Origin of the sequence: Nocardia sp. NRRL WC-3656, from assembly GCF_000720265.1 — a bacterium.
Classification (GTDB): Bacteria; Actinomycetota; Actinomycetes; order Mycobacteriales; family Mycobacteriaceae; genus Nocardia; species Nocardia nova.
The window spans coordinates 1-115,146 of the sequence record NZ_JOJF01000020.1; the positions used below are offsets into that span (position 1 = coordinate 1).

At 68.6% G+C, this 115,146-nt stretch carries 99 protein-coding genes, 4 tRNA genes and 7 pseudogenes; 61 read left to right on the forward strand and 49 right to left on the reverse strand.

Annotated elements, in window-relative coordinates; genetic code table 11:
* Nucleotides 1-113 precede the first annotated feature (113 nt).
* The 4 genes and pseudogenes from IG65_RS0123840 (at nt 114) to IG65_RS0123850 (ending at nt 3,807) form a co-directional block, all read left to right on the forward strand.
* On the forward strand, nt 114-1,163 hold the full coding sequence (locus tag IG65_RS0123840; RefSeq protein ID WP_197039905.1) for a DDE-type integrase/transposase/recombinase: 1,050 nt from the start codon (nt 114-116) through the stop codon (nt 1,161-1,163).
* The gene (istB, locus tag IG65_RS0123845) at nt 1,163-1,951 is read left to right on the forward strand and encodes an IS21-like element helper ATPase IstB (RefSeq protein ID WP_030517181.1); all 789 of its coding nucleotides are present in this window, start codon (nt 1,163-1,165) and stop codon (nt 1,949-1,951) included. Before IG65_RS0123840 ends, istB begins: the two co-directional genes overlap by 1 nt.
* Nucleotides 1,952-2,288: 337 nt before the next feature.
* Nucleotides 2,289-2,773 (forward strand): annotated as a pseudogene (locus IG65_RS39255) (transposase); the annotation flags it as partial.
* A 662-nt stretch (nt 2,774-3,435) separates the two neighbouring features.
* The gene (locus tag IG65_RS0123850) at nt 3,436-3,807 is read left to right on the forward strand and encodes a DoxX family protein (protein WP_030517182.1); all 372 of its coding nucleotides are present in this window, start codon (nt 3,436-3,438) and stop codon (nt 3,805-3,807) included.
* 226 nt (nt 3,808-4,033) lie between these two features.
* Here IG65_RS0123850 and IG65_RS39260 read toward each other — a convergent pair whose 3' ends face one another.
* Together IG65_RS39260 and IG65_RS39825 are read right to left on the reverse strand one after the other, a co-directional pair.
* Entirely contained in the window at nt 4,034-4,309 is a 276-nt protein-coding gene (locus tag IG65_RS39260; RefSeq protein ID WP_051756754.1) for a group II intron maturase-specific domain-containing protein, read from the reverse strand.
* Between the two features lie 46 nt (nt 4,310-4,355).
* A pseudogene (locus IG65_RS39825) lies at nt 4,356-4,619 on the reverse strand (RNA-directed DNA polymerase); the annotation flags it as partial.
* A 360-nt stretch (nt 4,620-4,979) separates the two neighbouring features.
* Between IG65_RS39825 and IG65_RS0123860 the strand changes: the two are divergent.
* The 5 genes and pseudogenes from IG65_RS0123860 (at nt 4,980) to IG65_RS39270 (ending at nt 7,172) form a co-directional block, all read left to right on the forward strand.
* Nucleotides 4,980-5,309, forward strand: a complete 330-nt coding sequence (locus tag IG65_RS0123860) for a hypothetical protein (RefSeq protein WP_156055747.1) — start codon at nt 4,980-4,982, stop codon at nt 5,307-5,309.
* Nucleotides 5,296-5,439: a hypothetical protein gene (locus IG65_RS37935; protein WP_156055748.1), complete on the forward strand. Its 144-nt coding sequence runs from the start codon at nt 5,296-5,298 to the stop codon at nt 5,437-5,439. Before IG65_RS0123860 ends, IG65_RS37935 begins: the two co-directional genes overlap by 14 nt.
* Nucleotides 5,432-5,794 (forward strand): annotated as a pseudogene (locus IG65_RS39830) (recombinase family protein); the annotation flags it as partial. The gene IG65_RS37935 and the pseudogene IG65_RS39830, both read left to right, overlap by 8 nt.
* 106 nt (nt 5,795-5,900) lie before the next feature.
* Nucleotides 5,901-6,089: pseudogene (locus tag IG65_RS39835) on the forward strand (zinc ribbon domain-containing protein); the annotation flags it as partial.
* Between the two features lie 36 nt (nt 6,090-6,125).
* On the forward strand, nt 6,126-7,172 hold the full coding sequence (locus IG65_RS39270; protein ID WP_231509386.1) for a hypothetical protein: 1,047 nt from the start codon (nt 6,126-6,128) through the stop codon (nt 7,170-7,172).
* A 72-nt stretch (nt 7,173-7,244) separates the two neighbouring features.
* On the opposite strand, the pseudogene IG65_RS39840 reads toward IG65_RS39270, so the two are convergent.
* Nucleotides 7,245-8,009: pseudogene (locus tag IG65_RS39840) on the reverse strand (hypothetical protein); the annotation flags it as partial.
* Between the two features lie 724 nt (nt 8,010-8,733).
* Between IG65_RS39840 and IG65_RS35065 the strand changes: the two are divergent.
* Nucleotides 8,734-9,983: pseudogene (locus tag IG65_RS35065) on the forward strand (IS110 family transposase).
* Between the two features lie 368 nt (nt 9,984-10,351).
* Nucleotides 10,352-11,545 (forward strand): IS30 family transposase, encoded by a 1,194-nt coding sequence (locus IG65_RS37065; protein WP_231509397.1) that lies wholly within the window; start codon nt 10,352-10,354, stop codon nt 11,543-11,545.
* Here the strand turns inward: IG65_RS37065 and IG65_RS0123890 are convergent.
* Nucleotides 11,502-11,711, reverse strand: a pseudogene (locus tag IG65_RS0123890) (ATP-binding protein); the annotation flags it as partial. The gene IG65_RS37065 and the pseudogene IG65_RS0123890 sit on opposite strands and share 44 nt — an antisense overlap.
* Nucleotides 11,712-11,743: 32 nt before the next feature.
* Between IG65_RS0123890 and IG65_RS39845 the strand changes: the two are divergent.
* Complete coding sequence (locus IG65_RS39845) at nt 11,744-11,947, forward strand: excisionase family DNA-binding protein (RefSeq protein WP_369801583.1); 204 nt, start codon at nt 11,744-11,746, stop codon at nt 11,945-11,947.
* A 31-nt stretch (nt 11,948-11,978) separates the two neighbouring features.
* On the opposite strand, the gene IG65_RS0123895 is transcribed toward IG65_RS39845, so the two are convergent.
* Nucleotides 11,979-12,050, reverse strand: a tRNA-Val gene (locus IG65_RS0123895).
* A gap of 511 nt (nt 12,051-12,561) precedes the next feature.
* Here IG65_RS0123895 and IG65_RS0123900 point away from each other — a divergent pair.
* The 4 genes from IG65_RS0123900 to IG65_RS0123915 all read left to right on the forward strand — a co-directional run bounded on the left by IG65_RS0123900 (nt 12,562) and on the right by IG65_RS0123915 (nt 13,425).
* Nucleotides 12,562-12,634: transfer RNA gene (locus IG65_RS0123900), tRNA-Gly, on the forward strand.
* A gap of 23 nt (nt 12,635-12,657) precedes the next feature.
* Nucleotides 12,658-12,728: transfer RNA gene (locus tag IG65_RS0123905), tRNA-Cys, on the forward strand.
* A 17-nt stretch (nt 12,729-12,745) separates the two neighbouring features.
* Nucleotides 12,746-12,820 (forward strand) — tRNA-Val (locus tag IG65_RS0123910).
* A 146-nt stretch (nt 12,821-12,966) separates the two neighbouring features.
* Nucleotides 12,967-13,425, forward strand: coding sequence for an SRPBCC family protein (locus IG65_RS0123915; RefSeq protein ID WP_030517188.1), 459 nt, complete (start codon nt 12,967-12,969; stop codon nt 13,423-13,425).
* Nucleotides 13,426-13,445: 20 nt separating this feature from the next.
* On the opposite strand, the gene IG65_RS0123920 is transcribed toward IG65_RS0123915, so the two are convergent.
* A complete protein-coding gene (locus IG65_RS0123920; protein ID WP_030517189.1) occupies nt 13,446-14,213 on the reverse strand; it encodes a helix-turn-helix transcriptional regulator in 768 nt (255 codons plus the stop codon).
* A gap of 161 nt (nt 14,214-14,374) precedes the next feature.
* Between IG65_RS0123920 and IG65_RS0123925 the strand changes: the two genes are divergently transcribed.
* The 3 genes from IG65_RS0123925 to IG65_RS0123935 all read left to right on the forward strand — a co-directional run bounded on the left by IG65_RS0123925 (nt 14,375) and on the right by IG65_RS0123935 (nt 17,467).
* Entirely contained in the window at nt 14,375-14,617 is a 243-nt protein-coding gene (locus IG65_RS0123925; protein ID WP_030517190.1) for a hypothetical protein, read from the forward strand.
* A 121-nt stretch (nt 14,618-14,738) separates the two neighbouring features.
* A complete protein-coding gene (locus IG65_RS0123930) occupies nt 14,739-16,157 on the forward strand; it encodes an MFS transporter (RefSeq protein ID WP_051756760.1) in 1,419 nt (472 codons plus the stop codon).
* Nucleotides 16,158-16,258: 101 nt separating this feature from the next.
* Nucleotides 16,259-17,467 (forward strand): hypothetical protein, encoded by a 1,209-nt coding sequence (locus IG65_RS0123935; protein WP_231509388.1) that lies wholly within the window; start codon nt 16,259-16,261, stop codon nt 17,465-17,467.
* 2 nt (nt 17,468-17,469) lie between these two features.
* On the opposite strand, the gene IG65_RS0123940 is transcribed toward IG65_RS0123935, so the two are convergent.
* Nucleotides 17,470-18,411 (reverse strand): hypothetical protein, encoded by a 942-nt coding sequence (locus IG65_RS0123940; RefSeq protein WP_231509390.1) that lies wholly within the window; start codon nt 18,409-18,411, stop codon nt 17,470-17,472.
* 268 nt (nt 18,412-18,679) lie between these two features.
* Here IG65_RS0123940 and IG65_RS0123945 point away from each other — a divergent pair, with 268 nt between their 5' ends.
* Nucleotides 18,680-19,918 carry an MFS transporter gene (locus IG65_RS0123945; protein WP_030517194.1) on the forward strand — a complete coding sequence of 413 codons (1,239 nt, stop codon included), beginning with the start codon at nt 18,680-18,682 and terminating at the stop codon, nt 19,916-19,918.
* Nucleotides 19,915-20,451 carry a GNAT family N-acetyltransferase gene (locus IG65_RS0123950; protein ID WP_030517195.1) on the forward strand — a complete coding sequence of 179 codons (537 nt, stop codon included), beginning with the start codon at nt 19,915-19,917 and terminating at the stop codon, nt 20,449-20,451. The genes IG65_RS0123945 and IG65_RS0123950 overlap by 4 nt, the downstream gene beginning before the upstream one ends.
* 48 nt (nt 20,452-20,499) lie before the next feature.
* On the opposite strand, the gene IG65_RS0123955 is transcribed toward IG65_RS0123950, so the two are convergent.
* Nucleotides 20,500-21,306 (reverse strand): tyrosine-protein phosphatase, encoded by an 807-nt coding sequence (locus tag IG65_RS0123955; RefSeq protein ID WP_030517196.1) that lies wholly within the window; start codon nt 21,304-21,306, stop codon nt 20,500-20,502.
* An 81-nt stretch (nt 21,307-21,387) separates the two neighbouring features.
* Nucleotides 21,388-22,407, reverse strand: a complete 1,020-nt coding sequence (gene zapE / locus IG65_RS0123960; RefSeq protein ID WP_030517197.1) for a cell division protein ZapE — start codon at nt 22,405-22,407, stop codon at nt 21,388-21,390.
* 35 nt (nt 22,408-22,442) lie between these two features.
* Between zapE and IG65_RS0123965 the strand changes: the two genes are divergently transcribed.
* From IG65_RS0123965 to msrB, 4 genes are all read left to right on the forward strand, one after another.
* Nucleotides 22,443-23,234, forward strand: a complete 792-nt coding sequence (locus IG65_RS0123965; RefSeq protein ID WP_030517198.1) for a pyrimidine reductase family protein — start codon at nt 22,443-22,445, stop codon at nt 23,232-23,234.
* Between the two features lie 32 nt (nt 23,235-23,266).
* On the forward strand, nt 23,267-24,832 hold the full coding sequence (locus IG65_RS0123970; protein ID WP_030517199.1) for an alpha/beta hydrolase: 1,566 nt from the start codon (nt 23,267-23,269) through the stop codon (nt 24,830-24,832).
* A 118-nt stretch (nt 24,833-24,950) separates the two neighbouring features.
* Nucleotides 24,951-26,288, forward strand: coding sequence for a glycosyltransferase family 87 protein (locus IG65_RS0123975; RefSeq protein WP_231509392.1), 1,338 nt, complete (start codon nt 24,951-24,953; stop codon nt 26,286-26,288).
* 57 nt (nt 26,289-26,345) lie between these two features.
* A complete protein-coding gene (msrB, locus tag IG65_RS0123980; RefSeq protein ID WP_030517201.1) occupies nt 26,346-26,801 on the forward strand; it encodes a peptide-methionine (R)-S-oxide reductase MsrB in 456 nt (151 codons plus the stop codon).
* A 208-nt stretch (nt 26,802-27,009) separates the two neighbouring features.
* On the opposite strand, the gene hemQ is transcribed toward msrB, so the two are convergent.
* From hemQ to hemE, 3 genes are all read right to left on the reverse strand, one after another.
* On the reverse strand, nt 27,010-27,705 hold the full coding sequence (gene hemQ, locus IG65_RS0123985) for a hydrogen peroxide-dependent heme synthase (RefSeq protein WP_030517202.1): 696 nt from the start codon (nt 27,703-27,705) through the stop codon (nt 27,010-27,012).
* Between the two features lie 484 nt (nt 27,706-28,189).
* Nucleotides 28,190-29,530, reverse strand: coding sequence for a protoporphyrinogen oxidase (locus tag IG65_RS0123990; protein ID WP_030517203.1), 1,341 nt, complete (start codon nt 29,528-29,530; stop codon nt 28,190-28,192).
* Nucleotides 29,531-29,680: 150 nt separating this feature from the next.
* A complete protein-coding gene (gene hemE, locus IG65_RS0123995) occupies nt 29,681-30,748 on the reverse strand; it encodes a uroporphyrinogen decarboxylase (protein ID WP_051756766.1) in 1,068 nt (355 codons plus the stop codon).
* 119 nt (nt 30,749-30,867) lie between these two features.
* On the opposite strand from hemE, the gene IG65_RS0124000 reads away from it, so the two are divergent.
* Together IG65_RS0124000 and IG65_RS0124005 are read left to right on the forward strand one after the other, a co-directional pair.
* Entirely contained in the window at nt 30,868-31,506 is a 639-nt protein-coding gene (locus IG65_RS0124000; protein WP_081879712.1) for a DUF3000 domain-containing protein, read from the forward strand.
* 21 nt (nt 31,507-31,527) lie between these two features.
* The gene (locus IG65_RS0124005) at nt 31,528-32,844 is read left to right on the forward strand and encodes a ribonuclease D (RefSeq protein ID WP_081879713.1); all 1,317 of its coding nucleotides are present in this window, start codon (nt 31,528-31,530) and stop codon (nt 32,842-32,844) included.
* On the opposite strand, the gene IG65_RS0124010 is transcribed toward IG65_RS0124005, so the two are convergent.
* Nucleotides 32,832-33,635 carry an enoyl-CoA hydratase gene (locus IG65_RS0124010; RefSeq protein ID WP_030517206.1) on the reverse strand — a complete coding sequence of 268 codons (804 nt, stop codon included), beginning with the start codon at nt 33,633-33,635 and terminating at the stop codon, nt 32,832-32,834. The two genes, IG65_RS0124005 and IG65_RS0124010, sit on opposite strands and share 13 nt — an antisense overlap.
* A gap of 43 nt (nt 33,636-33,678) precedes the next feature.
* The gene (gene dxs / locus IG65_RS0124015; protein WP_030517207.1) at nt 33,679-35,574 is read right to left on the reverse strand and encodes a 1-deoxy-D-xylulose-5-phosphate synthase; all 1,896 of its coding nucleotides are present in this window, start codon (nt 35,572-35,574) and stop codon (nt 33,679-33,681) included.
* Nucleotides 35,575-35,747: 173 nt separating this feature from the next.
* Here dxs and IG65_RS0124020 point away from each other — a divergent pair, with 173 nt between their 5' ends.
* A complete protein-coding gene (locus IG65_RS0124020) occupies nt 35,748-36,491 on the forward strand; it encodes an SIMPL domain-containing protein (RefSeq protein ID WP_081879714.1) in 744 nt (247 codons plus the stop codon).
* A 118-nt stretch (nt 36,492-36,609) separates the two neighbouring features.
* On the opposite strand, the gene IG65_RS0124025 is transcribed toward IG65_RS0124020, so the two are convergent.
* Complete coding sequence (locus IG65_RS0124025) at nt 36,610-38,004, reverse strand: class I SAM-dependent RNA methyltransferase (protein WP_030517209.1); 1,395 nt, start codon at nt 38,002-38,004, stop codon at nt 36,610-36,612.
* Nucleotides 38,001-39,989 (reverse strand): APC family permease, encoded by a 1,989-nt coding sequence (locus IG65_RS0124030; protein ID WP_030517210.1) that lies wholly within the window; start codon nt 39,987-39,989, stop codon nt 38,001-38,003. The genes IG65_RS0124025 and IG65_RS0124030 overlap by 4 nt, the downstream gene beginning before the upstream one ends.
* Nucleotides 39,990-40,157: 168 nt before the next feature.
* Here IG65_RS0124030 and IG65_RS0124035 point away from each other — a divergent pair, with 168 nt between their 5' ends.
* Both IG65_RS0124035 and IG65_RS0124040 read left to right on the forward strand, forming a co-directional pair.
* Nucleotides 40,158-40,829, forward strand: a complete 672-nt coding sequence (locus IG65_RS0124035; protein WP_030517211.1) for a TrkA family potassium uptake protein — start codon at nt 40,158-40,160, stop codon at nt 40,827-40,829.
* The gene (locus tag IG65_RS0124040) at nt 40,826-41,527 is read left to right on the forward strand and encodes a TrkA family potassium uptake protein (protein ID WP_036525552.1); all 702 of its coding nucleotides are present in this window, start codon (nt 40,826-40,828) and stop codon (nt 41,525-41,527) included. Before IG65_RS0124035 ends, IG65_RS0124040 begins: the two co-directional genes overlap by 4 nt.
* Before the next feature lie 6 nt (nt 41,528-41,533).
* Here the strand turns inward: IG65_RS0124040 and IG65_RS0124045 are convergent, their stop codons facing one another.
* The 3 genes from IG65_RS0124045 to IG65_RS0124055 form a co-directional block, all read right to left on the reverse strand.
* The gene (locus IG65_RS0124045) at nt 41,534-42,193 is read right to left on the reverse strand and encodes a sigma-70 family RNA polymerase sigma factor (RefSeq protein WP_308189495.1); all 660 of its coding nucleotides are present in this window, start codon (nt 42,191-42,193) and stop codon (nt 41,534-41,536) included.
* A gap of 170 nt (nt 42,194-42,363) precedes the next feature.
* Complete coding sequence (locus IG65_RS0124050) at nt 42,364-42,969, reverse strand: DUF3159 domain-containing protein (RefSeq protein ID WP_036525563.1); 606 nt, start codon at nt 42,967-42,969, stop codon at nt 42,364-42,366.
* A gap of 180 nt (nt 42,970-43,149) precedes the next feature.
* Nucleotides 43,150-43,572: an OB-fold nucleic acid binding domain-containing protein gene (locus IG65_RS0124055; RefSeq protein WP_051756768.1), complete on the reverse strand. Its 423-nt coding sequence runs from the start codon at nt 43,570-43,572 to the stop codon at nt 43,150-43,152.
* A 307-nt stretch (nt 43,573-43,879) separates the two neighbouring features.
* Between IG65_RS0124055 and IG65_RS0124060 the strand changes: the two genes are divergently transcribed.
* The gene (locus tag IG65_RS0124060; RefSeq protein WP_030517216.1) at nt 43,880-44,608 is read left to right on the forward strand and encodes an alpha/beta fold hydrolase; all 729 of its coding nucleotides are present in this window, start codon (nt 43,880-43,882) and stop codon (nt 44,606-44,608) included.
* A 43-nt stretch (nt 44,609-44,651) separates the two neighbouring features.
* On the opposite strand, the gene IG65_RS39280 is transcribed toward IG65_RS0124060, so the two are convergent.
* Nucleotides 44,652-45,545, reverse strand: a complete 894-nt coding sequence (locus IG65_RS39280; RefSeq protein ID WP_051756793.1) for a DUF3710 domain-containing protein — start codon at nt 45,543-45,545, stop codon at nt 44,652-44,654.
* 1,424 nt (nt 45,546-46,969) lie between these two features.
* Nucleotides 46,970-47,467 (reverse strand): dUTP diphosphatase, encoded by a 498-nt coding sequence (dut, locus tag IG65_RS0124070; protein ID WP_030517218.1) that lies wholly within the window; start codon nt 47,465-47,467, stop codon nt 46,970-46,972.
* A gap of 141 nt (nt 47,468-47,608) precedes the next feature.
* Here dut and IG65_RS0124075 point away from each other — a divergent pair, with 141 nt between their 5' ends.
* Entirely contained in the window at nt 47,609-48,139 is a 531-nt protein-coding gene (locus IG65_RS0124075) for a DUF3093 domain-containing protein (RefSeq protein WP_030517219.1), read from the forward strand.
* A 77-nt stretch (nt 48,140-48,216) separates the two neighbouring features.
* Here IG65_RS0124075 and IG65_RS0124080 read toward each other — a convergent pair whose 3' ends face one another.
* A complete protein-coding gene (locus IG65_RS0124080; RefSeq protein WP_025351469.1) occupies nt 48,217-48,519 on the reverse strand; it encodes a DUF4193 domain-containing protein in 303 nt (100 codons plus the stop codon).
* Between the two features lie 511 nt (nt 48,520-49,030).
* Here IG65_RS0124080 and cei point away from each other — a divergent pair.
* Nucleotides 49,031-49,708, forward strand: coding sequence for an envelope integrity protein Cei (cei, locus tag IG65_RS0124085; protein WP_030517220.1), 678 nt, complete (start codon nt 49,031-49,033; stop codon nt 49,706-49,708).
* Nucleotides 49,709-49,721: 13 nt separating this feature from the next.
* Here cei and IG65_RS0124090 read toward each other — a convergent pair whose 3' ends face one another.
* On the reverse strand, nt 49,722-50,633 hold the full coding sequence (locus tag IG65_RS0124090) for an inositol monophosphatase family protein (RefSeq protein WP_030517221.1): 912 nt from the start codon (nt 50,631-50,633) through the stop codon (nt 49,722-49,724).
* A 118-nt stretch (nt 50,634-50,751) separates the two neighbouring features.
* Here IG65_RS0124090 and ppgK point away from each other — a divergent pair, with 118 nt between their 5' ends.
* The 5 genes from ppgK to IG65_RS36090 all read left to right on the forward strand — a co-directional run bounded on the left by ppgK (nt 50,752) and on the right by IG65_RS36090 (nt 56,801).
* Nucleotides 50,752-51,510 carry a polyphosphate--glucose phosphotransferase gene (gene ppgK, locus IG65_RS0124095; RefSeq protein ID WP_030517222.1) on the forward strand — a complete coding sequence of 253 codons (759 nt, stop codon included), beginning with the start codon at nt 50,752-50,754 and terminating at the stop codon, nt 51,508-51,510.
* Between the two features lie 152 nt (nt 51,511-51,662).
* On the forward strand, nt 51,663-53,051 hold the full coding sequence (locus tag IG65_RS0124100) for an RNA polymerase sigma factor (RefSeq protein ID WP_030517223.1): 1,389 nt from the start codon (nt 51,663-51,665) through the stop codon (nt 53,049-53,051).
* 95 nt (nt 53,052-53,146) lie between these two features.
* Nucleotides 53,147-54,736 carry a Na+/H+ antiporter gene (locus IG65_RS0124105; RefSeq protein ID WP_030517224.1) on the forward strand — a complete coding sequence of 530 codons (1,590 nt, stop codon included), beginning with the start codon at nt 53,147-53,149 and terminating at the stop codon, nt 54,734-54,736.
* 218 nt (nt 54,737-54,954) lie between these two features.
* Nucleotides 54,955-55,806, forward strand: a complete 852-nt coding sequence (locus IG65_RS0124110) for an MHYT domain-containing protein (protein WP_063833740.1) — start codon at nt 54,955-54,957, stop codon at nt 55,804-55,806.
* Between the two features lie 134 nt (nt 55,807-55,940).
* The gene (locus IG65_RS36090; protein ID WP_197039907.1) at nt 55,941-56,801 is read left to right on the forward strand and encodes a rhomboid-like protein; all 861 of its coding nucleotides are present in this window, start codon (nt 55,941-55,943) and stop codon (nt 56,799-56,801) included.
* Here the strand turns inward: IG65_RS36090 and IG65_RS0124120 are convergent.
* The 3 genes from IG65_RS0124120 to IG65_RS0124130 are packed head-to-tail and all read right to left on the reverse strand — an operon-like array spanning nt 56,766 to nt 58,821.
* Complete coding sequence (locus tag IG65_RS0124120; RefSeq protein ID WP_030517227.1) at nt 56,766-57,944, reverse strand: cation:proton antiporter; 1,179 nt, start codon at nt 57,942-57,944, stop codon at nt 56,766-56,768. The genes IG65_RS36090 and IG65_RS0124120 overlap by 36 nt on opposite strands.
* A 4-nt stretch (nt 57,945-57,948) precedes the next feature.
* Nucleotides 57,949-58,431, reverse strand: a complete 483-nt coding sequence (locus IG65_RS0124125; protein ID WP_030517228.1) for a cation:proton antiporter regulatory subunit — start codon at nt 58,429-58,431, stop codon at nt 57,949-57,951.
* Between the two features lie 15 nt (nt 58,432-58,446).
* Nucleotides 58,447-58,821, reverse strand: coding sequence for a DUF952 domain-containing protein (locus tag IG65_RS0124130; protein ID WP_030517229.1), 375 nt, complete (start codon nt 58,819-58,821; stop codon nt 58,447-58,449).
* A 433-nt stretch (nt 58,822-59,254) separates the two neighbouring features.
* On the opposite strand from IG65_RS0124130, the gene IG65_RS0124135 reads away from it, so the two are divergent.
* A complete protein-coding gene (locus IG65_RS0124135; RefSeq protein ID WP_030517230.1) occupies nt 59,255-59,449 on the forward strand; it encodes a hypothetical protein in 195 nt (64 codons plus the stop codon).
* Nucleotides 59,450-59,530: 81 nt separating this feature from the next.
* Here IG65_RS0124135 and IG65_RS0124140 read toward each other — a convergent pair whose 3' ends face one another.
* The gene (locus IG65_RS0124140; RefSeq protein ID WP_030517231.1) at nt 59,531-60,301 is read right to left on the reverse strand and encodes a TetR/AcrR family transcriptional regulator; all 771 of its coding nucleotides are present in this window, start codon (nt 60,299-60,301) and stop codon (nt 59,531-59,533) included.
* Nucleotides 60,302-60,498: 197 nt separating this feature from the next.
* Between IG65_RS0124140 and IG65_RS0124145 the strand changes: the two genes are divergently transcribed.
* Together IG65_RS0124145 and IG65_RS0124150 are read left to right on the forward strand one after the other, a co-directional pair.
* Nucleotides 60,499-62,139 (forward strand): DEAD/DEAH box helicase, encoded by a 1,641-nt coding sequence (locus IG65_RS0124145; protein ID WP_156055752.1) that lies wholly within the window; start codon nt 60,499-60,501, stop codon nt 62,137-62,139.
* 1 nt (nt 62,140) lies between these two features.
* The gene (locus tag IG65_RS0124150) at nt 62,141-62,731 is read left to right on the forward strand and encodes a hypothetical protein (RefSeq protein WP_030517233.1); all 591 of its coding nucleotides are present in this window, start codon (nt 62,141-62,143) and stop codon (nt 62,729-62,731) included.
* A 75-nt stretch (nt 62,732-62,806) separates the two neighbouring features.
* On the opposite strand, the gene IG65_RS0124155 is transcribed toward IG65_RS0124150, so the two are convergent.
* Nucleotides 62,807-63,544 (reverse strand): SDR family NAD(P)-dependent oxidoreductase, encoded by a 738-nt coding sequence (locus IG65_RS0124155; protein ID WP_030517234.1) that lies wholly within the window; start codon nt 63,542-63,544, stop codon nt 62,807-62,809.
* 101 nt (nt 63,545-63,645) lie between these two features.
* Here IG65_RS0124155 and IG65_RS0124160 point away from each other — a divergent pair, with 101 nt between their 5' ends.
* Complete coding sequence (locus IG65_RS0124160) at nt 63,646-64,260, forward strand: TetR/AcrR family transcriptional regulator (RefSeq protein WP_030517235.1); 615 nt, start codon at nt 63,646-63,648, stop codon at nt 64,258-64,260.
* 67 nt (nt 64,261-64,327) lie between these two features.
* Here the strand turns inward: IG65_RS0124160 and IG65_RS0124165 are convergent, their stop codons facing one another.
* A complete protein-coding gene (locus IG65_RS0124165) occupies nt 64,328-66,049 on the reverse strand; it encodes a DEAD/DEAH box helicase (RefSeq protein ID WP_030517236.1) in 1,722 nt (573 codons plus the stop codon).
* A gap of 251 nt (nt 66,050-66,300) precedes the next feature.
* Here IG65_RS0124165 and IG65_RS0124170 point away from each other — a divergent pair, with 251 nt between their 5' ends.
* Nucleotides 66,301-67,437, forward strand: coding sequence for a YihY/virulence factor BrkB family protein (locus IG65_RS0124170; protein ID WP_081879726.1), 1,137 nt, complete (start codon nt 66,301-66,303; stop codon nt 67,435-67,437).
* A 75-nt stretch (nt 67,438-67,512) separates the two neighbouring features.
* On the opposite strand, the gene IG65_RS0124175 is transcribed toward IG65_RS0124170, so the two are convergent.
* Together IG65_RS0124175 and IG65_RS0124180 are read right to left on the reverse strand one after the other, a co-directional pair.
* On the reverse strand, nt 67,513-68,547 hold the full coding sequence (locus tag IG65_RS0124175; protein WP_030517238.1) for a PHB depolymerase family esterase: 1,035 nt from the start codon (nt 68,545-68,547) through the stop codon (nt 67,513-67,515).
* 122 nt (nt 68,548-68,669) lie between these two features.
* Nucleotides 68,670-68,903 (reverse strand): DUF3039 domain-containing protein, encoded by a 234-nt coding sequence (locus tag IG65_RS0124180; RefSeq protein ID WP_030517239.1) that lies wholly within the window; start codon nt 68,901-68,903, stop codon nt 68,670-68,672.
* 337 nt (nt 68,904-69,240) lie between these two features.
* Here IG65_RS0124180 and IG65_RS39285 point away from each other — a divergent pair, with 337 nt between their 5' ends.
* The 3 genes from IG65_RS39285 to IG65_RS0124195 all read left to right on the forward strand — a co-directional run bounded on the left by IG65_RS39285 (nt 69,241) and on the right by IG65_RS0124195 (nt 72,342).
* Complete coding sequence (locus tag IG65_RS39285) at nt 69,241-69,597, forward strand: DUF3099 domain-containing protein (RefSeq protein ID WP_051756799.1); 357 nt, start codon at nt 69,241-69,243, stop codon at nt 69,595-69,597.
* A gap of 66 nt (nt 69,598-69,663) precedes the next feature.
* The gene (locus IG65_RS0124190) at nt 69,664-71,250 is read left to right on the forward strand and encodes a methyltransferase (protein ID WP_081879717.1); all 1,587 of its coding nucleotides are present in this window, start codon (nt 69,664-69,666) and stop codon (nt 71,248-71,250) included.
* A gap of 123 nt (nt 71,251-71,373) precedes the next feature.
* Nucleotides 71,374-72,342, forward strand: a complete 969-nt coding sequence (locus IG65_RS0124195) for a sigma-70 family RNA polymerase sigma factor (RefSeq protein ID WP_030517242.1) — start codon at nt 71,374-71,376, stop codon at nt 72,340-72,342.
* A gap of 195 nt (nt 72,343-72,537) precedes the next feature.
* Here the strand turns inward: IG65_RS0124195 and ppc are convergent, their stop codons facing one another.
* The 3 genes from ppc to IG65_RS0124210 form a co-directional block, all read right to left on the reverse strand.
* Nucleotides 72,538-75,324 (reverse strand): phosphoenolpyruvate carboxylase, encoded by a 2,787-nt coding sequence (gene ppc / locus IG65_RS0124200; RefSeq protein ID WP_081879718.1) that lies wholly within the window; start codon nt 75,322-75,324, stop codon nt 72,538-72,540.
* A gap of 80 nt (nt 75,325-75,404) precedes the next feature.
* The gene (locus IG65_RS0124205) at nt 75,405-78,104 is read right to left on the reverse strand and encodes a bifunctional GNAT family N-acetyltransferase/acetate--CoA ligase family protein (RefSeq protein ID WP_030517244.1); all 2,700 of its coding nucleotides are present in this window, start codon (nt 78,102-78,104) and stop codon (nt 75,405-75,407) included.
* On the reverse strand, nt 78,097-79,329 hold the full coding sequence (locus IG65_RS0124210; RefSeq protein WP_030517245.1) for an acetoin utilization protein AcuC: 1,233 nt from the start codon (nt 79,327-79,329) through the stop codon (nt 78,097-78,099). The genes IG65_RS0124205 and IG65_RS0124210 overlap by 8 nt, the downstream gene beginning before the upstream one ends.
* Nucleotides 79,330-79,580: 251 nt before the next feature.
* Here IG65_RS0124210 and IG65_RS0124215 point away from each other — a divergent pair, with 251 nt between their 5' ends.
* Nucleotides 79,581-80,267, forward strand: a complete 687-nt coding sequence (locus IG65_RS0124215; RefSeq protein ID WP_030517246.1) for a metal-dependent transcriptional regulator — start codon at nt 79,581-79,583, stop codon at nt 80,265-80,267.
* A 3-nt stretch (nt 80,268-80,270) separates the two neighbouring features.
* The gene (gene galE, locus IG65_RS0124220; protein ID WP_030517247.1) at nt 80,271-81,251 is read left to right on the forward strand and encodes a UDP-glucose 4-epimerase GalE; all 981 of its coding nucleotides are present in this window, start codon (nt 80,271-80,273) and stop codon (nt 81,249-81,251) included.
* Between the two features lie 35 nt (nt 81,252-81,286).
* Here galE and IG65_RS37085 read toward each other — a convergent pair whose 3' ends face one another.
* The gene (locus IG65_RS37085) at nt 81,287-82,858 is read right to left on the reverse strand and encodes a DUF4192 domain-containing protein (RefSeq protein WP_051756770.1); all 1,572 of its coding nucleotides are present in this window, start codon (nt 82,856-82,858) and stop codon (nt 81,287-81,289) included.
* Nucleotides 82,859-83,541: 683 nt separating this feature from the next.
* Nucleotides 83,542-84,255: a DUF5642 family protein gene (locus tag IG65_RS35075; protein ID WP_051756772.1), complete on the reverse strand. Its 714-nt coding sequence runs from the start codon at nt 84,253-84,255 to the stop codon at nt 83,542-83,544.
* A 322-nt stretch (nt 84,256-84,577) separates the two neighbouring features.
* Here IG65_RS35075 and IG65_RS0124235 point away from each other — a divergent pair, with 322 nt between their 5' ends.
* The 4 genes from IG65_RS0124235 to speD all read left to right on the forward strand — a co-directional run bounded on the left by IG65_RS0124235 (nt 84,578) and on the right by speD (nt 90,684).
* Nucleotides 84,578-85,510 (forward strand): proteasome assembly chaperone family protein, encoded by a 933-nt coding sequence (locus IG65_RS0124235; protein ID WP_036525555.1) that lies wholly within the window; start codon nt 84,578-84,580, stop codon nt 85,508-85,510.
* A 90-nt stretch (nt 85,511-85,600) separates the two neighbouring features.
* Nucleotides 85,601-88,108: an RNA helicase gene (locus tag IG65_RS0124240; RefSeq protein ID WP_030517251.1), complete on the forward strand. Its 2,508-nt coding sequence runs from the start codon at nt 85,601-85,603 to the stop codon at nt 88,106-88,108.
* A 288-nt stretch (nt 88,109-88,396) separates the two neighbouring features.
* Nucleotides 88,397-89,458 carry a type III PLP-dependent enzyme gene (locus IG65_RS0124250; RefSeq protein WP_051756774.1) on the forward strand — a complete coding sequence of 354 codons (1,062 nt, stop codon included), beginning with the start codon at nt 88,397-88,399 and terminating at the stop codon, nt 89,456-89,458.
* An 8-nt stretch (nt 89,459-89,466) separates the two neighbouring features.
* Complete coding sequence (gene speD, locus IG65_RS0124255; protein WP_036525556.1) at nt 89,467-90,684, forward strand: adenosylmethionine decarboxylase; 1,218 nt, start codon at nt 89,467-89,469, stop codon at nt 90,682-90,684.
* Between the two features lie 149 nt (nt 90,685-90,833).
* On the opposite strand, the gene IG65_RS0124260 is transcribed toward speD, so the two are convergent.
* From IG65_RS0124260 to IG65_RS0124270, 3 genes are all read right to left on the reverse strand, one after another.
* On the reverse strand, nt 90,834-91,286 hold the full coding sequence (locus IG65_RS0124260; RefSeq protein WP_051756777.1) for a gamma-glutamylcyclotransferase family protein: 453 nt from the start codon (nt 91,284-91,286) through the stop codon (nt 90,834-90,836).
* 244 nt (nt 91,287-91,530) lie between these two features.
* On the reverse strand, nt 91,531-92,325 hold the full coding sequence (locus tag IG65_RS0124265; protein ID WP_030517255.1) for an MBL fold metallo-hydrolase: 795 nt from the start codon (nt 92,323-92,325) through the stop codon (nt 91,531-91,533).
* A gap of 60 nt (nt 92,326-92,385) precedes the next feature.
* The gene (locus IG65_RS0124270) at nt 92,386-93,294 is read right to left on the reverse strand and encodes a hydrogen peroxide-inducible genes activator (RefSeq protein WP_030517256.1); all 909 of its coding nucleotides are present in this window, start codon (nt 93,292-93,294) and stop codon (nt 92,386-92,388) included.
* Nucleotides 93,295-93,427: 133 nt separating this feature from the next.
* Here IG65_RS0124270 and IG65_RS0124275 point away from each other — a divergent pair, with 133 nt between their 5' ends.
* The 3 genes from IG65_RS0124275 (at nt 93,428) to IG65_RS0124285 (ending at nt 95,364) form a co-directional block, all read left to right on the forward strand.
* Nucleotides 93,428-94,015: a peroxiredoxin gene (locus IG65_RS0124275; protein ID WP_030517257.1), complete on the forward strand. Its 588-nt coding sequence runs from the start codon at nt 93,428-93,430 to the stop codon at nt 94,013-94,015.
* 24 nt (nt 94,016-94,039) lie between these two features.
* The gene (locus IG65_RS0124280; RefSeq protein ID WP_030517258.1) at nt 94,040-94,579 is read left to right on the forward strand and encodes a carboxymuconolactone decarboxylase family protein; all 540 of its coding nucleotides are present in this window, start codon (nt 94,040-94,042) and stop codon (nt 94,577-94,579) included.
* Between the two features lie 89 nt (nt 94,580-94,668).
* Nucleotides 94,669-95,364, forward strand: a complete 696-nt coding sequence (locus IG65_RS0124285; protein ID WP_030517259.1) for a PhzF family phenazine biosynthesis protein — start codon at nt 94,669-94,671, stop codon at nt 95,362-95,364.
* Here IG65_RS0124285 and IG65_RS0124290 read toward each other — a convergent pair whose 3' ends face one another.
* The 4 genes from IG65_RS0124290 to IG65_RS37945 all read right to left on the reverse strand — a co-directional run bounded on the left by IG65_RS0124290 (nt 95,365) and on the right by IG65_RS37945 (nt 98,431).
* Nucleotides 95,365-96,015 (reverse strand): DUF5134 domain-containing protein, encoded by a 651-nt coding sequence (locus IG65_RS0124290; protein WP_197039908.1) that lies wholly within the window; start codon nt 96,013-96,015, stop codon nt 95,365-95,367.
* A 124-nt stretch (nt 96,016-96,139) separates the two neighbouring features.
* On the reverse strand, nt 96,140-97,363 hold the full coding sequence (locus IG65_RS0124295) for an aspartate aminotransferase family protein (RefSeq protein ID WP_030517261.1): 1,224 nt from the start codon (nt 97,361-97,363) through the stop codon (nt 96,140-96,142).
* Between the two features lie 127 nt (nt 97,364-97,490).
* Complete coding sequence (locus tag IG65_RS0124300; RefSeq protein ID WP_051756779.1) at nt 97,491-98,123, reverse strand: Pr6Pr family membrane protein; 633 nt, start codon at nt 98,121-98,123, stop codon at nt 97,491-97,493.
* A gap of 119 nt (nt 98,124-98,242) precedes the next feature.
* Complete coding sequence (locus IG65_RS37945; protein ID WP_146098756.1) at nt 98,243-98,431, reverse strand: hypothetical protein; 189 nt, start codon at nt 98,429-98,431, stop codon at nt 98,243-98,245.
* 138 nt (nt 98,432-98,569) lie between these two features.
* Here IG65_RS37945 and hrpA point away from each other — a divergent pair, with 138 nt between their 5' ends.
* Nucleotides 98,570-102,679, forward strand: a complete 4,110-nt coding sequence (hrpA, locus tag IG65_RS0124310; protein ID WP_030517263.1) for an ATP-dependent RNA helicase HrpA — start codon at nt 98,570-98,572, stop codon at nt 102,677-102,679.
* Between the two features lie 34 nt (nt 102,680-102,713).
* Here hrpA and nrdR read toward each other — a convergent pair whose 3' ends face one another.
* From nrdR to IG65_RS36095, 3 genes are all read right to left on the reverse strand, one after another.
* Nucleotides 102,714-103,190: a transcriptional regulator NrdR gene (nrdR, locus tag IG65_RS0124315; RefSeq protein ID WP_030517264.1), complete on the reverse strand. Its 477-nt coding sequence runs from the start codon at nt 103,188-103,190 to the stop codon at nt 102,714-102,716.
* 160 nt (nt 103,191-103,350) lie between these two features.
* On the reverse strand, nt 103,351-104,604 hold the full coding sequence (locus IG65_RS0124320; RefSeq protein ID WP_051756781.1) for a hypothetical protein: 1,254 nt from the start codon (nt 104,602-104,604) through the stop codon (nt 103,351-103,353).
* A 137-nt stretch (nt 104,605-104,741) separates the two neighbouring features.
* Entirely contained in the window at nt 104,742-105,233 is a 492-nt protein-coding gene (locus tag IG65_RS36095) for a LysM peptidoglycan-binding domain-containing protein (RefSeq protein ID WP_051756783.1), read from the reverse strand.
* A 287-nt stretch (nt 105,234-105,520) separates the two neighbouring features.
* Between IG65_RS36095 and lexA the strand changes: the two genes are divergently transcribed.
* A complete protein-coding gene (gene lexA / locus IG65_RS0124330; RefSeq protein ID WP_030517267.1) occupies nt 105,521-106,291 on the forward strand; it encodes a transcriptional repressor LexA in 771 nt (256 codons plus the stop codon).
* A gap of 71 nt (nt 106,292-106,362) precedes the next feature.
* Here the strand turns inward: lexA and IG65_RS0124335 are convergent, their stop codons facing one another.
* Complete coding sequence (locus IG65_RS0124335; RefSeq protein ID WP_030517268.1) at nt 106,363-107,352, reverse strand: cytochrome c oxidase assembly protein; 990 nt, start codon at nt 107,350-107,352, stop codon at nt 106,363-106,365.
* 68 nt (nt 107,353-107,420) lie between these two features.
* The gene (locus tag IG65_RS0124340; RefSeq protein WP_030517269.1) at nt 107,421-108,434 is read right to left on the reverse strand and encodes a cation diffusion facilitator family transporter; all 1,014 of its coding nucleotides are present in this window, start codon (nt 108,432-108,434) and stop codon (nt 107,421-107,423) included.
* Nucleotides 108,435-108,780: 346 nt separating this feature from the next.
* Here IG65_RS0124340 and IG65_RS0124345 point away from each other — a divergent pair, with 346 nt between their 5' ends.
* The 3 genes from IG65_RS0124345 (at nt 108,781) to IG65_RS0124355 (ending at nt 111,408) form a co-directional block, all read left to right on the forward strand.
* Nucleotides 108,781-109,116: an Lsr2 family protein gene (locus tag IG65_RS0124345; RefSeq protein ID WP_030517270.1), complete on the forward strand. Its 336-nt coding sequence runs from the start codon at nt 108,781-108,783 to the stop codon at nt 109,114-109,116.
* Between the two features lie 175 nt (nt 109,117-109,291).
* Nucleotides 109,292-110,590 (forward strand): diguanylate cyclase domain-containing protein, encoded by a 1,299-nt coding sequence (locus tag IG65_RS0124350; RefSeq protein ID WP_051756786.1) that lies wholly within the window; start codon nt 109,292-109,294, stop codon nt 110,588-110,590.
* Nucleotides 110,591-110,595: 5 nt separating this feature from the next.
* A complete protein-coding gene (locus IG65_RS0124355) occupies nt 110,596-111,408 on the forward strand; it encodes an SAM-dependent methyltransferase (protein WP_195076789.1) in 813 nt (270 codons plus the stop codon).
* A gap of 9 nt (nt 111,409-111,417) precedes the next feature.
* On the opposite strand, the gene IG65_RS0124360 is transcribed toward IG65_RS0124355, so the two are convergent.
* Nucleotides 111,418-112,428, reverse strand: coding sequence for an alpha/beta hydrolase family protein (locus IG65_RS0124360; RefSeq protein ID WP_063833745.1), 1,011 nt, complete (start codon nt 112,426-112,428; stop codon nt 111,418-111,420).
* Between the two features lie 263 nt (nt 112,429-112,691).
* Between IG65_RS0124360 and IG65_RS0124365 the strand changes: the two genes are divergently transcribed.
* Nucleotides 112,692-114,779 (forward strand): AMP-binding protein, encoded by a 2,088-nt coding sequence (locus tag IG65_RS0124365; protein ID WP_030517274.1) that lies wholly within the window; start codon nt 112,692-112,694, stop codon nt 114,777-114,779.
* Nucleotides 114,780-115,146: the final 367 nt, after the last annotated feature.

Consider the following 115,146-nt stretch of genomic DNA (forward strand, 5'->3'; position numbering starts at 1 on the left):
CGACCCCAGCGAACAGGAGGACACCCCAGCACTGACCGCCTGACCGACCAGGATCACGCGGCAATCACCCCGATACACCACGCAATTGGACTTGACCTCCGTTCGAGCCGTATGTGCGGGAGTTGTTGGCGCAGTTCCCGAGTATGCCGGCGTCGGTGATCGCCGAACGGGTGGGCTGGTCGGGGTCGCAGTCGTGGTGGCGCAAGAAGATCGCCGGGCTGCGGCCGGAGTATGCGCCGAAGGATCCGGCCGACCGGCTGTCGTATCGGCCCGGTGATCAGGCTCAGTGCGATCTGTGGTTCCCGCCGGTGGACGTTCCGCTGGGGGCCGGTCAGGTTGATTCGCCACCGGTGTTGGTGGTGGTTGCGTCGTTCTCCCGGTTCGTGACCGCGCGGATGATCCCGACCCGGACCACGCCGGATCTGGTCGCGGGCATGTGGTCACTGCTGGACGGTCAGCTGGGTGCGGTGCCGCGACGATTGCTGTGGGACAACGAATCCGGAATCGGGCGCAGTGGCCGGCTGGTCGCGGCGGTGGTGTCGTTCACCGGGATACTGGCCACCAAGGTTGTGCAGTTGCCGCCTTATGATCCGGAGTCCAAGGGCATCGTCGAGCGGATGAACGGCTATTTCGAGACCTCGTTCCTGCCTGGACGCAGCTTCGTCTCGCCGGCCGATTTCAACTCCCAGTTGCAGGAGTGGCTGGTCAAGGCCAACTCCCGGCGGGTCCGCAGCCTCGACGCGATCCCGAACGAGTTGATCGAGGCCGATCGCGCGGCGATGCACCAGCTGCCGCCGATCCCGCCGCCGGTCGGGTTCACCGCCAAGACACGGTTGCCGCGTGACTACTACCTGAGGGTGTTGAGCAACGACTACTCGATCGACCCGACCGTGATCGGACGAATGGTCGATGTCCATGCCGATCTCGACACGGTCACCGCCCGCTGCGACGGCGCCCTGGTCGCGACGCATCCGCGGGCCTGGACCCGGCACCGGACAATCACCGATCCCGGCCATGTCGAGACCGCGGCACGACTGCGGTCGACGTTCCAACACTCCACGCCGGCAACCGATTCCAGTGACGACGAGGCCGGTTTGGTGCGCAATCTCGCAGACTACGATGCACGTTTCGGTGTCGATTTCGACGGTGAAGGGGTCGCGTGATGGCCGCACCGAAAGACACGATCAAACAGATCGAGTACTACGCGAACGCGTTGAAAGCGCCCAGGATCCGCGACAGCGCCGCCCGGCTGGCCGAGCAAGCCCGTGATTCGGGATGGAGCCATGAGGAATACCTGGCCGCGGTGCTGTCACGGGAAGTGTCCTCACGAGAGTCCTCCGGGGCCGAGATGCGGATCCGCGGCGCGGGTTTCCCCGCACGAAAAGGCATCGAGGAGTTCAACTTCGACCACCAACCCGCCCTCAAACGCGACACCATCGCGCACCTGTCGACCGGCGCGTTCATCGACAAAGCACAGAACGTGGTGCTACTCGGCCCGCCCGGCACCGGCAAAACGCACCTGTCGATCGGCCTCGGCATCGCCGCCGCGCACCACGGCCATCGCGTGTTGTTCGCTACCGCGGTCGAGTGGGTCGCCCGCCTGCAGGCCGCTCACCAGCACGGCCGCTTGGCCGCCGAGCTGGCCAAGCTGCGCCGCTACAGCGTTTTGATCGTCGATGAGGTCGGCTACATCCCATTCGAGCAGGACGCGGCCAACCTGTTCTTCCAGTTGGTGTCCAGCCGCTACGAACACTCATCGCTGATATTGACCTCCAACCTGCCGTTTTCCCGCTGGGGAGACGTGTTCAGCGACCACGTTGTGGCCGCCGCGATGATCGACCGCATCGTCCACCACGCCGACGTCCTCACCCTGAAAGGCAACAGCTACCGACTCAGAAACACTGAAATCGACACACTGCCAAGCCATCGCAGCGACGGCACGGCAGACTAACCATCAACCATCAAGTGGCCGATCTTCCAAGAGCGCACCCGGCCCGATATTCAAAGAGCGCTGACACCACCCCGGAATGCTGGTTGGTTGTGCCGACAGGTATGAAATTTGGTGGGTGAGGATGTGTTGATGGCCAAAAGTTTTCGTCAGATATATCATAATCAGCAGTTCTTGTTGGCTTCGGATATCAGGAAATGATTGAGGGGCGGCGATCCGGTGTGGCTGGTGATATCGGTCGTAGAACGGTTGGGCACATCGGTTTGCGGGCGCGGGCGACTGCGCCTGTTTGATTGGCTCCTGACCTGTGAGGATCCGCCTCGCTGGAAGAATGCTCACCATGCCGAAGCCGTATCCCCAGAGGTCCGCCACGAAGTGGCCGCAGTCGCCGTGAGGGCAAGATCTCATTGACCCAGATCGCCAAGGATTTCGGGATCTCGCAAAGCTGTGTGAAGAACTGGCTCAAACAAGCAGATATCGAAGACGGACATCAGCCCGGCGCCACCCGCGAAGTTGCGCGAAGCACGTAAACGGATCCGGCAGCTGGAACAAGAAGCCGAGGTCATGCGGTGCGCGGTCGCCTGCGGCGCACGTGACGTCAACCCACAATGAGCTACCCGCTGGTCGGAGACCCGGCCGCTGACGGAATCCCTTCGCGGCGACCTACCGGGTACTCGAATTCTCCACCCAGCATTCTACAATTGGAAAGAAATGCTCTGTCTCGCAACGGGATTGGGACGACATCCATTGATCAACGCCGCACTCGACCTCCACGCCGACGACCCGGCTGTCAGCTACCGATTCATCGCCGCCGAACTACCGGCCCCGAAGCTTGCCCTAGTGTTCTCTTTGCCTCGGAAAACGGACTGTCATTCGGGGCAAGCCAGGAAGGTGGGCTGACAGCGGCGACCGTGACCCGGCTCCAGTCCGCCGCGCCACGCACCTTGCGCGGCTGCCGGGTTGCCGAAACCCCGCGCCGCAATGGAACGAACAGTTTGAGCTGCTCAATATCAGCGCGAAGATTGCACCTCACAGTGTCTGCCTGCCGCGCTCGGCCCACGCCCCGAACGACCTGGGCGTGGGCCGAGCACGCTGGCCAGCGCCGACAACACCACTCGCCCGTTGTCCTTAGCTGGAGCATTCAACGCTCCGCGCCGTAACCGTCCAGAGCGAGCTGTGGCTCAGCCGCGTTTCCATGCACCCGCTGCTTCGCCGGTCGTCCATCCCGCATCGACCCGCCTGACATTTCGGGGAGCTGTTTCGTCGGTTGTAGTGACCAAGTCGAACCCGAGTTCGGGCTCGCTTGCCGAGAGACGACACCGGCCGGTCACCGTGTTGGCTTTCGGACTCGCCGACATCGTCCCCGAGAAGAAAGGAAACAGAACCCAGTCCGAACAGCGTTTGCGGCCGTCCACCGGTCGGCAGCTCTCGGTTTGCGCCCGTTCAGATGTCCTGGCGTATCGGAAATAATAGACAGAAAGCGTTACATGAACACGTTCTTGTGGGTCCTTCAGGGTTGTCTCGCCTCACTGATGGTCATGTCCGGCATCAGCAAGCTTGTACAACCGAGAGATAAGCTGGTCAACACGTATCCCTGGATGCAAAACGTTTCCAAAGGGAGCATCCGGTCCATCGCAGCGGTAGAGGTCATCGGCGCAGCGGGTCTAATAGGGCCGGCCGCCACCAGAATTGCCTCTGTCTTGACGCCCATTGCGGCAGTGGGGCTGATGGTCTTCGCGGTGCTGGCCGCAATTCTCCACCTTCGCCGCCGCGAGGCTTCGGGGGTCGCGATCGTGTCAGTCATGTTCCTGGTGGCTGCGGTGATCGCATGGGGGAGATTCGGACCATATGGCTGGTAACGGAGGCCTTGAACATTGAAGTAGGCACTACCGTGCGACGCTCTCCGGCGCATCCGGACCGTCGAAGCAGTCGGGAATCGAGAGCAGTTGCAGGTACACTGTTTTCGGTTCCCAACGCCAGCCCGTAGGGGTCGGATTGTGGCGGTGTCACGATTGCACCTGGTCCGTTTCCCTGGTCCGCCCTCCGCGACTCTCAGCGCATCCGGCGTTCCACGGACTGCCACTGCTATGCGGGAACCGTGGTTCCCGCGGTGCCCGACCATGGTGTGGGGATGTTGTTCGCCCACCACCGATAGCGGGTGACCGCGACGGTGGTGGTGTCGAGCATGACGATCCCGTCTGCTGCCGGACGGTTGCCTGGCCTGCCGGTCAGAAACCACCGGTAGAGCTCCGACCACGTGATTCGCTTGTGCCGCTTGAGCAACCATTGAGTGACCCGATGCCAGGTGAAGGCATCGAGATACCCGAACGTCGCTTTCGACACCCCGTGGCGGAAATACACACCATCCTCGAAGCACCGGGTTGAGGCGTCCGAGAAGGTCAGCGAGGCCGTGATGACGTGCCTTCTTCGTCAGTGCCCGCACCTTCGCCATGATCGAGGCCAGAGCCTTCTTCGACGGATAGGTGTAGACACTCATCTTGGCGGTTCCCTTCTTCCGGCGCCGCTGGATGCGGAACCCCAGGAAGTCGAACCCCTCGTCCAGGTGACATACCCGGGACTTCTCGACCGACGGGCGCAGCCCCAACGGGTCGATCACCTGCGCGACCTCGTCCCATAGCGCTTCCGCGTGCGCTTCGGTCCCGGCCACCATGATCACGAAATCGTCTGCGTAGCGGACGATTCGATAGGTGGCACCGCCGCGTTTGCGGTGCGCCTCGCGCTGATAGGGAGTCGTGTGTGCCTCCCATTTCGCGACGAAATGCGCGTCCAACACCGTTAGAGCGATATTGGCCAGCAAGCGGTGAGAGTATGCCGCCCTGGGGCGTGCCCGTGTCGGAGTTGCTGACCGTCCCGTCGCCGGACATGATGCCCGCCTTCAGGAACGCCTTGATCAGCGCCAGGACACGTTTATCGACGATGCGTGTGCGGACCCGCTCCATGATCGCGGAGTGGGCCAGCTCGTCGAACGAGCGCTCGACACACTACCTACGGCGATAACCAACAAGAGTGCGTGACCGTCACACGGAGCCGTGATCCGTTGGAGGGGCAGCAGGTTCGGGTCCTGCGGCGGTGGCGCCGCCGGCAGGGGCGGATTGATCTGCTAGTGGTGCTGGCGGATGGGCGTAAGCGGTTGATCCCGCAGGTGTGGACCGACGCCGATGCCGGTGAGGACCCCATTTATGCCGGCACGGTGACGACCTTGGGTGGGGTCGAGGACTTTTCGGCGTTGACGGTGCTGATTTCGGCACTGGTTGGCCAGGCCGGGGAGCAGGGTGCCTCGCAATCGACGTGCGAGGAGGACCAGAATGCAGCCTGTTCAGCTCAGTTTGCTGGCGACTGAGATACCGACGCCGCCGCAGCAGGTGACCGCCGAGCTTCCCGAGGACAGTGTGGCCGAGGCGGTTCGGCTGCTGGCACGGCTGATCGTGAAAGCGGCGACCGCGACGCAGGCGGTGACCTGCGATGAGTGAACACACGAAAATCACTGCGTCACATCGTGTCCGATCTGCGGTCGTGTATGTGCGTCAGTCGACACTGGCCCAGTTGGAACGTAACGGCGAGTCCACCGCCCGCCAGTATGACCTGCGTGAACGGGCCGTCGCGCTGGGCTGGCCGCGCGAGCAGGTCCGGGTAGTCGACGCCGACCTGGGCGTGTCCGGGTCGGTGCTCGGGCAGCGTGACGGGTTCGAGTCGTTGGTGGCCGATATCGCCCTGGGGCAGGTCGGGATTGTGCTGGCGTTGGAGGTATCGCGGCTGGCGCGTGACAATGCCGCCTGGTATCGGCTGCTGGATTTGGCCGGAACCTGCGACACCCTGGTCGCCGACGCCGACGGCGTCTACCACCCAGGGCTGTTCAACGATCGTATGTTGCTGGGCATGAAGGGCCGACACCAACATCCGACCCGAGGCCAGAAAGCCCGGCACCGGCGCGGTGAGGGAGGGCTCCGCGCTGCTGCAGGGCCTGGCCACCTGCGGCGACTGCGGCCGCAAACTCGCCGTGTTCTACCGCGGCCCGGCGAAATCGGTGCCGAACTACTACTGCCACGGCTCAGCCGAGCTGGTCGAGGGCCGTGGGTCGCGGCATATGAACGTCGGCGGGCAAGCCATCGACTCCGCCGTCGCCGAGGCGTTCCTGACCGCGGTGACACCGGCAGCGGTGCAGGCCGCTCTCACCGCCGCTGACCAGCTCGAGACCGGCTACGACACCGCCCTGGACCAGTACCGACGCCAGGTCGAACAGGCCTGCTACATCGCGTTGAAAGCCGAACGCCGTTACCGTGCTGTCGATCCGGACAACCGCCTGGTGGCCCGCGGGCTGGAAACCGAATGGAACATCGCTCTGCAAGCGGTCGCCGATGCTGAAACCGAACTCACCCGCCGCGAAATGAAGCGACCGAAAACCCTTGCACCGCACGAGGAACAAGCGATCCTCGCGCTCGCCGACGATCCCGGCAGTGTCTGGTCGGCGCCGACGACCACCGACCGCGACCGCAAACAACTGCTGCGCACACTGCTCGAAGAAGTCCAGATCAGTGTTTACCGCACCGCCGAGGAGCCGCACGCTGATCTGCTGCTGCGATACAAGGGCGGCACCCTCACCGAACTGACGGTGCCGCTGCGGCGCCCCCAGCCGAATATCCGCACCGATGAGGACACCATCGCCTTGCTACGCCGCCTGGCCGCCCTCTATCCCGACGCGAAGATCGCCGGGATCCTCAACCGGCAAGGCCGCCGCACCGCTCGGGGATTGTCGTTCACCGCCAGTAGAGTGCAGTCACTGCGCCAACACCACAAGATCCCCTGCTACCGAACATCTGTCGAAACACCAAGCGGGACAGGAGAATTATTCACCGTGTCCGCCGCCGCCAAACAACTCGGCATCGCCGCCTCAACCCTGCTGCGCTGGCTCAACGACGGGTTCGTCGCCGGCGAGCAGATCACCCCCGGCGCACCGTGGCGGATTCGGCTCACCGACGAACTGCGCGGCATGCTCGTCAACGACTCCCCCGACGGCTGGCTCGCCCTGCACCACGCCAGCCGCGCCCTCGGCGTCTTCCGCCAAACCGTCTTGCAGAAGGTCAAGCGCGGCGAACTCAAAGCCGTCCTCACCCGCACCGGACGCCGAAAAGGCCTGCGCATCAACGTTTCCACCCCACAAGACACCCTGTTTGAAACACCAACAATCAGTGAAGGAGCAGTATGACCATGCATCCAAACACGCCTCGATATCCGCATCCAGCACCCACCTGTAGCCGCGGGTGCCGTAATAGTGGATCTCGGCGATCGCGTCCTGAGCCCGCCGGTTGGGCCGGAACCCGTAGGAGACCGGCTCGAAATCGGCCTCGAAAATCGGTTCCAGCACCAGCTTCAAAGCGGCCTGAACAACCCGGTCGGTCACCGTCGGAATCCCGAGACGCCGAACCTTCCCCGACCCTCCCGGTTTGGGAATCTTGCGTTCCCGCACCGGCAACGGCCGAAAAGCCCCGTCTCTCAACGAGGTCCGAAGATCGTTCAGGAACCCCGGAACACCGATGCGCTCATCAACGTCGGTGACGGTCACGCCATCGACGCCGGGAGTGCGGGCTCCGTGGTTGCCCGCGACCCGGTCGAACGCCAAGAGCAGCGTGGCCGGGTCGTGCACGAAATTGAACAGGTCATCGAACCGGCGACCTGGATCGGCCGCCGCCCAACGGTGAAGCTTGGCCTGCATCTCCGATACCCGCCGGCGAGGCCCCGCAGGGTCCACCAACGCGGCGTCACCGTTCGGTGGCGCGTCTTTCGGCATTGCAGCATCCTTCCTTTCTCGAAACCGCTGCCGCCCTTCGCCATGTGACCGGCTTTCCCGGCCTCGGACTACTACGGCGACTCCGCCCCACCCGGCCTGTTCGACTGTCGGTGCGTCTATCCCCAAGCAGCGCAACCGGATTGCCGCGTCGCTGGGGAATCTGACCGGGTGGTTCCCGTGTTCACTGTGTTTCGCTCGACGAAGTAGGAGCCCAGCTGTGTCCCTGCGGCATCGCCACGAGTACGCCGTAGACATTCCCCGTGGCCTCCGGACCGGCTTTCGTAAACCGATCCAGGAGTTCCCCGGCCACTACGAAAGCGGTAGGTGCGCACCGCTTCCTGCCCATATCCGCCAGGTTCGAGCAGGCGGCACATAAAGGGACGTAACAGCGCTGGTTCCTACTTAGTTGGTAACGGTTGCTTTGTCAGTTCGGATGTCTTCTGGTTCCTTGGCCTGCGAGGTCTGACGCGAGACTCGGCGCCGATCCCGACTTGGTGATCGTTGCTCGGTTCGGCCGAGGCGACTCCTAGCTGCTCCTGGGACCCTCGAGTCCTCCTGCAAGGCAGCGAGCGCCACGGCCGAAACGATCGACTCGCCGACCATCGACCGCTTGTGTTCACCTCGGACGTGAAGTTCTCTGAGGCATGCGGCGGTGGCCGGCGAGGCCGCCGGATCGGCCCCTGCACACCTCGAGGGCTTCGGAGTCCTTGTGGTATTGGCCGGGCAGGGCAGCGGCACGGTGTGTCGGCCCTGCCCGGCCGTCGTATTCGACTGGGATAGCTCGTGGTTCGAGCCCTCCCGCACGACCAGACGCCCCGTCAATCGTGAGCTTCGAGCTCTGGCAAAGACCGGCGCCGTGCGGGTGAGCTGGGATCGCGAACAGCTCATCGGAGGCCAGCCCATCGAGGCTCGTAAGTAGGGCGCTGCGCGTTTCCGCCAGGGACAAGAACCACCACGAAACACCTGATGGAGGACCAGATTGAGCAACTACTGCGGCGTGGACTGGGCCGAGGGGCATCACGACGTCGCCGTCGTCGACCCTGATGGCAAACTCGTTGCGAAGAAGCGCGGATCGGCGACGATCCGGCGGGTTTCGCTGAGCTGACCCAACTGCTGGCCGGAGCCGGTGACACCGAGCACGACCCGATCCCGGTCGCGATCGAAACCCCACGCGGGCTGATGGTCGCCGCGCTGCGCGCCTGCGGGCGGCCGGTCTACGCGATCAACCCGATGGCCGTGGCCCGTTACCGCGAACGCCACTCGGTGGCACGGGCCAAGTCCGACCACGCCGACGCGATGACCTTGGCCAACATCCTGCGCGTCGACACGCACCTGCACCGCTGGATGTCTGCCGACAGCGAACGCGCCCAAGCTATTTCGGTCCTCGCGCGTGCACAGCAGGACGCGGTCTGGCGACGCACCAAGGCCAGCAACGAGCTGAGGTCGCTGCTGCGCGAATACTTCCCGGCGTTCCTGGCGGTGTTCGCGGGCAAGTCCGCCACCAACCTTGCCAAACCCGAGGCCCGTGCCGTGCTGGCCATCGTTCCCACCCCGGCGCACGTCGCCAAGCTCACCAGAACCCGCATCGCGGCCGCGTTGCGCCGCGCCGGTCGCCAACGCGGCATCGACGCCCTGGCCGCGGAAATCCTCGACGGGCTGCGGAACCCGCAGTTGCGTCAGTCCGAGCTGGTGGAAAAAGCACTCGGCCGCCAGGCCCTGGTGCTTCTGGCTGCCCTGGACACCGCTTGCATCGGTGCTGATGACCTGGAACAGGCAGCGGCCGAGGAGTTCCGCAAGCATCCCGACTACGCGATCATCACCAGTTTTCCCGGTCTGGCCGACCTCACCGGCGCCCGGGTCCTGGCCGAGATCGGGGACGACAGAACCAAATTCGCCACTGACCGGGCATTGAAGGCCTACGCCGGATCCGCACCGGTCACTCGCGCATCCGGCAAATCGATCTCCATCACCTACCGCCGCATCAAGAACGACCGCCTCGCAGCCGCCGGCTGGGTCTGGGCTTTCGCAGCTGCGGCCCGATACGCCCCCGCACGCGGGCACTACCAACGCCGCCGAGCCCACGGAGACCGGCACGCAGCAGCACTGCGTCACTTGTTCAACAAGATGCTCGGCCAGCTCCATCACTGCCTCCAATCCCGTGAGTTGTTCGATCCGGTCAAAGCTTTCGGCCGCCCAGTCACCCACGCTCCAGAGGGAGCCGCCGTTTGACTTCTAAGACCATCGGAGGTCTCGCGTGCACCTTCCCGTCTTGCTTGCCGGACCCACACCATCTGGCGATACTGGCCCGTCCCGGCTTTGTCAGGGCTGCTCCCACCCTCCCCGGCACCACCCGGATCAGGCTGCCCTCAACTCCACCGACCTGCTACGACAGGCCAGCGGTGGAGGTCTTATCACCTCCACTCGAAACACAGCGCCTCACGGCGCAAACGAAGTCTGTGCCAGAGCCCCAATCCGGACCATCTGACGGACGTGGGTTCGAGGATTCGTCGCAACACCCCTGCTAGAAGAATTGGGTGGAGATGGGACGACCGGGCCGCAAGCGTCGACTGGCTCTGGAGGATGAGTACTGGAAGTTGATGACGGCCGGTGTCGGCACAGTCGAGGCGTGTCGACGGCTCGGGATCGGCCGAACCACGAGGTACTACTGGCGATCTCAGCGTGGAGGTCTGCCTCCGACTGTCCTTCGTGAGGATTTGCGCTCGTCCCGCTTCCTGTCACTGTTCGAACGCGAACGCATCGCGGTGCTGCGCGAGCAAGGATGCGGTGTCCGCGAGATTGGGCGACGGTTGGGTAGGGCCCCTTCGACGATCTCGCGCGAGCTGCGGCGGAACGTGCGCGACGGAGACGGCGGTGTCTACGACGCTGGGTCGGCGCATGCCCGCGCCCGGGAGCACGCTCGGCGTGTGCGCCGCACCGTTTTCGCCCGCGATGAACAACTGCGGACAATGGTGCAGGCCAAGCTGCTGTTGCAGTGGAGCCCAGAGCAGATCGCGGGATGGCTGCGCACCGAATACCCTGACCAACTGCACTGGCATGTCTGCCACGAGACCATCTATCAGGGCCTCTATTTCGGCGGAAGTCGTGGCCTGACAAGGGATCTGGCGCGCAATCTGCGCACTGGCCGAGGTCTGCGCATGAGACGACGCAACGCCCGCAGCCGGAGGCCGCGGTTCAGCGCGTATTCGCGCATGATCGATGAGCGTCCGGTGGCGGCGTCGGCTCGTCAGCGGATCGGCGACTTCGAGGGGGACCTGATCCTCGGCCGGCAAGGCCAGTCCGCCATAGGCACTCTTGTCGATCGCACCACCCGGTACGTTCGGCTCGTTCGCGTGCCCGAGCGACGCAGCGGCGAAGACTTCGCTGCCGCGCTCACCGCCGCAGTGGCCGACCTGCCGCCGGTCGCGCGGCGCACCCTGACCTGGGACCAAGGTGTTGAGATGGCACGCCACGACCTGCTCGCCGGGGTATTCGAGGAGGGCGTGTATTTTGCCTATCCGGGCAGTCCGTGGCAGCGCGGAACCAATGAGAATACGAATGGTCTTCTGCGCCAATATTTTCCGAAGCGTGCGGATCTGCGCACCTACACGGCAGACGACCTGCGCCGCGTGGAGCACCTCCTCAACAACCGGCCCCGCAAGACTCTCGGCTGGACCACACCGGCCCAGGCATTCAGCGAACTACTGACACGATGGTCCAGCACTGTTGCGACGATCGATCGAATCCGCCGCCGACCTTGTCGATTACGAGCAGTGGATAGCGGCCGAGTTTGATCAGCTCGGCCTGCAGCCGGCCCGCGTGATGAGCTTCAGCGAGGCGTGAGACCCATTCCGACGCGGTGGCGAACGCGACCCGATGCCCGGCCTGACACGCCCGGAACGCCAAGCCGATGGCCAGGTGGGTTTTGCCTGTTCCGGGTGGGCCCAGGAACACGGCGTTCCTCGTCGACTCCCCCGAGCCGCTAGATCTCCATCGCCGAAGCGGCTCAACGCGCCAGCGTCAGTCGAGACACCATCCGTCGGATGATCGCCGACGGCCAGCTACCCGCATACACATTTCGCGGTCAGGTCCGCATCGCCGCGGAAGACATCGACAAAGCCATGTGGCCCCATCAGGTGAGAGCGGCACGAAGAACAGCCTATTGCACGCAAGTTGCACGAACGGACTCCGGATAACCGAAAACCACGACTGCCTGCACAAATAAAGTGGTCCCAGCTGGTTTCGAACCAGCGACCTCTCGCGTGTGAGGCGAGCGCTCTCCCGCTGAGCTATGGGACCGCGGATTTCGGGAGCGGCTGGGGTGCCGTTCCGAACGAGAAGGAACCTTAACACGCATCCCCGGTGTCACACCAAATCGGGGCTTGACCTGGGTGTTTCAGCCGAGCGGCGATGGACGGAACATGAACGGGCGCAGAAGGTCTCGTGAGGTTGGGTCGGCGCGTAGTCGCCCCCCCTTCACCGAGTGAAGCATCGCGGGAGATCGGGCGGGGCCGTGTCCGAACGGACCGCGGTTACAGTGTTCCGCGCCACGGAACGAAGGCCCGACCACCCCCCAGCCGGCGCCGCGACGGATGTGGCCTCAGGGATCGCCTGGCGCGCCGGCCGGGCGGGGCGCCGCGCCGGCGCCACCGAGCCGGTGCCATCCGACGGAGCGCAACCACCCCGGAAAACACACCGGTGTTATTCACTTTTACCCCCATCTACCAGGCGATTTGTTGACCGTGCGGGTTGTGGGCTAATGTTCTCTCTCGCAGCCGGAAGGGGCCGAAAAGCCCCGGAGACGCAGCATGCGGATGTAGCGCAGTTGGTAGCGCATCACCTTGCCAAGGTGAGGGTCGCGGGTTCGAATCCCGTCATCCGCTCGAAGGCCAACCCGGCCTTGGTTGGCGGTGTGGCCGAGTGGTGAGGCAACGGCCTGCAAAGCCGTGCACACGGGTTCGATTCCCGTCGCCGCCTCTGAGTAGGCGAACCACGCGCGATTAGCTCAGCGGGAGAGCGCTTCCCTGACACGGAAGAGGTCACTGGTTCAATCCCAGTATCGCGCACCAACGAAGAACAGGTCAGCCCCGGTTTCGACCGGGGCTTTCTTGTATCCGCATCACGGACGTAACGAGTTCGCGGACGACTGTGTCCGCCGTCTCATCGCCTGGGATACGGTCGAGGCCCAACCAGCCGAGCGGCAAGGAGAGATGTCGTGCGCGATTCGGTAACCGTCCACATGGCCGCGTCGCCGGCGCAGGTGTGGGCGCTGGTCAGCGATATCACGCGGATCGGCGAATTCAGTCCCGAGACGTTCGAGGCCGAATGGCTCGGTGGCGCAACGGGTCCCGCGGTGGGGGCGAAGTTCCGGGGGCACGTGCGGCGCAATCAGGTGGGGCCGGTCTACTGGACCACGTGCCGGGTCGACGTGTGCGAGCCCGAACGAGAATTCGCCTTCACCGTCCTCGGGCCCAAGGGGATGAGCATCAACCGGTGGGGCTACCGGCTGGAACAGCGCGACGGCGGCACCGACGTCACCGAATCGTTCGAGCTCTCGACGATCCTGCCGCTGCGGCTGTACTGGACGGCGCTCGGGTGGGCGCGCGGACGGCGCAACCACAACGATATGGCCACCACCCTCAACCGGATGAAGATCGCCGTCGAGCACGGCTGATCCGGCGGGTTCGACGCGCGCTATTCGGCGAATTCGACGCCCAGCACCCGATCCAGCACCCGCGCTCCGCTGTCGGTCAGCCGCAGCGTGCGGCGGGTTCCCGGCCGTTCCACCCAGCCCGCCGATTCCATGCGGGTCAGTACCGCGGCACCGAGCGCACCGCTCAGATGATGGCGTTGTTCGCTCCAGTCGACGCAGAAACGCAGCAGGGGGCGGCGCCGGTCACGGGCGGCGTCGAGATCCACCCCCAGCTCGGCGAACAGGGGCTCGGCATTCGGGCCCAGGCGATACGGGTGGTCGGTCATCGGCGCCGAGATCGGATCTCCCTGTGCGCGTGCGGTTCCCGCGCCGCCGTCGGTGCGGGTCAGCGCCTGCCGCTCGAGCAGTGCCTCGGTGACCGCGACGCCCAGTCGCCCGGCCAGGTGGTCGTAGCAACTGCGCGCCCGGCGCAGCGCCGCCGCGCGGGTGGATTCCCGCAGTGAACGCACGGGTCGCGTCGGCGCCAGCACTGCCAACGCTTCGATCGCGGCGCCGACCTGGGCATTCGCTATGCGGTAGTACCGGTGGCGGCCGGATCGTTCGACCGTGAGCAGTCCGCCCTCCACCAGCCGGGCCAGGTGTTCGCTGGCCGTGGACGCCGCGACGCCGGCCTCCGCGGCCAGCACCGATGCCGGCAGCGCGCGCCCGTCCGCCAGGCCGATCATCATGCGCGCCCGGGTCGCGTCGGCCAGCAGGGCGCCGACAGCGGCGATATCGGAATACCCGTAGAGAGGTCGGCGATCGGTCATGACTCGAGTCTGCCGCGACAACACTTCGGTACGCACCGAATCGTGGCCGTCCGCGCACGTCCGCGACGACCGCGGGCGGACGGTCCGCCGGCAATCGGCGGGCGACCTCGCTCCACGACCTTGACTACCGTTCCGGTTCGGCCGACATTGGGGTGGTGCGTATGCGTGCGGAGGAACTCGATGTGCCTCCGGCCGAGGGATTCGATCGGATCGGAACGGTCGAGATGACGCTGAGCGCGTTCGGTGCCGGTGATATCCACGGCTCGATCGACGAGATCGCCTATGCCGCCGCCGACCTCGGTGGCGAGTATTTCCACGTGACCGATTCCTTGGGCGCACGGGTCACCGCTGTGGTGTACCGCCGCAGTCGCCGGCGTCGGCGATGGTTCCGCCGCCGGACCTGACGCTGCGCCACCAGGAGGCGGTGAGCGAAAGAAGCTGTGGCAGGACGCTGTTCGTCTCACCCCCTGCTTCATCGCCGATACTTCGGTCCACACCGAAAGGTTGCGCACCGACACTGCGGATATGACTTCGACTCCACAGGTTCGCAACGCGGCCGCCATCCTCACGGTGATGTGCGCCGGGATGTTTCTGGTGTTGCTGGATGTGACCATCGTGAATGTCGCGCTGCCCGCGATCGGTCGCGGCCTGCATACCGACATCGCATCGCTGCAGTGGGTGGTGGACGGGTACGTGGTCGCGATCGCGGGACTGCTGCTGGCGGCGGGAACCGTCGGCGATCGGATCGGGCATCGCCGGATGCTGCTCGCCGGATTCGCGGTCTTCGGACTGGCCTCGCTGGCGTGTGCACTGGCCCCGTCGGTCGGGGTGCTGATCGCCGCGCGGGTGGTCCAGGGCGTGGGCGGGGCGCTGCTGTTGCCCAGCACCATGGCCGTCATCGCGGACGTCTTCCCGGATCGGGCGGAACAGGCGAAGGCGCTGGGCACCTGGGCGGCGGTGTCGTCGCTGGCGTTGCCGGCCGGACCGCTGCTCGGCGGAATTCTCGTCGACCGTCTCGGGTGGCGGCCGGTCTTCTGGATCGCGGTGCCGCTGACGATCGCGGCGACCGTCGCGGCCCGGATCGTGGTACCGGCCGCACCACCGCGGCTCGGCGAGCGCGTCGACGTGCTCGGACTGGCCGGATTCGTCCTCGGCCTGAGCGCGCTGGTGTTCGCCGTCATCTCCGCGGGGCACCACGCGGGGACGGCGGTCGTCGGCACCGCGGCGGTGGTCGCGGTGTGTGCGCTGACGGGCGCCTACGTCTCGTCCCGGCGCAGCGCTCATCCGTTCCTGCCGGTGGACCTGTTGCGGCACAAGGATTTTCTCGCTCCCAATGTCGTCGCCCTGATGATGAACCTGATCTTCAACGGCATCCTGTTCATCGGCATGCTGTATCTGCAGGACACGCTGGGGCACTCCCCCGTCGCGGCCGGCGTCAGCGTGCTGCCGCTGGCCCTGCCGCTGGTGCTGCTGGCGCCGGTGTCGGGACGATTGACCGCCCGGTACGGCCCGCGCCCGGCGATCGCGATCGGCTGCGCCCTCGCGGCATGCGGTTCGGCGATGCTGCTCACGCTCGACGGCCGCGGTGGCGGCGGCGGACTCCTGCTGAGCTTCACCGTGCTCGGCTGCGGCTCCGGCCTCATCACGACATCGGTGGTCGCGGCGACGGTGCGCGCCACACCGGCGGACCGGTCCGGCCTGGCGACGGGAATGTCCAATACCGCCCGGCAGGTCGGAACCGCCTGCGGTGTGGCGATATTCGGCGCGGTGGCCGGATCGCCGACCGGGCCGGGCTTCGTCGGCGCCATCCACCGGCTGGCGGCCGGCTCGACTCTCGCGTGGGTGGTCGCGCTACTGATCACCGTCTTCGCCGTGGAGGCCGGCGGGCCGCGAGCGGCCGACAGGGGCCGAGACAGCCGCCTCACCGAACCCGCGCGCCGCTGAACCGTCGAAGCGGCTCGCCGTTGAATCGATCAGCCACATCGCGGACACGCCCGCGCTCGAGCGCCCGGAACCCGTACGAAGGCATAGGCTTTCGAAAGGACGTGCGAGACAGCGAAAGGCATGTGGTGACGACCAACCGGATCGAGGAGATACAGGCCGGGTTGCTCGACGACCTGCGCGACGGCATCTCCTTCACCTCCGAGCAGATGGCCGACACGCTGGCGGACATGGTCGCGGCCCAGGCCGAGGAACGTCCCCGCGACGGCGAGCTGCTCACCCGCCGGCTCGGGCTCGACGGTGTGCGCCCGGAGACCTTGACGCTGCTGGGCGCCCGCTTCGAACTCTCGCGCGACCGGGTTCGCCAGCTCTACACCCGAGCGGCGGGGCAGCTGCTGCGGCGTGTGCAGGCCACCGGCCATCCCGATCCGGCCGTGTTCGCCAACCAGTATCCGGTCGGGTGGGGCGATCAGCGGCTGACCCGGACGCTGCTCACCGAAACCTATGTCGGAGATTGCGATATCGCCGCCCAGGATCTGGCGTATCTGAAGTTGCGGCTGGCCGGGCATTCGCTGATCGACGCCAAGCGGGTGGCCGGCTTCGTCTTCCAGCGCATCGCGGGCTGGCAGCAGCGTGGCCGGTGGCATCTCGATCGCCCCCGCACGGCCGAACCCGCTGCCGGGCAACTGCTTCCGCTGCTGCGACGGGTGGACTGGCCGAGCGGCGATCCCGGCGACCTGCCCGAACTGCCGATCACGACCGTCGACGCCGACGACGATGCCCGCGGCCACATGTTCGCCGAGAAGCTCGGCCGCGAAACCACATTCGACACAGCTCTGCAAGCCCGGCTGCTGCGCATGCTCGACGACGGCGAACAGGTCGACAGCTACACCGAGCGGCCCGTGGCCGTCGACTTCACCGTCGACGGCGTGGCGGACTCCTACTGTCCCACCGTCGCCGCCCGACTGACCGACGGACGCGTGCTACTGGCCGACGTGGTCGCCTTGGGGCAGTTGGGATTACACGCCAATCGGGTGCGGCTCGAGGCGGCCCGCGCGCACGCGCATGCCCGCGGCTGGGGATGGCTGGTCTTCACCGGCAGCCGGCTCGGCGAGCCGGATCTGTTGCGGCACACGGTGTCCGCCCGTTCGGAGAACATCCTCCGCAACCGGCTCGCCACCGGCGCCGTGCAGTGGGCCGAATTCCGGAGCCTGGTCGACGAGACCGGCCTGGAACCGGTGGACCTGATCGCGCTCGCCCTGCGCCACGGCTGGCGCTGGGATCGTGCCCCGTTCCGGCTGGGCGCGACCTGACCTCACTTCAACATGAAACCCGCCACGATGAACGTCACGATCACCAGCATCGCGAAACAGGTCATCAGCTGCCAATGCAGCACCGCTTCGCGCTGACGCGCGATCCGTACCCGCAGACCGGCCTCGAGCCGGTCGCGATCGGACAGCCGGCGTTTGACCGCGTCCAGCTCACCGGCGACGAGTTCGGAGCGTTCGAGCCGATGCATCATCTTGTGCATCTGTTTGGCTTTGTCGCGAGTCGCCCTGCGCGCCAAGGCCAATTCGGTGCGCTGGTCGAGCAGTTCCTGCCGCTGCTGCGCGATCATCATCGCCTGTGCGTGGGTGTGGGCCTCCCAATCGCTCACCGTCGCCCACCCTCTCGTGTCCTCGTCCAGATAGCCGCAGGCCAACTCGCCCGCGACCCAGCCATCGATGAATTCCCTTATTTCCCAGGGGGTTTCCCTGGGGCTGAGGATACCGTCGGAATCGATGACCAGCCCACCCGACAATGCCCGGTACTCACATCCGGCAGCGGCGAAATCGTCCACGCCCAGCGCCGGTATCTGCCCGATCCAATATCCGGTCGGGCACAGCCACAACACCTCGTCACAGCCCACCGCCTTCAACCGGGCCGTGCGTTTGCGCGCGTGCTCGATCGAGACCGGCGCGCTGCGCACCTCGATAGCACACAACCGGTTCCCACGCCGCCACAGCAGACCGGGCGTCTGCGCACCCAGCGGCTTGTCCACCTCGGCATCGTCGGCGCCCGCCGCCAGCAGCCTGCCGCGCAACCAGTATTTGAGCCGCTGCACATCCCAGTGACAGTTGCCACAGCCGGGTTCGCGACACCGGTCACCCGCCTGATGTCCGCGCGGATTCGGCTCCACCACAGGCAGTTTCACCGGCTCCAGGGGAGCCAGCGTCGTAGTCTGCTGCCTCGTCTCGGCCCGTTCTGTCGTACTCACGCGACCACTCCCCTACCCGTGCACCAGCGGCCCGTGCGGCCCGCTGTATCCAGAGTGCCGCACGTGCCAGGGGGCTACACGTCCCCGTGACCGGTTTCGTTATCCAACCGGGAGCCCCACGTGATCATCGAGTCCGGTGAACTGCGGAATCGCCCGCGATCGGACAGCGGCGTAATCGCGACGTTGCGAAGCCGGAACTTCTCCTGCCGGGTGCGAGGCTCTGGCGCTCCGCTACCGCCGCCGGGCTCTCACCCATTAGGCTGCGCAGATGTTCGACCGCGGATACATTCCTGTATCGACCACGCTGCGGGCCGCCCGCACCGCCAATTCGGTGGCCTTCGCGCTGCAGGGCTTCTTCCTCGCGGTCGTCCTCACCGAACTGCCGCAGCAGCGGGATCGACTCGGGCTCACCGACACCGTCATCCTGGTCGCGGTCGTGATGATCTCCGGCCTGGCCGCCGGCGGCAGTCTGCTGGCCGAGCGGGTGGCGGTGCACTGGTCGAGCCGGGTGGCGCTGCGGGCCGGGCTCGCGCTGATAGCGGTGACCGGACTGGCGATCGCGATCGCGCCGAACATCGTGGTGGCGCTGATCGCGCTCGGTTGTTACGGCGTCGCGGTCGGCATGGTCGACGCGGGCACGAATATGCAGGCGGTGTTCATTCAGCACGGATACGGGCGGTTCGTGCTGTCGTCGTTCTACGCCGCGTGGAGTGCCGGGTCGATTCTGGGCGCACTGTTCGTCTCGGGCTGCGAGAAGGTCGGGATCACCCTGCCGTACGCCGTCACCGTCGCCGCCGCGGTGGTCGCGGTGGCGAGTCTGGTGTTCGGGCCGCGGCTGCTCGGCGCCGGCCAGGCCGAGGCCCAGCCCGCCGAATCGGGCCGGGCGCCCGAAACCGTTGCGGCCGTTGCCCTGCGGGCGTATCTCGCGCTGGGAATCGCGATGGCGCTGGTGTTCGCCATCGATCTGGCGGTGGGCAACTGGTCTGCGCTGTATCTCACCGACGATCTGCTGTCCTCGTCGGCGACGGCGGCCCTGGCGCTGGCCGCCTACCAGGGCGCCTCGCTGCTCACCCGGCTCAGCGGCGACTGGTGGGTGCGCCGATACGGCGCGCGGGCGGTGGTCCGGGTGGCCGCCGGGATCGGCGTGCTCGGCCTGGCACTGGTGATGGCCGCGCCCGGACCGGCCACGGCACTGGCCGGATTCCTCATCGCGGGCCTCGGCCTGCCGGTGATCGCACCGCTGTGCTTCAGCGAGGCCGGGCGACTGACCGAAGGGCGCGGACTGGACGCGGTGATCGCCCGGCTCAATCTGTTCAACTACGCGGGCACGCTGATCGGTGGCGGAGTGGTCGGGGCCGTCGCCGATGCGTCGAGCCTGCGGGCCGGGTTCGTGATCCCGCTGCTGTTCGCCCTCGTCCTCATCGCCACCGCGCGTTTCTTCCGGCCGCGCCCGGCGCCCGGCGAGCTGTCGGCGACCCGTTCCGGACATGTTGTACTGGACCCATGACCGAGCAAGTCGTCGTCGACCGCGCCGGAATTTGGGACGCGGAGGAATTGAGCGACGTCGCGACCGCGACGTTTCCCCTGGCGTGCCCGCCGGAGTTGACCGAGGAGAACATCGACACCTTCATCACCGAGGTGCTGTCCGGCGAACGGTTCGGCGAGTATCTGAGCGATCCGCAGCGGATCGTGCTCAAGGCCGTCGTCGGCGGCGAGATCGTCGGCTACACCATGCTGATCTCCGGTGAACCGGTCGATCCCGCGGTCGCCGCCATGATCGCGGCCCGCCCTGCGCTCGAGATCAGCAAGATGTACGTGATGCCCGGCCACCACGGCAGTGGCGTCTCGACCGCCCTGATGGACGCGGTGGTGGATTACGCTCGCCGCGGCGGATATTCGGTGGTCTGGCTCGGAGTCAACCAGCGCAACGAGCGGGCCCAGCGCTTCTACGGCAAGCACGGTTTCCGCCGAGTCGGCACCAAGACCTTCACCGTCGGCAATCAGGTATGCCACGACTTCGTGATGCAACGGCAGGTGTGAATCCGGCTGTTCCGCAACCGGATTCGACCCGCCCGTCGAAACCGCCGGTCAGGCGAGCAGTTTCGCCTTCAACGCCGCGATATCGCCGTCGGTCAGCTTCAGTCCGTCGTGCACGTAGTTGTCGAAACTGCCGTAGCTCTGATTCACCTGATCGAAGGCGGAGTCCAGGGCCGACTGCAGCACTCCGTCGACCGCGTCGCCCTCGGCGGCGGCGCGGTAGTAGTTCGACAGCAGGAAGTCGTAGTTCACGGTCTCCCGGTCCACGCCGAGGATCGTCAGCAGGACAGCCGCGGTCCAGCCGGTGCGATCCTTCCCGGCCGAGCAGTGGAACAGCACCGAACCGTCGCTGCCGGCGATGTCGTGCAGGACACCGGCGAACGCCTCGCTCGCACCGGGAGCCGTGATGAACGCGCGATACAGGTCGCTGCCCGCGCTCAGCGTCGAGGCCATGACCTGGGGCGGAGCCTGCCCGATCACATCGCGAATATTCAGCGTCGCACCGACCGGTACCCGATCCGGCCCCAGCGCGCGTTCGTAGCTCGTGCGCAGATCGTCGACGACCCGCAGCCCGCGTGCGGACAGCGCGGCGGAATCCGCGTCGGACAATCTGCTCAGGTCCGCGGTGCGGAACACCAGGCCGGTCTCGACGACGTGACCGTCGGTGGTGCGGTATCCGCCGATATCGCGCGCGTTCTGCACACTGGCCAGACGCAGCGACCGGTCTTCGGTGTGCACCGAGACCGACGAGGGGGCCGGGGGCGGGTCGGCGGCAACCGCGACACCCAGCGCCGGACCGGCCGCGATGAGAGCGCCGGCGGCGACGGTGGCGGCGAGGCGAATCGAACGATGGGCCATGTCAGCTCCGTTCAGAGGGAAACTGGACAGTCGTCCATGGTAGGGAATTCGCCTCCCGACAGTACGCTGTACGAACCGGGATCAGCCCGCCGGGACCTCGAACCGCGACAGCGCCAGCAGGCGCGAGATCGCGCGCAGATACTTCTTGCGGTAGCCGCCGCCGAGCATCTCCTCGGAGAAGATCTTGTCCAGCGGCGCGCCCGACACGGTGACCGGTGTCCCGGCGTCGTAGAGCCGGTCGGCCAGCACCACCATCCGCAGCGCCACCGCCTGATCGGTGATGGTGTGCACCGCCGAGATGTAGACCGCCGACACCCCGGCGATCAGCGAACCGTACTTCGACGGATGCAGCGTGCTCAGGTGCGTGAGCAGTGCGTCGAAGTCGTCCAGCGTGGAATTCGTTGTGGCCGCGGCCTTTTCCGACAGCAGCGCCGGATCGGTGGGTTCCGGCGCGGGCGGCAGATCGCGGTGGCGGTAGTCGGGGCCGTCGACGCGGACGGTGTCGAACAGCGAACCCAGCTTGCGGATCTCGCGCAGGAAGTCCTGGGCGGCGAACCGGCCCTCACCGAGCTGATCGGGCAGCGTGTTCGAGGTCGCCGCCACCGACACGCCGCGCGCGGTCAGTTCGGTGAGCAGCCGCGACACCAGCATGGTGTCGCCCGGATCGTCGAGTTCGAATTCGTCGATGCACAGCACGCTGTTGCCGCCCAGACGTTCCACCGCGTTCGTGAAGCCCAGGGCGCCCACGAGATTCGTCACCTCACCGAAGGTGCCGAACGACTTCGGCCCCGGGGAGGCATGGAAGATCGAGGCCAGCAGGTGCGTCTTGCCGACACCGAATCCGCCGTCGAGATACAGCCCGGCGCCGTCGACCCGCTTCTTCTTCCCGAACAGCGACTTCTTACCGGCGGCGGCATGAATCTTGCCCACCCGCGCGGCGAAATCCTCGGCCGCGCGCACGGCCGCGGCCTGGCTCGGCTCCTTGGGATCGGGAATGTAGGAGGCAAAACTCACCTCGTCGAACGTGGGCGGCGGCACCATCTGGGCGATGAGTTGATCGGCCGGAACCTCCGGATGACGATCGACGAGGCGTTGTTGCACGCTCGTAGCGTACTGACGTGGTGTGATCGGACCTTATGCAGCGTGTCCCCGATGCGATCCAGTTCACAGCACTGACCACCGGCGGTGCCGGCGAGATCACCGACCTGGTTCAGCTCTACACCTATCCGGCGGCCCTGGAACGGCCGTGGATCCGGGTCAACTTCATCGCCAGCCTCGACGGCGCGGTCACCGTCGACGACCGCTCCGGCGCCCTGGGCCGGCCCGCCGACGCCACCGTCTTCGCCATCCTGCGCGATCTGGCCGACGTGATCGTCGTCGGCGCCGGGACCGCGCGCGTGGAGAACTACGGCGGTGCGCGCACCGATTCCCGGCGGCGCATGCGCCTGCACCACCACGGGCTGGGCGGGGCGCGCGACGGTGCACCGCCGCCGGTCGCGGTGGTGACGGCGAGCGCGGCGCTGGATCCGGCGTGCCGGCTGTTCACCGACACCCAGCGCCCGCCGATGATCCTCACCACCGCCGCGGCCGACAGCGAACGCAAACGCCTGCTCGCCGAGACCGGCGCGGAGGTGATCGAGGCCGGGCAGAGCACCGTCACCGCCGCCGACATCCGCCGGGTGCTGGGCGAGCGCGGACTGCTGCGGGTGCTGTGCGAGGGCGGCCCGTCGCTGTTCGGCGAACTGATCGGCGCGGGCGCGGTCGACGAGTTGTGCCTGACCGTCTCACCGCTGCTGGTCGGCGGCACGTCGGGCCGAATCGCGGTGTCGCCCAATGCCTTGCCGACCCCCATGAGTCTGCGCCACGCATTGATCGACGACGACGGCACGGTGCTGACGCGGTGGGAGCGCAGCCGCACCCAAGGCTGAAACGGCGCGCCGGACCTGGCAGGCTGTAGCGCATGCGTTGGACTCGCGCCGCTCTGCTGGCATCGTCGCTGACGGTTCTGCTGACCACCGCCTGTGGTGCCGGGCCGTCGCAGCGACCGGGCGTGGCGGTGGAACAACCGCACGGCGGCTCCGGCCCGGCCACCAGCACCAGCGCCGCGCCGGCGGCGCCACCGCAGGCGCAGGTCCCCAAAACCGATCTGGCCTGGCACGATTGCGCGGCACCGACCTTCAGCTCGCTGGGCACCGGTGCGCCGCCGGCCGGGGTGAGTTTCGACTGCGCGGAGTTCTCGGCGCCGATCGATTCCGGCGGCACGGTCCTGGGCACCTTCCGCATCGCCGCGGTCCGCGCGCGCACGCCGCAGACGCCCGCCGACGCGGCACCGCTGGTAGTGACCTCCGGCGGCGATCGATCCTCCACCACGACCGTCGCCGGTCTGGTCTCCGGGCCGGGCGCGGCGATTCTGGCGAGCCGGCCGGTGGTCGGGGTGGATCGACGCGGTATCGGCAGCTCCCAGCCGATCGACTGCCTGCCCGACGACACCCGGCAGGGGCTGGCCGACAACGGCCAGTTCGCCCCCGGTGGCGGCGACCGGGTGGATGCGGTGGCGACACTGAGCCAGAACGCCACCGTCGCCTGCCAGGACTTCCTGCAGCCCTATCAGGGCACCTTCGACGCCCCGCACGCCGCCGACGACATCGAACAGCTGCGCAAGCAGTGGCAGGTCGACCACATCGATCTGCTGGGCACCGGAAACGGCGCGCGCGTGGCGCTGAGCTACGCCGCCAAATTCGGCGACCGGCTGGCCCGGCTGGTGCTCGATTCGCCGGAACCGGCGAACACCGATGCGGTGACGCGCACCGAACAGCAGGTGAAGGGCGCCGAGGCGGCGCTGACCGGATTCGCCCGCCGCTGCGCCGATCTCGGATGCTCACTGGGCGCGGATCCGCGGGCCGCGATCACCGATCTGATCAACCGGGCGGGGGCGGGACAACTCGGCACCCTGTCGGCATCGGCGCTGACCACCACGATCACCGCGTTCCTCGGCGACCCGCGCGCGGATCAGGCCGCGCGCACCACCGAACTGGCCGATGCGCTCTCGGCGGCCGGACGTGGCGATCAGGGGCCTTTGCAGGCTCTGGTCACCCGGGAAGCGGCAGCGGTGGGAGCCGACGGGCAATTCGTCTCCCGCTGCAGCGACAACCAGCAGCCCGCCACCCCCGACCGCGCCAAGCAGCTCGAGATCGAGTGGGCTGCCAAATATCCCGCCTTCGGTAAGGCGGCGGCGACCGGACTGATGGAATGTTCGGCGTGGCCGGTGACGCAGGCGCCGCGACTGCCGGACAAGTTCACCCTGCCGGTGCTGGTACTGGGTACGGCCGCCGATCCCGTCGTCGGCGGCGACGGGCGATCCTCGGTCACCGGCGCGCTGGGTGCGGCGGGCGCGCGCACCTCCACCGTGCAGTGGCAGGGCTGGGGGCATCCGGTGTTCACCCACTCGGGCTGCGCGCAGCAGAACATCGCCGGCTATCTGAAGGACGGCACCCTGCCCGCCGACGGCACCGCCTGCCCGGCCTGAGGTTATCGTGCGGCCACGCACGAAGTGGCCGGGCGCACACCCGGCAAAAGCGGTCACCGGCACGCCCGACGGCGGGTCCGCGCAACCATCGCGCAGGTTTCCGGTGTACCGTGCCCCAGTGTTCCTTCGTCAGCTCGAGCCGCGCACCGCTCGCACCACCGCCGAAGTGTTCAACTTCGCACTGTGGCCGTTTGCGATCCTCACAGTGCTGCATCAGGTCATCGTCAAAGGGACCAACTTCTCCATCACCGACGATTTCGCGCCGGTTTACAAGGCGTCGCTGGCCTTCCTCAACGGACGCGCCATCTACGGCGAGAACTTCGACCTGGTCGACCCGCACTATCTGTACCCGCCCAGCGGCACCCTGCTGATCGCGCCGCTCGCGCTGATCGACCCGGAGAAATCGCGCTGGTGTTTCATCGCGCTCAACGCGGTGGCGATCGTCCTGGCCTGGTATCTGCTGCTGCGGCTGTTCAAATTCTCGACGAAATCGGTGGCCGCGCCGCTGCTGCTGTTGCTGATGTTCGCCTCCGAAACCGTCATCAACACACTGGGTTTCGGCAATGTCAACGGGTGCCTGCTGCTGGCCGAGGTGCTGTTCATCCACCTGCTGCTGCAGCGACGCGATCTGCTGGCCGGGCTGGTCATGGGACTCACGATCGCGGTCAAACCGACGCTGGCGCCGATGCTGCTGATACCGCTGGCGCGCCGCCAGTGGCAGGTGTTCATCACCGCGATCGGCGTGCCGGTGGTGCTGATGGCGGTCGCGTGGCCGCTGACCAAGGATCCGATGGACTTCGTCCACCGCACGCTGCCCTATCTGCTCAAATCGCGCGACTACTTCAACAGCGCGATCGCGGGCAATGCCGAGTACTACGGACTGCCGGTATGGCTGACCTGGAGTATGCGCATCGTGCTCGGCGTGCTGGTGCTGATCTCGCTGTGGCTGCTGTACCGGTACTGCCGCGAGGACGAACTGTTCTTCGTCTGCACCACCGCGGGCATCATCCTGATCGCGTCCTGGCTGCTGTCGGGTCTGGGACAGCAGTACTACTCGATGATGCTGTTCCCGTTCCTCATGACGGTGGTGCTGCGCAATTCGGTGCTGCGCAACTGGCCGGCCTGGCTGGCGATCTTCGGGTTCATGACCTACGACAAATGGCTGCTCGACCACTGGCAGAGCACCGGACGGGCGCTCGAGTACCTGCGCGTCACCTTCGGCTGGGCGCTGCTGCTGATCGTGACGTTCTGCGTCCTCGGCGACCGGTATCTCGCGGCGCGGCGCGAGGGCCGGCTGGATTCGGGGATCGAACCGGCGTTCCTGTTGCCCGAGGCGACCACCAAGGCTCCGGCCGCGACTGCCGATCCGGCGCCGCGCATCGATCGCCACGAACCGCTGCCCGCCGACGACACCATGGAACCGACGGCGCAGCCGGAGGCCGGTGCGCTGCGCTGACCTGCGGTGATCGGTCGCGGCCCGAGAATGGTCGCGCGACGCCACTAGACTCGCGTCATGAGCTCACAGGATGGTTCGCCCGCGACTTCATCGCTTCCGGCACCCAAGATCGAGCTGAGCCCGCAGCAGTGGCGGGCGCGGCTGACCCCGCAGGAGTACGCGGTGCTGCGCGAAGCGGGCACCGAACGCGCGTTCACCGGTGAATACACCGATACCGAAACCACCGGCGTCTACACCTGCCGGGCTTGCGGCGCCGAATTGTTCCGCAACACCGAGAAGTTCCATTCGCACTGCGGGTGGCCGTCGTTCTTCGATCCGGCCGATTCCGATGCGGTGATTCTGCGGGCCGACGACTCGCTGGGGATGCGCCGGGTCGAGGTGCTGTGCGCCAACTGCCACAGCCACCTCGGGCACGTCTTCGAGGGCGAGGGTTATGCGACCCCGACCGACAAGCGGTATTGCATCAACTCGATCGCGCTGCGCCTGCACCCCTCGGACGACGCGGCGGGCTGATCGCGGCGCCGGTTGAAGCTCACCGCCCGAGAGTGCCGGATGCGATCCGCCGACCGCTGCGGATCGCGCGCCGAGCAGGCGCGCGACCGAGCTGACGGGAAGACCCTACGGGCCCGGCCGCATCCGGGCACGCCCCGAATTCCGGGGGCACCGGCGGATCGCGCGGCTCAGGGCGGTGTTTTCGAGGCTCAGGGCAGCGCGTCGAGGCTCAGGGCAGTGCGTTGACCAGCTGCTCGACATCCACGCGCGGGCCGCTGAAGAACGGAATCTCCTCGCGCACGTGGTTGCGGGCGTCGGTGGCGCGCAGATCGCGCATCAGGTCGACGATGCGGTGCAGTTCCGGGGCCTCGAAGGCGAGAATCCACTCGTAGTCGCCGAGGGCGAACGAGGCCACGGTGTTGGCCCGCACGTCCGGATAGGCGCGGGCCTGCTTGCCGTGGTCGGCGAGCATGCGGCGACGCTCCTCGTCGGGCAGCAGGTACCAGTCGTAGGAGCGCACGAACGGGTAGACGCAGATGTAGTTGCCCGGTTCCTCACCGGCCAGGAAGGCCGGGATGTGGCTCTTGTTGAACTCCGCGGGGCGATGCAGGGCGGCGTTGCTCCACACCGGCGTGCTCGCGCGCCCCAGATCGGTGGTGCGGCGGAAGTCGGCGTAGGCGGCCTGCAGATCCTCGATCCGCTCGGCATGCCACCAGATCATGAAATCGGCGTCGGCGCGCAGACCCGCCACGTCGTAGAGGCCGCGGACCACGACGCCACGCTCCTCGAGCGAGTCGAAGAATTCCCGCGCCTGCTTGACCACGGTGTCGCGCTGATCACCCAGTACTCCGGGTTTGACCTGGAACACCGAGAACATCAGATACCGGATGGTCGAATTGAGAGCTTGGTAATCGAGTCGCGCCATAGCCTCCATCGTGCCACTGGGCGGTTTCCAGCAGAACGCCCGCACCCGTGTTGTTCGGCACGGTCCTTCGCATACAGGCGCCCGCACGCGGTCGGCCGATATCGGTTGTCCGCCACCCGTTCGATGCGCGTCGACGGCCCGCAATCGGCGAGGCAAGGGCGTGGGATCGCAGGCCTGTCTTCCGGGCCGATGCGGGCCGATCGAGTTCTCCACGGGACAGTCGGCTGGTCACTCGGCACCGGCATTGCTGTGCGCCGCCGCTGCAGCCGACCGGGCCGCTCGGAAGCCGGGCTTTCTACCGACGTGGGCAGCCCGCGGGGAGGCCGAACAGGAGCACGGGTCGTTTCGGCCGGTCCGCTCCCGGAAACGAGCCGACGCGCGGCGCGGGCGCCCTGCAGCCCGCTCGTCCACTACGGCTCGTCGCGCAACGGCATTCCCGGCGTCGCCTCACCGGTCGAGCCGGGCCGGCGGCACGCCGAATCGATCATCGGGCCAGAATGCGTTGCGCAGCAGCGGTTCCCGAGGCCGCACAGGCCGGGACGCCGACGCCGTGCAGGTACGCTCCGGCGATCGCGAGGCCGGGCAGTGCGGCAACCGCCGATTCCAGTTCGGCGATCCGAGTGGTGTGGCCGGGCGCGTACTGCGGGAGGCCACCGCGCCAGCGTTGCACCAGGGCCGTTTCGGGGTGGATCGCGAGACCGGTCACGGTGGAGAGGTCGGCCACGGCGGCCGCGACGAGATCGTCGTCCGGCCAGCTCAGTGGGGTGTCGTCACCGAAGCGGCCGAACGAGGCACGTACCAGCGCCACGTCGCGCTCGGCCAGATGCGGCCATTTGCGGCTGGAGAGGGTAAAGGCTTTGGCGCGCAACGGTTCTCCGGTGGCGACCAGAATGCCGGAATTGTCGGGCAGTGGGGTATCGGCCGGCAGGCCCAGGGCGACCACGGCGGATGAGGACAGTTCGATACCGGCCGCGGCCGCGGCTGCTTCCGGAGCCACCGACCGCAGCAACTCGGCGGTGACGGGCGCCGGGGTGGCGAGAATCACCGCGTCGGCCTCGCCGACCGGATCGATCCGCCAGCCGGTGGCCGTGCGCACCAGACCCGTTGCGGCCGTATCGGTTTCGACCTTCGGTGCGGCGGCCTCACGCAGGGCGTCGAGCAGGACCCGATATCCGTCGCGCAGGCCGCCGAAAACCGGGGCGGTGGACGGCGGCGGCAGGGCGTCGGCGACCGCCCGGGTGAGATTCGGCGCGCCGGCGTCGAGGGCGGCGGCCAGGGTCGGCAGCGCCGCCCGCACGCCGATCGACTCCGCGCGCCCGGCATACACTCCGCCCAGCAGCGGATCGACACTGCGTTGCACCACCTGCGCACCGAAACGCTCGCCGACCAGCTCGGCGACCGACACGTCACCGCCGCGTTCCCAGCGCAGCGGCCGGCCGGGCTCGGTGGCGATCCGGTCGAGCGTCTCGGCGTCCACCAGGCCGGCCACGGCATCGGGCCCGGCGGGAATGCCCATCAGCGTGCCTTCGGGCAGGGGGTGGGCGGTGCCGCCGGACCAGATCAGCGGTCGCCGCCCGGCCGGATGCACCAGCTGCTCGGTCAGCCCCAATTCTGCGAGCAGCGCCGGGATTTCGGGCCGTCGGCCCACGAACGCCTCCGCGCCCAGATCCACCGGCTCCCCTGCCAGCTCACCGGTGTGCAGAATGCCACCGACCCGGTCACGCCGCTCCACCAGCACCAGTTCGAGCTCCGAGCCGAGGGCCACTCGCAGCCGATACGCCGCGACCAGACCACTGATCCCGCCCCCGACAACCACGACCCGCATAGCTGCTCCTCACTCGTCCCCGCGCCGGTGCGCGACGCTACCGCACCCCTGCAACGTACTCGCCTCGCAAGGGACGCCCAGGTACCGCCTCGATTCACGCTCACGGTTCCACGTGCGCGAGTCCGCCGCACCACTGGCGACGATGGCGGCTTACAGCGGCGCGGGCAGGCTGTGGATCAGTTCGACCGCCGCGGTGATGGCGCCGGGGTCGGTGTCGGGCAATACGCCGTGGCCCAGGTTGAAGATATGACCGGAGGCGCCGAGGGTGATCGCCTCGTCGGCCTCGTGGGCGATGCGGCGGATCTCACGCTCGACGACCGAGCTGCCCGCGAACAGGACGGCCGGATCGAGATTGCCCTGCAAGGCTTTTCCGGGCCCGACGCGGCGCGCGGCGGCAGTCAGCGGCACCCGCCAATCGACGCCGACGACATCGGCTCCGGCCTCCCCCATCGCACCCAGCAGTTCACCCGTGCCGACCCCGAAGTGGATACGCGGCACACCGGCTTCCCCGATCTCGGCGAAAACCCGTTCCGAATGCGGCAGAACGAATTCCCGATACTGCGCCAGCGACAACGCGCCCGCCCACGAGTCGAACAATTGCACCGCGTCCACCCCGGCCGCGATCTGGGCGCGCAGGAATTCCACGGTGATATCGGTGAGCACACCGAGCAGCGCGTGCCACGTCTGCGGGTCGCCGAGCATCAACGCCTTGGTCCGCTCGTGGTTGCGGCTGGGGCCGCCCTCCACCAGATAGGACGCGAGAGTGAAAGGGGCACCGGCGAATCCGATGAGCGGCGTCTCGCCGAGTTCGTCGAGCAACAGCCGCACACCGTCGGTGATCGCGCCGACCTCCTCGCGGCGCAGCCGCGGCAGCGCGCGCACATCGTCGACCGAGCGCACCGGATTCGCGATCACCGGTCCCACGCCGGGCACGATATCGAGCTCGATGCCGGCCGCCTTGAGCGGAACGACGATGTCGGAGAACAGGATTGCCGCGTCCACACCGTGGCGGCGGATCGGCTGCAGCGTGATCTCGCACACCAGCTCCGGATCGAAACACGACTCCAGCATCCCGATGCCCGCGCGTAGTTCGCGGTACTCGGGCAGGGACCGTCCGGCCTGCCGCATGAACCAGACGGGACGGCGGCCGGGTCCGGCGCCGGTGGCGGCGGCGAGGAAGGGCGCATCGGGCAAGCGGCGGCGGGTTGGTGTGCTCATCCCCGCTATCGTATGCCGCCGCCGGGCGCCTACCCGCGCGGCCGTCCACGCCCGGTCACAGCGCCCGTAGCGGCGCGCCTCCGCGTGCCGGACACCGGAGAGGTCTACCGTTCACAGTCGTGACACCGCTCGACTTCCGCGACGGCGCCGCACCGACCCCGGGCCCTGACAGCGAACCAGCCCAGTTTCGCGCCGCGGTCGATGCGATGGGCACCGCATCCGTCCATCCTCGGATCGAGCTCGCACCGATCCGGCCCCCACAACGCCTGGCACCCTATTCGTACGCCATCGGAGCCGAGGTCAAGCATCCCGACACCAATGTCATCCCGGTCGATTCCGACGACGACGCCTTCGGTCGCCTGATCCTGCTGCACGACCCGAACGGGCACGAGGCCTGGCACGGCGTTTTCCGATTGGTGGCCTACATCCAGGCCGATATCGACGCGGCCCTGGCCGGCGATCCGCTGCTGCCGGAGGTCGCCTGGAGCTGGCTGGTCGACGCCCTGGAATCGCGCGGCGAGGAGTTCACGGCGCTCGGGGGCACGGTGACCTCCACGAGTTCGGTCCGCTACGGCGATATCGCCGGGCCGCCGCGCGCCTATCAGCTGGAGTTGCGTGCCTCGTGGACGGTCGGCTCACCCCAGCTGGCCCCGCATGTCGAGGCGTTCTGCGAGGTGCTGGCCTACGCGGCGGGACTGCCCCCGGCCGGCATCACCCATTTGCGGCCGCATCCGCAGATTGCCGACGACCAGTTCTGAGCGACACGTAGAGTTCGGGCTATGCCCGAAGCCGACGAGTCCGACACCATCTCGAGGACATCACCCGCATCGCAGCACCAGCCCGCGCAGCAGGACGCGGACAGCGTGGTTCCTCTGCTCGCCCCGGCCGACGGCATTCCTCCGGTTCTGGATTCCGCCCGTGAGATCGCGGAAGCGGCCGCCGCGCTGGCCGCCGGTACCGGCCCGCTGGCCGTCGACGCCGAACGCGCCTCCGGATTCCGCTACTCCAACCGGGCCTATCTGATCCAACTGCGCCGGCGCGGCAGCGGGACCTTCCTCATCGACCCGATTCCGGATCCGGCCGCGGTGGACGCCTTGGCGGCGGTGATCAACGACCTGGAATGGGTGCTGCACTCCGCCGACCAGGACCTGCCGTGCCTGGCCGAACTGGGGCTGCGACCGGCCCGGCTGTTCGACACCGAACTGGGTGGCCGGTTGGCCGGATTCGAACGGGTCGGATTGGCCGCCATGGTGGCGCGGCTGCTGGGCCGGGAACTGCGCAAGGGACACGGCGCGGCCGACTGGTCGACCCGGCCGCTGCCGCAGGACTGGCTCAACTACGCGGCCCTGGACGTGGAACTGCTGGTCGAATTGCGCGACGAGGTCGCGGCAGCGCTGAGCGATCAGGGTAAATCCGATTGGGCCGCACAGGAATTCGACCATGTGCGCACCGCCCGGCCCGCGCCGCCGAAGCCGGATCGCTGGCGGCGCACCTCGGGCATCCACACGCTGCGGCGGGCGCGGCAGCTCGCGACCGTCCGCGAATTGTGGACGGCGCGTGACGGTATCGCGCGTCATCGCGATGTGGCCCCGGCGCGGATTCTGCCGGATTCGGCGATCATCGCCGCGGCACAGGCGGATCCGAAGACGGTGCCGCAGTTGCGCGCCCTGCCGGTGTTCGGTGGTCCGCGGCAGCGCAGATATTCGCGGGAATGGCTCACCGCGGTGGAACGTGCTCGCGCGCTGCCGGATTCGGAGTTGCCGCCGATGTCGCAGCCGTTCGACGGTCCGCCGCCGGTCAATCGCTGGGAGCGCCGCGATCCGGTCGCGGCGGCTCGCCTGGCCGCAGCCCGGGCGGCGATGAACGGACTGTCGGAACGACACGCGGTGCCGGTGGAGAATCTGCTGACTCCCGATCTGTTGCGCCGGCTGTGCTGGGACGGGCTGCCCGAATTCCGCACCGGCGCAACGCCGTCGGACCCCGCGGCCGTGATCGACAAATATCTCGAGGCCGGGGGCGCCCGGACCTGGCAGCGCGAACTGGCGGTTCCCGAGCTGGCCGCGGCGCTGTTCCCGGAGCCGGCTCAGTCCTCGTAGACCGGTGTGCGCCGGTCGCGGCGCGCGCGGATGGCCTCGTCGAAATTCTCGGTGGTCAGCCGCACGTACAGTTGCGCCGTACCTTCGTGCTGCATATGTGATTCCAGGCTGCCGGCCTCCATCCCGCTCCACAGCATGCGCTTGGTGAGCTCGGTGCCGACCCGGCTGTAGCCGATGATGCGTTCGGCCAGTTCGTAACACGTGTCGAGAAGTTTGTCGGCGGCGACCGTGCGGGAGACCAGGCCGATTCGCTCGGCCTCGGCGGCGTCGATGTCACGGCCGGACAGCATGATCTCGAAGGCGCGGGAGGCGCCGATCGCGCGCGGCAACAGGTAACTGATGCCGAGTTCGGCGGAGGTCAGTCCGTTGTTGATGCCGGCGGCACGGAAATAGGCCTGCTCCGATGCGATGCGGATATCGGTGGCCATACTCAGGCAGAACCCACCGCCGATCGCGGCCCCGTTGATCGCCGCGATCACCGGCTGATGCATGCGCCGCAGTGTGGTCATCACATTGTCGAGCAGATCCATCGAACGTCGCGCCACGGTGGTGCGGGTGAGGCCCTCGATATTCGGGACCCGGCCGGCGCCCTGCAGATCGGCGCCGGAGCAGAACCCGTGGCCCGCGCCGGTGAGCACGACGACGCGGACCTCGTTGTCGGCGGCCACGGACTCGAGCGTCTCCCGCAGCGGGATCATGACGTCGAACGCCATGGCGTTCATGCGTTCGGGCCGGTTCAGGGTGACCAGCGCGATCTGCGGGCGAGGCTTCTCGACGAGCACGAACGACATGCAGACTCCTACCGGCGACGAAAACTGTAACCGGTTTCAGAATCTACACCGCACCACCGGTCAGCCACCGGGTAACGCGCTCGGCGATGTTCTCGGCCGTCAGGCCCAGCTCCTGATGAATCTGGGCGCGCGAGCTGTGCTCGAGGAACTGCTGCGGTACGCCGAGTTCGCGGGTCGGCACGTCGAGTCCGGAATCGCGCAGCCGCGCGGAGACGGTGCATCCGATACCGCCGTGCAGGCCGCCGTCCTCGACGGTGACCACCATGCGATAGTTCTCGGCCAGTTTGACGATGGTGTCGGAGACCGGCAGCACCCAGCGCGGGTCCACCACCGTCACCGAAACCCCGCGATCCGCCAGCAGATCCGCCGCGGCGACCGCGGTGGCGCCGAGCGCGCCGACCGCCACGAGCAGGACGTCACCGCGCACCGCTTGCGCCGAGGACCCTTCCGGCATCCGCAGCACGTCGACACCGTCGAGCCGTTCCAACGCCGAAACCTCCTCGACGACAGGACCTTTCGGGAAACGCAGAGCGGTCGGCCCGTCGGCGACGGCCAGCGCCTCGGCCAGTTCCTCGCGCAGGGTCACCGCATCGCGCGGGGCGGCGACGCGGATGCCGGGCACGATGCCCAGCACCGACAGATCCCACATGCCGTTGTGGCTGGCCCCGTCGTCGCCGGTGATGCCGGCGCGGTCCAGCACCAGGGTCACCGGCAGCTTCAGCAGCGCCACATCCATCAGCAGCTGATCGAAGGCGCGGTTGAGGAAGGTCGAGTAGATCGCCACCACCGGATGCAGACCCCCCAGCGCCAGTCCGGCGGCTGAGGTCATCGCATGCTGTTCGGCGATACCCACATCGAACAGCCGGTCGGGGAACCGCTCACCGAACGGCGCGAGCCCGGTCGGCCCCGACATGGCGGCGGTGAGGGCGACGATATCGTCGCGCTGTTCACCGTGGCGGATCAGTTCCTCGGAGAACACCGACGTCCATCCGACGGTCTTGCCGCCGGTCGGCTGTCCGGTCTCGGGGTCGATGGCGCCGATGGAATGCATCTGGTCGGCGACGTGGTCGACCGCGGGCTGATATCCGCGGCCCTTGAGCGTCACCGCGTGCACCACGACCGGGCCGCCGAAATCCTTGGCGCGGCGCAGCGCGGCCTCGAGCGCCACCGGATCGTGCCCGTCCACCGGGCCGACGTACTTGAGCCCGAGATCGCTGAACAGCTCCTGCGGGGCGACCGCGTCCTTGATGCCGGCCTTGAGCGCGTGCAGCATCGAATAGGCCGAGCTGCCGACGCGCGGAATGCCCTGGACGAACCGCTTGGTGGCGTCGAGCGCCTGTTCGTAGGCCGGTTGCATGCGCAGCGCGGTCAGCCGGTCGGCCAATCCGCCGATGGTCGGCGAATACGAGCGGCCGTTGTCGTTGACCACGATGATCAGCGACCGATCCGGGCCCGCGGCGATATTGTTCAACGCCTCCCAGCACATGCCGCCGGTGAGCGCACCGTCACCGACGACGGCGACCACGTGGCGATCCTGCCCGGTCAGCGCGAAGGCCTTGGCCAGACCGTCGGCATAGGACAGCGAGGCCGAGGCGTGCGAGGACTCGACCCAGTCGTGCTCGCTCTCGGCTCGGCTCGGGTAGCCGGACAGGCCGCCCTGTTTGCGCAGCCGATCGAATTTGTCCTTGCGGCCGGTGAGGATCTTATGCACGTAGGCCTGGTGGCCGGTGTCGAAGATGATCGGGTCGGCCGGGGAGTCGAAGACCCGGTGCAGGGCGATGGTCAATTCCACCACCCCCAGATTCGGGCCCAGATGACCGCCGGTGACCGCTACTTTGCGGACCAGGAACTCCCGAATCTCCTCGGCCAGCTCGCGCAGCTGCGGCACCGTCAGCCGGCGCAGGTCCTCGGGCGTATCGACCCGGGAAAGAACTCCCACCGTTCTCGCTCCCTCTCCGTGGCTCATCTGTTTCGAACAGTCTACGGAGCCGCGTCGGGCCCCGACGACGGGAACGACCGGCGAGCTGCGACATCCGATATCGGTGTGAGGCTCGACATAGATCAACCGCATTACAGTGGGTGACTGCCCGTCCCGCCCGCAGGAAGGACGATATGACCGCCGAGCAGCAGCGAGCCGATACTTCAGAGCAGCAGCGAGCCGATATTTCCCGTCCCGCCACCGTCACGACGTTCGGTCACGGGGTGGCAACGGCGACGCCCGATCGGATGCAGGTATCGATCTCGATCGAAACGCGCGCCGAGGCGGTGGCGGCGGCCTACGGCCGGGCCGGTGAACGCACCGCCGCGGTCACCGGCGCCCTGCGCGCCGACGGCGTCGCCGCGAGCGATATCGCCACCACCGGACTGTCCGTGCGGACCGAGACGACGTGGACCGAGAACGAGGGCACACGCATCACCGGGTACGTGGCGACCACCTCGCTGACGGTGAACCTGCGCATCCCGGCCGATCCCGCCGCCGCTGACGCGGCCACGGCTTCCGATCACGCGGCCGCCGATCCCGCGGCCGTGATCGCCCGGGCCGTGGCGGCCGGGGGCGACGATGTCCGCTTGGGCGGGCTGAACCTCACCGTCGCCGACCGCGCCGACCTGCTGATCCGCGCCCGCGAAGCGGCGTGGGACGACGCCCTCGACCGCGCCCGCCGCTACGCGGCCCGCGCCGAACGCGCGCTCGGACCGGTGCTGGAGATCACCGAAAACGCCTCGGCGACACCGGAACCCCGCGGCGACATCCGTTTCGTCGCCGCTCGATCAGCGGCCCCGGGCGCCCCGGTTCCGGTCGAATACGGTGAGCACGAGGTCACCGCGGATCTGCGGGCGACCTGGCAGTTGAGTTGAACCGCAACAGATCTCGCCGGCAGTAGGTCGCCGTCTCCGAAAGCTCCCCCGTCACCTACGCCCGCGACGCCTGTCCGGCGGGATCACCGGCCGACCTCGTCGACGGCGCCGCCGCTGTCTACGCCCGTTCGAACAGCGCCAGGCACTCCACGTGATGCGTCGCGGGGAAGGCATCGAAGGCACGCAGCTCGCGTACTCGGTAACCCGCCTCCCGGTAGAGGCCCACGTCTCGCGCGAAAGCCGCTGGATCGCAACCGATGTGGACGATGCGCGCGGGCGCGGCGGCGGTGAGCGGGGTGATGACCTGTTTCCCGGCGCCCGCACGCGGCGGATCGAGGACGACGACCTCGGGGGCTCGATCCTGGGCGGCGATCCAGCGTTCGACCTGATCGGAGCGCAGGTCGACGGCGGGCAGGTCGCGCAGGGCGGCGGTGCCGTCGGCCACCGCCGAGCGCGCGGATTCGACGCCGAGCACGGATCCACCGGGACCGGTCTGCTCGGCCAGGCGCGCGGCGAAGACACCGGCGCCGCAGTACAGATCCCATGCGGTGGCGCCCGCAGCGAGGTCGGCCCACTCGGCCACCACATCCGAATAGCGTTGCGCCGCATCGCGATGCGGCTGCCAGAAGCCGGTCGCCGAGACCTCCCAGCGGCGGCCGGCCACATACTGCACCGCCCGTCCGCTGCCGGACACCACGCGTTCCGCGCGCCGCGCGTGGGCGGCGGCACGACGCGCGGCGGTCGCCCGGCGATCGCCGCCACGCCGCGGAGGTGCGGCCGGCGGCGCGAGTTCCACGATATGGCGCAGGCCGTCCGCGTCGACGGCGATCACCAATTCGGCGCCGGGAGTCCACGCGCGGTCGGCGATGCCGTCCATCGCGCCCGAAACCGGTTGGGGGCAGCGTAAATCCGTGATCACGTCACTGCTGCGATACCGATGTACGCCGGCACGGCCCTCGGCATCGACAACCAATCGCACCCGAGTGCGCCACCCCACCTCGGGCGCCTCGGGGCCGGGGACGACCACGGTCGCATCCGCACGGAGCCGGTGGTCGGCATCCGGCTCCGACCCGGCCGCGGGCCCGCGGGAGCGTCCCGCACCACCCGCCTCGGATCCGAGACCGGTCTCGCGCACCGGGAGCGTTTCCACGACGATGTCGGTCTCCCAGTGCGCGAGCCGCCGCAACTGCTCGCGGACGACCGAGGCCTTCAGGGCGCGCTGCGCCTGTGGGGTGGCGAAGGCGAAATCGCAGCAGCCGGCGCCGCCGGGACCCGAGACCGGGCAATTCGGCGCCACGCGGTCCGGCGACGCCTCCAGAATCTCTATCGCCTCGGCGCGGCAGAACGAGCCGCCGCGGTCCTCGGTCACCCGGGCACGCACCAGTTCACCGGGCAGACCGTGCCGGACGAAGAGCACCCGGCCCTCGTGCCGGGCGACACAGAAACCACCATGGCCGGGTGGTCCCAGCCGCACCTGCAAGGTGCGTCCGGACCAGTCCGGCCCGGCACTCACGAACGATCCTCGTAACCGCGGCGAACCGAACCCGGGGCGTTGACCACTTCGGGGCGGCGTGCTTTGGCCGACGAACTCAGCTGCCACGGCACGCTCGTCACCATCACGCCCGGCTCGAACAGCAACCGGCCCTTGAGCCGCAGCGCACTCTGGTTGTGCAGCAACTGCTCCCACCAGTGGCCGACCACGTATTCGGGGATGAAGACCGTCACCACATCGCGCGGCGAATCCTTGCGCACCCGCTTCACGTAATCCACCACCGGCTTGGTGATTTCGCGGTAGGGCGATTCGATCACCTTGAGCGGCACCGGAATATCGCTGTCGGCCCACTCTCGCACCAGCGCCCGGGTGTCGGGTTCGTCGACGTTGACGGTGACCGCCTCCAGTGTGTCCGGCCGGGTGGCCCGGGCGTAGGCGAGCGCGCGCCGCGTCGGCAGATGCAGTTTCGACACCAGCACGATCGAATGGGTGCGGCTGGGCAGCACCCCGGTGAACTCCTGCTCCTCGAGTTCGCGCCCGACGGTGTCGTAGTGGCGGCGGATCAGCCGCATCAGGCCGAAGATCGCGGCCATGGTGACGATCGCGATCCAGGCGCCGGCGAGGAATTTCGTGATGAGCACGATGATCAGCACGGCGCCGGTCATGGTCAGGCCGATGGCGTTGATGACGCGTGAGCGCAGCATCCGCCGGCGCACCGCCGGATCGGTTTCGGTACGCAACAGCCGCGTCCAGTGCCGCAGCATGCCGGTCTGGCTCAGCACGAACGAGACGAACACACCGACGATGTAGAGCTGGATCAGCCGCGTCACCTCGGCGCCGAACAGGACCACGAACGCGATCGCGGCGCCGGACAGGAACAGGATGCCGTTGCTGAACGCCAGCCGGTCGCCACGGGTGTGCAGCTGCCGGGGCAGGAACCGGTCCTGCGCCAGGATCGAGCCGAGCACCGGGAAGCCGTTGAAGGCGGTGTTCGCTGCCAGCACCAGGATCAGCGCGGTGACGATGGTGATGTAGAAGAAGCCGACAGGAAAGCCGGAGAAGATCGAGTCGGCCAGCTGAGCGATCAGCGTCTTCTGCTCGTAACCGGCCGGCGCTCCCACCAGATCCGCCTTGTCCGCGGCAAAGACGACGCCGAGCTTGCGGGCCATGAGGATGATCCCCATCAACAGGGTGACCGCGATGGCGCCGAGCATCAGCAGTGTGGTGGCGGCATTGCGGGATTTCGGCTTGCGGAAGGCCGGTACGCCATTGCTGATCGCCTCCACACCGGTCAGCGCCGCACATCCCGAGGAGAACGCGCGCGCTATCAGGAAGGCAAAGGCGATGCCCTGCAGATGCGATTCGTTGCCGTTGAGGCTGAATCCGGAAGATTCGGCATGCAGATCGTCGCCGAAGACGAAGATTCGCACCACACCCCAGGCCAGCATCAGGAAGACACCGATCATGAAGCCGTAGGTGGGAATGGAGAACGCCGTACCCGATTCCCGTACCCCCCGCAGATTCACCGCAGTCAGCAGAACGATCGCGGCCACCGCGAACAGCACCTTGTGCGTGGCCACGAACGGCACCGCCGAACCGATGTTCGATGCCGCGGAGGAGATGGAGACCGCGACCGTGAGCACATAGTCGACCAGCAGCGCACTGCCCACGGTCAGCCCGGCCATCGGGCCGAGATTGACGGTGGCGACCTCGTAGTCGCCGCCGCCTGACGGATAGGCGTGCACGTTCTGGCGGTAACTGGCCACCACGACCGCCATCACGGCCGCGACCGCCAGCCCGATCCACGGCGTGTAGACGTAGGCGGACAAACCCGCCGTGGAGAGCACGAGGAAGATCTCCTCGGGCGCGTACGCCACCGACGACAGCGCGTCGGAGGCGAAGACGGGCAGCGCGATCCGCTTGGGCAGCAGGGTATGTCCCAGGGAATCGCTACGGAAAGGGCGGCCGACCACCATACGCTTGACGGCCGTCGTCAACTTGGACACTCGGCACAGCATAAGGGCAGGACCGGATGTGACATAGCGGGCGGTTCACTCGCGTTTCGGTCCCGGCCGATGGGGGAACATGCTGCGGGGAACCGTCAACGGGTACGGTTCCCCCGAGAGGGAACCAGACCGCACACCACGGTTTTCGGCGGAATTGGGGTTGACACGGTGTACGTAGTGATCATGGGGTGCGGCCGAGTCGGCTCCGCATTGGCACGCGCCCTGGTCCGGATCGGCCACGAGGTAGCCGTGATCGACCGGGATCCGGGCGCATTCCTGCGCCTGGGCAAGGACTTTCCCGGGGAACGGGTCACCGGCGTCGGCTTCGATCGGGGCGTGCTGATCCGCGCGGGCATCGAGCGCGCGGGCGCGTTCGCCGCGGTGTCCAACGGCGACAACTCCAACATCATCTCCGCACGCGTCGCCCGCGAGACCTTCGGGGTCGAACGGGTGGTGGCCCGCATCTACGACGCCAAGCGCGCGGCGGTCTACGAGCGGCTCGGCATTCCCACGATCGCCACCGTGCCGTGGACCACCGACCGGTTCCTGCGCACGCTCACCGGCGACGAAACCACCGCCACCTGGCGCGATCCCACGGGCACCGGCTCGGTCACCGAACTCGTCCTGCACGAGGACTGGTACGGGCGTACCGTGCGGGATCTGGAAGATGCGGTACCGGTGCGGGTGGCCTTCCTGGTCCGCTTCGGGCAGGCACTGCTGCCCACCAGCAAAACGGTGCTGCAGGCCGACGACACGGTCTACATCGCCGCCGTCTCCGACAAGGTCGGCGAGGCCGTGGCCGTCGCCGCCACCGCCCCTTCGAGCGAGGACAAGTCGTGAACGTAGCGATCGCGGGAGCAGGCGCCGTCGGCCGCTCCATCGCCCAGGAATTGCTGCGGGGCGGGCATCGGGTCACCCTGCTCGAGCGGCGGCTCGACCACATCGACCCGACGGTCGCCCCCTCGGCCGTCTGGATGCACGGCGACGCCTGCGAACTCGAATTGCTCGAGGAGGCGGGCCTGCAGGACTACGAGGTGGTGATCGCGGCCACCGGCGACGACAAGGCCAATCTCGTGTTCAGCCTGCTCGCCAAGACCGAATTCGGGGTGCGCCGCGTGGTCGCGCGGGTCAACGATCCGCGCAACGAGTGGCTGTTCGACGGTTCCTGGGGTGTGGACGTCGCGGTCTCGACACCGCGGCTGCTGGCCTCGCTGGCCGAGGAAGCGGTCTCGGTCGGCGACCTGGTCCGGCTGATGACGCTGCGTCAGGGTCAGGCGAACCTCGTCGAGATCACCCTGCCCACCGACACCGCGCTGGCCGGTCGCGCGGTGCGTACGCTCTCCCTGCCCCGCGACGTCGCCCTGGTGACGATCCTGCGCGGCGGGCGGGTGATCGTCCCCCAGCCCGACGATCCGCTGGAGGGCGAGGACGAGCTGCTGTTCGTGTCCACGGTGGAGGCCGAGGACGAACTGCGCCGCAGGCTGGCCACGGAACCGGCGGGTGCGACTCCCGCCGGCGCGGAGCCGCCCGCGATCTGAATCCGCTCAGGCGGTTTCGGGGAGCAGTTGCGCGCGCAGCTTGGTCAGCGCGCGATGCTGCATGACCCGGACCACGCCGGGACTCGTGCCGATGGCCTCGGCGGTCTGCGCGGCCGTCCAGCCGAGCACAATCCGCATCACCAGCACCTCCCGATGGGCCGGCGCGAGAATCTTCATCAGCTCACGGGTGGCTTGGCGGCGTTCCAGGTTGAGTGCCAGCTCCTCGGGTCCCGGTGCGGTGGAGGCGGTGTCGGGGAATTCGGCCACCGGATAGGACGGATGCTGCTGGGCGCGGCGGAACGCGTCGGCCACCTTGTTGGCGGAGATGCCGTAGACGAACGCCAGGAACGATTTTCCCTGATCGCGGTAGCGGGGAATCGCGGTGACAGTCGCGATACAGATCTCTTGCGCGATGTCGTCCGCGGTGACGTGCGGATTGTTGCTGCTTCCGACGCGCGCGGCGCAATAGCGGCGCACCAGCGGGTGCACGATCCGGATGATCTCGGTGACCGCGCGCTGGTCGCCCGCGGCGGCCGGGCCGATCAGGCGGTCCAGTTCGGCGGCGGCGCGGCGGCTGTCGGACCCCGCGGGCGCCGATCTCGGCGAACGGACTCCCGCACCCTTCGCCGGGCCGGGCGCCGTCACCGTGTCGTTCTCGGTATCCACCGGGGATCCTCTCGCCGATCGCTACTGACTGACACGATCGTGCGCCGACTCCGGTGCGTGGAATAGATACCCCAGGGGTGGGTTCTGCCCACCCCATCGTTGTCCGCCCCCAGAATCGGGGGCATTACCCGACTCGGAGTCGGTTCGGTCCGCCGGTACTGTTCGGCGCGCTATTCGGTGGCCGAGGAGACCGGCATATGGCCGGCGCGGCGCACCGCCCACACCGTCACCAGCAGCGCGACCGCGGTCAACGGCCAGCCCATCGCGATGCGGGCGGCGGCCAGCCAGCCGGTGCTGTCGGTGTCGTAGAAATGGTTCTGCACCAGGTACCGGGCGCCGAAGACGATCACCCACACCACCGTGGCCAGATCGTAGAGTCGCATCGCGCGCCGATCCGAGCGCCAGCTGTGGCCGTGGCCGTTGAGCACACCCCAGATCACGCCGGCCAGCGGCCAGCGCACCAGCAACGACACCAGGAAGACCCCGGCGTAGACGAGACTCGCCCAGATGCCGAAGAGGAAATAGCCCTTCGCGGCGCCGGTGCGGTGGGCGATGAAGGCGCAGACCGCGACACCGATGAACCCGGAGATCGCCGGCTGGATCGGCGAACGGCGGATCAGCCGCCAGATCAGGACACCGGCGGCGGTGGCCAGCGCCGTCCAGATGGCGGCCGTCAGGCCCCACAGCGTGTTGGCGGGGACGAACACCACCACCGGCAGCGTGGAGTAGATCAGTCCGCTGATACCACCGAGTTGCTCGAGCAGCGTCTGCTCGATCTCCTCCTCGCGGTCCTCGCCGGTGTAGGAATCGTCGTCCTCGCCGACGGCCGGATGACGCGGGGCATCACCGCCGGACTCGCGCAGGCGGTGACGGCCGCGCCCCGCAACGGGGTTCGCGCGGAGTCCGGCCACGGCGGCCGGGTCGGCGCCCTCGTTGTTGTGGGGTATCGGCATACGTCAGGAATTCTCGCGGAGTTCGTAGTAGGGGTTGAACATCACCTTGGCGCCATCGCGTTCACCGATGCGGCCACGGACCAGGATACGGCGTCCCGATTCGACACCGGGTATGCGGCGCCTGCCGATCCATACCAGGGTCACCGCGTCGGTGCCGTCGAAGAATTCGGCCTCCACCGAAGCGCTGGCCGACTTCGGACAGGCCTCCACACTGCGCAATCGCCCCAGCATGGTGACCTCTTCGCCACGTCGGCATTCCGCCGCCCTGCACGCGCCCGACGCTTCGGAGGTCTCCGCCAGCTCCTCCGCATCGAGTACGTCGAGATCGGCCGTCAGACGACGCCCCAGACGCCGGAAATAACCGCTGTCGGGGCCTACCTTGCCCGCGGCACCGGAACCCGCCTTGTTTCCGCCTGTGAAAGGCATCTTGCAACACTTCCTGCACTACAGACGGCGTGGGTCACACGTCGTCGGTTTCCCACACGACCGGCTGATGGGCCGTACACCGCCACTGTAGATGCACCCGGACGCCCTCGCTACGGGAGCCCGGCACCACCGTCACGGCGCTGACCGCACCGTTTGCTGGATTCCCCGCCGGTCCGCGCGCGAACCCTCGGATTCGAGTGGTCGACAACACGTTTTTCACGCATCGGAAGGGCGGGCCGGACCGCCGGGCTCCGCCGGTGATCGGAGGGGCGCGAGGCTCACCCGGCCCAGCGGCTAGGCTGCGGCCGTGGCAGAACTACCCCGTGCCGGCGGCTCGCGCCCGGCCGTCGTCGTCGCCCTGCCGGGCACCGGATCCGATGCCGACTTCGCCCGGCGAGCGTTCGAACCCGCTTGTGCCGCAATGGATCTGCCGTTCATCGCGGTGGAGCCGCAGCCGCGGGCCGTCGTCGCGAGCTGCCGGGCGGCGCTGGACGAGGCGGCCCTCCTCGGGCCGGTGCTCGCCGCGGGGATTTCGCTGGGCGCCGCGATCGCGGTGGAATGGGCCGGCGCCCACCCGGAATCGGCGTTCGGGGTGGTCGCGGCCCTGCCGGCCTGGACCGGTTCCGATATCACGGGGTGCCCGGCGGCGCTCAGCGCGGCGAGCACCGCGGCCCAGCTGCGCGCCGACGGCTTGGAACCGGTGATCGAACGGATGCGCGCGGGCAGCCCGGCCTGGCTGGGCCGGGCGCTGACCCAGTCGTGGCGCACGCACTGGCCCGATCTGCCGTCGGCGCTGGAAGAGGCCGCCACCTATGCCTGGCCGGACGCGGAATCGCTTGCGGCACTGCGCGTTCCGACCACCGTCGTGGCGGCGGTCGACGATCCGGTGCATCCGCTCGCCGTCGCCGAACAGTGGTACGAGCTGATCCCGCGGGCGCGCATCCACCGCATCACGCTCGACGAGCTCGGCGCCGATCCGGGGATTCTCGGCGCCCGGGGCGTCCCGGACCTGGTCACGCAGGAACTGCGGGCTTGACGGCTTCCGGGCGCCCGCGGTACGGCCGGGCGCCCGGAAGCCGTCAGTTGAGACCGAGTTGCTGCATCGCCGAGCCTTCGGCGCCGCGGCGCGGCCCCTGCTGTTCGGCGGTGACCACCGGGAAGGTGCCCGTCGCGGCCGCCTCGGCCGCGGCCGCCTGCGCGGCCAGCGCCTGCTGCTGCGCCTCGACCTGCTGCTGATGCGCCGCGATCAGCTGGTCGGCGAGTTCCTGCGGCAGCACCACCGGCAACGGTTCCCGCACCGGCATCGGCTCGTCGCCGCGGCGCACCACGGTCTCGGCGAGAATCGCGCGGGCCGCCTCGACCAGCGGGCCGCCCTCGTCGGCGGCGCCCGAGGGCCCCGCCGCCACCAGCCGGACCATCCAGCGGTAACCGTCGACGCCGATGAAGCGCAGGTCGGCGCCCTCGGTCACCGCGTGCAGTTCGCGACCCCACGGCCCGGTCTGCACCGAGACCTGCGCGCCGTCGGCCCGCAGCGATTCCGCCAGATCCGCGGCGACGGTCCGCCACTGGCCCGGCGATTTCGGTGCCGCGTAGGCCGCCACGGTGAGACGTCCGTGCGGGGTCGCGAGATGAACCGCCTGCGGCGTGCCGTCGGGCGTCATCTCCACCTGCAACTGACCGCCGTCGGGGACCGGGAGGAGCACCGAACCCAGATCGAGATGCTGGTCGGAGATCTCGGCGAGAATCTCGGCCACCTCGTCGTAATCGAAGGGCCCGGTCCGCGGTGCGGAACCCTCTCCCTCGCCGGCGTCGCGGTCCTCGTCCTCGTATTCGTCGGCGTCGTATTCGTCGGCGTCGTATTCGTCGGCGTAGTCGGCGTCGTCGTCGAAGCCCTCGCTGTCGTCGAGACTTTCGGCGTCGTACGCGTCGTCCTCGGCGTAGGCCTCCGCACCGGCATATGCGGAATCGTCCACGTAGCCGGAGGTTTCGACGGGATCCTCGGCGTAGGCAGCGGCGTAACCGGGAGTTTCGGCGTACGAGTCGCCGCCGTGCGCCCCGGAGGACTGCCGGTAGGGGTCGGCTACCGCGAAACCGCCTGTGGCCGGGCCGGATTCGGCGGTGTCGTACCCGCGCCCGGCGTAGGGGTCCGGCGCCGCGGGATGCGGCTGCGCGGGCTCGCGATAGCCGGGAGCTTCGGCCTCCACCGGGCGATGCCGGCCCGTCTGCGGGTGGCCGTACTCGATGTCACCGGCATCCGGGCGCTGCTGTCCGGGCACGACGGGGTGCCGGCCGGTAATCGTCGGCGCGGGCGTACCCGTCGGCTCCGCGGCGCGTCGCGGCGGAGGCGGAGCCCCGGTGGGTGAGCCGGCCGGAGCCGGTCGGCCGGGACCACCCGGACCGCCCGGCGCCGGACGTCCGGGTCCCGGAGGAAGCCGTGGCACCGAACCCGTCGGGGGCCCGGCCGGGTTCGCACCGGGCGGAATCCGCCGGACCGAACCCGTCACCGGACCGCCCGGTGCGGGCGCTGCGCCGGGAATTCTCGGCACGGCACCCGTGCCACCCGGCCCCGGAGGATTGCGTCGAGTCGGGCCCGTACCGGCCGGGGGACCGGGGTTGCGCTGCATCGCACCGGAGTCCAGCGGGCCGCCGGGAATCCGCGGTGTGGGTCCGGTGCCGGCCGGAGCGCCCGGGATCCGAGGTGTTGCACCGGTTCCCGCCGGACCGCCGGGAATACGCGGGGTCGCACCACTCCCGACAGGGCCACCGGGAACACGCGGGATCGCGCCGGTTCCGACCGGCCCACCGGGGACGCGCGGCATCGCCCCCGTACCCGCCGGGCCGCCGGGAACGCGCGGAATCGCGCCGGTTCCGCCCGCCGGCCGCGGCGGCAACTGGCCGGAAGGGATGCGCGGAATGGGGCCGGTGTCGTCCATATCCCCCGGCACCGGCGGCAGGTCCGGACGCGGTCCGCCCGGCGCGCGCCGCGGCGGACGGACCGGCGCGTCACCGCGTGCCGGAGTACCCGGGCGCGCCGGCATTCGTGCGTGCGCGCCCGTCTCGTACGGGCCGGGCCGCGCACCGGGATACGGCGCAGCCGGACGTCCCGGCGTCCCGTACCCGGGCGGAGTCATACCATGGTCCGGCTCCGCGCGGCCGTGCCGCCCGGTGCGCCCGCCCGCAGCTTCCGCGCCCGGCCCGGCCGGGTAGTCCGGCTCGGAATAGCCGGGGCCGTAGGCGGATTCGCCGTAGACTCCGTCGTCCCCCAGGTCCGGTGCCCGGTGCGTACCGGTCCGGTAGCCGCCTTCGGCGTATCCCTCGTCGTAATAGGAATCGCCATAGCCGGTGTCGTCCCGCTCGGAGTCATGATCGGATCGATGATCTCCACGGCCGAACATGTTCATACCTCCCCTCCGGCGCGGCCCGCCCCGCCGGATTGCGGCGACAGACTGTGGTGTCCGCCGCTCGACCCGTAACCGCCTGCGCCGCGCGCTGTTTCGTCGAGCTGGTCGACCTCCACGAAATCCACCAGTTCCACACGCTGCACCAGCAATTGTGCGATCCGATCGCCGCGGCGCAACTGAATCGCCGTGCGCGGGTCGTGATTGATCAGGCAGACCTTGATCTCGCCCCGGTATCCGGCGTCGACCGTGCCCGGCGTGTTGACGACGGACAGACCCGTCTTGGCGGCCAGCCCCGACCGGGGATGAATGAGGCCGACGGTGCCCTCCGGCAACGCGACGGCGATTCCGGTGCCGACGAGCACCCGCTCGCCCGGCTCCAGGATGACGTCTTCGGTGGTGCACAAATCCACTCCGGCATCGCCCGGGTGCGCGCGCGTGGGCACCGGGACGCCGGGATCGAGCCGCAGCAGAGGTATGGGTGCAAGTCCGGTCACGTCCAGCGAGCCTACGCGTCCGGCGGCCGGGCCGTGGGAGCGCCGGGCTTTGATGTGGCGGCGCCGAGCGGCCACGGTCGCGGACAGCCCGGACCGGCTCCCGCCGACAGCGAATATGTCGGCCTGACCTAGCATGATGTGGTGTCCGACCAGTCCCACGCAGTACCTCCCCACGAGTCCCCGGCGCGCGCACACGCCGACACCCCCGCCGCGGTCTATTCCGAACGGCTGTGGGTTCCGCTGTGGTGGTGGCCGGTGGCGCTGGCGGTGACCGGTCTGCTGGCCGCCGAAATCCATATGGGAGCGCCGGGTATCCGGGCGTGGTTGCCGTATGTGCTGCTGTTCCCGGTGCCCGTCTGGGCGCTGCTCTGGGTGAGTCGCCACCGGGTCGAGGTGGCACCGGATGCCGACGGCATCCTCGAATTGCGCGCGGACCGGGCCCATCTACCGGTAACGTATGTATCCCGGGCGGTACCCGTACCGGCCAGCGCGAAAAGCGCGGCACTGGGTCGTCAGCTCGACCCGGCCGCGTTCGTTCAGCATCGACCCTGGATCGGGCCCATGGTCCTGCTCGTCCTCGACGATCCGGACGACCCCGCTCCGTACTGGCTGATCAGCACGCGTAAACCCGAGCAGGTGCTGGCCGCGCTCGGCGTGCCGAGCGCGGGCTGACGGGACCTGCCGGGCTGTTTGTCGTCGTTTCTCTCAGCTACCCGCGGAACTGATCCGCTGCGGCCGCACGGATCCGCTCAGGCCGCGCAATCCATGCAGATCATCTGCCCGCCGGCCTCGCTGGCGAGTCTGCTGCGGTGGTGAACCAGGAAGCAGCTCGAGCAGGTGAACTCGTCGGCCTGCTTCGGGATCACCCGGACCGAGAGCACCTCCTCGGACAGATCCGCGCCGGGAAGCTCGAACGACTCCGCGGTATCGGATTCGTCGATATCCACGACGGCGGACGCGGCCTCGTTGCGACGAGCCTTCAGCTCCTCGAGCGAGTCCTCCGACACTTCGTCGGATTCACTGCGCCTAGGTGCGTCATAGTCGGTTGCCATGTCGTCTTCCCCTCGTCCTTACTCCGTATATCCCGGACCGGCTCCGCCGAACGTCGATCCCTGTCGGAATCGCCGGCGATGCCGCCCCGCCGTGGTGTACGTCACGTGTACACCGCTCGCCGCCCGGCCGGATCACCCTGATCCATACCGGATCGCGCTCGGTCAACGCAGGACATGCCCTGGTTGTTCCCGAAATCGCTTCCCTGATTCACATCAGCCGATTCGTATCGGGCCGCCAGACAATAGCGGACGCCGGGGCAAAAGTCGCAATCAAAACTCGAGCGAGTCGAAACCGACGGGTAATCGTCACTGCGACAGCACAGCTGTGGCGATACGCCATCGCTTCGTGCTCGGCGGCGCCCCGGCCCGTGACCCGATCGCGATCCGGACAGCCGCGCCGATCGTTACCATCCCGAAATCCGGCGTCGCCGTAGCTGCCTGTTTCCGCGCCGAACCGGCGCACAGGTGTCCGCGTGCGCGACTGTCGCCCGCCAACTCGTAAGGTGTGCGTGTGGTTTCACTGATCACCGAAGGCAGCGCGGTCGACAACAAGGGCCGTCCGTTCCTGCGGCGCCGCTACCAGCCGTGGGTCGCACTCATCGCGGTTCTCGCCCTCATCTGCGCAATCGTGTGGATCAAGGCGCTGACCACCGCCGACACCACCCATACCGCGATGGCCTGCAATTCGCCGGCCCCCGCCACGGATGCGAACTCCCCGCAGCCCGCGCCGCTGGGCGAGGTGGTGTCCCCGTCGCGGCTGCACGATGTGGAGCCGGCGCCGCTGGCCCAGGCCAAGGTGCGGGTGCTCAACGGGTCCGGCCAGCGCGGCCTGGCCGAACACATCGCGTCCAAGCTCGGTGACTACGGCTTCGCCAGCCCGCCGGCCCCGGTCTTCGGCAACGATCCGGTCTATCTGAACGGCGACCTGGTGTGCACCGGCCAGATCCGCTACGGCGTGAGCGGTCGCCCGGCCGCGGCCGCCGTCCAGCTCGTTGCGCCGTGCGCGGAGCTGATCGAGGATCAGCGCACCGACGACACCGTCGACCTGGCCCTGGGCACGCTGTTCGGCAACGATCTGCAGCCGAGCACCGATGCCGAGGAAGTGTTGCGCGCTTTGAAGAATCCGGCGCCCAACGGCCCGGACGTCGATTCGGCGCTGCTGCAGGCCGCCCGTACCGCCCGCTGCTGAAGCCGAGCCGCGCTCACTCCTCGGGGATGGGCGCGGCGACACCGAGCCGGTCGAACAGGTCGGCGAGCTCGTCGGCGATGCCCGCGGCGGCGGCCACGGTCAGCTCCCCCTGCGCGCCGGTGGAGTCCGCGCCGGGCAGCCGCAGTACGGCGCCCGCCTCGGCCGCGATCAGGGCTCCGGCGGCCCAGTCCCACGGATTGAGGCCGTGTTCGTAGTGGGCGTCCACGCGGCCCGCCGCCACCATGCAGAGGTCCAGGGCGGCGGAGCCGATCCGGCGGATGTCGCGGACTTTCGGCAGCAGCTGCGCCACGAGTTCGCCCTGCCGTTCCCGCCGCGCCGCGCCGTAGCCGAACCCGGTGGCCACCAGAGCCAGCCGGACGGAGTCGATATCGTTGCAGCGCAACGTGATCGGCTCCTCGTCGCCGCCGGCCAGGGTGGCACCCGCGCCCAGTCCGGCGCTGTAGGTCACCCCACCGGCCACGTCGACGACGGCACCGGCCAGCGAACGGCCGCCGCGCATCGCGGCCACCGATACCGCGTAGGCCGGGATCCCGTACACGAAGTTGACCGTGCCGTCGATCGGATCGACCACCCACACGATCTCGCCGGCGGCGCCGAGGCTGCCACCGCCCTCCTCACCGAGGACCCTCTCCCCCGGGCGCGTCTCGGCCAGCAACGACCGGATCAGCTGCTCCGTTTCGGTGTCGACCACGGTGACCGGATCGGTGGGCGTCGATTTGGTACGGACCGAGTCGTCCTCGGTGCGCCCCGGGCCGAACACCTCGGGACGGCGGCGGCGAACGTGTGCCGCTGCGGTCTCGGCCAGATAGACTGAAACACGGCGTAATTCGGCGATTTCGGCAGGGTCGAGGACGGGCGCTTCCGCGATGTCGGCGGGTGAATTCGTCTCGGGCACGGTTTCCATCCGACCACAGATCCGCCCGGACTCGCATCCGCGCGGTCGCGGCCACGGGCGCGTCGCGCGGTGTAACGTGCCGCTGGCACCTTCATCGGCCTAGACCACAGGGAACGAGGAGTTCGCGATGTCCGCTCGGGGGCAAGCATTCGGAATCGATATCGGGGGTAGCGGGGTGAAGGGCGCGGTCGTCGACCTCGCCACCGGCGACCTCGCCCACGAACGGATCAAGATCTCCACGCCCCACCCGGCCACCCCGAACGCCATCGCCGAAACCGTCGCCAAACTCGTCACCCAGGCCGACTGGGACGGCCCGGTCGGGCTCACCCTGCCCAGCGTGGTGGTCAACGGCATCGCCCGCACCGCCGCCAACATCGACAAGAGCTGGATCGACACCGACGCGCGTCAGCTGTTCTCGCTGGCGCTGGGCGGGCGCGACGTCGTGGTGCTCAACGACGCCGACGCCGCGGGCCTGGCCGAGGACCGCTACGGCGCGGCCCGCAACATCGACGGCTTGGTGATGCTGTTGACCTTCGGCACCGGTATCGGCTCGGCGCTGCTGAACCACGGCGTCCTGGTGCCCAACACCGAACTCGGCCACATCGAGGTGCACGGTAAGGAGGCCGAGCACCGGGCCGCGTCGTCGGTGAAGGAACGAAAGAATCTGTCGTACAAGGAGTGGGCCGCCGAGGTGACGAAGGTACTGGTCACGCTGGAGGATCTGTTCTGGCCGACGGTCTTCGTCGCCGGCGGCGGGATCAGCCGCGATGCCGAGCACTGGATCCCGTTGCTGGCCAATCGGACTCCGGTCGCGGCCGCCCATCTCCGCAACACCGCGGGTATCGTGGGAGCCGCGATGGCCGTGGATAGCGGGATCGCGCCGTGAGCACTCGTTGCCGATAGTTACAATGGAACGAGACCGGCGGTGAGCCGGAAAACAACCCCGGCACGTAGAGCCGGGTTCAACCCCGACAGAACCGCTCCGCCGGATGATTACTCTGGCGTGACGCCGCACGAGACCGTCACGAAAGGGCGTACGTGGTAGCCACGAATACCCGACAGACCGCCGAATCGGCCGACGCTGCCGACTCCGCAGAAGGCACCGCAGCACGGCCGGTCCGCAAGGCTGCCGCGAAGAAGGCACCGGCCAAGAAGGTCGCCGCGAAGAAGGCCCCCGCCAAGAAAGCGGGAGCCAAGGCTGCAAAGAAAGCGCCCGCCAAGAAGGCCACCACGAAGAAGGCGGCCTCCGGCGCGGACAACGAATCCGACGAGCATCTCGACGACGAGTCGCTGGAACTCGACGACCTCGGTGACCTGGAGGTCTCCGAAGACGATCTGAGCGACGACGGCGAAGAGCTGGTCGAAGATGCCGCCGAAGAAGAGGCCGAAGCCGAGGACGAGGAAGCCGACGAGCCCTCGGAGAAGGACAAGGCCTCCGGCGATTTCGTCTGGGACGAAGAGGAATCCGAGGCCCTGCGCCAGGCCCGCAAGGATGCCGAGCTCACGGCGTCCGCGGACTCGGTGCGCGCCTACCTCAAGCAGATCGGCAAGGTCGCGCTGCTCAACGCGGAGGAGGAGGTCGAACTCGCCAAGCGGATCGAGGCCGGTCTCTACGCCACCGAGAAGCTGCGCGAATTCGCCGACAAGGGCGAGAAGCTGCCGGTGGCCACCCGCCGCGATCTGCAGTGGATCATGCGCGACGGCAACCGCGCCAAGAACCACCTGCTCGAGGCCAACCTGCGTCTGGTGGTCTCGCTGGCCAAGCGCTACACCGGCCGCGGCATGGCGTTCCTGGACCTGATCCAGGAGGGCAACCTGGGTCTGATCCGCGCGGTGGAGAAGTTCGACTACACCAAGGGCTACAAGTTCTCCACGTATGCCACCTGGTGGATCCGGCAGGCCATCACCCGCGCGATGGCCGACCAGGCCCGCACCATCCGTATTCCGGTGCACATGGTCGAGGTCATCAACAAGCTGGGCCGCATCCAGCGCGAGCTGCTGCAGGACCTGGGCCGCGAGCCCACGCCCGAAGAGCTCGCCAAGGAAATGGACATCACGCCGGAGAAGGTCCTCGAGATCCAGCAGTACGCGCGTGAGCCCATCTCGCTGGACCAGACCATCGGTGACGAGGGCGATTCCCAGCTGGGCGACTTCATCGAGGATTCCGAGGCGGTCGTCGCGGTCGACGCGGTGAGCTTCACCCTGCTGCAGGATCAGCTGCAGTCGGTGCTGGAAACCTTGTCCGAGCGTGAGGCGGGCGTGGTCCGGCTGCGCTTCGGTCTCACCGACGGCCAGCCGCGCACCCTCGACGAGATCGGCCAGGTCTACGGGGTCACCCGTGAGCGCATCCGCCAGATCGAGTCGAAGACGATGAGCAAGTTGCGCCACCCCAGCCGGTCCCAGGTGTTGCGCGACTACCTGGACTGATATCCGAATTTCCGATGATGCCGCCGAGGTTCCGCCTCGGCGGCATCGTCGTTATGTCCGGGGTATTGCCGCGGCGGCCCATAGGGTGGGCTGTCGTGGATCAGTTGGTGTTGGTTTTCGTGCTGGCGTTCGCGACGATCCTGACGCAGCCGCTGGGCCGGCGGCTCGGTTTGGCGCCCGCGGTGCTGATGACCGTCTTCGGGCTCGTCATGGCGGTGCTGCCGTTCGTGCCGAATATCGCGCTGGCGCCCGAGCTGATCCTCCCGCTGGTCCTGCCGCCGCTGCTCTACGCCTCGGCGCGGCGCACCTCCTGGCAGCAGTTCGCGTCCAACGCGGGGGCGATCCTGTTGCGAGCGGTCGGTCTGGTGGTGGCCACCGCGGCCGCGGTCGCCGCGATCTTCCATCTCTGGTATCCGGCGCTGCCGGTGGGCACGGCGTTCGCGCTGGGCGCGGTGGTGGCGCCGCCGGATCCGGTGGCGGTGAGCGCGATGGCGAACCGGCTGGGCCTGCCGCGGCGTCTGGTGGCGGTGCTCGAGGGTGAGGGCCTGTTCAACGACGTGACCGCGGTGGTGATCTACGACGTCGCGGTGCAGGCGGTGGTCACCGGGCAATTCTCCGCCTGGCGGACCGCGGTCGACTTCGTGGTCTCGGCGGTGGTGGCGGTGGCGGTCGGGCTCGCGCTCGGCTGGGCCGGCAGCGCCCTGATGCGGCGGCTGACGGAAGCGCCGTGGCAGGTTGCCCTCGGATTACTGCTCCCGTTCGCCGCCTACGGACTCGCCGAGGCCGCACACGGTTCGGCGGTGCTCGCGGTCCTGGTGTGCGCGCTGTATCTCACCGATGCCGCAACGGATTTCAGCGATGTGGGATACCGGATCGTCGGCGATTCGTTCTGGGACGTGATCGACATGCTGGTCACCGGATTCGCCTTCGGACTGGTGGGCCTGGAGTTGAGCACGGTGCTCGCCACCACCGGTCCGAACTGGCCGCGCCTGCTCGGCGGGGCGGCCGCGGTGGTCGGCGTGGTCGTAGCCCTGCGGGTGCTGTGGCTGCTCGCCAGTACCGCGCTGTTTCGCGGATGGTGGCGGCGACGGCGGGTGGACGAGCCGTACACCTGGCGCGAGACAGTGGTCACCTGGTGGGCCGGCATGCGCGGCGTGGTGACCGTCGCGCTGGCGCTGGCGTTGCCGCTGACCACCGATTCGGGCGCGGACTTCCCCGGCCGCACCGAGGTCCTGTTCATTGCGTTCGTCGTGGTGCTGTTCACGCTGCTACTGCAGGGTCCCACGCTGCCTCTGGTCGCTCGCTGGACCGGGGTGAAGGCCGATACCGAGGTCGAGCGAGCCATGGAGCGACGGCTGTGGACGCGGATCCTGCGCGCGGAACTGGCCCGGCTGGAGGAGATCGCCGACACCGAGGATCTGCCCGACGAGGTGTATCAGCGGCTGCGCGACAGCGTGGAACGCCGGTTGATGCGCGCCGACCCGGAAGCGGCCCAGGCCGCCGACGGCACCAAGACCGTCGAGCACGCCATGCGGCTGACCGGCAAATTGCGCACCATCAGCAACGACGTCCTCGATGCCGGCCGCGGTGAGGCGCTGGCCGCCCGACGCGAACCGGGTATGCCGCCGGATCTGGTGGACCGGGTGATGCGGCGACTGGATCTGCGCCCGCCGCCGCTGCTGTGAGGTAGCGGGACTCGCGCGACGGTCGAGTCCCCTGAACACCCCGCGGCGATCGAGCCCCGGTCCACGGACACGCGACGCGAACTGGCCTCGCGCTCCAGCAAACACCAGCTATTTTCCAGGACTAACGTTCGGGAAATTTACTACCTGCGAGTATATCGCTAATGTGCGGACGGTCACCGGCATGGGGATGCGGTGACGCACTTTGGCAAGGAGTCCGCATGCTTCAGATCGACCAGTTCACCTACGGGTGGTTGACACCCACACTGGCCTACGTCATGTCCGTCATCGGTTCGTTGCTCGCGTTGCGCTGTATGGTGCGCGCGCGGGCCAACCCCGAGCGCCGCGGATGGGTCGTCACCGCGGCCGTGGCCCTGGGCGGTACGGGCGTCTGGGTCATGCACTTCATCGCGATGCTGGGTTTCTCGGTCCACGGGGCGACCATCCGCTACGACATCCCGATCACGTTGATCAGCGCGGCGATCGCGGTGGTGGTGGTCTGGATCGGCCTGTCGCTGGTGATCCGCCGGCGGGGCGACACCTCGGCGCTGCTGACCGGCGGGGCGGTCACCGGGCTGGGTGTGGCCGCGATGCACTACGCCGGCATGTACGCGATGAAGACCGATGTCGCGATGCACTACGACGCGTGGCTGGTCCTCGTCTCCATCGTGATCGCGGTGGTGGCGGCGACGGCGGCGCTGTGGTTCGCGCTGCACGTCGAGGGACTGCTCGCGACCATCGGTTCGGCGATGATCATGGGCGTCGCGGTCTGCGGTATGCACTACACCGGCATGTACGCCATGCAGGCCCATATGGCCGAGCACATGCAGGCGCCGTCGGGGGCGCAGGCCAATCAGCTGCTGACCCCGCTGATCATCGGCGTCAGCATGGTGACGCTGCTGCTGTTCCTGCAGGTCGGCATCACCGATATCCACGAGCCGGATCTGTCGCGCATCCGTGGGCAGCGCGCGAGCCGTTACTGGCCCAGCAGCACCGAGTCCGACTCCCCGGCGACCGGGTCGTTCGCTCGCGAGGAGTACCCCGGCGAGGAGACACACCGGCACCGCCGGTAGCCGTGGTCGGCAGGGCCCGCGCAATGCGGTGACCGCGCAGCTCACCGGCGGGAAACCGCCGCGAGGCGAACCTGTGGCACCGGATTGCGCGGGTCGGTGGGCGGACCGGCCCGCCGCGGGCGACACTGGCATACGTGGCGTCTTCCGGTTTGAATCACTACCGGTCCCCGTGGGCCCGGACTCTCGACCTCGACACCGGGCGCCGGCAACTGCTGGACTGGTGGCACGGCCCGGATCGGATCTACCGGGCCGGGAAGGCGGTCCACGACCATCTGGCCGGTGCGCCGGCCTCCTGCGCCTACGCGTTCACATTGTTCGTCACCTGGTGGACGCTGCGCGGGATCAGTGATTTCGCCGGGCACCGGCTGATCCTGTCCGCCTCGACGAATCTGCACAATATGCGCCGGGAGCCGGTACAGGTGCTGGTCGCGTCGGCGTTCTGGACCGACGGCGGATTTCCGTGGGTGATCATCATCGGCTTCCTGACGGTGATGGCCTTCGCCGAGCGCTGGCTGGGGACGTTGCGCTGGATCATGGTCTTCGCCTGCGGCCACGTCGGCGCCTCGATGATCGTGGTCACCGGCATCGCCTTCGCGGTGCACCACGAGCTGATTCCGCTGCGCATCGCGGTGGCCTCCGATGTGGGGTCCTCCTACGGTTTCACCGCGGTGCTGGCGGCGCTGAGCTTCCATCTGCGCGGTACACCCCGCGCCGTGTGGGCGGTGGGGTTGCTGGCCTGGTTCGGCTTCGCCGCCTGGCACGGGCGCACGTTCACCGACTACGGCCACCTGACGGCGCTGGTCATCGGCTTCGTGGTCGGGGCGGTTGCGGTGGCGCTGTCGCGGCGGCTCGAGCGGATCCGCGGCCAGCGGCCCGCGGGCACCCGCCGCGCACCGGGCGACACCGCACCGCGGCCGATCGACCATCCCGCGCCCGCCCTGGTGAGCGAGGACGAGCCCTCAGCCGACGGCCGGAGCGAGCCGACGCTGCATTGAGCGCACCACGGGTTCGACCACACGCGCCGCGACCGGGCCGAGGATCGCCATCAGCAAGACGTAGGCCGAGGCCAGCGCCGCCAGCTTGCCCGGTACCGCACCCACCGAAACGGCAAGTCCCGCAATGACGATCGAGAATTCACCGCGGGCTACCAAAGCGGCGCCGGCGCGCGCACGACCGAGCCGTCCGATGCCCTGCCGCTTGGCCGCGAACCAGCCGGTTCCGATCTTGGTCAGCGTGGTGATCACGGCCAGCAGCACCGCCCAGCCGAGGACCTGCGGGATCTTGTGCGGATCGGTGTTGAGGCCGAAGGCCACGAAGAAGATGGCGGCGAACAGATCCCGCAGCGGTTCCAGGAGTTTCGCGGCGCTCTGCGCGGTGGATCCGGAGATCGCGATACCCAGCAGGAACGCGCCGACCGCGGCCGAGACGTTCAGCGCGGAGGCGAGGCCCGCGACCAGCAGCGCGGCCCCCAGCAACTGCAGCAGGAACACCTCGCGATCCTTGCTGTCCACGATCGAGGACACGAAGCGCCCGTAGCGCAGCGCGATAACCAGCACGATCGCGATCACGAGCAAGGCGAGCGCCAACGACCGTAGCCCGGCCAACCAGCCGACACCGGCCAGGATGGTGGTCAGGATCGGCAGATAGATCGCCATCGCCAGATCTTCGAACACCAGAACCGACAGCACGACCGGCGTCTCCCGGTTACCGAGCCGTCCGAGGTCGTTGAGCACCTTCGCCGCGATGCCGGAGGACGAGATGTAGGTGACGCCGGCCAGGGTGATCGCGCCGGTCGGCCCCCAGCCGAGCAGCAGCGCCACCACCGCGCCGGGCGTGGCGTTCAGCACGATGTCGAGCAGACCCGCGAGCCAGGACTTGCGCATGCCCGAGACCAGTTCCGGCGCGGTGTATTCCAGGCCGAGCAGCAACAGCAGCAGCACGACGCCGATTTCGCCTGCGAGATGGCCGAATTCGGTGGCGGCCTTGACTGTGAGCACACCGCCGTCGCCGAAAGCCAGACCGCCGAGGAGGTAGAGCGGGATCGGGGACATGCCGAAACGCCCTGCGACACGCCCCAGGACACCGAGGGCGAACAGGACCGCTCCGAGCTCGAACAGGGCTAGTGCGGTCGACTCCACCGGCTCACCCGCCGGTCAGAATCTCGAGCGCCTCGTCGAGGCCCTGCGGGGTTCCGACCACGACCAGCAGGTCGCCCGCGACGAGCACGAAGTCCGGACCGGGCGAGGGATAGATCTGCCCCGCCCGCATCACCGCGACGATGGACGCCTTGGTGCGGGTGCGCATGCGGGTGTCGCCGAGCGCACGCCCCGAATACGGCGATTCGTCACCGATCGGGAGCTGGCGGGTGGTGATGCCCGGCAGATCGCGATGATCGTCCTTGAGCTTCTCCACGAGCTGCGGTGCGCCCAGCAGATTGGCGAGTACGGCCGCCTCGTCGACGGTCAGCGGCACCTGAGCGGCGCAGTCGTCGGGATCGTCGTGTTTCGAGACGATGAGATCGATACCACCGTCACGATGCGCGACAACTCCGATCCGGCGCCCGGACCGTGCCTCGAAGTCCTTGCGGACGCCAATTCCGGGCAGCTGTGTCACATCGACGTTCACGAAATCCAGCCTAGATCAAGCACTTCGAGAGGCCGGCCACTGATCCGGATCCGCGGTGAGTGCCGGGAATGTCCCTTTTTCATCAGGGCCATAGTAACTGGTGCGCACCACCGCCGTGACGGGAAGCGGGCCGTAGAGGTGCGGAAAGCGCATCGAACCCGGGTCCTCGGCCACGCCCGGCTCCCAGCGCAGCGGCGCGCTCAGGCGGGTGACGTCGATCCAGAGCAGCAGCATATCGTCGCGCCCGGCGAACAACCGGTTCGCCGGCAGATGCACCTGGTGCGGTGCGGACAGATGAAGGAACCCCTGGGCCTCGAGGGAGGGTGCCACCCGTTCGCCGATTCGCTGCGCCTGCTCCCACTCCGCGGGCGTACAAAGATGAACCAGCATGCGCCCGTTGGTGTTTTCGGTATTCGAGGCGGTGGGGGCAACGTTGTCGGCAGTCACGGCTGCACCATACCCAGCGTGGCGCGCGCGACCCGCCGAACGGAACAAAGCGGACGTTTGATTGAGCGGTTGATTGTCGGTGGGCGCGGGTAATCTGCGAGCAGACAACTGGATCGGTCTTTTTCCGAAGTGTTGAACCACAGGTGGTGAACCGAGGTTCCCAAGGATGGCCATGGTGTTCGCCCACAGCGAAATACCTGGTCATGTTAGGGAAAACACATACAAACATCTTCGGGAACAAAGCCCCCGTCCCGAACGTCTGACAGAGTAGTCATCAGCCACTGCTGGGAAGTAGCGGTAGCGAGCCCGCGGAAGGGACCGCGGGCCCCACACCAGGCGAACGGCTTTCTGCGCCGGGAGCCAGGACGGAGGAGTCATGCCAGGAACACTGACAAGCACCCCACTGACTGCGGTCGATCGTTGCGACCGCTGCGGTGCGGCCGCGCGCGTGCGCGCGACACTTCCCGCCGGTGGCGAGTTGCTCTTCTGCCAGCACCACGCGAACGAGCACATGGAGCGCCTGCGCGAACTGGAGGCAGTCATCGATACCGAGTCGGCACCGGCACTGTAAGGCCGGCTCCTCACGTCCCCTGTCAGCCAAGGGCGGCCTCCGGGCCGCCCTTTTTCGTGTCTCGGATCACAGCGCCTCCGATCACAGGCGCCGGGATATCAGCCCGTCCAGCAGGCGGGCCAGTCCGTACTCGAAGGCGCCGTCCGGATCTCCGGGCGCCTGATACTGCTCCCCTGCCGCGGCGCCCACCCGCTCCGCGAGCGGAAACGACTGCCCCGTCATGGCCTCGGTGAGCACCGGCCCGTACGCCTCCCACCAGCGCGCATCGCTCATCTCCTCGGCGCCGCGCCGGGCCGCGACCGCCGTGCGAGCATTGCCGGTCGCGAAGTCCGACAGCGCGGCAATGGTCCGGTCCATGTCGACGTCGGACAGCCCCGACCCTTCCAGCGCGCTCAGTTGCCGTTCGTAACGTCGCAGCCGGCCCGGACCCAGATCCAGCCGCCACGGCGGTACCTCCAGTAGCCACGGGTGGGTGAGCAGTTCCGCGCGGACACCGCGAGCAATGGCCGCCAGACGCTCGCGCAGGGGTGCGGCCGGGTCGAGCGGCGTGTCCTCGCCGGCCACCCAGTCGACCATCGCGATGATCAGCGCCTGCTTGTCCGGGACGTAGGTATAGAGACTCATCGGCCCCAGCCCGAGCGCCGTCGCCACCGCTCGGATCGATACCGCGCTGTAACCGCCGTGGTCGGCGATCCGGACCGCGGTGCGAATCACCTCGTCCACCTCGACCGTCTGCTTCGGCCCGCGCATCCCCGGGCGGGCCGGAAGTTCCCGGCGCCACAGCAGGGCGATCACCTGCCGCGCCCGGTCGGAGGCGGATTTCTGGGCCACAACACTCCTCGGGAATCTCATTACACCGTACGGGGTTATAATACTCCGTACGCTATACGTAGATAAGCGAGGGTCCTCTGCACACGACACACGCCACCTATCTGCCCGACCGCCATGCGTTCGCCCTGTGGAACTGGGGCGGCGCGGCGACCGAAGCCCCGCCGCCCGGTGTGCGCGATACCGTCCGGCTCGCCCTCCCCGATCCCGACGGCACCACGATGGGAGTGAGCGAGGTCATCTGCGCGGTCATCGACGCCGATCAACTCGGCGCGGTCGACGTGGCCCGCGCCGGTTCGTCACTGTCGGCCTGGCAGCGCGTCGCACGAGAGGCCGGCGGGCCGGAGCTGTTGCCCGCCGCCGCCCACGCCGTACCCAATGCCGCGGCGACCGCGATCGTCTCCGCCGACCGGGCGGTGCGGGCCTACCGCGAGACCGAGGACATCGCGCGGGCGTTGCGCGAACCACTCCGTGCGCGGTTGCGGCCCTATCAGGCGCGCGGGATCTCCTGGCTGCACCGGACGACCGCCGACTACGGCGGCGCGGTGCTCGCCGACGAAATGGGATTGGGAAAGACCGTGCAGGCCATCGGCTTTCTCCTCGGACGCGCCGAATCCGGCCCGCAACTCGTGGTCTGCCCGACCTCGCTGGTCGGCAACTGGATACACGAGATCACCCGCTTCGCGCCCGGACTGCGCCCGCTCGCCTGGCGCGGCGGCGAACTCGGCGAGCCCGGACCCGATGCGGTGCTCGTCACCGGATATCCGACGCTGCGCGGCCACGGACCGGCACTGGCCGATATCGAGTGGGCCACCGCGATATTCGACGAGGCGCAAGTGCTGAAGAATCCCCGCACGCAGGTCTCGCGCGCGGCGCGCGCCGTGTCCGCGCGAGCGCGGGTCGCCCTGACCGGCACGCCCGTGGAGAACCATCTCGACGAACTGTGGGCGCTGCTCAATCTGGTCACGCCCGCGGCGTTCACCCACAAGGCGCAGTTCCGGCGGCGCTTCGTCCGTCCCATCGAGGAGGGTTCCACCGCGGCCGTGCGGCGACTGCACGACACCATCGAGCCGATCGTGCTGGCCCGCCGCAAGATTCAGGTGGCCGCGACCTTGCCGCCGAAGATCCACACCGACCTGGTCTGCGATCTGACCGCGGAACAACAGCGCCTCTACGACGAGCTGCTCGACCGCGCCGAGGCCGACGGATTCGGTGTGGGCGCCGAACGCAACGCGCGCGTACTGGCCGCGCTGACTGCCCTCAAGCAGGTGTGCAACCATCCTGGGCTGGTCACCGGCGATCTCGACGAACTCACCGGCCGCAGCGGAAAGTTCGACGTCTGCTTCGATATCCTCGCCAACAACCTCGAACTGGATTGCCCGACACTGGTTTTCACCCAATACCGGCGCACCGGGGAGTTGCTGGCACGCCACTGCGCCGAGCGATTCGGAGTCGAGGCGCCGATGTTCCACGGCGGCCTGTCGCAGAGCGAGCGCGATGCGATCGTCACCGCTTTCCAGAGCGCCGACGGCCCGCCGATCCTGATATTGAGCCTGCGGGCCGCCGGGACCGGCCTGACCCTGACCCGCGCCGCGGACGTGATGCACTTCGACCGGTGGTGGAATCCCGCGGTCGAAGCGCAGGCCTCGGACCGCGCGCACCGCATCGGGCAGACCCGCCCGGTCACGATCACCACACTGACCAGCGCCACCACCGTCGAGGAACATATCGCCGGCATGCACGATCGCAAATCCGCGCTCGCTGGACTCGGCGCCGGCGACGGACGTTCGGCGGTGGCGCGGCTGGCCCGGTTGGACGACGACCACCTGCTGGCCGTACTGCGCCGGAAGCGAGGCAATTGACATGCCCGACAACGAATTCGGTTACACGCCGTGGGGTATGGGCTGGGTGCGGCTGGCGGAGCCGATCCGGACGGCACGTCCCGAGCCGCTACTGCCCCGCGCACGCAGCATCGCCCGCAACGGCGGCGTTCACCTGACAATCGACGGCACCACGGTCTCGGCGCACATCCATCGCGGCGGGCAGGCATCGGTAACGCTGCTGGAGATCGCACCGCTGCCGGCGTCCGTGGTGTGCGCCATGGCCGAGCACATCCCCGCGCAGCTGGTCCAGCTCACCGATGAGGTGCACGCCGCCCTCACCGCCGCCGGCCTGGCCCCGATACCGCGGCTCGCCGCGACCGACTGCTCGTGTCCGGCCCGCAACCCACGCTGCCTGCACCTGCTGGCCGGCTGCTACGCCCTCGCTCGAGCCGTAGACGAGAACCCTTGGCTGTCCTTGGATCTGCAGGGCTACCGGTCCGGCGGTGCGGAGGAGACCGGCGCGGCGGACGTCTCGCCCGCGCGGTGGACACCGCTCGATTCTCTCGACCCCGCAACGTTTTTCACCGGCGCGCCGACGGATGAGCGAGTGCGGCGACACTCTGCCGGTTAGGCGGCGCGGTTGCCGCCCGGCTCGCCGGTGGCAGCCGTCGTGCGGGCTGTGCGGTCCGGCCCGCACGACGGGATGTCACGCGTTGGTGCCGCCGTCGACGGTGAGGGTCGCACCGGTCAGGCGGGCGCCGGACGGGCCGGCGAGGAAGGCGACGACACCCGCGATGTCGTCGGCCTCACCGAAGCGGCCGAGCGCCGAATGCCGTAGCTGGTTCTCGGCGTGCGACGACGCGGCCGGATTCATATCGGTGTCGGTCGAGCCCGGCTGTACCAGGTTGACCGTGATCCCGCGCGGGCCCAGTTCCCGCGCGAGGGCTCGGGTGAATCCGTTGAGTGCGGATTTGCTGAGGTTGTAGAGCGTCAAACCCTCGAACAACGCGCGTTCGGACAGATTCGACCCGATGCTGATGACGCGCCCGCCGCGATCCATGTACGCCAGTGCCGCCTGCGCCGCGACGAAAGCAGCCCGGGCGTGGATGTGCAGCGCCTCGTCGATCTCGGCAACGGTGAAATCGGTGAACGGCTTGGCCGGGAAGATGCCCGCGTTGTTGACCAGGATGTCGACGCCACCCAGTTCCGCGGCGGTGCGATGGACCGCCGCGGCGACCTGCCCGGCATCGGCGCTGTCGGCCTGCACCGCGATCGCGCGCCGCCCGAGACCCCGGATATCGGCGGCGACCGCCTCGGCCGCCTGGGCCGCGCCGCGGTAGGTCAGCGCCACATCCATGCCCTCGGCGGCCAGGCGTCGCGCGATCGCGGCACCGATGCCCCGGCTTCCTCCGGTCACGAGAGCCACGGTGGTCGACTCGCTCATCTGCACTCCAATTCTGTGTCGATCAATACAGAAATAGACAAGCAGCTCGGCCGCCGGTCGTCAAGAGATATATTTAGTGATCGACACAGAAAGAGGATTCGATGGCCGAACGCGGACGACCGCGCGGATTCGATCGCGACATCGCGCTGCGGCGCGCCATGGAAGTGTTCTGGGAACACGGCTACGAAGGCGCCGCGATGAGCGATCTGACGTCCGCGATGGGGATCAATTCCCCCAGTCTGTACGCCGCCTTCGGATGTAAGGAGCAACTGTTCCGCGAAGCCGTCGAACTCTACGGCCGCACCGAAGGCGGATACACCGCCCGCGCGCTCGCGACCGCGCCGACCGCTCGCGCGGCCGTCGAGGCGATGCTGCGCGACAACGCGGCCGCCTACTGCGACCCCGCCACGCCGCGCGGATGTCTGGTGGTGGTCGCGGGCAATACGGCGGGTCCGCGCCACGGCGCCGTCCGGGATCTGCTCGCCGAACGCCGTCGCCACACCACCGAAGCGGTGCGGCAGCGCCTCGAACGCGGCATCAACGACGGGGATCTCCCGGCCGAGACCGACATCGACGGTCTCGCCGATTTCTACACCGCCGTGCTGTTCGGACTGTCGGTGCAGGCCGGTGACGGCGTGGACCTGCACCGGCTCGGCCGGACCATCGACCGGGCGCTGCAAGCCTGGCCGGAATCGGCCTCCGCCGAACAGCGCTGAAGCACCCGGTCCGGTTCCCGAAAACGCTGCGGGCGAGGGCTTTCCGCCACCCCGGTCGCGGCTAGGACTACATGCGCCGCAGTGCCGCGATGCGCTGGGACAGCTGATCGGCGGTCGCCAGCGCTGTCGGCGGCCCGCCGCATTCACGCCGGAGCTCGCCGTGGATCACCCCGTGCGGCTTACCGGTGCGGTGATGATGCATGGCGACCAGCGAGTTGAGTTCGCGCCGCAACTCCCCCAGCCGATCGGCGGTCGCGACGCGTTCGGCCGCGGCCGCCGCGGACGGACCGGCATCGGGCGCCTCGGCCACCGAAACAGCGGCGCTGCGTTCGCGGATCTGGCGGGTCTGGCGATCGCGCAGCAGGGCGCGCATCTGATCGGCGTCCAGCAGGCCCGGAATTCCGAGGTAGTCGGCCTCCTCGTCGCTACCGGAGAACGTCGCGGTACCGAACGAGTCGCCGTCGTAGATCACCTGATCCAGTTCGGCATCGGCCGCCAGCGCGACGAAGGCGCGTTCCTCCTCGCCCGGTTCGTCCTTCTGCTTGTTGGCGTCGATCAGCAGTTCGTCGTCGAGGGCGTTCTGCTCCCGATGCGGTTTGCCGATGACGTGGTCGCGCTGCACCTCGAGCTGGGCGGCCAGATCGAGCAGCACCGGCACCGACGGCAGGAAGACGCTCGCGGTCTCCCCGGTCCGGCGCGCACGCACGAAACGGCCGATGGCCTGGGCGAAATACAGCGGAGTCGAGGCGCTGGTGGCGTAGACGCCGACGGCCAGGCGCGGCACGTCCACACCTTCGGACACCATGCGCACCGCGACCATCCACGGGTCGGTGTTGTTGCTGAACTCCCCGATCCGCTGGGAGGAGGTGGGGTCGTCCGAGAGGACCACCGCCGGTTTGCTGCCCGAAATATGTTCCAGCAGTTCGGCGTAATCGCGGGCCTTCTCCTGATCGGTCGCGATCACCAGGCCGCCCGCGTCGGGCATGCCGGTGGCGCGCAGCTGCCCCAGCCGGGTGTCGGCGGCGGTCAGCACCTTCGACATCCAGTCGCCGGCCGGATCGAGGGCTGTGCGCCAGGCACGCGCGGTCTGTTCGGCGCTGAGCGGCTCGCCCAGCCGGGCGGAGTACTCCTCCCCCGCGCTGTCGCGCCACTGCGCCTCACCGGAATAGGCGAGGAAGACCACCGGCCGGACCACGCCGTCGGCCAGGGCCTCGGAATAGCCGTAGGTGTAGTCGGCACTCGACCGCGGAAATCCGGATTCGTCCGGTTCGTAGTTGACGAACGGAATCTGCGAATCGTCACTGCGGAAGGGAGTACCGGTGAGCGCCAGGCGGCGGGTGGCGTCGCCGAACGCCTCGGCCACCGCATCACCCCAGCTCTTGGCGTCACCCGCGTGGTGGATCTCGTCGAGAATCACCAGCGTCCGGCGATTCTCGGTTCGCACCCGGTGCTTGAACGGATGCGAGGCGACCTGGGCGTAGGTGACCACGACGCCGTGGAAATCGCCGGAGGTGCCTCCGGTGCTGTTGGAGAAGTTCGAATCCAGCTGGATGCCGATCCGCGCCGCCGCCGCCGACCACTGGTGCTTGAGATGTTCGGTCGGCGCGACCACGGTGACCTGGTCGACGGTGCGGTCGGTGAGCAGTTCGGTCGCCAGCCGCAGCGCGAACGTGGTCTTACCCGCCCCGGGCGTGGCCACGGCCAGGAAGTCACGTGGTTTGGTCGTCAGATATCTGGTGAGTGCTCTGCGCTGCCATGCTCGTAACGAACCGCCACCACCCGAAGTCACTCGACAGAGAGTAGCGACCGGCACCGACACCTAGCCAATTCGACACCACCTCATCTGCCACGAATCCGGCGGCGGCCTGGCTCACCTCGCAGATCACCGCGGGCCTGTGCGGCAGAACACTTACGACACGTTCACCTCCTGTTGCTGCCGTCGGGCCACCGGTGGGCAATGCTGTACTCACGATGTGTTCCGACCGACCGGCCTCGACGTCCGGCGCGGCGCGCTCCTGGCAGCGGCTGCGCGGCCGAGTCATGGCCGCGCTCCGGCGCATCTGGCAGGTGATCGCGCGGGTCGCCGACAAGGCGTGGAGCGATTCGATCTTCGCTAAATCGGCCGCCGCCGCGTTCTGGCAGACCCTGTCGCTGGCGCCGCTGCTGCTCGGACTGCTGGGTTGTATCGGTTACGTCGGCGGCCTGTTCGGCCCCGACACCGTCCACATCGTCGAGGGCAAGATCGTCAGCTTCAGCCGCAATCTGTTCAGCGCCAACGTCGTCGACGAGATGATCGCGCCGACCGTGCGCGACGTACTGCAGCGCGGCCGCGGGGCGGTGGTCTCGGTGGGATTCGTGCTGTCGCTGTGGGCGGGGTCCTCGGCCATGGCGACCTTCGTCGATTCCATCGTCGCCGCACACGGGCAGGCCGATGCCCGCCATCCGGTCTGGCAGCGCATCTTCGCGCTCGGGTTGTATCTGCTGTTCCTGGTGGCAGCCGTGTTCGTGCTGCCGCTGGTGGCGCTGGGCCCGACCCTGATCGGCCGCACGCTGCCGCCGGACTGGCGCGAACCCGGCTTACGCCTGATCGACACCTTCTACTATCCGGCGGCCGGACTGCTGCTCATCGTCGGCCTGACCACGTTGTACAAGCTGGCCCTGCACCGGTCGCTGCCGTGGCACCGGCTCTTCGGGGGAGCCCTGGTGGCCGGCATCTTCTTCATGGCGGCCAGCGACATCCTGCGCCGCTACCTGACCTACGCGGCGCGCGCCGGCGTCAGTTACGGGGCTCTCGCGACGCCGATCGCCTTCCTGCTCTTCACGTTCTTCCTGGCCTTCGCGGTGATCCTGGGCGCCGAATTCAACGCCACCGTGCAGGAGTTCTGGCCGGCCCGCGCGACCCGGTTCGAACAGTTCAAACAGTGGTGGGGCCGGCGCAAGCACCGGCACGACGGACACCACGACGAGAACGAGACCGTGCGCGGCGACGCCGAGCCACCCGCCGATCTGCCGTGGACGCAGCCCGATGACCCGGGAACCGCGAAGCCGCAACACGCGCAGCATTCGGAGGGCCCGCCGACGACCGGGCAGTCCGACGACCCCGCCGGTGCCGCCCACCGCGCCGACACCCGCCCACCGACCGTCCTCGATCACGGCCGGATCCGCCCCGCCGGATAACCGCACCGGAGACGATCGAGCCGTCGACAAATGCCGGCAGCCGGCCCGCTCGCTGGGTGCCGTTCGGCGCGTCGCCTACTTCCCGGCGCCGCGCAACGGGTGGTCGCGGAAGAAGTCCCAGATGATCCGGTTCGCGCTGATCGCCGTCGTAGTACGGCCGACCAGCGGTTCCGGCGAGATCACCGACGCGGTGCCCGGCCACGTGTGCCCGCCGCCGAGTACCGCGTACAACTGCACGGCCGTCTGCTCCGGGCACGGATAGGTGTAGCGCACGACATCGGGGGTGACCTGCTGCCGGTCCGGTTGCGTTCCGCATCCTTCGCGCCGCGCCCACGCCGCCGCCTGATCGGGGATGCTCGCCGGTCCGGGTCCGTCGACACCGCTCGGCCGCGTATCGCCGCGCTGAGCCGACCCGGTTCCGTCGGCCGAGGGCAGATATTTCGCATTGGGCCCGACCCCGCCGGTGTAGGCGACGATCGGATCCTCGGTGCCGTGGAAGGCGACCACCGGGACGGCCCGAACCGGATCGCACCACGCGAAGTCCTGCAGTCCGGCCACCGGCGCCACCGCGGCGATCCGATCCGCGAGCTGACATGCCAGCGAAGAGGTGGTGAAGGCCCCCATCGACAGCCCGGTCACATAGACGCGGCGTTCGTCCACGCACCGGGTGGCCTCGACGTGGGTCAGCAATTCGGACAGGTAGGCGATATCGGCGCTGTGCTCACCGAAATCCCATCGCGGCACACCGGATTCGTCCAGCTGCGGCGTGACCGTCGCGAATCCGTTCGCCATGCCGAAGGAACCCAGGCCGGTGCCGACGTACTCGAGTGCGGCCGGTTCCAGATAGCCGTGCAGATCGACGACCAGCGGCAGCGGTGCGGTGGCGGCGGGGACGTCGAGAAGGTAGGTCCCGGACTTCCCGGCCGCCGCAAAACTCTCGTTCGAGGTGCCGGTGGGATGCGGCGCCGAACATCCCGGCGACGGCCGCGCCGCGACGTTCGCCGGTTCGCCGGCGTGGGCGGTGGTCGCGGTCGAGAAGGCGGCAGCCGTCACGAGTGCCGCCACGAGGCAGGAGACGGTGCGCAACCACCGGGACGTCGCAATTTTCATGTAGTGCCCACCTCGCGGAAAACATCGTTCTCGTCAGAGAGAACAATGATCACACAAGCGAGACGGGCGCGGGCGCAGACGGACGAGACAGCCGCAAGCGGCCGCTCGGTCGCTGCTGCGGCTCAGTCCTTCTTCATCATTTCGTAGATGCGCTTGCAGTCCGGGCAGACCGGCGAGCCGGGCTTGGCCGAGCGCGTCACCGGGAACACTTCGCCGCACAGCGCCACCACATGGGTACCCATGACGGCACTTTCGGCGATCTTGTCCTTCTTCACGTAGTGGAAGAATTTCGGAGTATCGCTGTCGGTCGTCTCGTCGGTGGTCGTATCCGGACGAACCAGGGTGTCGGTGCTCACCCCATCGATTCTGCCATCGCCGCGCGAGGGTGGTGAGCGGGTGTCGCCAACCTCATCGAATACCCCGCGGCCCGGTGGTGCTCGCGCGGCCGAAGGCGCGTGTGCATTCGATCATGCGGAGTGGAAGACTCGACGTATGCAGCGTGACGGCGACTCCTCCGACCTACCGCCCGAGTCCCGGACGTCGGGCCCCGGACGGGTCGGTTCGGAGCGCGAGGACGCACGCGCGGCCGAGCCCAGCGGCTCCGCGAACGCCGCCGAGGGCCCGGAGGTTTCGGTGCCGGCGGACGATCCGCGGCCGTCGGGCGCGACGTTCGAGCGCCGGCCTCCCGGTTCGATCCCCCGGCCCACCCGCGCCTCGACCGGATACTTCCCCGGGGAGGACAAGCATCCGGTGTTGATCACCGAGGCCGCGCCCTCCCTGGAGCAGCAGCACCGCGCCCGCGTCAAGCGCTACATGATCCTGATGGGCTTCCGCATTCCCTGCCTGGTCCTGGCGGCGGCGGCCTACGGCCTGTGGAGCAATGCGCTGATCTCCCTGGCCATCATCGGCGTCTCCATCCCGCTGCCCTGGATCGCCGTCCTCATCGCGAACGACCGGCCGCCGCGCAGCAAGGATGAGCCCAGCCGCTGGGACGAGCGCCGGGCGGCGAAAGCGCTCGAATCGGGACAGCATCGGTCCATCGACGGCTGAACGACGCGGGCGACCTGCCCGGACCCGGCGAGCACGGCACCCCGTACCAGGTGGCAGAGTTCTCGTGTGCCTGCCGACCGGACCACCGCCTCCTTGCTCGCCGCCCTCGCACCCGCGCTGCGCACCGCGCTGACCCGGGTCCGCTACGACGCCGACACCGTGCTCGAGGCCATCGGCGCTGACGCCCACACCGCTCTGGGGCGCTCCGAACCGGTACCGGTGCGCCGAGCCGCGCGCGAGGCCGGCGAACTCGGCACGCTGATCCGGTTGCTGCTGCTCGGTGACGCCCTGCCCGAACGGGAGGTCGCCCCGGCCTTCGCGCCGCTCGACCTCGACCGAGCCGTCGCCGCCGGTCTGCTCGAGCGCGACGGTGATTCGATCCGCGCCGCCCTGGACCTGCGCCCACTGGACCTGGGATCGGGCACCCGCTGGGTGCTGTCGGATCTCGACGACTCGATGCGGCGCCGCACACTCAGCGCCGACCACGTCCTGGGCGTGGGACAGGCGTCGCTGTCGCTGCTGCGCGCCACACCGACCGAACCCGTCGGATCGGTCCTGGATCTCGGCACCGGCTGCGGTGTGCAGGCGGTGCACGCCGCGGGCTATGCGAAGACGGTGACCGGCACCGATGTCAGCAGCCGGGCGCTGTGGCTGGCCGAGGCGACCGCCGCGCTCAACGACCTGGAGATCGAATTCGCCGAAGGCTCGTGGTTCGAGCCGGTGGCCGGGCGCCGCTTCGATCAGGTGGTGGCCAATCCTCCGTTCGTGGTCGGGCCGGCCCGGATCGAGCACACCTACCGCGATTCGGGGCTGGCCCTGGACGGCGCCAGCGAACTGGTCGTCTCCCAGGCGTCCGGGATGCTGAATCCGGGCGGCACCGCGGCGATGCTCGCCTCCTGGGTGCACGCCGGCGGTGCCGACTGGCGGACCCGGGTGGCGAGCTGGCTGCCCGACCACGGGGTCGACGCCTGGATCGTGCAGCGCGATGTGGCCGATCCGGCGCTGTACGTCGGCACGTGGCTGCGCGATGCCGGCCTCGATCCGCGCGATCCCGAGGCCCAGCAGCGGGCCGAACAGTGGCTGGCCGCCTTCGATGCGGCGAAGGTGGAGGGTATCGGTTTCGGCTTCGTCTATCTGCGCGCGATCGACGGGCCCACCGAAGTGCTCGCCGAGGATCTCACCCATGGTTTCGACGACCCGCTCGGCGCGGAGGCACCGGCCTACTTCCGCCGCTCGGCGTGGCTGCGCACGGTCCTGGCGGACAACGATGTCGCCTGGCGTGCGCGATTCACCGTCGACGCCGCGACGGCGCTCGAACGCGTCCTGCTGCCGGGCGCCGAGGGCTGGCAGGAGCGCGTGGTCCGGCTGCATCGCGGTGACGGTCCCCGATGGCAGCACGAGATCGACGACACTCTGGCGGCGCTGCTCGCGGGAATGCGGCCCGGCGGACTGCCGTTGGAAGAACTGGTCGAATTGCTCGCGATCGGCCACACCGGCGACACCGCCACACCGCAATTCCGAGCCGAGGCGTTGTCGGCGGTCACCGGACTGGTCCGGCACGGACTGATCACACCGGAAGAACTCGACGCGACCGCAACCGACGCCGGGCGCATGCCCGTGTCCTCCCCCCTGTTCCCGGAGTTCCCTTCTTAAGAACTTCTCAGACGGAGGATGTGAAAGCCGCAGCTCAGCACGGTTTATCGGCGCCAAGGCGGGGAACTTTCCCAGTGTCGGGTCCGTTGTTCGGAGTGAGACACCACCGACAGGAGGCAAGTCATGACAAGCCCCGCCACCACTGGAGTGCGCGCCATCGATTCGGACCTCGACGCCCAGAGCCCCGCAGCCGACCTGGTACGTGTGTACCTGAACGGGATCGGTAAGACCGCGCTGCTCACGGCCGCCGACGAGGTCGAATTGGCCAAGCGCATCGAGGCGGGCCTCTATGCCCAACACCTGTTGGAGACCGGCAAGCGGCTCTCGGCGACCCGCAAGCGGGATCTGGCGATCCTGGTCCGCGACGGCCAGGCTGCCCGTCAGCATCTGCTGGAGGCCAACCTCCGCCTGGTCGTATCGCTGGCCAAGCGCTACACCGGCCGCGGCATGCCGCTGCTGGACCTGATCCAGGAAGGCAACCTGGGACTGATCCGCGCGATGGAGAAGTTCGACTACGCCAAGGGTTTCAAGTTCTCCACCTACGCCACCTGGTGGATCCGTCAGGCCATCACCCGCGGTATGGCCGATCAGAGCCGTACCATCCGCCTCCCCGTGCATCTGGTGGAGCAGGTCAACAAGCTGGCCCGGATCAAGCGGGAGCTGCATCAGCAGCTCGGCCGCGAGGCCAGTGACGAGGAACTGTCGGCCGAGTCGGGTATTCCGGTGGAGAAGATCGCCGACCTGCTCGACCACAGCCGCGACCCGGTGAGCCTGGACATGCCGGTCGGCAACGACGAGGAAGCCCCGCTGGGCGACTTCATCGAGGATTCGGAGGCGACCTCCGCGGAGAGCGCCGTCATCGCCGGGCTCATGCACCGCGACGTGCGCAGTGTGCTGGCCACCCTGGACGAGCGCGAACAGCAGGTCATCCGGCTGCGCTTCGGCCTCGACGACGGCCAGCCGCGCACCCTCGACCAGATCGGCAAACTGTTCGGTCTCTCGCGTGAGCGCGTGCGCCAGATCGAGCGCGAAGTCATGGCCAAGCTCCGCAAGGGTGAGCGGGCGGACCGCCTGCGCGCCTACGCCAGCTAGGTCACACAGACGCTGGGCCGCCCGGAATCCGGCCCAGCACCATCCCGGTGACCGGATAGCGTGGTCACCTCCGCTGCGCCGGCCGACGCCGCTGTGCCCTTCCCCCCTTCGGGGCACATCCGTCGGCCGGCGTGCTGTATCGATCCGCCCTGACTCTCGGTGCGAATCCCCTTGCAGCCGCGGCGAATCGGCCGGTTATCCCGAATTGCGCAGGGCGGTGGCCAGGCCGTTCATCGTGAGCAGGATGCCGCGCTCGACCAATTCCGATTCGTCCCCGGCGCGCCTGCGCCGCAGCAGATCCACCTGCATCTGGTTCAGCGGTTCCAGATACGGGAAGCGATTGCGAATGGATTCGGCCAGCGCGGGATTGTCCGAGAGCAACTGATCGCTGCCGGTGATCGCGGCGTGCACCTGCACGGTGCGGTCGAATTCGTCGCGGATCATGCCGAAGATGGTGGTGCGCAACGTCGCATCCTCGACCAGCTCGGCGTAGCTGGCGGCGATATCCATATCCGCCTTGGCCATCACCTGCGCCAGATTGGACATCACGGTGCGGAAGAACGGCCACCGCCGATACAGATCGCGTAGGGTATCCCAGCGCTCGGAATCCGTACCGGCCCACTCCTGGATGGCGCTGCCGGTGCCGTACCAGCCCGGCAGCATCACCCGCGACTGGCTCCACGCCATCACCCAGGGAATGGCCCGCAGGTCCGACACCGAATTGGTGGGTTTGCGCGAGGCCGGGCGGCTGCCGAGATTGAGGTCGGCGACTTCCGCGATGGGCGTGGAAGCCCGGAAGTAGTCGACGAAGCCGGGCGTCCGGTGCACCAGCCGCGCGTAGACCTCGCGCGCCGCGTCCGCGAGTTCCTCGAAGACTTCGTAGGCCGCCTCGGCGCCGGATCCCAATCCCTCGACATCCAGCAGCGACGATTCCAGCGTGCCGGCGACCAGCGATTCCAGATTGCGGTGGGCCGAACCGGATTCGGCGTACTTGGTGGAGATCACCTCACCCTGTTCGGTCAGGCGCAGCGAACCACGCACCGCGCCCGCCGGCTGGGCGAGGATCGCATCGTAGCTGCGGCCGCCGCCGCGACCGACGGTCCCGCCCCGGCCGTGGAAGAGCCGCAACCGGATTCCGGTCTTGCGCGCGGTTTCCACCAGATCGAGCTCGGCGCGGTACAACGCCCAGTTCGCCGCCAGATATCCGCCGTCCTTGTTGGAGTCGGAATATCCGAGCATCACCTCCTGCGCCATCGCGCGGGCGGCGACCAGCCGGCGGTACGCCGGAACCTCCAGTGCCGCGGCCAAAGTCGCCGCGCCACCGCGCAGATCGTCGATCGTCTCGAACAGCGGAACCACCCCGACCGGGGAGTGGGGTGGGGTCTGCTCGTCGCCGGGGTCGAGAATTCCCGCCTCTTTCAACAGCAGCGCCGCCTCGAGCATGTCGCTGACCGAGGTGCACATACTGATGATGTAGTTGGGCACGGTATCGGGCCCCAGCGCGTCGATCGCGGCCCGGGCCGCGCGAACCACACCCAGTTCCTTGGTGGCGAGTTCGCTGAGCCGGGCGTGCGGGCCCAGCAGCGGGCGGCGCGTACTCAATTCGTGTGCCAGCAGCTCGACACGCTCCGGTTCGGAGAGGCTGCCGTAATCCGGGTGCACTCCCGACCACGCCAGCAGTTCGGCCACGACCTGCTCGTGCACCTCCGAGTTCTGGCGCATGTCCAAGCCCTGCAGGTGGAATCCGAACGTCTCCACCGCGCCGCGCAGCGCGGCCAAGCGGTCGTCGGCCAGCAGGCCGTCACCGGATTCGCGCATGGAGGCGTCGATGGTGTTCAGCTCGTCCAGCAGCTGCGCCGGACCCTCGTACGGAGCGACGCGGGCGAGCTGCTCACCCGGCAGTTCGAGCACCGAGGGGAATTCGGCCGCCGAGCCGAGGGCGCGCTGCGCGGTCGCGGCCACCCGAAGGCGGATGCCGCGGATCGCGCGACGATACGGTTCGTCGGCACGCTGCGGTGAATCGTCACCCGCGGCATCGGCCAGCCGGGCCAGCTCCGGGGTGATCGCGACCAGCCGGATCGACTGCGACAGCGACTTCTCCAGCGCGACAAGCTCTTTCAGATAGTGGCCGAAGATCACCGTGGCGGCCCGGCGGGTGGCGCGTTCCACCACCTCGCCGGTCACGTTCGGGTTGCCGTCGCGGTCGCCGCCGATCCAGGAACCGGGCCGCAGGATCGGCCGGGCGAGCAGATCGTATCCGGGCCACCGCGCTCGCAGCGCCGCGCGCACCTCGACGTTGATGCGCGGAATCACCTCGAGCAGGGTGAGGTCGTAGTAGCGCAATCCGACCTCGATCTCGTCGGAGATCCGCAACCGCGCGAGGCGGATCAGCGCGGTGCGCCACAGGGTGAGGATCTGGCGGCGGATGTCGTGGTCGATCGCGGCGTATTCGGGTTCGTCCTCGCGATAGCGCGCCCGCCGCCGCATCAGTTCGGTGATGCGGGCCTGGACGTCGAAGACGGTACGGCGCCGCGTTTCGGTGGGATGAGCGGTGATCACCGGCGAGACCAGCGCGTCGTCGAGCACCTCCGCGGCGACCGCGCCGTCGACGCGGGCGTGGTCGAGGGCCCGATAGGTCGCGGCCAGGCTGGATTCCTGCGGTGGCTCACCGGCGGCGACGTGGACCGCGCGGCGGCGGTCGCGCTGCAGGTCCTCGGCGAGATTGGCCAGCAGCAGGAAATGGCTGAAAGCCCGGATCAGCGGGATCGCCACCCGCACCTCGGTATCGCGCAGCATCTCCGCGACCGCGCTGCGTTCCACTTCCGACCGCCGCACCCGGAAGGCCTCGACCCGCACCCGTTCGACGAGGTCGAACACCTCGGGGCCTTCGTGGTCGTGAATGGTCTCGCCCAGGATCGCGCCGAGAAACCGAATATCGTCCCGCAGGGGCGCCGTAGCGCTCTCGATCTGATCTTCGCGCATACGGCCAGTATCGACCATGTCGCCCGACCGGCCGCGGTGGCGCTGGTCACGGCGGTATGGCGGACCGGGCACGCGACGGCTCACACCAGGCGGCGCGGCCCGTTGTCGAAGCGGCTCGGCTCCGGCCCGATCCGCACCCGCGCGTACAGGATCGCGGCGCCCTCCGGTGAGGCCAGCACCGGTTCCACCGACAGCTCCCGCACCTCCGGCAGATCGTCGCACAGCGCCGAAATGCGTTGTGCCAGTGCGGCCAACGCCTTCTTGTCCACCGGTTCGCCGATCGTGCGGCCCGATCCGGCCTGCCCGTCGAGCAGCGGGGCGGCGCGCGGCGCGTCGATCAGTTCCACCGCCTCGGCCTCGGTCAGCGGCAGGGCCCGGTAGGCACGGTCGCCGAGCAGGTCGATGATGGTTCCCGAGAGGCCGAATCCGATGACGGATCCGAACGAGGGATCGTCCTGGACCCGCAGCACACATCCCACCCCCTTGGTCGCCATCTTCTGAATGTGGACAACCGCGTTGCCGGTCAGCTCCGCCAGATCGGTATAAGCACGCCGGACCGCGGTGTCGCGCCACAGATCGAGGCGGACACCGGTGAAATCGGGCCGGCTGCGCCACATTTCGCCGGTGGCCTTGGCGGCGACGGGATATCCCAGCTCCGCGGCCGCCGCGACCGCGGCCTCGGGATCGTGGGCTTCCCGGAACTCCACCACGCGAATGCCGTAGCAGGCGAGCAGTTCCGCGGCCTCCAGGTCGCCGAGCCACTCCCCGTCGGGACTGCGAGACATCCACTGCTCCACCAGCTCTCGCGCCCGCACGACCTCGAGACCGTCCGGCCGCACCACCAGGGAGGCCGGACGCGTCCGCCACGCCGCGTACCGCCGCACCCGAGCCAGCGCCCGCGCCGCGCGTTCCGGATCCGGGTAGGACGGAATGGAACCGCGGTCGACGATGCCGCCGGCACCGCGCACGGTGAGCAGGTTCGGCATTCCGTGATCGGCGACGAACGTGGTGAGCACGGGTTTGACCGCATCCTGCGCGCCGGCCCGGATCGCCTCGGCGAAGGCGGTGACCGCCGCCGGTACCGGAGGCGCGAAGATGACGATGACGGCCTCGACCTCGGCGGAATCCATCGCACTCGCGACGGCGGTCAGGTAGTCGGCGGGTTCGGCCTGCGGCCCCAGATCGGTCGGCTCCCCCACCTCCAGTCCCTCCCCGCGCGCCGCGTCCACCGCCAACCAGCCCAGCGCCGCGCTGTTTCCGATCACCGCGAGCCGCGGACCGTCCGGCAGCGGCTGATACGCCAGCAGCATGGCACAGTCGAACAGTTCGGCGATCGTATCGACCTGCACGATTCCGGCCTGGGCGAACAGATCGCGTTCCACCGACCGTTCCAGACCGCTGACCGGCACGTTCGCGGCGTTGCGGCCGCTACTCACCGCCACCACCGGCTTGGTGCGGGCCACCCGGCGCGCGATGCGGGAGAACTTGCGCGGATTGCCGAACGTCTCCAGATACAGCAGTACGACGTCGGTGTCGGGATCGGTGTCCCAGTACTGCAGCAGGTCGTTACCGGATACATCGGCGCGATTGCCTGCCGAGACGAAAGTCGACAGGCCGAGCTTGCGCGCTGCCGCCTCCCCCAGGATGGCCGCACCCAGCGGCCCGGACTGGCAGAAGAATCCGACTCGGCCGCGGCCCGGCAGGACCGGCGCCAGCGTCGCGTTCAGCGAGACCGCCGGATCGGTGTTGGCGATACCGAGCGCACTCGGGCCTACCACCCGCATGCCGTGGCCGCGCGCGGCATCGACCAGATCGCGTTCGGCGTGATAGCCGGCCGGCCCGGTTTCGGAGAATCCGGCGGTCAGCACGACCAGGCCTTTGACCCCCTTGGCCATACAGTCGTCGAGGACGGATTTGATCTCCTCGGCCGGTACGGCGACCACCGCCAGATCCAGTTCGTCGGGGATGTCGTGCACGGTCGGGTAGGCGCGCACACCGCGGACGGAGGTCCGGTTCGGATTCACCGGGTACACCGGGCCCTGGAACACGCCGGACAGCAGATTCGCCAGCACCGCCCCGCCGACCCGGCTCGCCGCCGGGGTGGCGCCGATGACCGCGATCGACCGCGGGGCCAGCAGATTGCCGACACTGCGCGCCTCCGAGGCCCGCTCCCGCGAATCCCGCACCGACAGCAGCGCTTCGGTAGGGTCGATGGCGAATTCGAGGTGCAACACCGACCCGTCGCGGCTGCGCTGCACCTGGTATCCGGCCTCCCGGAAAACCGTGACCATGGTGTGGTTCTCGGCGAGCACCTCGGCGACGAAGGTCTCGATGTCGTTCTCGGCGGCCGCACCGGCCAGATGCTCGAGCAGAATCGACCCCAGCCCGCGGCCCTGATGCTCGTCGGCGACGACGAACGCCACCTCCGCCGCACGAGGGCCTTCGCGGTCGGTGAGCAGTTCGTAGCGGCCGACCGCGATGATCACCGACCCCAGCTCGACGACCAGCCCCACCCGATTGTGATAGTCCACGTGGGTGGTGCGGTACAGATCCTTCGGTGTCATCCGCGGATAGGGACCGAAATAACGCAGATAGCGGGTGCGATCGGACAGCGCCGCGTGGAAGGCCTGCATCGGCTCCGCATCGGCGGGGGTGATCGGGCGCAGCCGGACCACACCGCCGTCGGCGGCGAGCACGTCGGCGAACCAATGCTGCGGAGGCGGCGGCGGATCGGCGGGAGTGTTCTCGGCGTCCGGTGTGGTGGCGGATGATTCAGTCACGGGGGTCCTCCGGGTCCAGGCCCAGCAATCCGTAGGTCGCGCGGCGGGTGGCGAGCACCGAAGTGTCGATCGCGCGCTGCACGCGGTCGATACGGGCGTCGCCGGTGTCGAGCGCACCGCCCGGCCCCTCCCACGGGGTGAAGGCGGTGTCGCCGCCGTCGCCCATGGCGACCGGCGCCGGCACGGTCGGGGCATAGGCGCGCACCAGCTCACGCCACTCCTCGGGGATGACGGTCCCCGGATCGATCTCCCGATCCAGTGCTATCGCCAGCAGATGGGTCCACGCTCGCGGCACCACCCGGACCACCCCGTAACCGCCGCCGCCCACGGCCAGCCAGCGCCCTTCGGCATATCGGTCCGCGAGTTCACGCATGGCGCGAAACGCCGCGCGCTGGCCGTCGACGGTGAGTTCGAGGTCGGCGAGGGGGTCTTCGCGATGGCTGTCGACCCCGCACTGACTGACCACCAGCTGCGGCCGGAACGCGGCCAGGGCTCCGGGCACCACGGCGTGAAATCCGCGCAGCCACTGCGCATCCCGGGTACCGGGCAGGACGGCGAGGTTGATCGCGGTGCCTTCGGCCGGGCCCGCGCCGATCTCCTCGGGCCAGCCCGTGTTGGGCCACAGCGTCGCCGGATGCTGATGCAGCGAAATCGTCAGCACGCGAGGGTCGTCGTAGAAGGCGCGCTGCACGCCGTCGCCGTGATGCACGTCGACGTCGACGTAGGCGATGCGGTCGAATCCGTTGTCCAGCAGCCACGAAATGGCCACCGCCACATCGTTGTAGACGCAGAACCCCGATGCCGCGTCGGGCATCGCGTGATGCATACCACCCCCGATGCTCACCGCCCGCCGGGTGCGGCCGGCCGCGATTTCCCGCGCGGCGGCAAGGGTTCCGCCGACGATCACCGAGGCCGCCTCGTGCATATGGGGGAAGACGGGATTGTCCATCGAGCCCAGCCCGTGCGGGGGCGCGGCCGGCGGTGTGGTGCCCGGCGGTGCGGGAACGGCGTGACGCACCGCGTCGAGATAGGCGGCGGTGTGGATGCGCAGCAGCTCACCGTCGCCGGCCGGGCCGGGCGCGAGGGTTTCGATGCCGTCGAGCAATCCGAGACTGCGCGCGAGTGCCATCGTGAATCGGAGCCGGGCCGGTTTCATCGGGTGCTCCGGGGTCCAGGTGTAGTCCAGGAAGCGGTCGGTCCACACCACGGCGGCGTCGTCTGCCATACCGTCACGCTAGCCCACCGCGGCCCGTCGCCGTGGCGTTGCTCGCACGGCCGGGGACACGGGAAGCAGACCACCCGAGTTGTCGTTGTCATGCAGTAGAAATGCAAGACGACACCGGGCGCGCCTGTCGCCCGCGCGCATCCGGTCGCGCGCGCAGGTATCGGCGGAGTTCGTGCAGGACGTGCGAAATATGCTGAGGCCGATTGTGCAGCCGGGCGTGGGTAGAATTCGTGCCGACGAAGGGGTAACAGGTGAAGGATCTGGTCGACACCACGGAGATGTATCTCCGTACCATCTACGACCTCGAGGAGGAGGGCGTGGTGCCGTTGCGGGCGCGTATCGCCGAGCGCCTCGAGCAGAGCGGCCCGACGGTGAGTCAGACGGTCGCGCGGATGGAGCGCGACGGTCTGCTGATGGTCGCCGGCGACCGGCACCTCGAACTCACCGACAAGGGCCGTGCGATGGCCGTGGCGGTCATGCGTAAGCACCGGCTGGCCGAACGATTGCTGGTCGACGTGATCGGGCTGGACTGGCAGAACGTGCACGCCGAAGCCTGCCGCTGGGAGCACGTGATGAGCGAGGAGGTGGAAATGCGTCTGCTCGAGGTGCTCAACCATCCCACCACCTCCCCGTACGGCAACCCCATCCCCGGCCTGGACGAACTCGGCGTCAACTCCATCCATTCCGGTGAGGAGACGCTGGTCCGGCTCTCCGATCTGCCGCCCGGACAGGTGTCGGCGGTCGTCGTGCGGCGGTTGTCGGAACATATCCAGGCCGATCCGGATGTGATCGGTCAGCTGCGGGAGGCGGGGGTGGTCCCCGACGCCCGCGTGACCGTGGAGACCAAGCCGGGTGTGGTGATCATCTCGGTGCCCGGGCACGTCGGTTTCGAACTGTCCGACGAGATGGCCCACGCGGTCCAGGTCAGGCTGGCCTGACGAATGAAACTCCTGGTAACCGGCGGTGCCGGATATGTCGGCGGAGTATGCGCCCAGGTATTGGTTCAGGACGGCCACGAGGTCGTGGTGGTCGACGATCTGTCCACCGGCAACGCCGAGGGCGTGCCGGCCGGGGCGAAATTCGTCGACGGAGATATCGCGACCATCGGCGTCGAACTGATCGAATCCGAATCCTTCGACGGCGTCCTGCATTTCGCGGCGCAGTCGCTGGTCGGTGAATCGGTGCAGCAGCCCGAGAAGTACTGGTACGGCAATGTGGTGAAGACGCTGGCGCTGCTGGAGGCGATCCGCCGCACGCAGACCCCGCGGCTGGTGTTCTCCTCGACCGCGGCGGTCTACGGTGAGCCGGAACAGGTTCCGATTCTCGAGTCCGCCCCGACCCGGCCGACCAATCCCTACGGGGCGTCGAAACTCGCGATCGACCACGCGATCACCTCGTACGCCGTCGCCCACGGTCTCGCCGCGACAAGCCTGCGGTATTTCAACGTCGCCGGCGCCCACGGCGGGCTCGGCGAGAACCGTGTGGTGGAAACCCATCTCATTCCGCTGATCCTGCAAACGGCTCTGGGGCATCGGGATTCGATTTCCGTCTTCGGCACCGACTACCCGACGCCGGACGGCACCGCGGTGCGCGACTACATCCACATTCGTGATCTCGCCCGCGCCCATGTGCTGGCGCTGGCGCAGTCGCGGCCGGGCGAACATCGCATCTTCAACCTCGGCAGCGGCACGGGTTTCTCGGTGCGCGAAGTGATCTCGGCCTGTGAGCGTGTGGTCGGCCGGCCTATTCCGGCGGTGGACGCGCCGCGCCGCGCCGGTGATCCGGCGGTGCTGATCGCCTCGAGCGCGAAGGCGATCGACGAACTCGGCTGGCAGCCCGAACACAACGATCTCGACGAAATCGTCTCCGACGCGTGGGATTTCCTCACCTCGCTCGGCGACCGCGCGCACAGCGCTCGCTGACACGCGCGGTCCCTGCGACCGTGACCGGACGGATGTCATCGCGACTCCGTGCCGGTGTGCGGTTCGCCGGGGTCGGCGATGACCAGGTCGACACCCAGGCCGGCGGCGATATCGCGGCCGCTGACGGCGAGTTTGCGCACGTCACCGGGGCGCATGCCGGTGCGTAGCGCCGCGTCCAGCAGTCGTGCGATGCGATGCGCCGGATCGGCCTGCAGTGCCGCCTCGAACGCCACACCGGCCAGCGGTCCGTCGCCGCGGGTGTAGGCGCTGTAGCCGAACAGGGTGGCCAGTTCGGCGCGGTCGGGGCCGGTGAGGCCGCGGCAGGCGCGGGACCACAGCGCTTCGGCCGCGGCGGCATGGGCACCCAGCGCCACCGCGAACAGGGAATCGCGCACCGCGGTGTCGCGCACGGCGACGGCCAGATCCGCGAGTTCGCGTGGGTCGAGTTCGTCGCCCGATTCGACGGTGCTGATCTGCCACAGCACCATGTCGAGGGCCGCGCGGCTGTAGGAGCGCGGCTCGCCGGCACGCAGTGCGCGCCGGAACCGCAGCCTGGCGGCCTCCGCGGCGCTGCCGATCACCGCGTCGATCTCGATCCGCAGCGGCATGTCCTCCGCTACCGCGGCCGTGAGCTCGGTGCGCGAGCCGCGGATGGGACGGCCGTCGAGCACCTGGGCGAGCGCAACCGGCGAGGCCGCCGGATCCGCTTGTGTCCCGGCACTGTCCGGATCGAGCACACTCCACCAGTCGGCGCTCGGGGTGATCTCGCCCACGGCCCATGCTTCCGCGAGGAGTACGTCCTGACTCCGCAGCGCGCCGTCGAGTACCCGCACCAGGTCGCGATGCCGGGCCGCGCGCCGCCCGGCCCGGCCCGCCCGCGGTGCCGTGGCACGATCGTCGACGATCAGCGTCACCACACCGACGGCCTGCTCCTGACCACAGATGGCGGCCAGCTGGCCGGCCAGTCGCACCCAGGCCCCGCAGCCCGCCACGTCGAGATCGTGGCGGGCCACCGCTCCGAGATAGACCGCGCCCGGGTACTTCTGCGACCGCAGCAGCAGACAGGCCACCAGCGAGCGCTGCGGTCGAAATCCCAGCAGCGCAGGCACCGCCGCGATGAACTCCGCCGGTTCGTTCATGGTCAGCGCCGTCGCCGGCCACAGCTGTTCGACGCCTTCTGCTCGCGTGTGGTGTTCCATCACGTTCTCGACCGGGTCCCCGGACATCGTACCGTCGCCCCGGCCGGACAAACCCGGTTCGGCCTCACCGTCGTGGCCATCCCCGCCGGGCGGTGTCGAACCCGGTCCGGTGATAGGCGTGTCCGCCACGCTCCCCGCCGGTTCCGGCGGCGTATCGCCCTGTGACGGCAGCGATTTCGCCGTATCACCACCAGCGTCCACCATGTCGTCCGCGTTGTGCACAGCACCGTATTCCTCGTCACCGCTGTCGGTTCCGCGGATATCCGCACGCGGCCGCAACACCCGGTCGGTCTCACACCGCCAACGCCACTTCGGCTCCCTCGAGTCGCCGCAGACGTCTTCGGCGCCGACGCATTCGCGCACGGCCGCGCATCGGGTGCCGGCACCCGCGTCTCGCGGGGCGTCCACACGTGCGCTCCCGCGAAAAGTGGCGCGGTGCAACGGAACTGCTCCTGTCTCGGCGGTCGACCCGCCCGTCCTTCCGCCCGTCGTGCGGGTGACTCCGTCCTGCGAGCGACAGATCCGGTGGGCGCGTGGGGCGATGCGCGGCGAAGAAGGCGGCGACACCGCGTCGCGCTCACTATCTGTAGCGGCTTCGTCCTCCGCGGCCTTCGTGGCCCCCGAGGCATCCATGACCTTCCGCGCATGGCCCGCGGCGGCAGAGGTGCCCTCCGGCTCGCCGTGGCCTGCCTTCCGTGCATGACCCGCGGTCGTCGAGCAACCCTCTCGGCCCGGCACGCCCTCGCGCGCCGTCGACTCGGGCAGCGGCGGGGTGCCGGAGCCGGTCACGACTCGTATCGTGTCCGCCTCCGGCGAGGCCGCGTGGGGATGCGACGCGGTGCTCGAGGGCGAGGGCGTCCGCCCGGCATCGGGGCGGTCGGTGCTGGGCCGGCTGGGGTCGGTGTGTGTGGTCATGGCATTCACACTGCCCGGGCGTCACCGCCGGCCCGCGTGGCTGAGCTGGGCTTTTATTTCGTCTGGGGACCCCGTCGAGACCTGGGGATCGCGCCGGCGACACGCGGTGGAACCGGGCGGGGATGTCGGTGCCTGCTGTTACGGTTGCGCCGGGGAGAGCAGATCCGCCAGAGGTGTCAGCGGGTGCGGACGTTGGCGACCGCAGCCGTGAAGACCTGGTCCAGGCCGGTCGTATCCGGTGCGTCGGCACCGAAAGTCATTGCCGCGGTTTCGATTCGGATGTCACCGACCTGCGCGAGCAGTGTGCGCAGGGCCGGATCGGCGGAGCTGCCGGGCGGCGCGCCGGTCACCGTCCGGCCGAAGGCCAGAGTGTCGTCGGCATCGACCGGCGGAGGCGGCAGGAGCCGCGTGGTGATCATGCGATCGATCGCCGCGTGCCGGGCGCGCACCGTGGCGCAGCGCGAAAGCTGGTCGCCCAGACGGGACAACGGCTCGTTCGTACGGCTGAGCACGACGGTGATCGTGGCTCGCGTCCGGTCGTCGGTGCCGACCACGACGGCGATCCGGCCGGGATCGGGCGGTTCGGGTGCGCAGTCCGGTGGGTCGATTTGTGCCCCCGGCGGAATCGCGGTGAGGTCCGCGGCCGCCGCCGCGGCGCGATCACCGGAGGCGACGACGGTCGTATAGCCCGTCGGGAATCGGTCCTGGCCGGGCAGCATCGCCGTCAGATCACCGTCGATATGCCGGGTGACCACACTCTGGCGCATCGCGGCCGGATGCCCGGACACCGTGGAACCGCACGCGGCGAGCAGACAACTCAATGCCGCGTACCCGACGGTGCGGCCGAACCCGCGGCGCCTCCGCGAGGCCGGCGGATCCGGGACGCTCACTCCCCCACTATGGCCGATACCGCCGCCCCCGCGGATCTGCCACGCCGACCCCGCGGGAATACGGCCCGCCGATCCGGAGTTGTCTTCTCCGGTAGGGCAGAGCGTGGCCTACCTCCGCCGGGTACGCTCCGCGACCGCTACTCTGCAGGGTTACATCCCCCGGTGGACCGGCGGTTTCCGTCGGATGTCACCACCCGCACGCCGACCGGTACGCGACCCCCGCGCGCGTACCCTGGACGGTGGAGAGGTGGCGAGATCCAGCACCGGGCCACCACTTTGAAAACGACTGAGGCGGACAGGGCTTGACCAGGGAGTTTGGCAAATGAGCAGTATGTACGAGCTGGAGTTCCCCGCTCCGCAGCTGTCCTCGGCCGACGGCGAGGGTCCGGTGCTGGTGCACGGCCTGGAAGGTTTCACCGACGCGGGTCACGCGGTACGACTGGCAACGACCCATCTGCGCGAAAGCCTCGAATCGGAGCTCGTCGCCTCGTTCGACGTCGACGAATTGCTCGACTATCGCTCGCGGCGGCCGTTGATGACGTTCAAGACCGATCACTTCTCCGACTACGCCGATCCGGAACTGAACCTGTGGGCGCTGCGCGATACCGCCGGCACCCCCTTCCTGCTGCTGTCGGGCATCGAACCCGACCTGCGCTGGGAAAAGTTCGTGACGGCGGTGCGCCTGCTGGCCGAACAGCTCGGCGTGCGTCGCAGCATCGGCCTGAGCGCGATCCCGATGGCGATTCCGCACACCCGGCCGCTGGGTGTCACCGCACACGCCAGCGACCGCGATCTGATCGGTGAGCATCAGCGCTGGCCCGGAGAACTGCAGGTTCCCGGTAGCGCGTCCTCGCTGCTGGAGTACCGCATGGGACAGCACGGCCACGAATCCATCGGATTCTCGGTGCACGTCCCGCACTATCTGGCGCAGACCGCGTACCCCGAAGCCGCGCAGACACTGCTGGAGAACGTCGCCGACAACGCCGGGCTGGAACTTCCGCTGGCCGCGCTCGGCGAGGCAGCGGCCCGCGTGCGCGAACAGGTCAACGAGCACATCGCCGGAAATGCCGAGGTGGAGACGGTGGTACAGGCGCTCGAGCGCCAGTACGACAGCTTCGTCACCGCCCAAGAGCGCCGCTCCAGCCTGCTCGCCGGCGAGGCCGACCTGCCGACGGGCGACGAACTGGGCGCGGAGTTCGAGCGCTTCCTCGCCGAGCAGACCGAATTCGGCGACGGCGACGACTCCCGGGACTGACCCACACCACATCGCCCGGCGCGCACGGTTGACGGCCGTGCCGCCGGGCGATGCGGTACCCGCGGCGGTTCGTCGGTAACGTGGACGCACGTGCAGCTGTCCGAACTGGTTCCCGACCGTGCCGTGCCCGACGTGGATGCCGACTGGCTGTACGAAACCTTCGCCGAATGGACCTCCGCCCAGGGGCTGACGCTGTATCCGGCGCAGGAAGAGGCGCTGCTCGAGCTGATGACCGGCGCGAACGTCATCCTCGCCACCCCCACCGGCTCCGGCAAATCGATGGTCGCCGTCGGCGCCCACTTCGCCGCGCTGAACCGCGGTGAGCGCAGCTACTACACCGCGCCGATCAAGGCGCTGGTCAGCGAGAAGTTCTTCGCGCTGTGCGAGGTGTTCGGCGCCGACAAGGTCGGCATGGTCACCGGCGACGCCGCGGTGAATCCGACCGCCCCCATCATCTGCGCCACCGCCGAAATCCTCGCCAACCTCGCGCTGCGGGAAGGCGCCGACGCCGATATCGGCCAGGTGGTGATGGACGAATTCCATTTCTACGCCGATCCCGATCGCGGCTGGGCCTGGCAGGTGCCGCTGCTGGAACTGCCGCGCGCCCAATTCCTGCTGATGTCGGCCACTTTGGGTGAGGTGGACCATTTCGCCCGCGATCTGGAACGCCGCACCGGCCGCTCCACCGCCGTCGTCACCGGCTCCGAACGCCCGGTGCCGCTGCTGTTCTCCTATGTCCGCACTCCCATCACGGAGACCCTGGAAGAGCTGGTGACCACCAGCCAGGCCCCGGTCTACGTCGTGCACTTCACCCAGGCCGCCGCACTCGAGCGCGCTCAGGCGCTGACGAGTGTGAATTTCGCGTCCAAGGCGGAAAAGGACGCGATCGCCCAGGCGCTGGGCGGATTCCGGTTCGCGACCGGATTCGGCAAGACACTGTCGCGGCTGATCCGCCACGGCATCGGCGTCCACCACGCCGGGATGTTGCCGAAGTATCGGCGCCTGGTGGAACGGCTGGCCCAGGACGGGCTGCTGAAGGTCGTCTGCGGCACCGACACCCTCGGTGTGGGCATCAACGTGCCGATCCGCACGGTGCTGCTCACCGGATTGACGAAATTCGACGGGGTGCGCACGCGGCGTTTGAAGGCACGCGAATTCCATCAGATCGCGGGCCGGGCCGGGCGCGCCGGATACGACACCGTCGGCACGGTGGTGGTGCAGGCACCCGAGCACGAGGTGGAGAACGCCAGGCTGGTCGCCAAGGCCGGCGACGATCCGAAGAAGCTGCGCAAAATCCAGCGGCGTAAACCGCCGGAGGGTTTCGTGTCCTGGTCGGAGGACACCTTCGACCGGCTCGTCACCGCGCAGCCGGAACCGATGGTGTCTCGTTTCCGGGTCACCAATTCGATGCTGCTCAACGTCATCGCCCGGCCGGGCAACTGTTTCGACGCGATGCGCCATCTGCTCGAGGACAATCACGAACCACGGCCTGCGCAACGCAAACACATCCTGAAAGCGATCCGGCTCTACCGTGCGCTGCGCGATGCGGGCGTGGTCCAGCAACTCGACGAACCCGACGCCACCGGCCGCCGGGCGCGGCTCACCGTCGATCTGCAGCGCGACTTCGCTCTCGACCAGCCGCTGTCGCCGTTCGCGCTGGCAGCGCTGGAGCTGCTTGACAACTCGGCTCCCAGCTACACACTGGATGTGGTGTCGATCATCGAATCCACACTGGAGGATCCGCGCCAGTTGCTGCTCGCCCAGCAGCACCGGGCGCGGGGTGCGGCGATCGCCGAGATGAAGGCCGACGGCATCGAGTACGACGAACGCATGGAGCTGATCGAGGAGATCACCTGGCCGAAACCGCTGGCCGAGCTGATCGAACCGGCCTTCGAAACCTATCGCGCCGGCCATCCGTGGGTCTCGGAATTCAGCCCCTCCCCCAAGTCCGTGGTGCGCGAAATGATCGAGCGCTCACTGACTTTCGCCGAACTGGTCTCCCAGTACGAGCTGGCGCGCTCGGAGGGCCTGGTGCTGCGCTACCTCGCCGACGCCTATCGCGCGCTGCGCCGGACCGTCCCCGAATCCGCGCGCACCGAGGAACTCGAGGACATCACCGAATGGCTGGGTGAGCTTGTCCGCCAAGTCGATTCGAGTCTGCTCGACGAATGGGAGCAACTCACCAATCCGGGCGCCGAGACCGACGACGATCAACTCGCCTTCGGCGCCGACACCGTGCGTCCGATCACCGCGAACGAACGCGCGTTCCGGGTCATGGTGCGCAACAGCATGTTCCGCCGGGTCGAGCTGGCCGCCCGGCAGCGCTGGGAAGAGCTCGCCGAATTCGACGACGGTCCGGACTGGGCGAGCGATCTGGCCGCGTACTTCGACGAATACGGCGCGATCGGCACCGGCCCGGACGCCCGCGGCCCGGCGCTGTTCGCCGTGGAGACCGAACCGGGTTTCTGGCGGGTGCGCCAGGTGCTCGACGACCCCGCCGGTGATCACGGCTGGGCACTCGAGGCCGTCGTGGATCTGGCCGAATCCGATGCCGCCGGCGAGGTGGTCTTCGACGCGATGACGGTGCGTGCGGGATGAGCACGATCGTTCTCGACGTCCGTCGCGATCCGGCCACGACGCTCGTACGCCGCCGAAAACCCGGTGCCGACGCGCTGATCTGATCCGGCCACCGTCCCCCGGTGCGGGCCGCGCTGACCCGAGCGTGATCAAGCCGACCCTCGTTCCGGTTCGTTTCCCGTGCCCCCGCGCTGATACTCTCTCGCTCGCTGCCTGCAGCGGGAGGCTGCCCAGAAGAAAGAGAGTTCCCTTAGATTGACCGGTACAAACGCGCCCGAGTCGCCCTGTCTCGTCATCGACCTCGATCGGGTGCGCGGCAACTTCCACGCTTTCCGTGCGGCCTTCCCGTCGGCACGAATTCGCTTCGCTGTCAAAGCATCTCCGATGCCGGAGATCATCCGGCTGCTCGATTCCGAGGGCGCCGAATTCGACGTCGCCAGCATCGGCGAGATCGAGATGTGTGTGGCGCTGGGCGTCGACCCGGCAGTGCTCTGCTACGGCAATCCGATCAAGAAAGCCGCCCACATCGCCGCCGCCTACGCCGCGGGCGTGCGCCGGTTCGCCTTCGACACCGAAGACGACCTGGAGCGGATCGCCGAACTCGCGCCGGGCTCGGAGGTGGAGTGCCGGTTCCTCGCCTCCGCGCCGCAGTCGCAGACCCCGTTCGGCACCAAATTCGGCTGCGCGCCCGGTGAGGCGGTGCGGCTGCTGGTGCGCGCCGGCGACCTGGGCCTGCGGGTGGCGGGCCCCTATTTCCACGTGGGTTCCCAGCAACTGGATCCGGTGGCGTGGCAGATCGGCATCGAGCAGGCCGCTGCCATCACGGAGGCGCTGGCGGTCAAGGACATCCCGGTGACATCGGTGAATATCGGTGGGGGCCTGCCGATTTCGTACGCCGACCCGGCGCCGGAGCTGTCCGAACTGAGTGCCGTGATCGCCGAGTCGGCGACGCGGCACCTTCCCGAGCACACCGACCTGGTGGTGGAACCCGGCCGTGCCCTGGTGGGCAATGCCGGCGTGATCCACGCCGAGGTCGTGAACGTGCGCATCGCGCCGGACGGGCGGCGCTGGGTGTATCTCGACATCGGCCGCTACAACGGTATGGCCGAGACCGAGAACGAGTACATCGCCTACCGGATCGACACCGACCGCGACGGCGACCCCGCCGACGAGGCGGTGATCGCGGGCCCGACCTGCGACGGAGACGATGTACTGTATCAACGCACGCGAGTCCTTCTGCCGACCACGCTGCGAGCCGGTGATCCCGTTCGGATCCTCGATACCGGCGCTTATACGGCGAGCTATTCGTCGGTGTCCTTCAACGGTTTTCCGCCTTTGACTGTGCATGTCATCGGCGCTGAGCGAGAGTGAGTTTGCCCATGACGGCAGAATTCACCGGCTGGCACGTGCTGGCCGAGTTCGGTGGTGTCGACGTAGCCCTCTGCGACGATCTCGAACGACTCGAAACAGCGCTTCGACAATCGTTGCTCGCGGCGGGAGTGACGATCTGCGAGGTGGTGCACAAGAAGTTCGAGCCCCACGGCGTGACGGTGCTGGCGCTGCTGTCGGAATCGCACGCGTCGATCCACACCTATCCGGAATCCGGCGACATCTTCGTCGACGTGTTCACATGCGGCAGCATCGGCGCCGGCGCCACCAAGGCGGTCGAGTTGCTGCAGGAGGCGCTGCAGCCGGAATCGGTGCATATGGAGGTCGTGCAGCGCGGGCATCACGCGCGCCGGGTGCACGAGCCGGTCGGCGAGGGCCTGACCCGCGTCTGGGATCTGTCGGAGGTGATCGTGGATGCGCGAACTCCGTTCCAGCACATGGTGATCGCGCGCACGGCGCAGGGCGTGTCGCTGTTCTCCGACGACGACCGGCAGTCCACCGAGTTCTCCCAGCTGACCTATCACGAGGCGATGCTGGTCCCGGCCTACGCGCTGGCGGCCAAGCTCGACAACGTGCTCATCATCGGTTCCGGTGAGGGCGTGGCCAGCCAGATGTCGGTGGCCGCGGGCGCGACCCGCGTCGACCATGTCGATATCGACCGGATGGAGGTCGAGCTGTGCGCCCGGCATCTGCCCTACGGATACACTCCCGCCGATCTGGAGGCCGCGGTCCGTGGTGACGGCGCGATCCGGATGCACTACGCCGACGGCTGGGACTTCCTAGCCGAGGCCGAAGCCGCCGGTGTGCGCTACGACGTGATCGTCATCGACCTCCCCGACGAGCGGGTCGAGGACGCCCAGCACAACCGCCTCTACGAGGAGGAATTCCTCACACGATGTAAGGCGCTGCTGGCGGAGGGCGGCGTTTTGGCCGCTCAGGCCGGTTGCCCGACGATGTGGCGCAACGAGACGCTGAAGCGTTCGTGGCAGCGGTTCACCGATCTGTTCGCCACCGTGGTGCCCTACGGCAGCGACGAGCACGAGTGGACGTTCCTGTTCGGTGCCGCCGAGCGCATCGACGACCCGGTCGCGGCGATGTGCGAGAAGCTGCCGAAGCTGCCCTACCACGCGGAGACGGTCGACGAACGCGCGCTGGTGCGCGGCGCCATCGAACCGTACGCACTGCGGGAGATCGCCGCTCGGGCATGATACGGCCGGCGATCGTGGATCGGCTTGCGTAACAATCGAATACGAGAAGGACCGCCCAGGACGACAGTCCCGGGCGGTCCTTCTCGACAGCCGTCGTCACGAAACTGCCGCACACCTGCGTCTCGCGGTCTATGGCCGTCCACCGACGCTCAGGCGCGCTCCTGCCGCCACTGAGCCGTGCGCTCGACGTAGCGGTCGAGGTGGTGGGAGACGAAAACTTCGGGCAGCCAGTCGTTGCCCGTGACCGCCGACGACCAGACGAAGGTCCGCACGGGTTGCTCGTAACCGATGAGCTCGATCGGGCGCAGGTCGTATCCCGGATCCTCGAAGGCTTCGATGGTCCGCCAGTCGGCCGCGGTCAGCCCGCGCAGAACCAGCCCGCCCGCCATTCGCCCGGGTTCGACCACCAGCCCCGGGTAGAGCCGCTGCGGCAGGGCCGCGACCCGCCAGCCCCGTGCGACCGCGACATCCATCTCGGGCGTGCGGCCCAGCAGCACGTCGAGCACGGGACCGAATTGCAGGGTGCCGTAGGCGAACAGGTCCGGGCCGGGATCGTCGGGACGCGCGCGGCGTTGCGGCGCGGGCTTCTTCGCCGCGGTCACCGGATCACCCCTCCGGCATCTCCGGCGCCCTCCGCGCACCTATCCGTCGTTACGTCGAACCATCCGTTCCTACTCGCACACCCGTATCGCATCCCTCCACTGTGCCGAATGGCCGGGCGGCGCATCACACCGAGCAAACGTGACCTACATCACAGGTTACGTCGTCGCTGGTCACGGATTGCCGAGAAGTCGCCAGACCGGGGAACCCTACTTCCACAGGATGCGCACGGTAGCTCTCGTGGCGCTATCCGACGGGCCGCACGGAATTACCGGTGACCCGGGCGAACAGATCAGGGTCGTGGGAGTTGACGATGGTGATCGCATTGCCGTGGGCGCGGCCCAGTTCCACCAATCGCCGCCGGTTCTCCAGATAGGCCCCGCGCACGATCGAGCCCAGTTCGAACGACCACCAGAACAGCGGTGTCTTCGGCCCGGCCGGGTCGATCTCGCTCGCGACGTAGAACGCGTCACCGGCGTGCAGCAGCCAGCCCGACCCCGTGTCGACGGCGACCCCGACGTGGCCGCGCGTGTGGCCGGGCAGCGGGACGACCAGGATTTCCGGCGGCACGCCCGGCAGATCGCGCACCGCGCGGAAACCGAACCACTCGTCGGTGCCGTCGAGTTCGTTGACCATCCAGCGCGGGCCGTGTGACCACTGCGCCGCGCGGTAGCGCAGCCGCTCCGACAGCGTCCGCCCCGCGGTCGCCGCGCGGAACTCGGGCCCGTGCACGTGAATCGTGGCCTCGGGGAAATCCGCCAGTCCGGCGGAGTGGTCGAGGTCGAGGTGCGTGAGGATGATGTGGCGCACATCGGCGGGGTCGTAGCCCAGCGCCTGGATCTGCCGGATGGCGGTGTGGTGCTCGGCGGGCCGGATGCCGAGTAGAAAGCGGCCCGGGCCGACGAAGCGGCCGGGATCGCGCACACAGTCGAGCCCGAATCCGGTATCCACCAGCACCAACCCGGTCCTGGTCTCGATGAGCAGGCAGTGGTCCACCATGCCCATGGCCATGGTGCCGCAGTTGAGGTGATGAATCCGCACGCGACGAGCGTTCCAGACGCCCACCGGCCGGTCAATCGGGATGGGAGACCATGGAATTTCTCATATCGGACGTTGTGCCCGAATGATTTCCGCCAGCTGTTCGTAGTCCTCCACGCGTGCGGTCGAACCCCGGAAAACCAGGCCGACGGTGCGCCCCGGCGCCGGCGCGGCGAACCGAGCGATATCCAATGTGCCACGGGAGGTTTCGGCCGCCACGGCCATCTCGGGAATCAGCGTCACCCCGAGCCCTCCACCCACGCACTGCACCACCGTCGTCAGCGAGGCCGCGCGAGTATCGCCGACCGGCCCCGGGCGCACGTCCTGCGACCGGCACAGATCCAGCGTCTGGTCACGCAGGCAGTGCCCCTCGTCGAGCAACAGCAGCGGCAGTTCGTCCAGGGCCGCGGGCTCGATGTCGCTCCGCCCGGCCAATTCGTGGCCGAGGGGCGTGACCAGGACGAATTCCTCGGTGTAGAGCGGGATTTCGACCATGCCGGTGGCCTCGGACGGCAGTGCCATCATCGCGACGTCGAGGACGCCGCTGCGCAATCCGTCGAGCAGCCGGGCGGTCTGATCCTCGATGACATACGGCACCAGAGCCGGCAACCGGCGGCGCAGTTCCGGCAGCAACGCGGGCAGCACATAGGGCGCGACGGTGGGGATGATGCCCATACGCAGGGTGCCGCCGAGACCGTCGCCGGCCGCGGTGGCGACGAAGCGGTCGGCGGCCTCGAGCGTCGCCATCGCCTGCGGCAGCAACCTTTTGCCCGCGGCGGTCACCAGCACCCGGCGGGTGCTGCGCTCGATCAGCTGCAGGCCCAAACCGTTTTCCAGTGATGCCAGTGCCTGCGATAACGTGGGTTGGCTCACATTCAGATGAGCCGCGGCGGTCCCGAAGTGGCGGTATTCCGCAATCGCCACGAACGCACGCAGCTGTGACAGGGTGGGCTGATAAGTCTGATCAGTCACGCCTATCAGTATAGTGCAACTAATCACCTTTACCTTTTATTGGGTTTTGGGCATGATCGACAGCGAAAGCTTCGACGGTGTCCCGCACCAGGGCGACCCGTCACCCGTGCCCCACTACGACGAAGGAGACAACATGGCTCTGCTGACCATCGGCGACCAGTTCCCCGCCTACAACCTGACGGCGGTCATCGGCGGTGACCTGTCGAAGGTGAACGCGCAGCAGCCCGACGACTACTTCACCCAGGTCTCCAGTGACGACTACGCCGGCAAGTGGCGCATCGTCTTCTTCTGGCCGAAGGACTTCACCTTCGTGTGCCCGACCGAAATCGCCGCCTTCGGCAAGCTGAACGAGGAGTTCGCCGACCGCGACGCCCAGGTCCTGGGTGTGTCGGTCGACAACGAGTTCGTGCACTTCCAGTGGCGCGCCCAGCACGAGGATCTCAAGACCCTCCCCTTCCCGATGCTGAGCGACCTCAAGCGTGAGCTCGTCACCGCGACCGGCGTGCTGAACGCCGACGGTGTCGCCGACCGCGCGACCTTCATCGTCGACCCGAACAACGAGGTCCAGTTCGTCTCCGTGACCGCCGGTTCGGTCGGCCGCAACGTCGACGAGGTGCTGCGCGTGCTCGACGCGCTGCAGTCCGACGAGCTGTGCGCCTGCAACTGGAAGAAGGGCGACCCGACCATCGACGCGGGTGAGCTGCTGTCCGCGAGCGTCTGATCACCGAAAAGGAAGTTCCTGCCCGTGTCTGTTGAAAACCTGAAGAATTCGCTTCCCGAATACGCCAAGGACCTCAAGCTCAACCTGTCGTCCATCGCACGGTCGACCGTGCTGAACGAACAGCAGCTGTGGGGCACCCTGCTCGCCGCGGCGGCCGCCAGCCGGTCGGCCACCACCCTGCGCGAGATCGGCGAGGAGGCCGCCGACACCCTGTCCGCGGAGGCCTACAACGCGGCACTGGGCGCCGCCTCGATCATGGGTATGAACAACGTGTTCTACCGGGGCCGGGCGTTCTTGGAGGGTCGTTACGACGACCTGCGCGCCGGGCTGCGCATGCAGATCATCGGCAATCCGGGCGTGGAGAAGGCCGATTTCGAGCTGTGGTCGTTCGCGGTGTCGTCGATCAACGGCTGCCAGCACTGCCTGGAGGCCCACGAGCACACCCTGCGTGAGGCCGGTGTATCGCGCGAGGTGATCTTCGAGGCGCTGCGCGTCGCCGCGATCGTGGCGGGCGTCGGTCAGGCCGTGCAGGCCAGCGAGACGCTGGCCGCCGCGGCGGTCTGAGGCACCGTCGAGACGCATTCCACCGGATGCCCCGTCCCGTCCATCGGGGCGGGGCATCGCGCGTGTTGCCCCGGGTACGCTGGGGCAGCATGAGCCAATGGGAAAGCGACGGCACACAGGTCGAGGTGGTTCGGGTCTTCACCGACGTCACCGGCCGGCTCGGTAACCCACTGGGCATCGTGCGCGCGGGAGCCGTGGCCGCGATCGATCACCAATTGCTGGCGGCGCGAATCGGCCACAGTGAGACGGTGGTCGTCGACGATCCGGTGGCCGGGCGCGCCCGGATGCGCATCTACACCCCCGCACGGGAGCTGCCGTTCGCGGGACATCCGACGGTCGGCGCGGCATGGTGGCTGGCCGATCAGGGGCATCCCGTGAAGATCATCGACGTGCCCGCCGGTCCCGTCGAAATCCAGATGCTCGACGACGGCCTGGTCTGGATTCGCGCCCGCGCCGAATGGGCGCCCGAATTCACCTTCGACGAATTTTCCGACGCCGCCTTCCTCGACACGGTCGACCCGCGCCACTTCACCGACGGCCAGCACTACGTGTGGGCCTGGACGAACGAGGCGCGCGGCGCCGTGCACGCGCGAATGTTCGCTCCCGCCTTGGGAATCGCCGAGGACGAGGCGACGGGCGCGGCCGCGATCGCACTCACCGCGAAATTGCGCCGCAGCCTGATCATCACCCAGGGCGCGGGTTCACAGCTGTTCACCGAATGGGATTCCGACGGCTGGGTGCGCCTGGGCGGACGCGTCGTGGCCGATCACCCCATACTCCTCTGATCAGGCGACGGCGGCGATCAACATATAGGCGGTCCCGAGATCCATCACGACGTGCGGAACGGCGCCGAGGGCGCCCGGTGTGCCGGACGGATGCGAAATACCGTGCCGCAGTGCGATTCTCGTACGCGGGAACACCAGCAGTAGGCCGTCGAGCGCGAACAGCGCGGCCACGATCGAGACGGGTACGACCGGCGGGCCATCCGCACCGCTCATATCCGGGTGCCCCATACCGTGATGATGTCCGGCCATCACCCATAGCATCGCCGCGGCCGCGACCAGGTGGTAGACCACCGCCGGGAGCCGGAATTCGGCGCCGCCGCCGCCGGATGCCGTGCGCCAGTGCGCGATTCGCACGATCGACAGGCCCGCGTACACGACGATCATGGCGATGAGTACCCCGCGGATCGCATCGGGCGCGGCAGCCACCGGGAACAGCAGCATCGCGAGCATGACCAGGCACATCACGAGAAGGGCCGCATCGGATTCGTGCGCGTCGACCTCGCTCGGCCAGGTTCCCGGCCGCTGTCCGCTCGCGTGTCCCGGCGTCACCGGCACCGCCACATGCCGTACCAGAACGATGCCCGCCGCGGCGACGAACGCCGTGACGACGCCCCAGCGCAACACCTCGTGCTCGGTCACGAAAGACCCCACACCCCACCACCTTTCGCCGCGGCGCGTTCGCCTTCGCATCCATGCTCGCACGGCGCGAGGGTGGGCACCGCCCATCCGGCGGCCCGGAGGCACCGAAGGGGCAGCCGTGTGGCAGACCGTGCGCTCAGCCCAGCGCGCGACCGATCGCCGCCGCGAGCTCGCCGATCTGCTCGTCGGTCATGACGAACGCCGGCGAGATCTGCAACGCGCCCTGGCCGGCGGACCGGGTGGAAACGCCTTCGGCGCGTAGCGCTTTCACCATGGCCGGTCCCTCGGACGGATCGGCGAGCTGCACCCCCGCCACCGCGCCCAGTCCACTGCGAACCTCCGCCACGCGTGGATGTCCGGCCAGCGGCGCGAGGTGTTCGTGCAGCAGCGATTCGATGTTCTTGCCGGCGTCGAGCAGATGCTCGCGTTCGATGATGTCGAGATTGGCCATCGCCGCGGCGGCCGATCCGGCGTGGCCGCCGTAGGTGTAGCCGTGCCGGAACCACACTCCGCCACCGAAGAACGGTTCGGCCACTCGCGGTGCCACGAAGACCGCGCCCATCGGCAGATAGCCGGACGTCAGGCCCTTCGCGGTGGTCATCAGGTCCGGTTCGAGCCCGAAACGAGTGGAGGCGAACCACGATCCGCCGATCCGCCCGAAGCCGGTGACGACCTCGTCGGCGACGAAGAGGATGTCGTTGTCGCGGCAGAGGCGGCGAACCTCGGAGAGATAACCCTCCGGTGGCAGATACACCCCGCCCGCCCCGATGATCGGCTCGCAGAAGAACGCCGCGATGCGATCGGCACCCACCTCGTCGATCAACGCCCGCAGCGCCTGCGCCTGATCGAATTCCACCGTGCGGGTATCGGCCATCAGCTCGCCGTAACCCTCGTGATTGCCCTCGATGCCGGCCAGCGCCGTTCCGGCGACGTGCATTCCGTGATAGGCCAGCCGGCGGCCGACCAGCAGCGTCTTGTCCGGACGGCCTTGCTCGCGCCAGAACCGGCGGGCGAGTTTGGCGGCGGTGTCGACCGAGTCGGATCCACCGGAGGTGAACATGATCTTGCTGCCGGGCACCGGCGCCAGCTCCGACAACCGCTCGGCCAGCCGCTGCGTCACCGGCGCGGTCAGATCGCCGAAGTTCGAATAGTGTGCGAGCGTCGACAATTGCGCCGCGACCGCGTCGGCGATCTCGCGGCGGCCGTGACCGACATTGGTGAACCACAGCCCCGCCGTCGCATCGAGATACCGCCGCCCGGCCTCGTCCCAGATGTAGGCGCCCTCACCGCGGGCGACCACGAAGGCGCCGTCGCGCTCCACCGCGCCCATATCCGCGAATCCGTGCCACAGCGCACCCATGCTCGGCTCCTCTCCCCGTCGTCCGGTGGCGATGGGCATACCCGATCGCCCGCGCCGCCAGACTACCCGCGCGACGCCCGACGAGGCCGGGTCGTCCGGCCCGCGCAATCGACCGGCAACTGCACGGTCAGACCGGAACGGGGGCCTCGCGACGGTTGTGCGACGACCCCAGCCACGCCACCGCGATCGCCAGCAGCGCGATCACCGCGGCCAGCATCACCACCCCGATCAGCAGCGAGACATACCCCTGCACTCGGGGGTCCAGGAACGGATACGGATACCAGTCCACGATCTCGCCGCGGACCAGGCTGTAGGCGCAGAAGGCGATCGGGTAGATCAGCCACCCGCCGATCAGCGCCGCCGAGACCCGCAGCCGCGCCGGCACCAGAATCCAGTCGGCGACCAGCACGATCGGCAGCACCCGATGCAATGTGTCGTTGATCCACTTGTCGGTGAGCATCACATCGATGTTCGCCAGCAGCACCGCGTAGATCACCCCGGTGATCAGCAGATACAGCGTGGCCGCGCCGCGCACCACCTGCCAGCGCCGCGCCGCCGGATCCAGCAGTCCCCCGACCAGCAGAACCAGCACACCGGCGATATTGGATCCGATGGTGAAGTAGCTCACGTAGTTGCCGAGCGAGAATCCGGGCGATCCCCACGCACGGAGCGGAATCCACAGCAGCGCAACAATTCCCAGCACACCGAACGCGATCCGCAGGATCCGGATCCACATCGGCGTTCCCGCACGGGCGATCATCGTACGATCCTCGCATACCGGTCGGCCCGCCAGGCGATTTCACCACCGGCGCCCCGGCCACCGGCAGACGGCGAACCCTGCCGCCGGCGTAATCCGGCGGCACGAAAGGTCTTCCGGGTCTAGGCGGATCCGACCGGCGACGTACGCTGCCTCGTCGCGGGCTCCGCTGCCACCGGCCGGCGCAGCGTGTTCGACGCGGTCGTCGCGACCGCGCGCACCCCGTCGCGGACCAGAGCGGCGATGCCCAGCAGCACCGACACCACGCGCAGTCCACGGACCCACATCGGTGTTCCGGAACCAGCAGTCATGACCCGATGGTGACATAACCGGCCCCCGCCGGGTACCAAGATCATCCGATAGCAACGATTCGGTTATCTTCACCGTCCGGCGCCCCGACCAGCGCGGGAACGGGCCGGACGGCCGGTTTCGCTACGCTGGTCGATGCAATGACCTCGACTGCCACCACCCGCGAGCTGCGCGCTCGCCTGGCCGACCTCTCTCTCCGCGACGAACACCGGCTGCGCCGACGGCTGGACAAGGCACACGGCAACGACGGCGAGATCGAACGGCTGGAGCGTGAGATCGCCGCCGCGCAGGCTCGCATCGAGACCCGCCGCGGCGCGGTCCCGGCGATTCGCTATCCCGAACAACTGCCCGTCTCGGCCCATCGCGACGATATCGCCGCGGCGATCGCCGCCCATCAGGTCGTCGTGATCGCCGGTGAGACGGGGTCGGGTAAGACCACGCAGATCCCGAAGATCTGCCTCGAACTCGGGCGCGGGATCCGCGGCACCATCGGCCACACCCAGCCGCGGCGGCTCGCGGCCCGCACGGTGGCCGAACGCATTGCCTCCGAACTCGATACCGAGCTCGGCGACGTGGTCGGCTACACCGTGCGCTTCACCGATCAGGCCTCCGATCGCACCCTGATCAAACTGATGACCGACGGCATCCTGCTGGCCGAAATTCAGCGCGACCGGCTGCTGCGTCGCTACGACACGATCATCATCGACGAGGCGCACGAGCGCAGCCTCAATATCGACTTCCTGCTCGGCTATCTGAAGTCGCTGTTGCCGAAGCGTCCGGATCTCAAGGTGATCATCACCTCGGCGACCATCGACCCGGAACTGTTCGCCCGTCATTTCGCCGATGCGGACTCCGGGGAGCCAGCGCCCATCGTCGAGGTCTCGGGGCGGTCCTATCCGGTCGAAATCCGGTATCGCCCGCTGGCTCCGGAGATGGCCGGCACCGACGACGAGGACGACTTCGAGGAGGAGCCGACGCCTCGTCGCGCCCGGCAGAGCGGGCGCGGCAGCGCCGAGGACGCTCGCGACCAGACCGATGCCATCGGCGACGCGGTCCGCGAACTGCTCGCCGAGGGCGACGGCGACGTGCTGGTATTCCTTTCCGGTGAGCGCGAGATCCGCGATACCGCCGACACGCTGCGCGATCTGAAACTGCCGCGCACCGAGATCGTTCCGCTGTACGCACGCTTGTCGGCGGCCGAACAGCATCGAGTCTTCCAGCCGCACACCGGCCGTCGTGTGGTGCTGGCCACCAACGTCGCCGAGACCTCGCTCACGGTGCCGGGTATCCGCTACGTGGTGGATCCGGGCACCGCGCGCATCTCCCGCTATTCGATGCGCACCAAGGTGCAGCGCCTGCCGATCGAGCCGATCTCCCAGGCCTCCGCACGGCAGCGTTCCGGGCGCTGCGGACGCGTGGCCGACGGCATCTGCATCCGGCTCTACTCCGAGGAGGACTTCGAGGCGCGCCCCGCGTTCACCGAACCGGAGATTCTGCGCACGAACCTGGCCGCGGTCATCCTGCAGATGACCGCACTGGGGCTCGGCGACATCGAGAGCTTCCCGTTCGTCGAGGCGCCGGACCGGCGGGCGATCCGCGACGGTATCGCGCTCCTACTGGAACTCGGCGCTCTCGGGCGTCCCGCCGAGGCGCCCGTGCCGGCTCGTGGTGCGCGCCGTCGCCGCGGACGCGGCAGCGAAGGCGCCACCGGGGGCCATGTGCGCGCGCCGGAGGGCGGGGACGAGCTGGCACTCACCGCGGTGGGACGGCAGATGGCCCAACTTCCGGTCGATCCGCGGATGGCGCGCATGCTCGTCGCCGCCGAGGCGAACGGATGCCTGTCCGAGGTGCTGGTCATCGTCGCGGCGCTGTCGATCCAGGACGTGCGGGAACGGCCGGCCGAATTCCAGCAGGCCGCCGACACCAAACACGCCCGCTTCACCGTCGAAGGCTCGGATTTCCTCGCCTATCTGCGTTTGTGGGACTATTTGCGTGGACAGCGGAAGTCGTTGTCATCCAATCAGTTCCGGCGACTGTGCCGCGACGAGTTCCTGCACTACCTGCGCATCCGGGAATGGCAGGATCTGCAAGGGCAGCTGCGCACCATCACGAAAAGCCTCGGCTGGTCGGCCGCGGAATCCATCGCGCCGCAACAGAATCCGGAAGCCCTGCCGTGGGACGGGGACTCGATCCATCGCGCGCTGCTGGCGGGCATGCTGTCGCATATCGGGGTGCGCGAGGCCGAATCGCGGGAGTTCCTCGGTGCGCGCGGCGCGAAGTTCATGATCTTCCCCGGCTCGGCGCTGGCGAAGAAGCCGCCGCGCTGGGTGATGGCGGCCGAACTGGTGGAAACCTCGCGACTGTGGGGCCGGATGGCCGCGCGGATCGAGCCCGAATGGGCCGAACGGCTCGCCGGCGATCTGGTCAAACGCAACTACTCCGAACCGCACTGGTCCTCCCGGCGCGGCGCGGCGATGGCCTACGAGCGGGTCACCCTCTACGGCATTCCGCTGGTCACCCAGCGTCGCGTCGACTTCGGCCGCATCGATGCCCAGCTGTCGCGGGAGCTGTTCATCCGGCACGCACTGGTCCAGGGCGAATGGCAGACGCGGCACCGGTTCTTCCACCGCAACCGCGAACTGCTCGACGATGTGGCCGATCTGGAGCATCGGGCACGGCGGCGCGACATCCTCGTCGACGACCAGGTGCTGTTCGATTTCTACGAGCAGCGCATTCCCGCCGACGTGGTGTCGGTGCGGCATTTCGACAGCTGGTGGCGCAAGGCCGAGCGCGAGGATCCGCATCTGCTGGACTTCTCGACCGCCACCGTGGTCAATGCGCAAGCGGCCCAGCTGGATCCGGCCGCCTACCCGGACAGCTGGCGGCAGGGCGAGCTGACTTTCCCGCTCACCTACCAGTTCGAGCCGGGACAGGCCGACGACGGCGTGACCGTGCACATCCCGGTCGCCCAACTCGCCCACGTTCGTGCCGTGGGCTTCGACTGGCTGGTTCCCGGTATGCGCGAGGAACTCGCCGCCGCACTGATCAAGACCCTGCCGAAACAGCTGCGCCGCAGTGTCGTTCCCGCGCCGGACTTCGCGAAGGCCGCGTTGGCGCGGCTGACTCCGCGCGCGGAACCATTGCGCAGCGGACTGGCCCGGGAATTGTCGGCACTGGCGTCGACCTCGATCGCCCCGGCCGACCTCGACCCCGCCGCTCTGCCCGATCACCTGCGGATGACGTTCGCCGTCGTCGGTCCCGACGGCGCGCACCTCGCCCGTGGCAAGAGCCTCGCCACCTTGAAAACACAACTCTCCCAGCAGATTTCACAGTCGGTGGCGAAGGCGACGAGTGCGGCCGAGAAGGCGCCGGCGACGGTGTGGACGGCGCAGACGCTGGGCACCGTGCCGCAGACCGTTCGGCGTGAGGTCGGCGGCCAGACCATCACCGGCTATCCCGCGCTGGTCCGCGAGGGCGACGGGGTGGCGGTGCGAGTGTTGTCCTCACCGGCGGCACAGCGTGCCGCGATGCGCACCGGCACCCGGGCGCTGCTGCTGCGCGAGATGCCGGCCGCGCAACGCTCGGTCACCTCGGGGCTGTCGGCCGCCGATCGCCTCGCGTTGAGCCAGAACCCGTACGGATCGCTGGAGGCGCTGCTCGACGACTGCCGCGCCTGCGCCGCCGACGAGCTGATCGCCGCACACGGTGGCCCGGTGCGCAGCCCGGAAGAGTTCACCCGGCTCGTCGAGCAGGTTCGACCACAGTTCGCCGCTGCGGTCGCGCGCATCCTCGCGCTGGTGGTTCCGGTGCTGGCGGCCGCGCACCGGGTGCGCACCGCCCTGGCCGACACCACCGATCGCGATATCGCCGTCGATGTGGCCGGGCAGCTCGACGACCTGGTCTTCGCCGGTTTCGTCAGCGAATTCGGCAGTGCCCGGCTGCGCGAGATCCCGCGGTATCTGCACGCCGCCGAGGCACGACTGCTCGCGTTGCCGGCCTCGGCCGATCGCGATCGCCACGGCGCGGCCGAACTGGATCGGGTGCACACCGCCTACGCGCGGTTGCTCGACCGCCTCCCGGAGGCGCGTCGCACGGCCGCCGACGTCACCGAGATCTGGTGGATGATCGAGGAACTGCGGGTGAGCCTGTTCGCCCAGCAGCTGGGTACGCCGTATCCGGTGTCCGCCAAGCGAATCGTCAAGGCCATCGACGGCATCGGCGCGGCGCCCGCCGGCGCCCGATCCCGCTGATCACCCGGCCCCGCTGATCACCCGGCCGAGTTGATCAGTCGGCGCCGGCGGTCACCGATCGTTCGGCGCGATGGCGGCGCAGATCGGCGATCTCGCGTTCGAAATCGTCGGCGGAGCTGAAGGACCGGTAGACCGATGCGAAACGCAGATAGGCGACCTCGTCGAGATCGCGCAACGGCCCGAGGATGGCAAGACCGACTTCGTGGCTCGGTACCTCCGGAGAGCCCTTCGCTCGCACCGCGTCCTCGACCTGCTGGGCGAGCAGGTTCAGGGCATCATCGTCGACCTCACGCCCCTGGCAGGCGCGGCGGACGCCACGGATCACCTTCTCGCGGCTGAACGGTTCGGTGACACCGCTGCGTTTGACCACCGAGAGGATCGCGGTCTCGACCGTGGTGAAGCGGCGACCGCACTGCGGACACGCGCGGCGGCGCCTGATCGCGCTGCCTTCCTCGGCCTCACGCGAGTCGACCACCCGCGAATCCGGGTGCCGACAGTACGGGCAATGCATCCGGGATCCTTCGTCGATGCCTGCGTCGGTTCGCGACGAGCTGCCTGCCCTCGACCTTGTTCCGCCGATACAGGCGCACTCGCCACGTATGTCCTGAGCGTCTTTCAGGATACCCGGACGGTGTTGAGGACGGCCCATGCGGACCCGCGACCGGAGCCGCTCACGCCGTCAGTTGCCACTGGCTCGTCAGGTCGGTGAGCAGATCCGGCAGGCGATTCAGCAATCGCCCGGCGGCGAGATCACCGGCGAACGGCACCGACAGCACCTGGCGGGCCAGGCCCGGAGTGGCCTGCATGCGTTCGTAGCACGGCACCAGATCGCCGGTGATGTAGGTCCAGCGCGGGTCGCGGTCGGCCCAGTTGAAGTCGGGCAACGGGGTGCGCAGCGTCATCGTGCGACCGTCGACCTCCGCCGAGACGGTGGTCGGTGCGAACACACCGGGTGCGCGCACGCCGGGTACCGCCGGCTTTGCCGCCACGGTGCTGACGTAGGTCATCACCCGGCCCATCGCGCCCCGCCCCTGCGACGTCACATCCCATTGATCGGCGATGATCTGATTCTGTTCGCGATCGGTCATCCGCATCAGCGCGTCGTTGTATCCGGTGACCGTGCCGGTGGCGAGCGAGCGCCAGGCCTGGACGGCATTGTCGTCGAGCACACCGGCGGCGTACATCTCCTCGATCGCGGGCAACCCTCCCGCGATATAGGCCTCGTGCATCGGCACCTGGTCGAGGAAGATGTGCTTCTGCATGACCATCAGCCGGGTCTGGAACCATGCCAGATCCTCGGCGGTGAGCCGGGGCCCCTCGCTGGCCAAGAGCCGGATGTCGGCGGGTAGCGCCGCGACGAGCTGTGGCGGTGTGGCTCGCAGCAGATCCGCGACCGCGCCGCCGAGCTGATGAATACCCGGCACGCTGAGAATCGTTGCCACGTCGCTCATGTCGAAGAAGCCGGAGGCGAACGAGCCGCCCGCCAGTCCGGCCAGCCCGGTCCAGTAGAACTCGGGGTGGGCGGTCGTCAGCCGCAGGTAGTTCACGTAGACCTGGGTGAAGGTGCGCGAATTGGCGGCAACTCCCCGGATCGGATCCCACGCGGCCAGGTCGATATCGGCACCGGCGGTCGCCACCGTGAGCCAATACTGATGTAGCAGTGCCGCATACCGCGACGGTGCGACTCCGTCGGCGCGGGCCTGGTCCAGTGCCGCACGCAGCGTCGAAATGTCCAGCGGCAGCTCGGGATTCAGGCCACCGGCGCTCTCTCCCGCCCCGTTCACCACGGGAATGTCCAGATATGCGGTGTATCCCGCCTCCGCGCGTACCGCGGGCGCCGCGGCACCGGCGATGACGAAACAGATGAGCAGTGCGGCCGCGTGTGCGAACAGTCGCGGCAGCGCCCGCTGGAGGGTGTGCGCCATGATGCCTCGTCCTCGAAATCTGTTGGCGGCGAATGTAGCCCCGATCACATTCCGAGCAGAGTAGCAACATGTTTCAGTTCTGGATCAATAAATCCGGCCACGCGGATTCGCGGTCATCCAGGCCCCCGACCACGTCTTTATCGCGATGCCGGAACCACGAGAGTGCGTCCGGCGGCCACCTCGGCGCCGCGCAATCCGTTCAACTCCACGATGCGGGCCACCGTGTCGCGCACCGGATCTCCCGGCGCCACCCGCTGCGCGAGGTCGGCCAGCGACTCACCCGGCTGCACCTGGACGGTCTGGGTGGACGCCGTACCATCCGCGTCGCGCAGCTGTGCCACGCCCATCAGCCCACAGACCGCCGCCGCGGTGAGCAGGGCGGTCGCCGCGAGGGTCGCGAGCCCGATGCGGGCTTGTTCCACCCGCTGGAGCGGATGGGGCCCGCGGGCCGGCGCAGCGGCCGGCACTCGGTCGTAGCCCACCACGGCGTGCGGGCGATACAGGCCGCGGGGGCGCCGCAGGTCGGCCCGGCCGTGGCGCCGGACCGGCCGCACGGTGCGGACGGGGGCACCGCCGGCCGAACCGGTCCGGGTGCCGATCGTGCTGAATTCATCGACCGCGGTACGCATCTGACGACCTCCATGAATGCTGTGACGAGTGCTGGGCTGATGGATCACAGGGATATGAGAGTGGTGGCGTATTCGCTCATCTGTTCGACGAACTGATGTTCGAATTCTTACCACGCCGGACCGACAAAGTCACCAGCCACGCCGACATGCGTCGAACAGATGTTTGAAACCTGGCCGCGGGCGGACTACATTCGAAACACGCGATCCGGCGGCGCCGGCAGAACCCGGCGCCGGCAGAACCCGGCAGACACACGCCCCGGCAGACAGACGAATGGAGGACGGCGAGCGTGAGCGAACGTACGGTGGTCGGACACGAGGAGGCGGCCGGAAGCGGCACGGTCTCCCCCGACGGCGCCCCGGCGCCGGCCGGTGACACCGAAACCCCCGGCAACGGAGCGGATCTCACCGTCCGCCAGCGCAAGGTACTCGAGGTCATCCGGACCTCGGTGAACGAACGCGGCTATCCCCCGAGCATCCGCGAGATCGGCGATGCGGTCGGACTCACCTCCACCTCGTCGGTCGCGCATCAGCTCCGGGCACTCGAGCGCAAGGGGTATCTGCGCCGCGATCCCAACCGTCCGCGTGCGGTCGACGTCCGCGGCCTGGACGAGACCGCCGTGCGCGCGGCCGGTGCCGCGCCGGTGCTGCGCGCGGTGGCGACCGAAACTTCCGATGCAACCCCGGCGCCCACCTATGTGCCGGTGCTGGGCCGCATCGCCGCCGGTGGGCCGATCCTCGCGGAACAGGCCGTCGAGGACGTGTTCCCGCTGCCGCGCGAACTGGTCGGCGAGGGTTCGCTGTTCCTGCTGAAGGTCGTCGGCGAATCGATGGTCGACGCGGCGATCTGCGACGGCGACTGGGTGGTCGTCCGCCAGCAGAATGTCGCCGACAACGGCGATATCGTCGCGGCGATGATCGAGGGCGAGGCGACGGTCAAGACGTTCAAACGCACCGGCGACCAGGTCTGGCTGATTCCGCACAACCCGCTGTTCGATCCGATCGACGGTAACGACGCCCAGATCCTGGGCAAGGTAGTCACGGTGATCCGGAAGATCTGAGTGCGCGAGATCCGGGTGCGACAGCCCGGCCGGCGGCAGGAAGCGGTAGCCGTCCGGACGGGCGCATTCCGTCAGCGCCGGAAGCGGTCGCGCAGCATGGGATCGTTTTCCCACCACAGGCCGCTCTGGACCGGCGCCTCCGCGCTCGCCGTCGCCGCGGCGGGCGCGGGCGAGGTCCGCGCGTCCGCGTCGGCCGGTGGCGCCGAAAGTTCTTCGGCCGCATCGAGTTCGGCGTCCATTTTCGCGGCGTTGCGTCGTTCGTCGGCCGCCCACGACCGCATCAGCGTCAGCAGGTAGGGCAGGCCGAGCACGTCGCCGAGCACCCAGATGATGCCCGCGCCGATGATCTGATCCATGCGCAGATCCGGGCCCCAGGTCCGGCCCACCTCGGTGTAGTAGTCCACCGCGACCAGCGGCCCGAACCACAGCACCAACCCCAGCACCCCGTCTGCCAGCGACTCGAAAATCGTGATCAACAACGAGAGGGCCTGCGAATAGCGGTGCGGCACCGGATCGGTCTGCAGCCGCGAATAGAAGTACAGGAAGCCGACGGCCACCAGCAGCATTCGGGTGAGGGCGTCGACCACGCCGTGCCGCAGGACGGCTTCGTACCACGGGGTCAGGATCAGCAGCCAGGGAGTGGCCAGGATGGCGATCGAGGAGACCAGCGGATAGGTCACCACCCGCGCCGGCGCCGAGGCCAGCACGCGTTCCATCCTCGCTCGTCCGGCGGCGCCCAGCGAATCCCGCACCACGGTCAGCGGCCGCCCGGTCGCGAGGCCGAACGGCACCACGTAGAGCAGCAGCAGGATTTGCAGTGCCCGCATCCAGAAGAGGGTCCCGGAATACACGCCGATCACGCTGATGCCGGTCAGCAACCACACTAAGAGGCCGACCGCGCCGAACGCCCAGCTGCGTCCCGCCGACTCCGTGCTACCGCGCCGATCGGCGCGCCGGCGAGCCAGGCCGTAGCCGAGCCCCAACGCGGCGGTCACCACGATGGTCGAGGTGTCCCAGCGCCATTCCTCGATGACGGACTGCACGGTCAGCGGCGTGTCGATCCATCCCACGGCAGCCAGTATCCACCCGGCGTCCCGGGGCGTTTGCGCCGGTCCGGTGGGGTGTCCGGTTAGTTCCGATTACCGGATTCGTGGGCGTGCGCGACATCCTGCGACCGGTGCGCGGGGCCGTGCGCCTGGGCGCAGTGGCCACTCGAACCGGCCCCGAGTTCGATCAGTTCGGGCTGTGCGTGATCCACCTGCAGCGTGGCGTGCTCGATGTGATGGTCGGCGGCCAGCCACTGCGCCAGATCCTGACGCACCGCGTGACAGTCGCGGCCGGGCTCGACCAGCACGTGCGCCGAGAGCGCTGGAGACCCCGAGGTGATTTCCCAGATGTGCAGGTCGTGCACCTCGACCACCCCGTCACGGGCCGCCATGCCCACACCCACCGCCGCCGGATCGATATCGGCCGGGGCGGCCTCGAGGAATATCCGGCTCGACGCGCGGACCAGGCCGACGCCCGCCTTGACCATCAACGCGACCACCACCAGCGTCGCTATCGCGTCGGCGCGTTCGAATCCGGTGACCATGATGATCACTCCGGCCACCGCGGTCGCGAGGAAGGCGTAGAGATCGGTGAGGATGTGCTGGAACGCGCCCTCGACATTCAGGCTGCTGCGATTGGCCCGGGAAATCATCCAGGTGGCGGCGAGATTCACGACCACACCCACGAGCGCTGTGGCGAGTACGAGCCCACCGGTGACCGACGGCGGCTGGATCAGGCGGCGGATCGCCTCGTAGAACAGCCAGGCCGACAACACCAGCAGCGTCAGGCCGTTGGCTTGCGCGGACAGGATTTCGACCCGCTTCCAGCCGAAGGTCATCCGCCCGGCCGGCGGTCGCGCCGCGAGACGAATTGCCCACAGCGCCAACGCGATCGAGGCGGCGTCGGTGAGCATGTGCGCGGCATCCGACAACAGGGCCAGTGATCCGGCCACCACACCGACGACCACCTCGCCGAGGAGGAAGACCACGATGACCGCGAGCGCCCCGGCGAGCCAGCGCCGATCGCTGTCGGGAGTGGCGTGCGCATGACTGTGCGCATGCCCGTGGCCCGAGCCGTGTGTATGTCCGGCGCCCATGCCCGAAACTCCTCTCCGTCGCTTCGCTCGTCATCATATGCATACATCGCTATGTGTGCAATATCCCCTGCTCCGCGCACCGCGAGGCCCGGCAGCCGGGTACCCGCGCACCGCTCCCTTTATCCGAACCGCGCGATCCGAACTCCCGAGTAGTGTCCGAAGACCGCGAGCATTCCGATAACTTTTGCCGTGCCCGCACTAAATGCGTCCCGCCGATTCTTTTCGCATTCCGGGAACATTCACGATCGAAAACGCCCGAATAGCACCGGATTCACTACGGCCGGTCGCACTACGGTACGGTATACACAATCCCAGTTGCTCCGTGTCAGTGCGAAAGGGCTCGATCATGGCCAAGAAAGTCACCGTCACACTCATCGATGATTACGACGGGAAGTCCAAAGCGGATGAGACCGTGCAGTTCTCGATCGACGGTGTGGCGTATGAAATCGACCTGTCGACATTGAATGCCGGGAAGCTGCGCGGGGCACTCGAACCCTGGACGGAAAAGGCCCGCAAGGTCGGCCGCTTGAAGTCCGGCGGCGGCACCCGTACGAAGTCCGCGGCCGACCGCGAGCAGACGGTGGCGATCCGGGAATGGGCCAAGAAACACGGCTATAACGTCTCCGCGCGCGGCCGCATTTCCTCCGAGGTTGTCGCCGCCTATCACAAAGCGAGCAAGTAGCCGGCATCCGATCTTTCCACCGAGATCGCACACCGTACATACCGAGCGGGCCCGCAGCATCACGCCACAGCCGTGATCTAGCGGGCCCGCTCGGCGCGGTAATCTGGTTCTCTGGTTCGGCGCCGCGCCGTACTCACAAGTCGCTGGAGTTGGTTCCGAGGCGGGGTTGGTGTGCATGACAGGGGAAACCGGGGTCGGTGAACTGGCTCGGCGATGGCGTATCGCGATCGCCGACACCGGTTTCGTTCCCATGTCCATGCGCGAGCTCGAGCACCTGCTGCTGGGATTGCTCCAGCAGCTCGTCACCATCGTGCGGGCGGAACCCTTCGACGCGGCGCCCGCGGCCGCGATCGGCGCCGCGCTGGTGCGCGCCAACCTCACCGATCCGCAGGTCATGCCCCGCTCCGCCCGCGCGCTGACACCGCTGGCCACCACCACCTTCCCCCCGGGCGATCGGGTGCTCGCCGTACTGGGCGAGATGGCCCGCGGATATACCGAGGAGTTACTCGCCACCCGGGCACGGCATCAGGAAATGTTGCACTCGGCGATGGCCGATGCCCGCAATGCCGCCGAGGCGCGATTCCGGGTGGTATTCGACAATGCCGCCATCGCCATCGGCATCGGTGACGGCGAGGGCCGGGTGGTCGACGTGAATCCGGCCATGGCCGCGATGCTGGGCGTGAGCCGCGAGTATCTGCTCGAACGCGGTGTCACCGATCTGATCCATCCGGACGACCGAGTGGAATTGCGGCGCCGCGTGCTGGGCGAACTTTTGCACGCCGGCTCGGGCACGGTCCGGATGGAATTGCGCTATCCCCGGCCCGAAGGTGTCGACGGGTGGGCCACCTGGGCGATCACCCTGGTGCCGGCGACCGGCGGGCGCGCGGCCTATCTGCTGGTGGTCGGCGAAGACACCACACAGCGGCGGGAATTGCAGGCCGAATTACATCGCCAGGCCCGCCTGGATCCGCTCACCGGCCTGCCCAATCGGCGGCAACTGGTGGAAGTGCTCTCGGCCATCATCACCGACGCCGAGACCGAGGACTGCATCGGCTTGTGTTTCATCGACCTCGACGGATTCAAATCGGTCAACGACACCTACGGCCACGGAGTGGGTGATCGCCTGCTGGTCGCGGTCGCGGACCGGCTCTCCGCGGCCGTCCCGGCGATCCTGCTGGCTCGGGTGGGCGGCGACGAATTCGTCGGGCTGGTGCGGCCGACCTGCGACACCGAGCACATCGCCACGGTCGCGCAGCGCCTGCTCGACGCGCTGACCGAACCCATCCTCGTCGACAACCACGACCTGATGATCTCGGCCTGTATCGGCGCGATCGTCACCCCGGTCACCGGCACCGACGCCGAGCGGCTGCTCGATGCCGCCGACGCCGGGCTGTATCGCGCGAAGGCCAGCGGACGCAACCGCTGGGTCCTTCATGCGACCGATGTCGCCGCCCGGGTGCGCGGCCTAGGATGAGCTGCGTGCAACCTCTGTTACCCGACTGGGCGGCCGACGACATCGACCCCAGGATTCCCAGCCCGGCGCGAGTTTACGACTATCTGCTCGGAGGATTCGCCAATTTCGAGGTGGATCGGGCGGTCGCCGCGCAAATGATCGAGGTCATTCCCGAAGTACCGCGCACGGCCCGCGCCAACCGCGCGTTTTTGCAGCGTGCGGTGGGTTTTCTCGCCGAGGCGGGTATCGACCAATTCCTCGATCTGGGCTCCGGAATTCCGACCGCGGGCAACGTGCACGAGATCGCGCAGCGCGTCGTGCCGGGCGCGCGAGTGGTCTATGTCGATATCGATCCGGTCGCGGTGACCATGAGCCGCAAGCTGCTGGCCGACAATCCGAACGCCACCGCGGTGCACGGCGATTTCACCGATATCGATGGGGTACTGGAACATCCGCAGGTCCGGGAGCTGCTGGATTTCGACCGGCCGGTCGCCGTCCTGCTCGTATCGATGCTGCATTTCGTCGCCGACGATGCGCTGGCCGCGACGGTATTCGAGCGACTGCGCGCCACCATCGCCTCCGGAAGTTATCTGGCGCTGTCGCATCTGACCAGTGAGGGACCGCCCGAGCAGATGGACCGCATGCTCGCGGTGACCGAACGCGTGACCGGCCGCGGCGATCGGCTGCGCACCCGCGCCGAGATCATGGAACTGCTCGGCGATCTGGTCCTGGTCGAACCCGGCCTGGAATATCTGGCCCGGTGGCGACCGGATCCGGACGAGCCCCTGCCGGAGGTCCGGCCCCTCGACGGCTATGCGGGTGTGGCCCGCAAACCCTGATCCGGGCTGCTAATCGGCGAGCGCCCGCGCGAAACTCGGCCACGCCTCGTGCAGGGACCGCTCCCAATACGGCCAGTCGTGCAGCCCGCCCGGCGTGTAGCGGTAGGTGGCGGGAATTCCGAGAACCTCGGTCGCGTCCTGCAGGTGCCGGGTGCACTGCGCGACCACCGATTCCAGCGCATTGCCTCCGGCGGGATCGGCGACAGCCGGGCCGTTCGTCGCACCGCCGGGGCGCGGCACCCCAGCGGTCACGAAAAGCTCTGTCCCCCGGAGCTTTTCCAGATTCGCCGCGGTGCTGGGATCGGCGTCGATCCAGCCGGGCGAACCGTCCGGGCCCCACATGTTCCACGGATTTCCGCCGCCGGAGGCCACCACCGCCTGCACGAAGCGCCGGCCCGGATCGGTTCCGGTCCGGGCGCATCCGCTGAACGACCCCACCGCGGCGTACAGTCCGGGAGCAGCCTGCGCCAGCGCGAGGACCGAGGTCGCCGACATCGACACCCCCGCAATCGCATTGCGGCCCGAGGTGTGCAGCGCGGCGTCGACGAGCGGCGGAAGTTCCCGCGTCAGGAAGGTCGTCCATTCGTTGCGGCCCAGCACCGGATCGTCGGCGAGCCAATCGGTGTAGTACGTGTAGCGGCCGTCGAGGATGTTCACCACGGTGACGTCCTTGTCGGCGGTGAAAGCGTCGATGTCGGTGCGGGTTTCCCACGAGGTTTCGATGCCGCCGGACCCGATGCCGTCCTCCGCGCCGTCGAGCAGATACAGCACCGGACCCGGCCGCGAGGTGTCGGCCGGGCGCAGTACCCGCATGCTGATCGTGCGGTCCATGGCCGCCGAGTACACGACGAGCGTGGCGTGGCGGGCGTCGATATCGATGATCCGGTCGATCCGGGATCCGTCCGCGGACGCCGATCCGTCGGTCGCCGCGGCGACGCCGCTCGACAGCGCCACCACGGCCGCCAGTGCCAGGCACAACACCGCCGGGCGCCGGTACCGTGACCCGAATCGCCTGCTCATCCAGCTCACACATCCTTTTCCGGCGGGGTCCGGCACCGTTGTGACGCGGGACAGCCGCTGGCTCAACGATCGGAGCGGCGGACGACGTTCCGTTCCGGACTGCGACGCACATCACGCATCGCAGGATCGGCGGCCAACTCACAACCGTGCCCCCGGGCCCTCCGGGAATTGTCACAAGGCATCTTCTGCGCGAAATCAATACCGGTTACAAAGGAATTCCCGCCGGTGCGCTCGAAGAACCGGCCCGCGAGAAGTGTAAGAAGTTGGCTACCGAGGTTTTCGACACCGCCGTCGAGCTGCCGGTCGAGCGCAGCGCCGTCTGGGAGCTGCTCATCGACCCGCAGCTGTATCCGCGCATCTTCACCGGGATCGGCGCCTGTGAACGGCTCGAGACCGTCGCCGGCGCGCCGCTGTGGCAGCTGCGCATCGGAACCGCCGACACCGAGATCCGGACGCTGTCGCTGACGGTGCGGGTGGGCCCGCGCGGGGAGGCCTTCGAGTTGTACTGCGCGGCGACCGGAAGTTTCGCCTCCGTGCGGCTACGCGATATCGAGGGCGGCACCCGGGCCGTGATCACCTGTTTCGCCGCCGGCCGGATACATCCGGTCGCCGCGCGCGCCTCGACCGCCGGCGCGCTCGCCTGGCTCGACGCCGGACTGCGGCGGCTGCGCGAACTGGTCACGGCCGCACCGACTTCGGTCGTGATCAACCGCGAGAACTCTCCGCTGCGGCGGCGCGCGGACGTGGCTCGCCACATCCTCGGAACGGGCGTGGTGCACACGGCGCGGCCGGATCGCAGTGTCGGGCAATTGCGCGGACTCGCCCGGTGGGGTTTCAATCTCGCCGGCGGCTACGCGGCCGCGGCCGCGCATTCCCCCCACCGCATCGCCGTCGTCGACGATCGGCGCAGTCGCACCTTCGCCGACATCGACCGGCGCAGCACCGCACTGGCGGGCGGTATGGCCGGCCTGGGCCTGCGCACCGGCGACGCGATCGGCCTGCTGGCCCGCAATCACGCCGGCATGGTCGAAACCATGGTCGCGGCAGGCAAACTCGGCGTGGACACGATCCTGCTCAATGCGGGCCTGTCGGCCCGGCGCATCGAGGAAATCGTGCAGCGGCACCGGCTGGCGCACGTCTTCGTCGACGCCGAGCTGGAAGAACTGATCCACTACCTGCATTCCGACATCGTGCGCATCGCCACCGACGACGGCGCACCCGGGCGCACCACCATCGAGGATCTGATCACCGAGGGCGACAACGGTTTCGACAAACCCGCACGGCCGGGCCGGTTGATCGTGCTGACCTCCGGGACCAGCGGCACTCCGAAGGGTGCGCGCCGCCCACACGCCAAGGGCTTCGCCACGGTGGCGGCGCTGCTGTCGCGCATTCCGCTGCGCATGAACGACACCATGCTCATCCCGGCACCGCTGTTCCACACCTGGGGGCTGGCCGCCCTGCAGTTGAGTACCGCGCTGCGCGCCACCGTCGTGCTGCCGGAGCAGTTCGATGCCCGCGACACCCTGCGCCGGATAGCCGAAAACCGGGTCGGCACGGTGATTCTGGTGCCGACCATGGTGCAGCGGATCCTGGACCTGCCGACCCATGTGCGGGCCCGCTACGACACCTCCAGCCTGCGGATCGCGGCGAGTTGCGGGGCGCCGCTGGCCGGTGCCACCGTCCTGCGATTCGCCGACAACTACGGCGATGTGCTCTACAACATCTACGGCTCCACCGAGGTGTCGTGGGCGACCATCGCCACGCCCGAGGATCTGCGGGCCGCGCCGACCACCGCCGGGCTGCCACCGCTCGGCACCAAAATCGCTGTGCTGGGCCCGGATCGCACGCCCGTGCCGGTCGGCGCGACCGGACGCATCTTCGTGGGCAATCACATGCTGTTCGACGGATACGTCAATTCGGCGCCGCCGGACGAGACCGACGGCATGCTCGACACCGGCGACCTGGGGTATCTGGACGCCGATGGGCGGCTGTTCATCGCCGGCCGCGACGACGAGATGATCATCTCGGGCGGTGAGAACGTCTTCCCGCGGCCGGTGGAGGAGGCGCTGTCACATCTGCCGCAGATCGCCGATGTGGCCGTGGTCGGGGTGCCGGACCACGAATTCGGGCAGCGGCTGGCCGCGTTCATCGTCAAGCGCGAGGGTTCGGGCCTGGACCCGGACATGATCCGCACCTACGTCCGCAACCGGCTGAGCAGGTTCTCGGTGCCGCGCGATGTCACCTTCCTGTCGGCACTGCCGCGCGGTGAGACCGGCAAGGTGCTCAAGCGGCTGCTGATCGGCGGGAGCGCCGACCTGACCGGTCCGTTCCAACCGGCGGCCGAGTTGTGACCGCTCACCAGGGCGCACCCGGGTGACATCCTCATTTGTCACGAGGATGAGCGAAATACATCCATCGGGGTCTCGTTACGGTTACGTTATAAAGGCAGCGCAGTAAACGGGCGGGGAAGGAAGTTTTCGCCAATGTCTGTTGCCACGCCGGGTTCTGCCGCCTCGCCAGGGTCTACCGCGTCCCGGGGGCCCGTCGCCGCACCGGGCGCTTCCGGCGAGGCCACCGCCGGCTCGACGCGCCCCAGTTTGACCATGTCCGGTCAATTGCTGTCGTCGCCGTTGAAGGATGTGTGGTCGCTGTCGCGGCACATGGTCGGCCACTTCGTCGAAAACGTCGCCCCCTGCGGCACCCTGCCCGGCGACGCCA

Excerpts from the sequence above, each read along its gene's own strand:
- IG65_RS0123950 (WP_030517195.1), top strand. The coding sequence starts at position 19,915 with ATGACCGAGCAAGTCGTCGTCGACCGCGCCGGAATTTGGGACGCGGAG.
- IG65_RS0123850 (WP_030517182.1), top strand. The coding sequence starts at position 3,436 with ATGAACACGTTCTTGTGGGTCCTTCAGGGTTGTCTCGCCTCACTGATG.
- IG65_RS0124020 (WP_081879714.1), top strand. The coding sequence starts at position 35,748 with ATGACCGCCGAGCAGCAGCGAGCCGATACTTCAGAGCAGCAGCGAGCC.
- hrpA (WP_030517263.1), top strand. The coding sequence starts at position 98,570 with ATGACCTCGACTGCCACCACCCGCGAGCTGCGCGCTCGCCTGGCCGAC.
- ppgK (WP_030517222.1), top strand. The coding sequence starts at position 50,752 with ATGTCCGCTCGGGGGCAAGCATTCGGAATCGATATCGGGGGTAGCGGG.
- IG65_RS37065 (WP_231509397.1), top strand. The coding sequence starts at position 10,352 with ATGACGGCCGGTGTCGGCACAGTCGAGGCGTGTCGACGGCTCGGGATC.
- IG65_RS0123930 (WP_051756760.1), top strand. The coding sequence starts at position 14,739 with ATGACTTCGACTCCACAGGTTCGCAACGCGGCCGCCATCCTCACGGTG.
- IG65_RS0124235 (WP_036525555.1), top strand. The coding sequence starts at position 84,578 with ATGAGCAGTATGTACGAGCTGGAGTTCCCCGCTCCGCAGCTGTCCTCG.
- IG65_RS0124320 (WP_051756781.1), bottom strand. The coding sequence starts at position 104,604 with ATGGCGCACACCCTCCAGCGGGCGCTGCCGCGACTGTTCGCACACGCG.
- IG65_RS0124360 (WP_063833745.1), bottom strand. The coding sequence starts at position 112,428 with ATGAGCAGGCGATTCGGGTCACGGTACCGGCGCCCGGCGGTGTTGTGC.
- IG65_RS0124090 (WP_030517221.1), bottom strand. The coding sequence starts at position 50,633 with ATGGAAACCGTGCCCGAGACGAATTCACCCGCCGACATCGCGGAAGCG.
- IG65_RS0124130 (WP_030517229.1), bottom strand. The coding sequence starts at position 58,821 with ATGCTGGTTCATCTTTGTACGCCCGCGGAGTGGGAGCAGGCGCAGCGA.
- IG65_RS0124150 (WP_030517233.1), top strand. The coding sequence starts at position 62,141 with ATGCCCGACAACGAATTCGGTTACACGCCGTGGGGTATGGGCTGGGTG.
- IG65_RS0124285 (WP_030517259.1), top strand. The coding sequence starts at position 94,669 with ATGAGCCAATGGGAAAGCGACGGCACACAGGTCGAGGTGGTTCGGGTC.
- IG65_RS0124140 (WP_030517231.1), bottom strand. The coding sequence starts at position 60,301 with ATGAGATTCCCGAGGAGTGTTGTGGCCCAGAAATCCGCCTCCGACCGG.
- IG65_RS0124160 (WP_030517235.1), top strand. The coding sequence starts at position 63,646 with ATGGCCGAACGCGGACGACCGCGCGGATTCGATCGCGACATCGCGCTG.
- IG65_RS0124135 (WP_030517230.1), top strand. The coding sequence starts at position 59,255 with ATGCCAGGAACACTGACAAGCACCCCACTGACTGCGGTCGATCGTTGC.
- msrB (WP_030517201.1), top strand. The coding sequence starts at position 26,346 with ATGAGCTCACAGGATGGTTCGCCCGCGACTTCATCGCTTCCGGCACCC.
- IG65_RS0124055 (WP_051756768.1), bottom strand. The coding sequence starts at position 43,572 with ATGCCTTTCACAGGCGGAAACAAGGCGGGTTCCGGTGCCGCGGGCAAG.
- IG65_RS0123970 (WP_030517199.1), top strand. The coding sequence starts at position 23,267 with ATGCGTTGGACTCGCGCCGCTCTGCTGGCATCGTCGCTGACGGTTCTG.
- IG65_RS0124080 (WP_025351469.1), bottom strand. The coding sequence starts at position 48,519 with ATGGCAACCGACTATGACGCACCTAGGCGCAGTGAATCCGACGAAGTG.
- IG65_RS37945 (WP_146098756.1), bottom strand. The coding sequence starts at position 98,431 with ATGACTGCTGGTTCCGGAACACCGATGTGGGTCCGTGGACTGCGCGTG.
- IG65_RS0124005 (WP_081879713.1), top strand. The coding sequence starts at position 31,528 with ATGCCCGAAGCCGACGAGTCCGACACCATCTCGAGGACATCACCCGCA.
- IG65_RS0124155 (WP_030517234.1), bottom strand. The coding sequence starts at position 63,544 with ATGAGCGAGTCGACCACCGTGGCTCTCGTGACCGGAGGAAGCCGGGGC.
- IG65_RS0124195 (WP_030517242.1), top strand. The coding sequence starts at position 71,374 with ATGACAAGCCCCGCCACCACTGGAGTGCGCGCCATCGATTCGGACCTC.
- IG65_RS0124275 (WP_030517257.1), top strand. The coding sequence starts at position 93,428 with ATGGCTCTGCTGACCATCGGCGACCAGTTCCCCGCCTACAACCTGACG.
- hemQ (WP_030517202.1), bottom strand. The coding sequence starts at position 27,705 with ATGGCGCGACTCGATTACCAAGCTCTCAATTCGACCATCCGGTATCTG.
- IG65_RS36095 (WP_051756783.1), bottom strand. The coding sequence starts at position 105,233 with ATGCGTACCGCGGTCGATGAATTCAGCACGATCGGCACCCGGACCGGT.
- IG65_RS0124110 (WP_063833740.1), top strand. The coding sequence starts at position 54,955 with ATGCTTCAGATCGACCAGTTCACCTACGGGTGGTTGACACCCACACTG.
- IG65_RS0124345 (WP_030517270.1), top strand. The coding sequence starts at position 108,781 with ATGGCCAAGAAAGTCACCGTCACACTCATCGATGATTACGACGGGAAG.
- IG65_RS0124170 (WP_081879726.1), top strand. The coding sequence starts at position 66,301 with ATGGCCGCGCTCCGGCGCATCTGGCAGGTGATCGCGCGGGTCGCCGAC.
- IG65_RS0123965 (WP_030517198.1), top strand. The coding sequence starts at position 22,443 with ATGCAGCGTGTCCCCGATGCGATCCAGTTCACAGCACTGACCACCGGC.
- IG65_RS0124210 (WP_030517245.1), bottom strand. The coding sequence starts at position 79,329 with ATGGCAGACGACGCCGCCGTGGTGTGGACCGACCGCTTCCTGGACTAC.
- IG65_RS0124300 (WP_051756779.1), bottom strand. The coding sequence starts at position 98,123 with ATGATCGCCCGTGCGGGAACGCCGATGTGGATCCGGATCCTGCGGATC.
- IG65_RS0123925 (WP_030517190.1), top strand. The coding sequence starts at position 14,375 with ATGCGTGCGGAGGAACTCGATGTGCCTCCGGCCGAGGGATTCGATCGG.
- IG65_RS0124145 (WP_156055752.1), top strand. The coding sequence starts at position 60,499 with ATGGGAGTGAGCGAGGTCATCTGCGCGGTCATCGACGCCGATCAACTC.
- IG65_RS0123945 (WP_030517194.1), top strand. The coding sequence starts at position 18,680 with ATGTTCGACCGCGGATACATTCCTGTATCGACCACGCTGCGGGCCGCC.
- IG65_RS0124010 (WP_030517206.1), bottom strand. The coding sequence starts at position 33,635 with ATGTCGTTCGTGCTCGTCGAGAAGCCTCGCCCGCAGATCGCGCTGGTC.
- IG65_RS0123920 (WP_030517189.1), bottom strand. The coding sequence starts at position 14,213 with ATGACCGATCGCCGACCTCTCTACGGGTATTCCGATATCGCCGCTGTC.
- IG65_RS0124340 (WP_030517269.1), bottom strand. The coding sequence starts at position 108,434 with ATGGGCGCCGGACATACACACGGCTCGGGCCACGGGCATGCGCACAGT.
- speD (WP_036525556.1), top strand. The coding sequence starts at position 89,467 with ATGACGGCAGAATTCACCGGCTGGCACGTGCTGGCCGAGTTCGGTGGT.
- galE (WP_030517247.1), top strand. The coding sequence starts at position 80,271 with ATGAAACTCCTGGTAACCGGCGGTGCCGGATATGTCGGCGGAGTATGC.
- IG65_RS0124350 (WP_051756786.1), top strand. The coding sequence starts at position 109,292 with ATGACAGGGGAAACCGGGGTCGGTGAACTGGCTCGGCGATGGCGTATC.
- IG65_RS0124175 (WP_030517238.1), bottom strand. The coding sequence starts at position 68,547 with ATGAAAATTGCGACGTCCCGGTGGTTGCGCACCGTCTCCTGCCTCGTG.
- IG65_RS0123990 (WP_030517203.1), bottom strand. The coding sequence starts at position 29,530 with ATGCGGGTCGTGGTTGTCGGGGGCGGGATCAGTGGTCTGGTCGCGGCG.
- hemE (WP_051756766.1), bottom strand. The coding sequence starts at position 30,748 with ATGAGCACACCAACCCGCCGCCGCTTGCCCGATGCGCCCTTCCTCGCC.
- ppc (WP_081879718.1), bottom strand. The coding sequence starts at position 75,324 with ATGCGCGAAGATCAGATCGAGAGCGCTACGGCGCCCCTGCGGGACGAT.
- IG65_RS0123955 (WP_030517196.1), bottom strand. The coding sequence starts at position 21,306 with ATGGCCCATCGTTCGATTCGCCTCGCCGCCACCGTCGCCGCCGGCGCT.
- istB (WP_030517181.1), top strand. The coding sequence starts at position 1,163 with ATGGCCGCACCGAAAGACACGATCAAACAGATCGAGTACTACGCGAAC.
- nrdR (WP_030517264.1), bottom strand. The coding sequence starts at position 103,190 with ATGCATTGCCCGTACTGTCGGCACCCGGATTCGCGGGTGGTCGACTCG.
- IG65_RS0124295 (WP_030517261.1), bottom strand. The coding sequence starts at position 97,363 with ATGGGTGCGCTGTGGCACGGATTCGCGGATATGGGCGCGGTGGAGCGC.